Raw genomic sequence first — 115,343 nt, 5'->3', positions numbered from 1 at the left:
GGCTGTTCTCGTCGTGGCTCGTGCGCGACGTGAAGCCCGGCGACGAGATCGAGGTCGCGCCGCCGACCGGCGGCTTCACCCCGGACCTGAACGTTCCTGGGCATCACGTGCTGATCGCGGCCGGATCCGGGATCACGCCGGTGTTGTCGATCGCGTCTTCGCTGCTCAGCGACTCCGACGCGACGGTGACCGTGGTCTACGGCAACCGCCGCACGGACACCGTCATGTTCGCCGACGACCTCGCGGATCTGAAGGACCGCTATCCAGCGCGGCTCGAACTCGTCCACGTGCTCTCCCGCGAGCCGCGCGAGGCGGAACTGTTCACCGGGCGGCTCGACGCGGAGAAGCTGCGGCGCCTGTGCACCGTGCTGATCCCGGTCGAGGACGTCGCGCACTGGTGGCTGTGCGGGCCGTTCGAGATGGTGACCGGCGCGCAGGAACTGCTGCGCTCGCTGGACGTCGCCGACGATCGCGTCCATCAGGAGCTGTTCTATGTGGACACTCCGCCGGAGCCGGTGCACCACATCGATCCGGCCGTCGTCGGGGCGTCCAGCGAGGTCACGCTGGTCCTCGACGGCCGGTCGACGACGATGACGCTGCCGCGCAGCTCCTCGCTGCTCGACGGCGCGCAGAAGTTCCGTCCGGATCTGCCGTTCGCCTGCAAGGGCGGGGTGTGCGGCACCTGCCGGGCGAAGATCTGCGACGGCAAGGTGGACATGCGGCGCAACTTCGCGCTGGAGAAGGCCGAAGTCGACGCCGGTTTCGTGCTCACCTGCCAGTCGGTGCCGATCTCCGACGCCGTCACCGTGGACTTCGACGCCTGACCCACCCCCGCATTTAGTCCTCTGAATGCGGTAGTTGCACACGCAAGTACCGCATTCAGAGGACTAATCGCGGAGAGGTAGGCCAGTAGCGCCTCGGTGAGCCGTCGCACGCTCGCCAGGTCGAGCCCCGCCGGACAGCGACGCCACCTCGCGGTCGGCCGCCTTGCCCCGGAACAGGAACCGGGCGAGCCTCGCGCGGATCTCGTTGTCCGTGAGCGACGGCGCGACCAGCCGCACGTTATCCACAATGGACAGCGACTCGTCGAGGACGTCGAGCCGCTGAGGGGGCAGCTTGACGGGCACGAACAGCCCCACCTCGCCCGACTCCGGGGTGCCGTCGGGCCAGGTGAAGGTGACGTCGGAAAGCGTCAAGGAAGAAGACATGAGACTCCCTGCGAAGGAGGTGGAAGGACGGGCGCAGGTTCGTCTCAGAAGATCATCGCGACAGGCTAGCCGACCGTCGGCTTCGGTGCGACCGATTTCTCCGGGGCGCGAACACGGTCCGCGCGGTTTCGTGCCGGTCGCCGTTTCGCGGCAACGGAGCGGTCAGGAATGGTGGCCCGGCGCGGCTTCACCGCCGCCGCGCAAGGAAAGCTGTCCCGTTGCTCACCTGAACAAGGCGCCGCCGTTTCGCGGCAACAGGGTCAGAACGGTGGTTCCTCGGTACGGGGTGTGTGCAGAGGCGGCGGTGTGCTGTCGTAGGTCTGGCCGGTCGGTGTGGTGATCGTCAGGGTTCCTTCCGGTGCCAGCCGGTAGATCCACCCGGGTTCGTCCTTGAGCAGATGGTCGCGGCGGCAGAAGTCGATAAGGTCGCCGGCGTCGGTGTTCCCCTGGAACTGCCACGGGGTGGAATGGTCGAGATCGCAGGCCTGAGCGGGCCGGTGGCGCCCTGGTCTGCGACATTCGCGGTCGCGGACCCGGACGAACTCGTCAAGACCGGCCGTCGGGCGATGCCGGTCCCGGCCGAGATCCGCGACCTGACCTGACAGCGGGTCGGCGATGATCCGCCGCAGCACCGTGCTGGGTCCGCTCGCGATATGCCGCGCCAGCGACGCCGGGATGTGGCCGTGTCCGGCCATTTCCGCCGGGTCTTCGTTGAGGTCGAGGTAGGTGAAGAGGTCCATATAAAGGAATACTTCGGCGCGTTCACTTTTGCCGCCGCTGCCGCCCAACAGGAGGTCGAGAGCGACGTCGGCGCGAAGCTGGTCCAGAGTGCGGGTCTCGTCGCCGGTCTTGAGCGCGCGGGCCTCCCGGTTGATCCGGTTGTAGGCGGCGGTGACCTTCTCCACCGGGCCATCCTCGATCCCCAGCGAGGCCACGCCCGCCTCACCCTGGCTTACCACGAGCCGGCGGCCTTCGCGGGCCTGCTCGCAGCGCTTGTCCGCGCCCTCACGATCGACAGTCGCCGCCGCGTGGTTCGCCGCCTTGCGGATCTGTTCGGCGTTCTTACCCGGGCAATCGGTCTTCCAGCAAGGCGTCGGCGGCGAGCGCGTGCTCGTCGGACAGCCACGCTGTGGCCGTCACGACTTTCATCGCGCCGAACCCGTCCACCTGGCCCTTGTCCATCAGACCAAGAGTGCGGGGCAGCCTGGTGGTCAACGCGTCGGCGGCGGCGACCAGCCCGGCCGCGTACTTGTCGCCGACCGACAGGGCGAACGCGACTTCCTGAGTGACGCTACGCGCGCCTTCGCGATGCCGGTTCAGCTGGGACAGGGCACGGTAACGGATCGCTTCCAGCCGGGCGATCCCCGCTGACGCCACTTTCGCGAGGGCGACGGATTCGTTGTCTTCCAACGAATCCACGGCGGTGTTGATGGCCTTCAGGTTGTCGAGGCCGGTGATTTCCTCGAGGAGTGCCACAGCGGTGGCTCGGTAAGTGTCCACCCAACGAACCTGCAACCCCCCACCGACAGTTCCGGATCAATGCGACTGCCGCACCGTCGTCGATATTCGGTAATGCTGGTCGTGGCAAGGGAAATCTGGGATGTGCGCGCTTGGCGATGTTCGCCCGGTAGTAGTAATCAGTGCGCAGGCAGGATTTCTTGAGCGCTGTCCTTGGTATGAGGGCGTCTCGTATTGCCGGATTTCGGTAATGGCTCCGGTGTGCCGACTTCGATCACCGGAGGCCCGGATCCCACGCCCAGCCGTTGCCGAATTCCGGCAACGGCGGACCTGGCACAAGCCCCACCGCCCCGAGACACGGTCTGTCGCCTCAGCGACCCGCGACCGGCCGGGGCATACTGGCGGCGTGACCGAACGCCCCCATGTCCTGCTGTCCGCCGCGGTCTCGCTCGACGGCTACCTCGACGACGCGAGCGACACCCGGCTGGTGCTGTCCAACGAGGAGGACTGGGCCAGGGTGGACGGTCTGCGCGCCGCGTCGGACGCGATCCTCGTCGGCGCGAACACGGTCCGCGCGGACGATCCCCGGTTGCTGGTCCGCTCACCGGAGCTGGTCGCCGGGCGGGTCGCGGAGGGACGTCCGGCACAGCCGGTCAAGGTCACCCTCACGCGGAGCGGGTCACTCGATCCGGCGGCTCAGTTCTTCACCGTCGGCGACACCGAGAAGCTCGTCTACGCGCCACCCGGCGTCGTCACGGGCGTGAAGGCGACCGTCGTCGAGCTGGTGGATCTGCGCGCGATGCTGGCCGATCTCCACGCGCGCGGCGTCCGGCGGCTGATGGTCGAAGGTGGCGGCGCGATCCACACCCAGTTCCTCACCGAAGGCATGGTCGACGAACTCCACCTGGCGATCGCGCCGTTCTTCGTCGGCGACCGGCGCGCGCCGCGGTTCGTCGGCCCGGGCGCTTTCCCACGCGGGCTGACCCTGGTCGAAAGCACTCGGCTGGGTGACATCGCCGTACTGGAGTACCACGCGACTCCGGAACCGTCCGAAGTGGACATTCTGCGGCTGCGCGAGGCCATCGCCCTGGCCGAGAACTGCCCGCCGCGCACGTTCCGCGTCGGCGCGGTGATCGCCGCGGCAGACGGTGAAGTGATCTCCACCGGTTATTCGGGCGACGGGGATCCCGCCAACCACGCGGAAGAAGCCGCCCTCGCCAAACTCGAACCGGGAGATCCGAGGCTGGCGGAGGCGACTATGTACACATCGCTGGAGCCATGCAGCTCGCGGACGTCTCATCCGCGAAGCTGCACCCAGCTCATCCTCGACGCCGGCATCCCGCGCGTCGTCTTCGCCTGGCGCGAGCCGTCGGTGTTCGTCGACTGCGTCGGCGCCGAAACGCTGGAGGAGGCCGGACGCCGGGTGATCGAGGTACCCGCCCTCGCCGCCGACGTCCGCCGCGCGAACACCCACATCCCGGGTGTCCGCCCCTGAACTCCTACTTGCAGGCGTCGCAGCAGCCGCAGCCCAGACCGGTGCACGCCGAGCAGCAACCGTGGCGAAGCACGACCTTCAACAGACGCTTGATCATCGCTGTCCTCCCGATCCTTGACGTCCCACCGCACTTGTCACGCTAAGTTCTGCGCATACGACAGTGGTACCGCCGGGAGTGCCATGGCGCTGCTCCGGCGGGTGAAGTCAGGATTCGAGGTCGCCCTCCAAAGAGAGGTAGACCTCGCGCAGCTGAGCCAGAAGGTCGGCGTCCGGTTCCGCCCAGAGCCCCCGATCGGCCGCCTCGTTCAGCCGCTCGATGATGCCGCGCAGCGCCCACGGGTTGGCCTGGCGCAGGAACTCCTGGTTGACCTCGTCGAGCACGTAGGACTCGGTGAGCTTTTCGTACATCCAGTCGCCGACCACCCCGGCGGTGGCGTCGAAACCGAAGAGGTAGTCGACGGTCGCCGCCAGCTCGAAAGCTCCCTTGTAGCCGTGCTTGCGCATCGCCGCCAGCCAGCGCGGGTTGACCACGCGGGCCCGGAAGACACGGGCGGTCTCCTCGCCGAGGGTGCGCGTGCGGACCGCGTCCGGGGTGGTGCTGTCGCCGACGTAGGACGCGGGCGCGGTCCCGGTCAGCGCGCGGACCGTCGCGATCATCCCGCCGTGGTACTGGAAATAGTCGTCGGAATCGGCGATGTCATGCTCACGGGTGTCGGTGTTCTTGGCCGCGACCACGATCCGCTTGTACGAGTTCTCCATGTCCTCGCGCGCGGGCCTGCCGTCGAGGTCGCGGCCGTAGGCGAAGCCGCCCCAGACCGCGTAGACCTCGGCGAGATCCTTGTCGTCGCGCCAGTTCCCGGAATCCATCAGCGGCAGCAGGCCCGCGCCGTACGCGCCGGGCTTGGAGCCGAAGATCCTCGTGGTGGCCCGGCGTTCGTCCCCGTGCGCGGCCAGATCCGCGCGGGTGTGGGCGCGCACGAAGTTCTCCTCGTCCGGCTCGTCGAGATTGGCCACCAGGCGGACGGCGTCGTCCAGCAGGGTGATCACGTGCGGGAAGGCGTCGCGGAAGAACCCGCTGATCCGCACTGTGACGTCGATACGCGGGCGGCCGAGTTCGGCGAGCGGGATGGCCTCGATGCCGGTGACCCGTCGCGACGCCTCGTCCCAGATCGGCTGGACACCCAGCAGCGCAAGGACTTCCGCCGCGTCGTCACCCGACGTGCGCATGGCCGACGTGCCCCACACCGAGAGACCGACCGAACGCGGCCAGTCGCCCGTGTCCTCCTTGTAGCGGCGGAGAAGCGAGTCCGCGAGCGCCTGCCCGGTCTCCCAGGCGAGACGGCTCGGGATGGCCTTCGGGTCCACGGTGTAGAAGTTGCGGCCGGTCGGCAGGACGTTGATCAGGCCGCGCAGGGGAGAACCGCTGGGCCCGGCCGGGATGTAGCCGCCGTCGAGCGCGTGGAGCACGGCGTCGATCTCGGCGCCGGTGCCCGCCAGCCGCGGCACGATCTCGGTGGCGGCGAAGGTCAGCACGTGGGCGACCTCCTGGTGTTCCGGCACGTCGGCGACGACCTCGGCGACCGCGTCGGGGGACCAGTCCCTGGCCTCCATCGCCTCGACGAGCGACCGCGCCCTCTGCTCGATGGCGTCCACTTCGGACAGCGGGGCGTCGCTGTTCTCCTTGAGCCCCAAGGCGGAACGCAGACCGGGGACCGCGCCCTGTTTGCCGCCCCACATCTGCTGGGCGCGCAGCATCGCGAGCACGAGGTTGATCCGTGCCTCGCCTTCCGGTGCGGCGCCGAGGATGTGCAGGCCGTCGCGGATCTGCGCGTCCTTGACCTCGCACAGCCAGCCGTCGATGTGCAGCAGGAAGTCGTCGAACTCCGCGTCATGTGGGCGTTCCTCGACACCGAGGTCGTGGTCGAGTTTCGCCGCCTGGATCAGCGTCCAGATCTGCGCGCGGACCGCGGGCAGCTTGGCCGGGTCCATCGCGGCGATGTTGGCGTGCTCGTCGAGAAGCTGCTCCAGGCGGGCCATGTCGCCGTAGCTCTCGGCGCGGGCCATCGGCGGGATCAGGTGGTCGACGATCGTGGCGTGCGCACGCCGTTTCGCCTGCGCGCCCTCACCCGGGTCGTTGATCAGGAACGGGTAGATCAGCGGCAGGTTGCCCAGGACGGCGTCCGGCGCGCAGGAGTCGGAGAGACCGGCGGTCTTGCCGGGAAGCCATTCCAGCGAACCGTGTTTGCCTAGGTGGACGACTGCGTGCGCGCCGAACTCCTCCTCCAGCCAGCGGTACGCGGCCAGGTAGTGATGGCTCGGCGGGAGGTCCGGGTTGTGGTAGATCGCCACCGGGTTCTCGCCGAAGCCGCGCGGCGGCTGGATCATCAGGATGACGTTGCCGGACTGCAGGGACGCCAGCACGATGTCGCCGTTGTCGACGTAGAGCTCGCCGGGCGCGGGACCCCAGTGCTCCTCCATGCCCTCGCGCAGTTCCGCGGGCAGCTCGGCGAACCACTCGCGGTACTTGTCGGCCGGGACGCGGATCGGGTTGCCGGACAGTTGTTCCTCGGTGAGCCACTCCGGATCCTGGCCGCCCGCGGCGATGAGCGCGTGGATCAGCGCGTCCCCGTCCGGCTGGTCGGTGCCGGTGGGCTCGACACCGGGGAACGGGTTCTCGCCGAGGTCGTAGCCCTGATCGCGCATGCGGCGCAGCAGTTCGATCGCGGACGCGGGCGTGTCGAGACCGACGGCGTTGCCGACGCGGGAATGCTTCGTCGGGTACGCGGACAGCATCAGCGCGATACGACGTTCCGTCGGGGGAGTGTGGCGCAACCGGGCGTGGGCCAGCGCGATCTTCGCGACCCGCGACGCGCGTTCGGCGTCCGGCACGTACTTGGGCAGGCCGTCGTCGTCGATCTCCTTGAACGAGAACGGGACGGTGATGAGACGGCCGTCGAACTCGGGGACGGCCATCTGGTTGCCGGCGTCGAGCGGGGAGAGGCCGTCGTCGTTCGCGGACCAGGTCTCGCGGTCGCTGGTCAGGCACAGGGCCTGGAGGATCGGGATGTCGAGCGCGGCCATCTCGGCGACGTCCCACGCCTCGTCGTCGCCGCCCGCGCCGACCTCGGACGGCCGGGTGCCGCCGGCGGCCAGCACGGTGACCAGGAGCGCGTCGGCCTTGGCCAGCTCGGCCATCATCTCCGGCTCGCGGGTGCGCAGGGACGCGCAGTGGATCGGGAGCGCGCGGCCCCCGGCGTCCTCGACGGCGTCGGAGAGGGCATGGACGAACTCGGTGTTGCCGGACAGGTGATGCGCCCGGTAGTAGAGGATCGCGATGACCGGACCCTCGGTGGTCTTGGGCGCGCGCTCGAGGACACCCCAGAGCGGCTGCACCGCGGGCGGCTCGAAGCCGTCACCTGTCAGAAGGAGCGTGTCGCTCAGGAAGCGGTGCAGCTGGGTGAGGTTTTCCGGCCCGCCCTGCGCGAGGTACGCGTGCGCCTCCGCCGCCGTACCCGCCGGGACCGTGGACAGCTTCATGAGCTGCGCGTCCGGCGTCTGCTCACCACCGAGGACCACCACGTGCGCGCCGCTCGCGCGGACCGTGTCGAGCCCTTCCTGCCAGCTGCGTTCGGAGCCGAGGATCCGGACGACGACGATCGGGGCGCCGTCGAGCAGGGCGGGCAGCTCGGCCAGATCGAGCCGGGCGGGGTTCGCCAGCCGGTACTCGGCCTCGCTGGACCGGGCGCTGAGCAGGTCGGTGTCCGAAGTGGACAGAAGCAGGATCACAGCATTCCTCACTCGGGGTGTCCGCGCCCCGGGTCGTGCGGTCGCGCCGGCCGGAGTTCCTGGCTTCCCCTCCTCGCCGAGGAGGGGTGACAGTGGCGGGACCGCCCCGGACTCTCACCGGGTTCCTCCACCTGCCGACGCGTGGGTTCTTCGGTTCACTCTCCGGTGCGGTCCGGCGGGAGTCAAGGTGATGTGCGGCCGGGGGCGGAGTCGTAACCCCACACGTGGGTGAGCACCTGGCCCTGGTGACGGCTGACCAGCTCCACGCCGGTGCCTTCGACGACCGCGTGCGGCACGGCCAGGACGGCGACCGCCGCCGGGCCGTTGGCGGGGCACTGTGTGGATTTTGGGACGTTGGATGACCCGAAATCCACACAGTCGCGCGTGATCGGTCCGGTCACCCTGACAAGGTGCCCGGGGCAAGACTCACGCCGACCGCTCCGACGAAGTGTCACCTATCCGCGGGAAAGGGGCGGTGGAGAAGATGATCTCCACCGCCACCTCGAAGAACTCCGCGATCCGCAGGGCGAGGTAGAGGCTCGGGCTGTACTCGCCGCGCTCGAGGTAGCCGATGGTCTGGTAGTGCACGCCCAGCGCATCGGCGAGTTCGCGGCGGGAAATGCCCCGTTCCGCCCGCAACATCGCGATCCGGTTGTAAACGACCTCGCTCATGAGCTAGCCAATTCGCTGCATCGCCTTTTCCCGTCGTGCCGCCACCGAGGACCCGGACTCGCGCCGCGCCATGCGCCGCAGGACGACCGGAGCCAGCGTCAATCCGATCACGGACCACACCGACAGCACGCCGAGGGTCTCCCAAGGCCGCCACGACTGTCCGATCTCGACCATCACCGTCGAGTCCGGCAGCAGCGCCGACCGCATGCCGAGGCCGAGCCAGTACATCGGGAACACCTGCCCGAGGTACTGCAGCCATTCCGGCAGCGCGGTGATCGGGTAGAAGATCCCCGAGATCGCGCCGATCCCCAGTGTCGGCAGCATGATCAGCCCGATGCTGCGCGCGTTCGAGGTCAGCGAGCCGAAGATCGCGCCGATCGGCATGGTGGCCAGCAGGCCGAGCACCAGCACCCACAGCAGGCCCAGCCACGACGTCAGCCCGCCTGGCGCGATGCCGTCGAACAGGATCAGGCTGGGGATCAGCACGAGCAGCATTCCGATGACGGTGTTCAACGACACCGTGACGACCTTGCCGACGAGGTAGCCGATCATGCCGTTCGGGGTGGCCTTGGCGCGCAGGAGCGTGCCGTCTTCACGTTCGACGGCGAGGACTCCCGCCATCCCGAGCATGCCGCTGAACACGATCGACGCGCCCAGCACGCTCGGCACGGTGGCGGCGCCGAGCGAGAACTCCATGCCCGGCAGTTTCGCGCCGCGCATGAAGAACATGACGATCACGAAGATCGCCGGGAAGAGGAAGGTGTTGAAGAGGTCTTCCCGGTTGGTCATCATCTGGCGGGCTTCGAGCCAGCCGCGCCGGATGCCCAGCCGGACACTGTGCTGAATCGTGTTCATCGCGCGCCCACCGCCTCCAGGGACTCGGCCTTGCGGACCAGGGTCATGTACGTGTCTTCGAGCGACGCCCGCCGGACCTCCAGGTCACCGATGGCGTCCCCGTGCTGCTTGAACAGCTCGTGCACGTACTTCGTCGATTCCGTGGTCGAGTGCACGAACCGCTGACCGTCCAGCGTCCAGCGCACCTCGGCCTCGCCGGCGATCTGCCTGCTCAGCGCGTCGGCCGAACCGTCGGCCACGATGCGGCCGTGGTTCAGGATCAGGATCCGGTCGGCCAGTTTCTCGGCCTCGTCGAGGTCGTGCGTGGTCAGCAGGATCGTCGTGTCGTCGTCATCGGTCAGCCGGTGCACGAGTTCGTGGAACTCGCGCCGCGCCTCCGGGTCCAGTCCGGCGGTCGGCTCGTCGAGGAACAGCAGTTCCGGACGGCCGACGATGCCGATCGCGACGTCGAGCCGTCGCCGCTGCCCGCCCGAGAGCATCCGGACCTTCTTGTCCGCGTGCTCGGTCAGGCCGACCGCGGCGACCAGCTCGTCCGGATCCCACGGCCGCTTGATGCGGTCCGTGGAGTACGGCGCGTAATAGCCGCCCAGGTGCTCCAATAGCTCGCGCACCCGCCATTTCGCGTGGTCGCGCCAGGCCTGGAGGACGACCCCCAGCCGCGCCCTCCAGTTCTCGTCCGCGTGCGCCGGGTCGGTGCCCAGCACGCTGACCTCGCCCTCCGACCGCATCCGGAAGCCTTCGAGGATCTCGATCGTCGTGGTCTTGCCCGCGCCGTTCGGACCCAGCAGGCAGATCACCTCGCCGCGATGCGCGGTGAAGTCGACGCCGTGGAGGACGTCGTTCGTCCCGTACCGCATCCGGAGATCTTTGACGGAGATCATCACGTCGTGTGGATCTCTCATTTGGTCACCCCCATCTCAGTGCTGCGACCAAATGTAGCACACCTACTACATTCGGTCTGAGAGATACTCTCGCAGACGGTGCATATTCAAAAGATGGGCCATCTACAGTGAGCGCATGTCCACGAGCGCACGTGTCCGAGCCGACGCGTGCCCTGGTGTTTTCGCCACGCACGACGCCGCCGACGGTCCGCTCGCCCGGATCCGGCTGCCCGGCGGCGCCATCACCTCGGCCCAGCTCGGCGCGCTCGCGGATGCCGCCGACGACCTCGGGGACGGCGCCCTCCACCTGACCTCCCGCGGCAACGTGCAGCTGCGCGGCGTCACCCGGCCCGGTCTCGCGGGCAGGCTCACCGCGGCCGGGCTGCTGCCTTCGCCGTCGCACGAACGCGTCCGCAACATCCTCGCGTCGCCGTTGAGCGATACCGCGCAAAAGCTGGCCTCGGCCCTCGACAAGGCGCTGTGCGCTGTTCCTGAGCTCGCCGAACTCCCGGGACGCTTCCTCTTCGCCCTCGACGGCGGCCAAGGCGACGTCGCGGGCGAAGGCGCCGACGTCTGCTGGCGCGACGGAGCCGTGCTGCTCGCCGGTGAGGACACCGGCCTGCGGGTCGCCGCGGAGCACGCCGTCGAGACGCTGATTTCGGTCGCGCGCGCGTTCCTTCGCACGAGGGGAACGGCCTGGCGGATCAGCGAACTCGCCGATACTGAGCCGCTGCTCAAGGGCATATCGGGGGAAACGACGGAACCGCGAAAGTTCGAGGTGGACCCGGGCCTCCCGATCGGGCCGATCGGCGACGCGATCGGGGTCGCCCCGGTCTTCGGCAGGCTCACCTCGGCTCAGGCGCGTGAGATCGCGAGGGCCGGGAACGCCGTGGTCACCCCGTGGCGATCGATCCTGGTCCTCGGCCGCTTGGCGGCGAACACGGGGCTGATCACCGATCCGGACGCGCCGTCGCTCGGGATCAGTGCCTGCATCGGGCATCCGGGCTGTGCCAAGTCGCTCGCCGACGTGCGGGCCGACGCGGCGCGGGTCGGGCGGACCCCGAGAGCCCATTTCGCCGGTTGTGAACGGCGCTGCGGCAAACCCGCGCGCGAGCACGTCGACGTGCTCGCGACGGAAGACGGTTATCTGGTCGACGGGGCCTTCGTCCCGGTCGGCGAGCTGGCGAAGGCGTTGGCGGAGAAGGACAGTGCCGAATTGAAGGGGCAGCAGTGATCGACTACATCCGGGACGGGGCCGAGATCTACCGGCATTCGTTCGCCACCATCCGTGAGGAGGCGGATCTCGCGATCCTGCCCGACGACGTCGCGGTGCTGGCCGTGCGGATGATCCACGCCTGCGGGATGGTCGACCTGGTCGACGATCTCCGCTACAGCCTGGACGTGGTGGAATCCGGCCGCGCCGCGCTCGAAGCGGGCGCGCCGATCCTGTGCGACGCGAACATGATCGCCTCCGGGGTGACCCGCAAACGTTTGCCTGCCGCCAACGAGGTGCTGTGCACGCTGTCCGATCCGAAGGTGCCCGGCCTCGCCGAGCGGATGGGCACCACCCGGTCCGCGGCCGCGCTGGAGCTGTGGCGCGACAAGCTGCCCGGTTCGGTGGTGGCGGTCGGCAACGCTCCCACCGCGTTGTTCCGCCTGCTGGAACTGCTCGAAGAGGGCGTCGGCGCCCCGGCGGCGATCATCGGCGTCCCGGTGGGCTTCATCGGCGCAGCCGAGTCCAAAGTGGAGCTCGCGAAGCGGGCACCCGCCCCGTACCTGGTGGTGCACGGACGCCGTGGCGGCAGCGCGATGGCCGTCGCCGCGATCAACGCGATGGCGAGTGAGGTCGAATGAGCGGGCTCGGAAAACTCTGGGGTGTCGGGCTCGGACCCGGTGACCCCGAGCTGATGACGGTCAAGGCCGCCCGGTTGATCGGCGAGGCCGACGTCATCGCCTATCACAGCGCGCGGCACGGCCGGAGCATCGCGCGTTCGGTCGCCGAGCCGTATCTGCGGGACGGCCAGATCGAGGAGAAGCTGGTCTACCCGGTCACCACCGAGACCACCGACCATCCCGGCGGCTACGAAGGCGCCATCGCCGATTTCTACGAGCTGAGCGCGAAACGGCTCGCCGAGCACCTCGACGCCGGACGTGACGTGGTCGTGCTCTGCGAAGGCGACCCGTTCTTCTACGGCTCCTACATGTACATGCACGAACGCCTCGCCGACCGCTATGAGGCGACCGTGGTGCCGGGCGTGACGTCGGTCAGCGCGGCGTCCTCGGTGCTGGGCCGCCCGCTGGTGCAGCGCGACGAGGTCCTCACCATCCTGCCCGGCACGCTGCCCGCGCCGGAGCTCGCGCGACGCCTGGCCGACACGCAGGCCGCGGCGGTGCTCAAACTCGGGCGCACGTTCGGCAACGTCCGCGAGGCGCTGGCCGAAGCCGGGAAGCTGGACGACGCCTTCTACGTCGAACGCGCGACCTGGCAGGCGCAGCGCGTCGAGCCGTTCGCGGACGTCGATCCGGATTCGGTGCCGTACTTCTCGCTGGCGCTGCTGCCCAGCCCGGCCTACGCCTCCCGGCTCGCCGACGAACCCGAAGCCGCCAGGAAGCAGGAAACGCACACCGGTGGGGAAGTCGTGGTCGTCGGCCTCGGGCCGGCCGGTCCCGGCTGGCTGACCCCCGAAGCGACCGAGGAACTGGCCGCGGCGGAGCACGTCGTCGGCTACGGCCCGTACGTCGCGCGAGTGCCGCAGCGCGCGGGCCAGCAGCGGCACGCGTCGGGCAACCGCGTCGAGGCCGAACGCGCCGTCGAAGCACTCGAACTGGCCGCGAACGGCGCCAAGGTCGCCGTCGTCTCTTCAGGTGATCCCGGCGTGTTCGCGATGGCGTCGGCGGTGCTGGAGCAGGTCGCCGCCGGTCACGGCGCGGGAGCCCGCGTGCGGATCGTGCCCGGCGTGACCGCCGCGCAGGCGGCCGCGTCCAGGGTCGGCGCGCCGCTGGGCCACGACTACTGCGTGCTTTCGCTGTCCGATCGGCTCAAACCATGGGAGATCATCGAACGACGGCTGGACGCGGCGGGCGCGGCGGATCTCGTGCTCGCGCTGTACAACCCGGCGTCCCGCACGCGGACCACGCAACTCGCGCAGGCCCGCGACGTCCTGCTCCGGCACCGCGCGCCGGAGACACCGGTGGTCGTCGCCCGCGACGTCGGCGGCCCCGAGGAGGACGTCCGCGTGGTCACCCTCGGCACGATGGAGCCGTCGGAAGTGGACATGCGCTGCCTGCTGATCATCGGCTCGTCGAAGACCAGGGCCGAGAACGGTGTGGTCTGGACGCCGCGCACCTACGAGTGATCGCGCGTCTTCGCCGCATTTGACCACTCGGCGTGGTTGGTGGGACGGGTGAGTGTCACCACGCTTCCGACGGTCTGGCCGTCGTGACCGGACCGGTCAGGCGGGCACTGTGTGGATTTCTGGTCATCCAACGCCCCAAAATCCACACAGTCGCGTCCTTGGGCGGACGCCGCGCGCCTACGAGTGATGCCCGAGGCCCGCGTTGCGGGCTTGGGCGAGCAGCACCTCCCGGTCGTCCGTGCCGGCCTTGGCGTGGATCGACGAGACGACGTTGCGCACGGTCTTGGGCGCGAGCCCAGCCGCCGCGCGACGGCCGGGATCTCCAGCCCGCCCGCCAGGAGGTCGAGCACCTCGTGCTCGCGTGAGGTCAGCCGCGGGAACGCCCGCATCGGCTGCGAAGCGGCCAGCAAGCCGTAAAGCCGGTCCGCGGCGCGCTCGCCGAACACGACGGCGCCCGCCGCCACCCCCCGGATGAACCGGACCAGGTCGTCGTGACCCGCGCTCCGGGACAGGACGCCGCGGGCGCCCGCGAGCATCGCGGCGACCACGAGTTCGCCGTCGCCCGGTGGGGTCAGGACCAGGATGGCGGTTTCCAGTACGCGGGAAGCCACTTCGCGTGTCACCGCGAGCCCGTCGTGCCCGGGCGGGTGAACCGGCAGGACGAGGACGTCCGGACGAAGGAGATCTGCCGTCTGGCGACGCCGAGGATCACGAGGGAAGAGTGGGAGAGGTATTTCCCGGGGCTCGCGCTCCACGCCTCCGCTGACGTTGCTGTGGCTTTCGCAACCCGCCACCTTTTGCCTTACGGCTCGATAGAACGCCAACGACCCTGGGCATGAGGTGACCTGTGGACAAAGGGCCCGACGGGCCGAGAAGTGAACGAAGGTAACTCCCTCCGTAATAAACATATAGCGCATGGGGGGACTTGCCACAAGACCCCGGTCATGCCTCAAACTCACTCGCCGTAGCCGAAACCTGGTGAAATGGGAGTCTGTGTCAACTCAGGGTCATGAAGAAGAGTTGCGGTCCGAACGCGAATACGTCGCCGGGCTCTACACGCGCCTGGACGCCGAACGCGCGCGGGTGAAGGGGGAGTTCCAGGCGGCGCTGGGCGGAACCGGCGGGACGGCCATGGAACGCGACGTCGAGGTGCGGGCGCTGGCCAGGGAGTCGCGGCGGCTGGACGTCGTCGACAACGGGCTGTGCTTCGGCAGGCTGGACAGTCTCGCGGGGGAGACCTCGTACATCGGCCGTATCGGGCTCTTCGACGAGGAGAACGACTACGAGCCGGTGCTGCTCGACTGGCGGGCACCCGCCGCCCGCCCGTTCTACACCGCGACCGCGGCGACGCCGGAGAAGATGCGCCGTCGCCGCCAGTTCCACACGCACGGACGTGAGCTGCTCGGGTTCACCGACGAGGTGTTCGGCCGTCCCGGCGGCGACGCGGAGGGTGACGCGGCGCTGCTCGCGGCCGTCAACGCGCCGCGCGGCGAGGGGATGCGTGACATCGTCGCGACGATCCAGGCCGAACAGGACGAGATCATCCGGCACGAGCACCCCGGGGTGCTGGTGATCGAAGGCGGGCCGGGCACCGGGAAGACCGTGGTGGCGCTGCACCGCGTCGCGTACCTGCTCTACACCCAGCGCGAGCGGATGGAACGCCACGGCGTGCTCGTGGTCGGGCCGAATCCGGCGTTCCTGCACCATATCGGCCGGGTCCTGCCGTCCTTGGGCGAGACCGATGTGGTGTTCATGACCACCGGCGATTTCGTCCCCGGCAAGCACGTCACCGCTGAGGACGGCCCGGAAGCCACCCGGCTCAAGGGTTCGCTGAAGATGCTGGACGTCCTCAAGGCCGCCGTCGCCGATCGCCAGCGGCTGCCGGAGGAGCCGGTGCTGATCGACCTCGCCGACGTCACCGTGCGGATCGACGCCGAGACCGCGGAATGGGCCAGGGACGAGGCGCGCAAGAGCGGTCTGCCGCACAACGAGGCGCGGGGGACGTTCACCGACATCGTCACGTACGTCCTGACGGAGCGGGCGATCGCGCGGATCGGCCGCGGTTGGCTCAGCCGGGACGACCGCGACGAATGGGAGCGGCTGCGGAAGGATTTGCTGAAGGAACTGGCGGAGAGCGAGACGTTCACCACCGCGCTCGACGCGCTCTGGCCGATACTGACGCCCGAAAGTCTGCTGGGCTCGCTTCTCTCGTCCCCGGAGCGGCTTCGCGCCGCGGGCGCCGACCAGGCGTTGCTGCGTGCCGACGGCGAAGCCTGGACGGTGTCGGACATGCCGCTGCTCGACGAACTCGTCGACCTGCTCGGTCGCGACAAGGCGGCGGACGAGACGGCGGAAAAGGCGCTCGCTCGGGAGAAGAAGGCCGAGGCCGAGTACGCCGAAGGTGTGCTCGACACGATGAAGCTCGACCGCGAGGAGATGGACGAGGACGTCATGCTGTCGGCGGAGAACCTGCTCTTCGCCGACGAACTCGCCGACCGGTTCGTGGAGCACGACACGCGCAGCCTCGTCGAACGCGCCTCCGCCGATCGGGACTGGACGTACCGGCACGTCGTGGTCGACGAGGCGCAGGAACTGTCCGAAATGGACTGGCGGGTGCTGATGCGGCGCTGTCCCAACCGGTCGTTCACCGTCGTCGGCGATCTGGCGCAGCGCCGGTCCGAGGCCGGGGCACGCTCGTGGGACGCGATGCTGAAGCCGTACGTGCCGGGGCGCTGGGTCTACCGGTCGCTGACGGTGAACTACCGCACCCCGGCGGAGATCATGGCCGTCGCCGCGTCGGTGCTCGCCGAGTTCGCGCCCGACGTCCGGGCGCCGGAATCGGTCCGGTCCAACGGGGTCCGTCCGTGGGCGCGGCAGGTCGACGCGGATTCGCTGGCGGGGGCCATCGAGGAGTTCGTCAAGGACGAAGCCGGGCGTGAAGGCACCAGCGTCGTGATCGGCCCGCCCGGGGTGCCGGGCACAGTGCCCGCCTCGGAGACGAAGGGGCTCGAGTTCGACGCCGTCCTCGTCGTGGACCCGAAGCGGATCCTCGCCGACGGCCCGCGCGGTGCCGCTGAGCTCTATGTGGCGCTTACGCGCGCTACGCAGCGGCTCGGCGTCCTGCACGAAGGCCCCCTGCCGCCCGCGTTGGCGGGCCTGAACCCGTAACTCGCGTGATCAGAGACCGCACTCGCGTGCTTGGAGCCGGAACTCACGAGTTCCGCCTCCAAGCACGCGAGTCACGGGTTCAAGCACGCGAGTGACGCCTAGCGTGTCGGGTCCTTGCCGTTCGGCTGCCGCGGCCCCGGACCCGGCGACCACCAGCCGGGGACGACCTTCTCGCCGTGGACGATGGTCGGCGCGATCCCCTCGGTGAACGGCTCCACCTGCAGCAGCTGGCCCCAGGACTGGCTCGGCTGGCCGATCAGGTAGCTGGGCACCTCGGGTTCGGCCGCGACCTCTTCGAGCCAGCCGATCGGGCCGCCGTTGGTGCTGGACGCCCAGTTCGCCTCGTCGGCGACGGCGCCGGCGGTGATCCGGTAGTCGGGCATCTTCGAGATGCCGTCGTGCGAGGTCACCGGCTGCACGCACGGGTAGACGAACGACGCCGGCCAGTCGACGTACACCTGCTTGCCAGCGATCTTCTCGGTCAGCGTGGTGAACGTCGGCACGCGCGGCGCGGACGCGGCGATCCAGCCGTCCTCGGTGAGGTCGTTGTCGACGATGTTGATCCGCACGGACGTCGTCTCGGCCGGGAGGTCGCGCAGGTTGATCCGGGTGTCGTTCCAGCCGTTGGTCCCGGCGCCCGGCGGTAGCACGAACTGGCTGCGGACGACCTTCACCCCTTCGCTGGTGTTGACGCCGTAGTCGAGGCTCACCGACGTCGGCCGCCGGGCCGCGCCCGCGGTGGCGACCACGATCTGGCCGTCGGCTGGCTTCTCGGAAAGGGCGTACCAGTCGCTGCGCAGTCGTCCGGCCCGCGTTTCCGGGTCGAGGAAGCTGCTCCACATCGGGACTTCGTCGGGTTTGAAACCGTGCGGCGGTTCGGCCAGCGGATCCTTGTCGTCGATCGCGCGGGTGTGGAACCCGGTCTGCACGCGGCCGTTGTCCTGCTCGGGATCGGGCAGCGGCGGCGGGGTCTGCCCGGCGGGCGGCTCCTCCTTCTTCACCGGGACCGTCCGCTGTTCGGACTGGGCCCGCAGGATGCTGGTCGCGGCGTCGCGTTCCACCATCACGTGGTCGGAGAGGTTGCAGCTCTTGCCGAACAGGTGCCCGAAGTTCGCGGCGCCGAGGCTGTAGGAACCCTGCTGGTTGTGGATCGCCCACGCCATGCTGACGAACTCGCCCGTGGCCATCAGGCCGCAGACGACCACCAGCGAGAGCGAACCGAGCCGCAGCGACCGGCTCCGCCCTTCCTGCGGTCCCGCCTGAAGACCCGGCCGGTGCGCGCGGACGTTCTCCACGAACGCGTACACCCCGGAGATCGCGGCCGCGACCAGCAGGATCGTCGACAGCGGGATCCCGCCGATCGACGGCGCCACGGCGGTCCACTGCACGCCGAGTTTCGAGACGAACCAGTACGAGTTGGGCCCGGTCGCGGCCAGCGCGCCGACGACGAGCAGCCCGGCGAGGAACGCGGCGCGGTTGCGCCTGGACCTCAGAACCGTCGAACTGGTCGCCAGCGCGGTCAACGCCGCCATCGCCGCGCCGACCGCCGCGAACGCGCCGAAGTGGTGCGTCCACTTGGTCGGCGTCAGCGCCAGCAGCAGGAAGAACAACGCGACCGTGCCGATCAGGCGGCGGCTGGGGCCGAGCGCGGCGCCGGGGATGCGGCCGCGGCGCAGCAGCACCACCAGGCAGGTCCCGGTGCACAGCAGCACCAGCAGTACGGGGAACCGGCGTGGCACGGAGCCGTCCGGCAGGCTTTCGAACAGCAGCTGGTAGCGCGCGAGTTCCTGGAACCACGACAGGTTCGGGCCGACCAGGGTGCGGATCCGGGTCGCCTCCTGCACGGTGGCGAAGGTCTGGTCGGCGAACACCACGACCAGCACCAGCAGCCCGGCGGCCAGCACCGGCGCGAGCACCGGCAGCCAGCCGTTCTCGGCACGCTGGCGGACCAGTTTGTACAGCGGGCGCGCGGCGACCAGGAACGGCGCGACCGCGATCAGCCCGGTCGGCGTCGCGGCCAGGGTGAACCCGGCCGCGGTCAGCCCGAGGCACAGCGGAAGCAGACGGCGGGTCACCAGCGCGCGCTCGACGGCGCAGATCGCCAGCAGCGAGCCCAGCGCGGCGACCGGTTCCGGCCGGACACCGTTGTTGAACGGCATCCACCAGACCAGGAAGACCGCGGCGGCGGCCCAGCCCGCGGCGCGGCTCGTGCGGACCTGCGTGCCCAGGCGCGGCATGACCTCGCGGCTGATCAGCAGCCAGCTCAGCACGCCGAGCAGGAACGACGGGAGCCGGATCCACGGCGGCACCGTGCTGACGTGCGCCATCAGCTGGTACACGTGGTAGAACCAGCCGAACGGCGCCTCGGCGACCCCGAACCACCGGTGGTAGTTCGTCAGGTAGCCGGTCTCTTCGGCCACTCTCGACATCGTGAGGATGTAGCCGTCGTCCGAGGTGACCGGCCCGATGAACACCCACGCGCCGAGCGCGATGATCACCGTCGCGTCGCGGGCGGTCAGCCGCCACCAGCCGACCGGCGCCCAGCGGGGCGCGCGGCGGGCGAACCCGGAGTCCATCCGCCACACCGCGATCAGGCAGCCGATGAACGACAGCGCCGCGATGACGCCGATGATCCACTTCCACACGGTCGGCGAAGTCTGGTAGCGGGTGTCCGGGACGACCGAGACGTGCAGGCCGGCGATCGGGTCCTTGGCCGCGTTGATCGACGAGTAGATCCCGACCAGTCGCGGCCGGACGTCGCCCTCGGCGTGGAACACGACGGTTTCGGCGACGGTCAGCGTCATCTGGTTCGCGTCCGCCGAGAGCTTGACGTCGCAGTTCTTCTCCGGGAGGGGCTGCTGGACGATCTGCTGGCCCTGGCTGGAGGCGAGCAGCACGCCGTTGTCGATCCGCAGCTGCAGCCCGACGCCCTTGCCCGCGCGCGGGTCGGTGCGGCCGTCGGGCACGGTGGAGAACAACAGCGCCTGGCCCTGCGAGCGCGCGTCCAGCGACCGGACGGTCGTGCACGGCAGATCGACGCGCAGGTCCTGCGCCCAGTACCCGGTCAAGGGCGCGTTGACGGAGCGGGTGTCGCCGCCCGTTGGCCAGACGACCTCCGCTGTGTCCTGCACCACCGGCAGGAAGGGGAAAGCCAACGCGCACAAGGCGGACAGCAACCCCAGCGTGACAGCGATCAGACGCATCGGCGCAACGCTAACGGGTCTGGTCCGAACGGCTTACGCAGGGCTGCCCTTCGCCGTGCCGCTCAACCAGGTTATAGCGCCCTGAACTGTCGTTACGCTGGCCGTTTCCGGTCGCCGCGGCCGCTGGACGACGACCACCGGGAGGCCGAGCGCACGGGCCGCCGTGAGCTTCGCCGCGGTCATCTCGCCGCCGCTGTCCTTGGTGACGAGGACCTCGACGCCGTGCCGCTGCATGAGCGCGCGTTCCTTCTCCACCGTGTACGGCCCGCGGTCCAGCAGGATTTCGTGACGGCGGGGGAGCGGTGCCTCGGGCGGATCGACGCAGCGGATCAGGAACCAGAGATCCAGCCCGGCGAAGGCGGCGAGCCCTTGACGTCCGCTGGTGAGGAACACGCGTTCGCCGAGCGCCGGGAGCAGCCGCGCGGCGTGGTGGAGGTCGTCGGTCCAGTGCCAGGTGTCGCCGGGCTGTTCGGTCCAGCCGGGCCTGGCGAGCCTGAGCAGCGGTGTTCCCGTTTCCCGCGTCGCGATGGCCGCGTTCGAGCCGATGCGTTCGGCGAAGGGATGCGTGGCGTCGATCACCGCGTCGACGTCGTTCTCGGTCAGCCAGCGCGCGAGACCCGCCGGACCGCCGAAGCCGCCGACGCGGACTTCGCCCTCCGGCAGCTTCGGTCGCGCGACGCGGCCCGCGAGTGAGGACACGACGTGCTCGCCGCGTGCCACCAGTTCCTTCGCGAGCTCGCGCGCCTCGCCGGTTCCGCCCAGGATCAGCAGCTTCATCGCGTCACGGCCGCGCGCCACCGTTCCAGCGTGCGCAGGTTGGCGAGCGTTTCCGCCCAGGTGAGTTCAGGCGCCTGGCGGTCTTCGAGGTGCGCGGCGACGTGGTCGGCTTCGCGAGCGAAGAGGCCTTGAGTCGCTTCGACTTCGATCGCCTCGGGTTCGCCGCCTTCTGGCGTGAGGACGATCTGCGACGTCTTCGGCTTGCGCATTTCGTGGATCCACGCCGGTTTCGGCACGTACAGCTGCCCTTCCGAGCCGTACACGCGGATGTGGTCGTCCTGCGTCAGCTGGAAGCCGCAGGCCAGCTGCGCGAGGATCCCGCCGGGCAGCCGCAGGAGCCCAAACGCGACTTCGTCGACGCCGTTCTCGTCGAGCCTCGCCATCCCGAGCACCTCTTCGGGCTCGACGACGTCCTGCCCGGTCGCCGCCTGCGCGACCAGCCGCGCGAGTGACGTGCAGTAACAGCCGACGTCGAAGATCCCGCCACCGCCCAGCGCGGGATCGGTGAGCCGGGGTACGGCGAAGTGGTAGCTGAAGGTGACGTCCACGGCGCGGACCTCGCCGATGGCACCGCAGGAGATCAGCTCGGCCAGCCGCCGGATCTGCGGATGCAGCCGGTACATGAACGCCTCCATGAGGAAGACGTCGTTCGCGCGGGCGGCTTCGATGACCTTCTCGGCTTCGGCGACGGACATCGTCAGCGGCTTCTCGCACAGGATGTGCTTGCCCGCTTCGGCCGCGCGGATCGCCCATTCGCCGTGCAGCGGATGCGGCGTCGAGATGTAGATCGCGTCGACGTCCGGATCGGCGAGCAGGTCTTCGTAGGCGCCATAGCATTTCGGGATCTCGAAGCGGCTCGCGAACTCGGCCGCCCGGTCACCGGATCGCGCGGCGACGGCTTCGAGGACACCGTGTTCGCTCTCTTCGACGCCCGCCGCGAACTCGGCGGCGATGGTCCCGGCGGCCAGCAGGCCCCAGCGCAGGTTCTTCACAGCGACTCCGGTTGGTTGGCGCGATCGCGGGTGGCCGAGTACAGGAAACTGTCGGGAAACCCTTCGGCGGCAAGGACTTCCCCGACGAAGATCATCGCCGCGCGGCTGATCCCGGCCTCGCGGGACTGCGCCGCGATGGTGCCGAGCGTGCCGCGCAGCACCTGCTCACCGGGCTGGCTCGCCAGCGCCACCACCGCCGCCGGGCAGTCGTCGGTGTAGAACGGCCGCAATTCGTCGACTACTTGCTCGACGCGGTTGATCGCCAGATGCAGCGCGAGGGTGGTGCCGGTGCGCGCGAAGTTCGCCAGCGTTTCCCCCGGTGGCATGGCGGTGGACCGGGCCTGGGCCCGCGTGACGACCAGGCTCTGGCCGACCTCGGGCACGGTCAATTCACGCTTGAGCAGCGCGGCCGCGGCGGCGAACGCGGGGACGCCCGGCGTGACGTCGTAGGGAACGCCGGCCGCGTCGAGGCGGCGCATCTGCTCGGCGACGGCGCTGTAGATCGACGGATCGCCCGAGCACAGCCGCGCGATCTCGTGGCCCTTCTCGTGGGCCTCGACCATGCGCTCGACGATCGCGGGCAGGTCGAGGTTCGCGGTGTCGATGAGCACCGCGTCGTCCGGGCAGTACTCCAAGAGCGCTGTCGGTGTCATGCTCCCGGGGTACAGGCAGGTCTCGCAGCGGCCGAGCAGGTCACGGCCCCGCACGGTGATGAGGTCGGCCGCGCCGGGACCCGCGCCGATGAAGTGCACTGTCAAGGTTTGCTCCACTGTGTGACGACCCGCGCCGGGGTCCAGCCGGTGAATCCACCCAGCGGCGCCGCCTGTTCGACGGCGACGCGGATCAACTCCCCGCCGTGCTCGCCGTACGCGCGGGCCAGGGCCTGTTCGGATTCGAGGGTCACGCCGTGCGCCACGATCCGCGCGCCGGTCGCCAGGCAGGCGTCCAGCACACCGGGCACGGTCAACCCGCCACCGAGGAAGATGGCATGCGGCCTGCTCAGCCCTTCGAGGGCTTCCGGTGCCGCTCCGATCACCACCTCGAGTTCCGGTACGCCGAGCGCGTGCGCGTTCCGGGTGATCCTGGCGGCCCGTTCCGGCGACCGCTCGATCGCGATCGCCCGGTTCAGGGGATGCACGCGGGACCACTCGATACCGACGCTGCCCGCACCCGCGCCGACGTCCCACAGCAGTTCGCCGGGTGTCGGCGCGAGCCTGGCCAGCGCGGACGCGCGGAGGTCGCGTTTGGTGAGCTGCCCGTCGTGCTCGAAGGCGTCGTCAGGGAGGCCGGTCAGCGGCAGCGCGGGTCCGTCGGCCTCGATGGCGAACACGGTCAGCGTGCCGGGGCCGACACGCTCGTCCGGACCGCCGAGGTCGGAGAGCGCGGTGACGCGACTTTTGCCGTAACCGCGGGCTTTGAGCAGGTCAAGGAGGTCTTCGGCGTTCGCGCCGAGGACGAGGATCTTCCGGCCGGGGGTGAGTACGCGGTTCACCCTGCCGATCGCGCGGCCGACGACGGTGACCACTTCGGTCTCCTCCGTCGGCCAGCCGAGTTTCGCGCGGGCGAGCGTGACCGAGGAGAGCGCGGGCAGGACCTCGACGTCGTAGCCGCGCTGGATCAGCGTCGTGCCGATGCCGGACAGCAGGGGATCGCCGCTGGCCAGCACGCAGACACGGCCTTCCCGCTCGGCGAGGAAGGCGTCCAGGCCGGGAAGGAGCGGGCTGGGCCAGGGTTCGCTTTTCATCCCGGCGGGCAGGTACGCGAGCTGACGCGGCGAGCCCACGACCACGTCGGCGCCGAGCAGTGCTTCCTTGGCCCGCTCGGACAGGCCGGGCCAGCCGTCGGCCCCGATCCCGACGACCGTCATGGGTGATTTTTCGCGCACCTCGGTCACGGTAGATGACGGATTTCCTATGCGATGATCGGCCAGAGGTCGTCGACGACAGGAGAGCTGTGAAGCCGTACCCGTTCACCGCCGTTGTGGGGATGCCGGATCTGCGCCTGGCGCTGGTGCTTTCCTCGATCTCGCCCGCGGTCGGCGGAGTCCTGGTGCGCGGGGAGAAGGGCACGGCGAAGTCGACGATGGTGCGCGCGCTGGCCGGTCTGCTGCCCGGTGTCGACGTGGTGGACGCGTGCCGGTTCTCCTGCGACCCCGTCGAGCCCGATCCGGCCTGCCCCGATGGTCCGCACGCCGAAGGTTCGCCCGCGCACCGCCGTCCCGCGCGGCTCGTGGAGCTGCCGGTCGGCGCGGCGGAAGACCGCGTGATCGGTTCGCTGAACCTGGAACGCGCGCTCGCGGACGGCGTCACCGATTTCCAGCCCGGTCTCCTCGCGGCCGCGCATCGCGGGCTGCTGTATGTGGACGAGGTCAACCTCCTGCACGACCACCTGGTCGACACGCTGCTCGACGCCGCCGCCATGGGGCGCGCGACCGTCGAGCGCGAGGGTGTCTCGGTGTCGCACGCGGCCCGGTTCGTCCTGATCGGCACGATGAACCCCGAGGAAGGCGAACTACGGCCGCAGCTGCTGGACCGCTTCGGGCTCACCGTCGAGGTCGCGTCGAGCCGGGATCCCGAACTGCGGGTCGAGGTCGTCCGCCGTCGGCTCGCCTACGAGGCGGACCCCGACGGTTTCGCCGGCCAGTACGCCGCGGCCGACGCCGAGCTCGCCGCGGACATCGAAGCGGCACAACGGCTTCTGCCGTCGGTCAAACTGCCGGACGACGCGCTGCGGCAGATCGCGGAGGTCTGCGCGTCCTTCGAGGTCGACGGGATGCGCGCGGATATCGTGACCGCGCGGACCGCGGTCGCGCACGCCGCCTGGGCCGGGCGCACCGAGGTGACCACCGAAGACGTCCGGGTCGCGGCCCGGCTCGCGTTGCCGCATCGCCGTCGCCGCAATCCCTTCGACGCGCCCGGGATCTCCGAGGAGCAGCTGGAACAGGCGTTGCAGGACGCCGAACCGGAAGGCCCCGGTCCGGACGACGACGGCCCCGGTTCCGGTGCCCCTCCTGAGGGCGGCGAGGCTCCGCAGTCGGAGAGCGGCGGCCAGGAACCGTCGGGCGGCGGCAAGAACGGCGGCGACCAGAAGCCGGTCGGAGCCGGGGAAGCCTTTCGTGCCAGGCGTTTCGAGGTGAAGGGCACCGGTGAAGGCGCCGCCGGACGGCGGTCGAGGGCGATCACCGACAACGGCCGGACCATCGGCGTCCAGCCCGCCGGGACCAAGGACGGGCATCCGCATCTGCTCGCGACCGTCCGCGCGGCCGCGCCGCACCAGCGGTCCCGCGGCCGCAGTGGCGCCGGACTCGTGGTGCGACCGCAGGATCTCCGGTTCGCGCGGCGGGAAGGGCGCGAGGGCAACCTGGTGCTGTTCTGTGTCGACGCGTCCGGCTCGATGGGCGCGCGGCAGCGGATGCGCGAGGTCAAGACCGCCGTGCTGTCGCTGCTGCTCGACGCCTACCAGCGTCGCGACAAGGTGGGCTTGGTGACCTTCCGCGCCTCCGGTGCCGAACTCGCGCTCCCGCCGACCATCAGCGTCGATGCCGCCGCGTCCCGTTTGGACGGTCTCGCGACCGGCGGCCGTACGCCGCTGGCCGAGGGACTTCTCGAAGCGGTCCGGGTCCTGCGGATCGAAGCCCTCCGTGATCCGTTGCGGCGTCCGCTGCTCGTCGTCGTCACCGACGGCCGCGCGACCAGCGGTGCCGACGCCGTCCAGCGCGCCCGTCAGGCGGCCGGGTTGCTGGCCGGGAACGTGACCTCGATCGTGATGGACTGCGAGAGCGGGAAAATGCGGCTCGGGCTCGCCGCCGAACTGGCGGAACACCTTGGCGCGGAACATGTCCCGGTCGCCGAGGTCGCCGCGGACACCCTCGCGGGCGCCGTCCGTACTCATCTCTCGGGAAGGGCGGCGTAATGCCACAGGGCAAACCGGAAACGGTGCCGAACGACGGGCTCACCACCCGTCAGCGCCGCAATCGCCCGCTGCTCGCCGTGCACACCGGCGAGATGAAGGGCAAGTCCACGGCCGCGTTCGGGATGGCGCTGCGGGCGTGGAACCAGGGCTGGTCGATCGGCGTGTTCCAGTTCGTCAAATCGGCGAAGTGGCGCGTCGGCGAGGAAGCCGCGTTCCGCGCGCTCGGCAAGCTGCACGACGACACCGGACAGGGCGGCGCGGTCGAGTGGCACAAGATGGGCGAAGGCTGGAGCTGGGCGCGCAAGTCCGGTTCCGAAGAGGACCACGCCGCCAACGCCCGTGAGGGCTGGGCCGAGATCAAACGCCGGCTCGCCGCCGAAACCCACGACTTCTACGTCCTCGACGAATTCAGCTACCTGCTCAAATGGGGCTGGCTCGAAGTGGACGACGTCGTCTCGACGCTGACCGGACGCCCCGGGCACCAGCACGTGGTGATCACCGGCCGGTACGCGCCGCCGGAGCTGATCGAGGCGGCGGACCTGGTCACCGAGATGACGAAGGTGAAGCATCCGATGGACGCGGGGCAAAAGGGCCAGCGAGGCATCGAATGGTGAACCGCGTGGTCATCGCCGCGCCTGGATCCGGGCACGGCAAGACCACGATCGCCGCGGGCCTGATGGCGGCGCTGCGGGCGCGGGGGCTGAAGGTCTCCGGGCACAAGGTCGGCCCCGACTTCATCGACCCGAGCTACCACGCCCTCGCCACCGGACGGCCCCCGCGCAACCTCGACCCGTTCCTCCAGGGCGAGGATCGGCTGATCCCGATGCTGCGGCACGGTTCCGCCGGTGCCGACATCGCGGTCATCGAAGGTGTGATGGGCCTGTTCGACGGGGCGCTCGGCACCGAGGGCTACGCCTCGACCGCACACGTCGCCCGGTTGCTGGACGCGCCGGTGGTGCTCGTCGTGGACGCGTCGGCCGCGTCGCGCAGTGTCGCCGCGACCGTGCTCGGGTTCGCGCAGTACGACACCCGCGTCCGGCTCGCCGGCGTCATCCTCAACAAGCTGGGCTCGCAACGGCACGCGGACGAGATCGTCACCGCGCTGGAGGCGACCGGCGTCCCGCTGCTGGGAACGTTGTACCGCAACGAAGAGATCCACGCGCCCAGCCGTCACCTCGGCCTGGTCCCGGCGGCGGAACGGGCGAGCGAGTCGGAACGGCTGCTGCCGGAGCTGGCGGCATGGATCAGCGAGGGCGTGGACCTCGGCGCGGTCGTGCAGGTCGCCCGGTCGGCTTCGCGGCTGTCGGGGGAGCCTTGGCGGCCTCCGTTCGCGTATGACGGGCGCCGTACGGTGGTCGCCGCGGCGGCCGGTCCCGCGTTCACCTTCCGCTACACCGAGGCCGTCGAACTGCTCGCCGCCGCCGGTGTGGACGTCGTCGACGTGGATCCGTTGCAGGACAAGGAACTTCCCGAAGGCTGCGCCGGGCTGTACTTCGGCGGTGGCTTCCCCGAGGTCCACGCAGAAGAACTGTCGGCGAACGTCCCGCTACGGACCGCGGTCGCGCGGGCGGTCGGTGACGGAATGCCCGTCGTGGCGGAGTGCGCTGGACTGCTGTACCTGTGCCAGGACATCGACGGGACGCCGATGACCGGCGTCCTGGACGCCTCGGCCACCATGACGAAACGCGGAAAACTCGGCTACCGCAAGGCTTTCTCGCCCGCGGACAGCGTGCTCGCCGTCGCGGGGCAACGCGTCACCGGGCACGAATTCCACCGCACGATCATCGAACCCGGCAGCGGCCCGACACCGGCCTGGGGCTGGGATCGCACTCCCGACGGTTTCGCGTCGGCGTCACTGCACGCGTCGTACCTGCACGTCCATTGGGCGGGCTACCCCGAACTCGCCGAACGGTTCGCCACCGCGGTGCGCGCCCATGGCTGACTACGACCTCTGGCACCACGGCGATCGCGAGGTCGGTGAAGGTCTCGTCGATCTGGCGGTCAACGTCCGCCTCCCGGCGCCACCCGCTTGGCTGCGCGCTGAACTGGCGGCGGCCCTGGGCGATCTCGCCGCCTATCCGGACGTCACCGCCGCTGTGGTGGCGGTGGCGCGGCGACACGCTTTGCCGGAGTCCCAGGTGCTGGTGACCTCCGGCGCGGCCGAAGCCTTCACACTGCTGGCCACGGCGTTGCGGCCGTCGTGTGCGGTGGTCGTGCACCCGCAGTTCACCGAACCCGAGGCCGCTCTGCGCGCGGCCGGTCATCCCGTGCACCGGGTGCTGCTGTCACCCGACGACGGCTTCCGGTTGGGCGGGGTCCCGGAGGAGGCGGACCTGGTCTTCGTCGGGAACCCCACGAACCCGACTTCCGTGCTGCACCCGGCCGCGGACCTGCTCGCGCTGGGCCGCCCCGGCCGGCTGGTCGTCGTCGACGAGGCCTTCCTCGACGCCGTCCCCGGCGAGACCGAAAGCGTTGCGGGACAACCGGGTTTCGCCGTCCTCCGCAGCCTGACGAAGACGTGGGGGATCGCCGGTCTGCGCGCCGGATACGTACTGGCGGACGAGTCCGTTGTGGACAGCCTGCGCGCGGTCCAGCCCCCGTGGTCGGTGTCGTCGCTCGCCGCCGTCGCCGTGGTGGCGTGCTGTCGTCCTGCCGCGCTGGAGGAAGCCGAAAAGCTGGCGGTGGCGGCGGAAGCGGATCGGGAGTACCTGGTTTCGGGCCTGACCGTGCTGGGGGTCGAGGTGCTGGGGGAGCCGCGGGGTCCTTTCGTGCTCGTGCGGCTCCCTGGCGCCGACGGTGTCCGGGAACGGTTGAGGGAGAACGGTTTCGCCGTCCGTCGGGGGGACACCTTCCCGGGGCTGGACGCGCGGTACTTGCGGATCGCGGTGCGGGACCGGGAGACGGTGGACGCGTTCTTGGGTGCGTGGCGGGTCGTGAGTGACGTTTCGGGTTCTAACCCGAAACGCCACTCACGACCCGCGCACGACAGTGGTTGGATGAGCCGGTGAACTTCGCGATCGGCGTCTTCGATCTCTTCGCCTACACCATCCCCGGCGCGCTGTACGTCGCGTTCTTCGGCTATCTCGGGACGAAACTCCACATCCTGACCGCGGCGAGCATCGGTGGCGTGCCCACCGTGGTGCTGGTCGTCGTGATCGTGCTGCTGAGCTTCCTGCTGGGCTATTTGGCCTATCCGCTGGGTGAGGCGCTGGAGCGGATCGTGCCGCGACGGCGGAGCCGGGACGCGGCGAAGGAGTTCGTCCGCCGGATGCCCGCGGCGAAGGACCGCCCGTTCCTGAAGGAGAACCCGCATCTCCTGCTGTGCGCGCTGCAACTGCAGGACAAGGAGGTCGCGGCCGACGTCTCGCGGGTGCGCGCGTCCGGTCTCATGGTGCGCAACTGCGCGCCGCCGTTGCTGTTCGGCGCCGTCGCCGCGATCGTCGAGATCTTCGCGGGCAAACGTCCGTTCATCGCCGCCGGGATCGCGGTGCTGCTCGTGTTCGCGTCGCTCACCTTGGTCACGCAGGGACGGAAATTCGGTCTCTGGGCCGGGATGAAGACCTTCGAGCTGTGCTTCTGGTTGCCGGACATCGACGAGAAACTGGCGGCTCCTCAGAAGGACGAAGCCAGCAAGACCCCCGCGACGGCGACCTCGACGCAACCCCCGAGCACGTCCCCGGTGACCCCGCCCAGCCGCTGAACGCACCGCGCCAGCAACGCCGCCGCGGCCAGGTACCCCAACGCCACCGCGGCGAGCCCTTGCCACCACGGGAGTACCAGCGCCGACGCGCCCACGAGCACGGCGAACACCACCGTCGCCGTCCACACCGGCACCGAACCGGCGACGGTCGCGCCCAGTCCTTCCGGCCGGGCCGAGGGGACGCCGCGCGCGCAGCACAGCGAGAGCACCCCGCGTCCGGCGATGACCGCCGTCGCGACCGCCGCGATCCCGTGCCCGGCCGAGATCGCCCCGGCCAGCGCGCCGGTCTGCACGAGCAACGTCAGCACCAGGGTCGCGATCCCGGTCGGCCCGGAATCGCCGCGCCGCATGACGTCCAGCGCCCGCACGCGGTCGTACGAAGCACCGAGCCCGTCCGCCGTGTCGGCGAGCCCGTCCAGATGAAGGCCGCGGCTGCCCAGCGCCACCGCGCCCAACGCGAGTGCCGCCGACGCGAACGCGGGCAGACCGACCAACTCGCCCAGGAAAACGAGCACCGAGGCGACGGCCGCGAGCGGCACGACGGCCAGCGGGGCGAGCACCATCGCGCCGCCCGCCACCCGCCGGTCGATCACCCCCGGCGCCGGCACCCGGACGGTGGTCAGGGTGCCGACGGCCATCTTCAGCGCGTCGGCGATCAAGCCAGATCCGCCAGCAGGCCCATGTCCGCGAGGATCGCCCGCGCCGCCCTCAGCGTCGGCACCGCCTGCACGGCACCGCTGCCCTCGCCGAGCCGCAGCCCGAGGTCGAGGATCGGCTCCAGCCCGAGCGCCTTCAACGCGAACGCCTGCGACGGTTCGGTCGACCGGTGCCCGGCCAGCCACCACCGCTCGGCACCCGGCGCGATCTCGCGGGCGATGAGCGCCGCGGCTCCGGAGAAGACGCCGTCGAGCAGTACCGGAACCCCGCGGACCGCGGCCTGCACGAGAAAGCCCGCCGTCGCGGCGAGACAAGCGCTGCCGAGCGCGGTCAGCACCGCGAAGGGATCCTTCAGCGCTCCGGCCCGCGCCAGCGCGGCCTCGACGACCGCGACCTTCCGCGCGCGACCGTCCTCGTCGATCCCGGTCCCCGTGCCGACGACCTCTTCCGCCGCCAGGCCGAGCACCGAAGCGACCACGGCCGCGCAGATCGTCGTGTTGCCGATCCCCATGTCGCCGGGGATGAGCAGATCCGCGCCGCCGTCGATCTCCTCGTCCGCGATCGCCAGCCCATGGTCGAACGCCGTCCGCGCCTCGCCCTCGGCGAGCGCGTCCTCGACGTCGATCGCACCGGACCCCCGCCGGACCTTGTGCGCGGTGACCTCGGCTGGCACGTCCGCGCCGTCCCAATCCACCGCGATGTCGCACACCCGCACCGTCGCCCCGGACAGCTTGGCCAGCACGCCGACGCCGCTCTTCCCGGCCAGGAACACCCGCACCATCGCCGCGGTGACCTCGCGCGGATACGCCGACATCGCGGAAACCCCGTGGTCCCCGGCGAACACGACCACGCGGACGTCGTCGAGCGGCCGTGGCGGGACGACGCCGTGCGCGGCGCTCAGCCAGGCGGCCAGGTCTTCGAGCCGTCCGAGCGAACCCAGCGGCTTGACCAGGCCGTCCAGTCTGGTGCGCGCCGCGGCTTCGGCGGCGGCGTCCGGGATGGCGATACGCATGGCAGCTCCTAAGGCAGGTCGAGCATCCGTCCGGCGACGACCAGCACGGTCCGGTCGGACACGGCGGACACCCGGTTGTTCACCGCGCCCAGCACATCACGGAACACGCGTCCGGACACCGTCGCGGGCACCACACCGCTGCCGACCTCGTTGCTGACCGCGATCACCGGCACGGAGGCCTGCTCCCACGCCGCCAGGAAGTCCTCCAGCCGGTCGTCGAGCCGCCGTTCCCAGCCCTTGCGTTGCTCCCAGGCGCCGACCTCGTCGAGCACCCGGCTGATCCACGTGCCGAGACAGTCGATGAGCAGCGGATGCGTCGCCGTGCGCAGCACCGTGGCCAGGTCGGTGGTCTCCACCGTCTTCCAGTGGCCCGGCCGCCGTGCGCGGTGCGCGGCCACCCGGGCGGCCCATTCGGGATCTTCGGCGCTCGGCGGCAGCCCGGGCGCGATGTAGGTCAGGTGCGGGTGGCGGGACGCGAGCCGCTCGGCGTGGTGTGACTTCCCAGAGCGGACGCCGCCCAGTATCAGCACCTTGCCGTCGTCGCGCGAATAGCGGCGAAGTGCCCGCGCGAGGGTCTCCAGGACCTTCGCGAGGCGATGCGTCAGCTTGGTCATACCCCGCATTCTCGTGCACGCGCTACGGTTCGCCACGTGCCACTCCGACAAGCCGCCACCGCAGCCGGACTCGTGACCGGTTACGTCGCCGACGCAGTGTTCGGAGATCCACGGAGGAGGCATCCGGTCGCGGGCTTCGGGCGGGCCGCGCAAGCCCTCGAACAGCGGGTTTACGCCGATTCGAAGGTGCGGGGCGCGGCGTACACCGCCGTCTGCGCGGGCACCGTCACCGGATTGGGGGTCGCGGCCCAGTTCTTGACCCGGAAGCGTCCGTTCGCGCGCTTCGCGCTCACCGCGGCGTCCACTTGGGTGGTTCTGGGCGGCAAGGGGCTCGCGGCCGAGGGCACCCGCATGGCCCGGTTGCTCGACGACGGCGACCTGCCTGCCGCGCGGCAGCGGCTCTCGCATCTGTGCGCCCGCGACGCCACCGGGCTCGACACCGGACAACTCGCGCGGGCGACCACCGAGTCCATCGCCGAGAACACCTCGGACGCGGTCATCGCGCCGCTGCTGTGGGGGGCGGTCGCCGGGATCCCCGGCCTGCTGGGTTACCGCGCGCTGAACACGCTCGACGCGATGGTGGGCTACCGGTCCCCGAAGTACGCCAACTTCGGCTGGGCGTCGGCGAGAACCGATGACCTGGCGAACCTGGTGCCGTCCCGGGTCGGCGCGGCGCTCACCGTGGCGTCGGCGCCACTGGCCGGCGGTTTCGCCAAACCCGCCTTCCGGATCTGGCGGCGCGACGGGAAGCACCATCCGAGCCCCAACGCGGGCCAGGTCGAGGCCGCCTTCGCCGGCGCGCTCGGGATCAGGCTGGGTGGGACGAACAGCTACGGCGGACGCACCGAACGCCGCGGCGTCCTCGGCGACGGCCGCGAGCCGGAACCGGTGGACGTGCGCCGCGCGGTCCGGTTGTCGAGGGCGGTCGGTCTCGCCGCGCTCGCCGTCGCGGTGGCGGTCACGCGGTGAGCGGCCTGCTCGTCGCGGGGACGACGTCGGACGCGGGCAAGAGCCTGGTCACCGCCGCGTTGTGCCGCTGGCTCGCGCGCCGGGGCGTGCGCGTCGCGCCGTTCAAGTCCCAGAACATGTCGAACAACTCGATGGTGTGCGCGGACGGCGCCGAGATCGGCCGCGCGCAATGGCTCCAGGCGCGGGCGGCCCGCGTCGAACCCGAAGCCGCGATGAACCCGGTGCTGCTGAAACCGGGGAGCGATCGCCGCAGCCACGTCGTCGCGCTCGGGAGACCGTTCGGCACGCTGGAAGCGGGGGAGTACGCCACGGGGCGGGAAGGCCTCGCCGAAATCGCCTTCGACACGTTTTCTTCGTTGCGACGACGCTTCGACGTCGTGCTGTGCGAAGGCGCGGGCAGCCCGGCTGAGATCAACCTGCGCGAAGGCGACTACGTCAACATGGGGCTGGCGCGGCGCTTCGGCCTGCCTGTGGTCGTCGTCGGCGACATCGACCGCGGGGGCGTCATGGCCGCGATGTTCGGCACCCTCGCCCTGCTGTCCGCCGAAGACCAGGCGCTGGTTTCGGGCTGGCTGGTCAACAAGTTCCGCGGTGACGTCGGCCTGCTGCGGCCGGGACTGGAGACGCTGGAAAAGCTCACCGGCCGCGAGGTCTTCGGCGTGCTGCCCTGGCTCGACCAGGTGTGGATCGACTCGGAGGACGCGCTCGCCGCCGCGGGGTGGGGCGCTTCGGGTGGGTCGCTCCGGGTCGCCGTCGTGCGGTTTCCGCGTGCCTCCAACGCGACCGACGTCGACGCGCTCGCCGCCGAGCCCGGGGTCTCGGTCGCGCTGACCGCCGATCCGGACACGGTCCTTTCCGCCGACGTGGTGATCCTGCCGGGTTCCCGCGCGACCGTGGACGACCTGGCGTGGCTGCGTGCGCGCGGCCTGGCGGACGCCGTGCGGACGCGGGCCGAGGCAGGGCGTCCGGTGCTGGGGATCTGCGGCGGCTATCAGATGCTGGCCGCCGAGATCGAGGACGACGTCGAGTCCGGCGCCGGAACGGTACCCGGTCTCGGTCTGCTGCCCACCAGCGTCTCGTTCAGCCCGGACAAGGTGCTGGCCCGCCCGACGGGTTCCTGGCGCGGGCAACCCGTGGAGGCGTACGAAATCCACCACGGCACCGTGACCGCCACCGGCCCCGCCGAGTCCTTTTTGGACGGATACCGGCAGGGCGCGGTGTGGGGCACGATGTGGCACGGAGCCTTCGAGAACGATGGTTTCCGCCGCGCTTGGCTGGGCGAGGTGGCGGACTGGTCACCCGCCGCCGGGGCACCGGGTTTCGGCGCGTTGCGGGAGAGCATGCTGGACCGGCTCGCCGACGCCGTCGAGGAACACGTCGACATCGAGGCTCTGCTGCGGCTGATAGAGAAGGGTGCCGACGGCGGCCTGCCGTTCGTGCCGCCCGGCGTCCCCTGACGCATTTAGTCCTCTGAATGCGGTCCTTGCGCACGCAACTACCGCATTCAGAGGACTAAATGCTAGCTAACCCGCACGGTGTCTTTACGCCCCAACGCCTTCTCGGCCAAGGCGCCGAAGGTCAGGCCGAGCGCGGTCCAGAGCACCACCTGCGTCCCGACCGACGCGAGCCGGAACGTCCACAGCGTGGAACCCGGGAACCCGTCGGGGACTTCGTCGATCGACGGCAACAGCGCCGCCGCCACCCCGATCAGCACTACGTACCCGCCCGCGGCGATCAGGCCGCCGCGCCAGGCGCCGAGCTTGTCGGCCAGCTTCCGGCCGAACGCCGCCGCGAGGATGCCGACCAGCAGCGAAAGCGCGACGAAACCGAAGTACAGCGAAGTCCGGCTTCCGATCGTGCCCGCCTGACCGACCGCGGGCGGATTCCCCGGGTACTTCAGGAACGGCACCAGGAACACGACCACGAAGGCGCCACCGGCGAGCAGAGCCGCGGTCACCCGCGGCCGCAAAGTGCCGAGGCGCCCGTAGACGAAGGCGAACGCGAGCGAGAACAGCCCGCCGACGGCGACCCCGTACAGGCCGACGCCGGTCAGCAGGCCCACGGTGCTCTGCACACCACGGGTGACGAGCTCTTCCTCGGCCTCGGCCGGGGCGTGTTCATGGGCACCCGGAGCACTGTGCGAATGAGTGGCGGTGCCTTCGAGACCGATGGCGGTATCGACCGAAGGCTCGCCGAAGAAGTACGCGAAAAGGGTCGCCAGGACACCGGCGACCAGGCCCGCGAGCATGCCGCGGACCAGCAAGGTCCTCATCATGGGGCGCGTGCCGCCTAGTGGCACGGGAAGGCCAGCAGATGCCGGCCGTCGTGGACGAACTCGTGGACGTACGAGTTCGCGAACACCGACACCGCGCCCTGCTCGGCGCTGATGAAGTACAGCGTGATCAGCGAAAGGAGGATGACGAGCACCGCCCAGGGCAGGATCTCGCGGACGGGGATCCGGACGGGGACGGGTACTGCGGCTACCGCTTCGGACATGGCGGTGGGACCTCCTCGGGCTAGCGCGGCCTCTTCAGGGGTGTCACGACGGCTCCGGGTCTGGCTTCCCCGATGGCTCGGGGTCACAGTGGCGCGACCGCGCGGATTCTCACCGCGTTCCGGGTGCCGTCGTCTGGCCGACCGAGCGTAGGTCGCCACGAAGCGTCCGGTCAATGTGACGGAACCCGATCGGCGCAGGCTCGTGACGTCACGGGCATCCACCGATCGGTTGATGGGGGCTCCACCGTCGCCCGCCTCAGCCGTGGCCACGCGGTTGATTCGGCGGACCCCCGCCGCGCGGCATGGTCTTCGTATGGCAATCATCGAGGTGGAAGACCTCGTCAAACGCTACGGCGACCACACCGCGGTGAACGGGGTCGGTTTCGCCGTCGAGCAGGGCGAGATCTTCGGCATTCTGGGCCCCAACGGGGCAGGCAAGACCACGACGGTCGAGTGCGTCGAGGGGCTGCGCGTCCCGGACGGCGGGACCATCCGGGTCTGCGGGATCGACCCGCGAAGCGAAACCGGCGAGCTGCGGCAGCTGCTCGGCGCGCAACTGCAGGAAAGCGAGTTGCCGGACAAGCTCAAGGTCGGCGAGGCGATGGAGCTGTACGGCTCCTTCTACCGTGAACCGGCCGACTGGCGGGAGCTTCTCGGCATCCTCGACCTGACCGCCAAGATCGACACCCAGTTCCGCAGGTTGTCCGGCGGACAGAAGTAACGGCTGTCGATAGCGCTCGCGCTGATCGGCAACCCGAGGGTGGCGGTGCTCGACGAGCTCACCACCGGCCTGGACCCGCAGGCGCGCCGTGACGCGTGGGGCCTGATCGAGCGCGTCCGCGACCGCGGCGTCACGATCCTGCTGGTCACGCATTTCATGGAGGAAGCCGAACGACTGTGCGACCGGCTCGCGGTGATCGACGCCGGCCGCGTCGTCGCGCTCGACACCCCGGCCGGGCTGGTCGCCGGCGTCGACGACCGGCAACGCATCCGGTTCCGTCCGTCCGCCCCGCTGGACCACTCCGTGCTGACCGCGCTGCCCGAGGTCACCTCGGTCGACCGCGCGGGCGACCAGCTCGTCGTGACCGGCACGGGCAACCTGCTGCTCGCCGTCACCACCGTGCTCGCCCGCAACCAGGTCACCGCGGCCGGCCTGCGGGTCGAGCAGGCGTCGCTGGACGACGCGTTCGTCGCGCTCACCGGCCGCACCATCGACTCCTGAGGAGAACACCATGTCCGCCCTCGCCCGGCTCACCGTCGCCGAGACCAAACTCTTCTTCCGCGAGCCGATGCTCGTGTTCTTCGTGCTCGCGTTCCCACCGCTCCTGCTCGTCGTCCTCGGCGCGTTCCCCGCGTTGCGAGAACCCAGCGCGGACCTCGGCGGCGCCAGGGCGATCACCCTGTACCTGCCGATCATCGTCACGATGGGGCTCGCCATGTTCGCGCTCAACAGCGTGTCCCAGCTGCTCGCCACCTACCGGGAGAAGGGGGTGCTGCGGCGCATGCGGACCACCCCGGTCAAACCGCACGTCATGCTCGGCGCCCAGCTGCTGATGTCCACGATCATGTCCGTGGCGACGATGCTGGTCGTGCTGGCCATCGGCAGGGTGATGTACGACGTGGGCCTGCCCCGGCAGCTCTTCGCGTACCTGATCGCCTATCTGCTGACGGCGCTGGCGATGTTCGCGATCGGCCTGCTGGTCGCCTCCGTCGCGCCGACCGGCAAGAGCGCGGGCGCGATCGGGACCCTGCTGTTCTTTCCGATCCTGTTCTTCGCCGGTCTCTGGGTGCCGCGCGCCGAGATGAACGACGTCCTGCGGACGATCAGCGACTTCACTCCGCTGGGTGCGGGCGTGCAATCATTGCAGGACGCCGCCGCCGGTCACTGGCCGCAACCACTGCAGGTGGCGGTCTTGCTGGGGTGGACGATCACTGCAGGCGGGCTGGCCGCCCGGTACTTCCGCTGGGAGTGAGTCGTGGGCATCGAAGCGGAGCTGCGTGCGGAGTTCGACCGCTGGGAACGGGTCGAGACGAAGGTCTTCAACGTCCTTCCGTACGTCCTGCTGGCGATCGGCGTGCTCATCGCGGTGCTGCTGCCGATCTGGCGGGTGCCGGTACACCTGCCGACAGTGCTCACGCTTTCGGCCGCGATCCTGGCCTGGACCTTCTGGTTCCACACGCTTCATCCGGAATGGCACCGGAACGGCCCGCTGATGGGCCTGTACTACACGGGCCTGATGGTGCTGACGGCCTGCCTGGTCGCGGTCGCGCCGTGGTACGGCCTGTTCGCCTTCATCGGCTACCCCCAGGCGTTCCATTACCTGAAAGGCCGCTGGCGGTACGCCGGGGTCGCCGCCACGTCCGTGATCTCGGCGGTGGCGTACCTGGGCGGGCTGACCGGGATCCGGGACGAGAACATGTGGGCGGCGTGGGCGGCGCTCAGCGTGATCATCACCGTGCTGGCCGGGGCTTTCTCCCGGATCGCCGAGCAGTCGGACCAGCGCAACCTCAAACAGAAGCAGGCGCTCGCCGAGCTGAACGAGGCGAACACCAGGCTGGAGGCGGCGCTGGAGGAGAACGCCGGCCTGCACGCCCAGCTGCTGGTCCAGGCCAGGGAGGCCGGGGTGCTCGACGAGCGGCAGCGGATCGCCAGGGACATCCACGACACCTTGGCCCAGGGCCTGGCAGGCATCCTCACCCAGCTCCAGGCCGCCGAGCAGACCCTGGACGAGCCTCCGGTGCTGCACCGGCACGTGACGAACGCGATGAACCTCGCGAGGGAGAGCCTGACCGAGGCACGCCGGACGGTGCACGCGGTGCAGCCGGAGCCACTCGCCGAGGGCAGGCTCCAGGACGCGATCGGCGAGGTGACCAGGCGCTGGTCGGAGGTGAACCACATCGAGGCGGTGCTGACCACCACCGGCGACCCCCGGCCGATGCACGCCGATGTCGAGGTGACGCTGCTCCGGGCCGCGCAGGAAGCACTGGCCAACGTGGCCAAGCACGCGAAGGCGGGCCGAGTCGGCCTGACCCTGTCGTACATGGAGGATCTGGTGACGCTCGACGTGCGTGACGACGGTGTGGGCTTCGAACCCACCGCCAAGCGCGCCAACGGTTCCGCCGACGGAGGGTTCGGGCTGACCGGTATGCGCCAGCGCGTGCAGCGCCTCGCCGGCCGCCTCGACATCGAGTCGGAGCCGGGCGGGGGCACCGCGATCTCGGCGTCCGTACCGGCGATCCCGGCCGGAGCGGAGCAGTGATCTCGCTGCTGATCGTCGACGACCATCCCGTGGTACGGGACGGACTGCGGGGCATGTTCAGCGCAGACCCGCGCTTCGATGTCCTCGGCGAGGCCGGGGACGGCGAGGAGGCCATCACCGCCGGGGTGAAGCTCCGTCCCGACGTGATCCTCATGGATCTGCGGATGCCCCGGATCGACGGCGTCACCGCCATCGAGGAGCTGGCGAAACGCGGGGTGACTTCGCGGATCCTCGTGCTCACCACCTACGACACGGACAGCGACGTGCTGCCCGCCATCCAGGCCGGTGCCACCGGCTACCTGCTGAAGGACGCGCCGAGGGAAGAACTGTTCCGCGCGGTGGAGGCGGCCGCGCAGGGGAAGGCGATGCTTTCTCCCGCCGTCGCGACCCGGTTGATGGGCCAGATGCGGCAGCCGACTTCAGGCCCGCTCTCACACCGTGAACTGGAAGTCCTGGAACTGATCGCCCAGGGCTCGACGAATCGTGAGGCCGCGAAGAGGCTGTTCATCAGCGAAGCGACGGTGAAGACCCACCTGCTGCACGTGTACGCGAAACTCGGCGTCAAGGACCGGGCGGCGGCCGTGGCCACGGCGTTCTCCCAGGGGTACCTGACACCGCGCGGCTGATGGCGCGGCGTCGGCGGAATCCTTGCGGTCCGCGGCGGGGCGCATGCCAAAATCCAGCTATGACACCTGCGGTGGCGGCACTCGATGTCGGCGGAACGTCCATCAAGGCGGCCCTGTACGACGCGGACCTGAAAGACCTCGCCAGCCTGCGCGAGCCGACGGCCCGCGGAGCGGACGGCGAGGCGCTCGCGGACCAGGTCGCGCGGATCGTGGAAACGCTGGGCAAGCAGGCGGGGACCGGGACGCCGGACGCCGTCGGCGTGGTCATCCCCGGCATCGTCGACGAAGTCGGGCGAGTGGCCCGGTTCTCGGCGAACCTCGACTTCCGGAACGTGCCGTTCGGCGAGATGCTCGACCGCAGGCTGGGGCTGCCGTTCGCGTTCGGGCACGACGTCCGCGCCGGCGGGCTCGCGGAGTTCCGCGTCGGCGCGGGCAAGGGCTGCACCGACGCCGCCTTCATCCCGGTCGGCACCGGGATCGCGGCCGCGCTCCAGCTCGACGGGAAGCTGTACGCCGCGGGCGGGCAAGGCGGCGAGATCGGGCATATCGACGTCGGCCACCGGCTGCCGTGCGGGTGCGGCGCGACGGGATGTCTCGAGGCGATCTCCTCCGCGTCGGCCATCGCCCGCCGCTACAGCGAGCACACCGGACGGCCCGCCGACGGCGCCGAGCAGGTGGTCGACGCCGCCCGGCACGGCGACGAGGCCGCGATCTCCGTGGTCAACGACGCGCTCGAAGGGCTCGGCCACGGCATCAAGACCCTGGTCACGCTGTTGGCGCCCGAAGTCGTCGTCCTCGGTGGCGGCCTGTTCACCGCGGGCGACTACGTCCTCGAACCCGTACGCGCGTGGCTGGCGGCGAACCTGCAGTTCCAGCGGATGCCCGAACTGCGGATCGCGCAGCTCGGCGACGAGGCGGGCAGGCTCGGCGCGGCGCTGCTGGCGCTGGACCGGCTCAAGCCTTGACCACGCGCACGCCTTCCTCCTCGAAGGCGTGCACCCGCTCCGGATCCGCGCGGCCATCGGTGACGAGAACGTCGACGTCGGTGGTCGCGCAGATCTTCGCGAAGGCGTGACCGCCGAGTTTCCCGCTGTCGGCGAGCACGACGACCTGCCGGGCACGGGCGGCCATCAGCCGGTTCGTGCTCGCGTCGCCCTCGTGATGCGCCTGCGCGCCGTGCACCGGGTCGAAGGCGTCCACCCCGAGGAACACCAGATCGAGCGAGATCTGGTCGAGGAACAGGTGCGACAGCGGCCCGGACAGGTCGAACGACTGCTGCCGTGCGACCCCGCCGGTCACCACGATCTTGATATTGGGCCGGACGGCGAGTTCGTGGGCGATGTTGAGCGCGTTCGTCACCACGGTGAGCGACGGCCCTCCGGTCGGCTCGCCCATGTCCGGCCGGGTCGCGAGCGCGCGGCCCACTTCGGTGCTCGTGGTGCCGCCGTTGAGGCCGACCACCATGCCGGGGTCGACCATTCTGGCCGCGGCGGCGGAAATCCGTTGCTGTTCGGGCGCGTTGCGCGCCGCCTTGTGCCGCAACGGAAGGTCGTAGGCGACGTTGCTCGCCACGGCGCCGCCGCGGGTGCGGACCACGAGATTGCGCCCGGCCAGGTGATCGAGGTCCCGGCGGATCGTCGCGGGGGAGACACCGAGTTCGCCCGCCGAAACCTCGACGTCGACTTTTTCCCGCTCTCCCACCATGTCCAATAATGCCGTGAGTCGTTCATGCCGATTCATCCCCAGCTCCCTCCCCGAAGCCCGATGTCGCTTACCGCACCGGACAAAGTACTACGCGTCGCGAAAGGGGCAGGCTCGGGACGCCGGGAGAAAGCTAAATGGGCGGGCGCCGGCCACCCCCAGTGTGACCGGCGTCCGCCCGGTGGCCGGTACGCCCAGGACCGGCCCGTTTCGCAGGCTATCTCCGCCGACTCCAAACTGATATCCGCTTTACGCCCGTTTCGGTGACGTTTAGCGGATAACCCGATCAGCCCTTGCCGCCGAGCCCGCGCAGGAACGCGAGCGACGGCATGAAGAAGTAGTCGCCGCCCTTCAGTGTCACCGACTGCGGGATCGGATCCGCGGTCACCGTGCGGTCGCCCGCCCATTCCGTGGTGTAGACGGATTCCGGCCGCGGGCCCTGGCCGATGACCGGGTCGAGGCCCGGCGGCTTGACCCCGGCGGGCGGGATCGGGAACCCCGGGTTGTTCGACCAGGTCGCCTGGGTGAACTCGAACTGGTTGCCCAGCACCGAATTGAACGCCATGAACAGCAGCCCGACGCCGCCGCTGGGCCGGGCCGACGGTGGCAGGTCGGCGTTCGGATCGTCGGCTCGTTCGCCGTAGGGCACGCCCCGCCGCGCCATCAGGTGCAGGCGTTCCTGCGGCGGCTGTTCCGCGCCTCCGCTGCCGCGCGGGTTCGTCTTCCGGATATGGGCTTGGAAGGGGCATTTGGCGCCGGCGGCGTCACTTCCGTAGTCGAAGTTGTTCGGTACCGGACTTTCCGCACCCTCTTCCCGTTGCGCGGTCAGCGGGGTGCCGTCTTCGAAACGGCCGACGATCATCGCGCCCGCCCGTTCCCGGTCTTCGCCGACGAGGCCCAATTGATCCGCCAAATCCTCCTCGGACTGCTTGAATCGCCGCACATTCTGTTCCAGTTTGCGGAAAACGAAGTAGCTGCCGAAATGCACTCCTGGATCGGGGGCGGCGTGATCCGGGACGAGCACCTGGTTCAGCGGAGCGGTCGGATCCCAGACTCCGATGCCGTCCGTTTCCGTCTTTTCCGCGTGGATGTCCTCGACCAGGAAGAGCGGCTGGCTCCGGCCGTCGACGTAGCCGAAATGTTCGATTCCGTTCCCGTTGGCGTTCACCCGCCCGAGTCCGGTTTCCTCGGCGACGACGGAAACCGTCGACGGAATCAGTGCCAGAACCTCGTTCCGGCGCGCGGTCATCGGAGCGTCCTCGGCGTCGCCGATGATGACGACCGCGTGGATCTCGTCGTGGTATCCACCGTCGAACGTGGAGCGCGGCGGGTCGTTCAGCTTCTCGCGGGTCTCCTGCGCACGCATGCCGAGACGGAACGATGCGTCTTGCGGCACCTCGATTTTCAGGAACCGGTAGCCGGCCGCGGTCAGTCCGGTGCCGACGTAGGGCGCCCCCTTCACCCCTTCGGTTTTGAAGCGCTCGACCTCGGTCAGGTGGGTCTTCGCGGACTTCATCAGCGGGACGAGCGACGCGAGGAACTTCATCGCGTCCTGGACCTCCGAAAAACGGAGGAACAGTGCGGAAAAATGGTCGCGAGCGTGTGCTTTGAGGATGTTCGGCTGTAGTTCGTCGAGCATCTTCGCGGCGTCGCCGGTCGCGGTCTTCCATTCCAAGGGCATGGTCAGATCGACGGACATGGCAAGGAACCCCCTCCTTGAGAACCCGTCCGGCGGCCCCGGCAGGTCTGATGCCGGTCGCCGTGCGGGTCTTACCCTTGATACAACCGATACCGAAAGCTCGCTGTCATCACCCGTAACTACACTCTTTCGGCGGTTCTTTCACTCGAAAGGACCAGTGTGCCGATCACGCCCCGCATTTAGTCCTCTGCATGCGGTGGTTGCGCACGCAACTACCGCATGCAGAGGACTAAACGCGCGAGGGAGTAACACGCGTGAAGGCCCCCTTCCCCTTGGGTTCACCCAAGGGGAAGGGGGCCTTCACGCGCTAAAAGCGGCCTAGGTGAGCGGCCGGTCGGTCGGCGCGATCGGGGCGGGCAGCACGTCTCGCCCGGTGAGGAACGCGTCCACCCCGGCCGCGGCGGAGCGGCCTTCGGCGATCGCCCACACGATGAGCGACTGGCCTCGGCCCATGTCGCCCGCCACGAACACGTTGTCGACGCTGGTCTTGAAGGACTTGTCGCGGGCGACGTTGCCGCGCTGGTCCAGTTCGACGTCGAGCGACTCCAGCAGGCCTTCCCGCTCCGGGCCGACGAAGCCCATCGCGAGCAGCACCAGCTGCGCGGGCAGTTCGCGTTCCGTGCCTTCGACCGGGACGAACTTGCCGCCCTCGTTGCGCACCTCGACCAGCTTCAGCGCGCGCACGCGCCCGCCCGCGTCGGCCAGGAACTCCTGGGTGTTGACCGAGTACAGCCGCTCGCCACCCTCTTCGTGCGCGGAAGAGACGCGGTAGATCATCGGGTACGTCGGCCACGGGTGCGCGTCGGACCGCGAAAGCGGCGGCTTCGGCATGATCTCCAGCTGCGTCACCGACTTCGCGCCCTGGCGGTGCGACGTCCCGACGCAGTCCGCGCCGGTGTCGCCACCGCCGATGACCACGACGTCGAGGCCTTCGGCGTTGATCGGCGAGACGTCCAGCTCTCCGGCGGCGACCCGGTTGGCGTGCGGCAAGAACTCCATCGCCTGGTGGATACCGGCGTGCTCGCGGCCGGGGATCGGCAGGTCGCGCCACGCGGTCGCGCCGCCGGCGAGGACCACGGCGTCGTAGGACGACTTGAGCTCCTCGACGGTGAGGTCGACGCCGACGTTCACCGAGGTCCGGAACTCCGTGCCCTCGGCCCGCATCTGGTCGAGGCGCCGGTCGAGCCGGTGCTTCTCCATCTTGAATTCGGGGATGCCGTAGCGCAGCAGCCCGCCGATCTTGTCGGCCCGCTCGAAGACCACGACGCTGTGGCCCGCGCGCGTGAGCTGCTGCGCCGCGGCGAGTCCCGACGGGCCGGATCCGACCACCGCCACCTTCTTGCCGGTCTTGACGACCGGCGATTCCGGCGTGACCCAGCCTTCTTCGAAGGCCCGGTCGATGATCGAGATCTCGACCCGCTTGATGGTGACGGGATCGTCGTTGATCCCGAGCACACACGCCGTCTCGCACGGCGCCGGGCAGAGGGTCCCGGTGAACTCCGGGAAATTGTTGGTCGCGTGCAACCGCTCGGCCGCGTCGCGCCAATCGTCACGCCAGGTCAGCGTGTTCCACTCGGGGATGAGGTTCCCGAGCGGGCAGCCCTGGTGACAGAACGGGATGCCGCAGTCCATGCAGCGTCCGGCCTGCTTCTGCAGCTTCGACGTCGCGAAGTCCTCGTACACCTCGCGCCAGTCCATCAGGCGCAGGTCGACGGGACGGCTCTTGGGCGTCTCGCGAGTGGTGGTCAGAAAGCCCTTGGGGTCAGCCATGTGCGGCCTCCATGATCGCCTCGTTCACGTCACGCCCGTCGCGCTCGGCCTCAGCCTGCGCCGCGAGCACGCGCTTGTAGTCCTTCGGCATGACCTTGCCGAACCGGTCGACGGCGGCGTCCCAATCGGCGAGCAGCGCACGCGCGACCGCGGACTCCGTTTCGTCGTAATGCTTTTCGAGCGCCTCGCGCAGGAAGTCCACATCGGACGAATCCAGCGGGTCGACGTCGACCATCTCCGGGTTGATCCGGTGCGCGGGCAGGTCCAGCACGTAGGCGACGCCGCCCGACATCCCGGCCGCGAAGTTGCGGCCCACGCTGCCGAGCACGACGACACGGCCGCCGGTCATGTACTCGCAGCCGTGGTCGCCGACGCCCTCGACGACGGCCAGCGCGCCCGAGTTTCGCACGCAGAACCGCTCGCCGACCTTGCCGCGGATGAAGATCTCGCCGCTGGTCGCGCCGTAGCCGATCACGTTGCCCGCGATGATGTGCTCTTCGGCGTTGTACCGCGCCACCTTCGGCGGCCGCACGATGAGCCGTCCACCGGAGAGGCCCTTGCCGACGTAGTCGTTGCCGTCACCGTAGAGCCGCAGCGTGATGCCCTTGGGCACGAACGCGCCGAACGACTGACCGGCGGTCCCGGTGAAGGTGACGTCGATCGTGTTGTCCGGCAGGCCTTCGCCGCCCCACCGCTTGGTGAGCTCGTGGCCGAGCATGGTGCCCACGGTCCGGTTCACGTTGCGGACCGGCAACTCCAGCCGCACCTTGTCCCCGGAGGACAGCGCGCCCTCGGCGAGCTGGATCAGCGTGTTGTCGAGCGCCTTCTCCAGCCCGTGGTCCTGCACCGTCTGCTGGTGCCGCAGTCCGGCCGGGGCCATGTCGGGCACGTGGAAGATCGGCGACAGGTCGAGCCCGGCGGCCTTCCAGTGGTCGATCGCCTTGCGCTTGTCGAGCATCTCCGCGTGGCCGACGGCCTCGGCGATGGACCGGAAACCCAGCTCAGCCAGGTACTCCCGGACCTCCTGGGCGATGAACTCGAAGAAGTTCACCACGTACTCCGCCTTGCCGCTGAACTTCTCACGCAGCTTGGGGTTCTGCGTCGCGACACCGACCGGGCAGGTGTCGAGGTGACACACCCGCATCATGATGCAGCCGGAGACCACCAGCGGCGCGGTCGCGAAACCGAACTCCTCGGCGCCGAGCAGCGCGGCGATGACGACGTCACGGCCGGTCTTGAGCTGGCCGTCGGTCTGCACGACGATGCGGTCACGCAGCCGGTTGGCCAGCAGCGTCTGCTGCGTCTCGGCGAGCCCGAGTTCCCAGGGGCCGCCCGCGTGCTTGATCGACGACAGCGGGGAAGCACCCGTGCCACCGTCGTGCCCGGAGATGAGCACGACGTCCGCGTGCGCCTTGGACACACCGGCCGCGACCGTGCCGACGCCGACCTCGGACACGAGCTTCACGTGGATACGCGCGGCCGGGTTGGCGTTCTTGAGGTCGTGGATCAGTTGGGCGAGATCCTCGATCGAGTAGATGTCGTGGTGCGGCGGCGGCGAGATCAGCCCGACACCCGCCGTGGAGTGCCGCGTCTTCGCGATCCACGGGTACACCTTCGCGCCGGGCAGCTGGCCGCCTTCGCCGGGCTTCGCGCCCTGCGCCATCTTGATCTGGATGTCGTCGGCGTTGACCAGGTACTCGCTCGTGACGCCGAACCGGCCGCTCGCGACCTGCTTGACCGCGCTGCGGCGCTCGGGGTCGTAGAGCCGCTCCGGATCCTCGCCGCCCTCACCGGTGTTCGACTTGCCGCCGAGGCGGTTCATCGCGATGGCCAGGGTTTCGTGCATCTCCGCCGAAATCGAGCCGTAGGAGATCGCGCCGGTGGCGAACCGCTTGACGATCTCGGAGACCGGTTCGACCTCCTCGATCGGCACGGCGGGCCGCTGCCCGATCTTGAAGTCGAACAGCCCGCGCAGCGTGTACAGCTTCTGCGCCTGGTCGTCGACGGCCTTCGTGTACTCCTTGAAGACCTCGTACTTCCCGGCACGGGTGGAGTGCTGCAGCTTGAACACCGTCTGCGGGTTGAACAGATGCGGCTCACCCTCGCGGCGCCACTGATAGTCCGAGCCGGTCTCCAGCTCGCGGTGGTTCGCGCGGAAACCGTCGCGCGGGAACGCCCGGCGGTGCCGCTCGGCGACTTCCAGCGCGAGCGTGTCGAAGCCGACGCCGCCGAGCCGGGAAGTGGTGCCGGTGAAGCAGTTCTGGATGACCTCGTCGCCGAGCCCGACCGCTTCGAAGATCTGCGCGCCGGTGTAGGAGGCCACTGTGGACACTCCCATTTTCGACATCGTCTTGCGGACGCCCTTGCCCAGTGCCTTGATCAGGTTCGCAGTCGCCTGCTTCGCGGTGACGCCGGGGATCAGGCCCTGGTCGGCCATCTCCTCGACGGTCGCCATCGCCAGGTATGGGTTCACCGCCGCGACGCCGTAGCCGACCAGCAGTGCGATGTGGTGCACCTCGCGCGCGTCGCCCGCCTCGACGATGAGGCCGACCTGCGTACGGGTCTTCTCGCGCACCAGGTGGTGGTGCACCGCGCCGGTGAGCAGCAGTGACGGGATACCCGCGTGGTCCTCGTCGATGCCGCGGTCGGAGAGCACGATCAGCCGCGCGCCCTCGGCGATGGCCGCGGACACCTCGGCCCGGATCTCGTCGAGCCGCCGCACGAGCGCCTCGCCGCCGCCGTGGACGTCGTAGGTGCCGTGCACGGTGACGGCCTGGAACTCTGGCAGATCGCCGTCGTCGTTGACGTGCACGAGTTTGGCGAACTCGTCGTTGTCCAGCACCGGGAAGGGCAGCACGATCCGGCGGCACGACGACGCGTCGGCCGTCAGCAGGTTCGGCTGCGCGCCGAGCTGGGTGCCGAGCGCGGTGACCAGTTCCTCGCGGATCGCGTCCAGCGGCGGGTTGGTCACCTGGGCGAAGAGCTGGATGAAGTAGTCGAAGATCAGCCGCGGGCGGCTGGACAGCGACGCGATGGGGGAGTCGTTGCCCATCGAGCCGATCGGCTCCGCGCCGGTGCGGGCCATCGGCTGGAGCAGGACGTCGAGTTCTTCTTCGGTGTAGCCGAAAGCCTGCTGGCGGCGCACGAGCGCGGCGTGCGGCGGGATCTCGCGCTCACGTTCGGGAAGCCCGTCGAGCGGGAGCAGCCCGTCCTCGACCCATTCGTCGTACGGGTGCTCGGTGGCGAGCCGGTCCTTGATCTCCTCGTCCTCGACGATCCGGCCGGCGGCCGTGTCCACGAGGAACATGCGGCCCGGCTCCAACCGTCCTTTCCGGACGATCGTGGACTGCTCCAGTTCCAGCACGCCGACCTCGCTGGCGAGGACGACGAGGCCGTCTTCGGTGACCCAGTACCGGGCGGGGCGCAGGCCGTTGCGGTCGAGCACCGCGCCGATCTGGGTGCCGTCGGTGAAGGAGACCAGCGCCGGGCCGTCCCACGGTTCCATCAGCGTCGAGTGGAACTCGTAGAACGCGCGGCGCGCGGGGTCCATCTCCTGATGGTTCTCCCAGGCCTCCGGGATCATCATCAGCACCGCGTGCGGCAGCGGGCGTCCGCCGAGGTGGAGCAGCTCCAGCACCTCGTCGAAGGACGCCGAGTCGCTCGCGCCGCGGGTGATGATCGGGTAGATCCGCTTGATATCACCCGGGATCAGGTCGGATTCGAGCAGCGCCTCACGCGCGTCCATCCAGTTCCGGTTGCCGCGCAGGGTGTTGATCTCGCCGTTGTGGGCGACGTACCGGTACGGGTGCGCCAGCGGCCACGACGGGAAGGTGTTGGTGGAGAAGCGGGAGTGCACCAGGCCGATGGCGCTGGTGACGCGCTCGTCGGTGAGGTCGGCGAAGAACTTCTCGACCTGCGGCTCGGTGAGCATTCCTTTGTAGACGATCGTGCGCGAGGACAGGCTCGGGAAGTAGACGTCGTCCTCGACGAGCGCGTGCTCGGCGCGTTTGCGCACCACGAACGCGGCGCGTTCCAGGGCGAGGCCCTCCAGCGCGTCCTGTCCGGCAAGGAACAGCTGGCTGAAATACGGCATGGTCTCGGCCGCGCCGGTGCCGACGTGTTCGGTGTGGACGGGAAGGTCACGCCAGCCGAGGACGCGCATGCCCTCTTCGGCGGCGACGCGCTCGATGGTCGTCATCGCCCGGCCACGGGCGTTTTCGTCCTGTGGAAGGAAAGCCGTGCCGACGGCGTACGCGCCGGGCTCGGGAAGGTCGAAGCCGACGACGTCGCGATAGAACTCGTCGGGGACCTGGATGAGGATCCCGGCACCGTCGCCGGTCTCCGGGTCGGCGCCGCGAGCCCCGCGATGTTCCAGGTTCCGCAGCGCGATCAGCGCTTTGGCGACGATGCCGTGATCGCGTTTACCGGAGAGATCGGCGACGAACGCGACACCGCAGGCGTCGTGCTCGAACTCCGGGTCATACAGGCCTTCGGGGGCCTTGCTGCCCTTGTAGCTGGCATGGTGGGTCACGGCTGGCCGCCTCCCAAGGCGTCGGCGCGACCGGTACCACTCCGTTCGGGTGGTTCGTGCGTGAACCAGTTAACGGAGTGGTCCGGGACCGCGATGGTCAGTCGAGAGGGAACGATCCCGCCCGCGGAAACGGGGGCAGGCCTCGTAGAGCCGCACTGCACTGGGCGGCCGATGCGCATATCGGTACTGCTGTGCACGTGGGTGCCGTCTGGCCACTGTGGTGGGCGGCTGACGGGTACACGTGTTACTCCCGGGTTCGCCGGTCTTATGACGATAGTGTGAAATCGCTGTTATCGACATACGTCGCTTGGTCGGGGTGGGAAATGCCACGCGGGCGTTGACTTCAAACATCATCTGCCCACTGGCTGGAATGACATGTCCACTGAGTGGAGCATCAGCACGTTGACCTGCGCTTATGACTGACGGGCTCATCCAGAAGTGTGACCTGGGTCGCTCGGGAGAGTGGGTTGCGCCCGTGTTGCGATGACCCCGGGTGACCGCCGAATCGCCCGAACGGCAGAGTGACCCGGCCGGTTTGAGAGGCTTGGCCGATGGCGGATCGTTATCTCACCGTGGCGGGCACCGGGGTCCACGAGATCGAAATCCGGCGGTCGCGCTTCCTCTGCGCGCTCGCCCCGGTCACCTCGGAAGAGGCCGCCCGCGAGGTGATCGCCGCCAGGAAGAAGGCCGATCCGGCGGCCCGGCACCACTGTCACGCGTTCGTGTTAGGCGCCGACGGCAGGACTCAACGTTCGAGTGACGACGGCGAGCCCGCGGGCACGGCGGGCACCCCGATGCTCGAGGTGCTCCGCCGCCGGGAGCTGACCGACACCGTCGCGGTGGTGACCCGCTACTTCGGTGGGGTGCTGCTCGGGGCCGGCGGCCTGATCCGCGCGTACGGGCAAGCCGTTTCGGAGGCCGTCGACGTCATCGGCGTCCGGGAGTACCGGCGGCTGCGGCTGGTGGAGGTCGTCGTCGACTACGACCGGGCCGGACGGCTGGAGAACGACATTCGCTCGTCGCCGTACCTGCTGCACGCGACCCGCTTCGAAGACGTCGCGCACTTCGACGTCGGACTCGCGCCCGACCAGGGAGACATGTTCCACGCCTGGCTCGCCGACCTCACCGGCGGGGAGGCCCTCGCCGAGGAGATCGGCGAAACCTGGCTGCCCACCTCGTGAGTGGTAAGGACGGTTCTAACCGTCCTTGCCACTCACGAGGCCGACGCGGGCCCGCCACTCCTCCAGCGTGATGGCGTACTCGACCTCGCCCTCTTCCGTGCCGGGGATCGGGTTGTCGAAGTGCTCGTGATAGGTCCGGACGTGCCGCATCCCGATCTTCTCCATGACCCGCCGGGACCCGAGGTTCACCGCCATGGTCGCCGCCCAGATCCGCCGGGCGCCGAATTCGGTGAACCCCTTCTCAACGATCGCCAGCGAACCCTCGGTCGCATACCCCTTGCCCCAGGACGACCGGTTCAGCCGGTAACCCAGCTCGGGATCATCGGTGTGGTGACCGCGCAACGGTCGGAAATGGAACCAGCCCAGGAAATCCCCGCTCGATTTCTCGATCGCCGCCCAGAACCCGTAACCGGGGAAACGCTCGTAGTAACCGATAAAGGCGGGAAGGTCGTGGTTTTCGATCTCCGCCCGGTCGGCGGGTTCGCCACCGTTGAGGTAGCGCATGACTTCGGGGTCGTCGTAGAGCGCGAACAGAGGGTCGACGTCGGTGTCGGTGAACTGTCGCAGCAGGAGCCGCTCGGTCTCCAGAAAGACACGCATCGGCAAAGCGTGGCGACGGCGAGCCGCCCTGGCAACCCGATTACGCGGCCGCTTCGGGGCCCGCGAGGTCGTCCAGCGCCGCCGCCCCGGCCTCGGTGAGCAGGGCGGGAACGCGCTCGCCCCACCGGCCGTCCCTGGCGGGCGCCACCAGGCCGAGATGGGCGAGGCGATGCGCGGTGTGCTGGTCGCAGCAGGCGAGGCCGTCGACGAACAGGTCCGGCTCGCGGCTGCAGCTGATCTCGGCGTGGCCCTCGGCCACGGCTCTCAGGGTGGCCCGCTCACGATGATTGAGGTCCGTCCGAAGGTCCATGGCGTGCCTCCTTTCCGTCCCGCACTGACCAGTTAAACCCATACCCCCGACAGTTTCCGTCTCCTTGGCTGCGAAGTCCGGGATTTCGGGCGGACTGAAGGGCGGCGAGTCGTCCACTAAGGGGTATCACCCGGTATTCGCGGCGGAAGCGGTTCCAGTTCGGTCTTGCGCAGATGCCGGAAAATGATCGAACTGCGGAAGCCGATGATCTCCTTGCGCTTCGCCAAGCGATCCACGAGGAATGCGTGGAGCTGATCGACGTCCTGTGCGGCGACGTGGATCAGGAAATCGTCGCTGCCGGCGGTGACGAAGACCGAAAGGACTTCCGGCAATTCCGCGACCGAACGCTGGAAGGAGTCGATCACCTCCCGGCTCAAGGGTCGCACCTGCGCCGAGACCATCGCCTGGACGCCGCGGTTGAGGCTGCGCAGGTCGATGTCGGCGTGATAGCCGCGGATGACTCCGCGCTCCCGCAGCAGCCGCGTCCGTTCCAGGCAGGTCGACGGCGCGACGCCGACCTTGCGGGCGATGTCGCGGTTCGACTGCCGCGCATCCGCCTGGAGTTCCCGGATGATCGCCGAATCAAGTTCGTCCACGCCCACTCCTTGACCTCGTTCGCCGAATAACGTTCGGCAACTCCCCTGTAAGCCTGGGAATCAGCCTAGCTTCAGCGCAATCAGCCGACTAAATGCGTGGGAGGAAGCGAGATGTCCGTACAGGAGTTGGTCGTCCGGAGGGGACAGCGGTCCGGAGTGACCACGATGGTGGCCGTGCATTCGAGCGCCCTCGGCCCGGCCGTCGGCGGCTGCCGGTTCAAGGTCTATCCGCGTGTCCACGACGCGATCGACGACGTCCTGCGGCTGTCCGCGGCGATGACGCGCAAATGCGCGGTCGCGGGCTTGGACTTCGGCGGCGGCAAGAGTGTCGTCGCCCTCGACGCCGTGCCGACCGACGAGCTGCGGCGCGAGATCCTGCTCGACCACGCCGACCTCATCGCGTCACTCGACGGCGCGTATCTCGCCGGACCGGACGTCGGAACCGGCCCGGACGACATGCTCGTGCTGCGCGAGCGGACCCCGCACGTGTTCTGCCTTCCCGAGGAGCACGGCGGGACCGGTTCGTCGAGCGGGCCGACCGCCGTCGGTGTGCTCGCCGCGCTGCGAGCGGGCGCGCGGGCGGTCTTCGGTGACGACGAGATGAAGGGTCGCAAGGTGGTCATCGGCGGATACGGCTCGGTCGGCGCCCACCTGGCCGCCGGACTTGCCGGGCAGGGCGCCGAGGTCGTCGTGTCCGATGTGGACGAACGACGCCTCGCCGCGGCCCGCGCACAAGGCCTGAAGCCGGTGAGGCCGGATCAGGTGCTCGGCATCGACGCCGACGTCCTGATCCCGGCCGCCGTGGGCGGGGTCTTCGGCCCGGGAACCGAGGTCGCCGCGCCGCTGGTTGTCGGCCCGGCCAACAACCAGCTCACCGACGACACGGTGGCCGACGACCTCGCCGCCCGGGGTGTCCTGTGGATCCCCGATTTCGTCGCGAGTGCAGGGGGAGTCGTCTACACGCTCGGCCGTGAGAAGGGGAATCTCACCCACGCCGAGGCGCTCGCCCGCGTCGAAACCCTGGAGGAGACCACGCGAAGGATTCTCGACGCCGCTTCGGCCAACGGCACCACACCGTTGGCCGAAGCGGACGCACTCGCCGAAACGAGACTCACTTCTGGTGCGGAGCCACGTACTCTTTCGCCTCGGGAGCCTCGAACAGCGGCTTGACGTAGCGGACCCCGCCCTCGGCCGACGCGTCCGGTGTCGCCGCGTACACCTGGCGTGTCGCCGGGGTACCCGCCTTCGAGAAGTCCAGCGCCGCCACCAGGTCACCCGTGCTCGCCGACGTGGTCTGCTTCAACGCCGCGGCGATGCCGTCCCGCGTGAGGTCCTTGTTCTCGCAAGCCTTTTTGAGCACCGTGCCCCAGACCTCGCCGACCGCGTAGCCGTAGGGGATCCCGCCGTTCGGTGTCTCCTTGTACGCCGCCTTGTACTTCGTCGCGACGTCCTTGGCCTTGGGGATGTCGGCGGAGAACGGCACGCTGCTGGCGACGATCGTCAGCTTGTCCAGCGCGTTCGCCGCCGGGCTCTTCAGCAGCACCGGGTCGAACACCGGGTTGTTGCCGAGCACGGGGACGTTGAGCCCGAGCGCCTTGTTCGCCGCGAGGGCGGAACCGGTCTGCGCCGGCGTGGTGGTCAGGACGATGGCCTTGACGCCGTCGCCCTTGAGCCCGGTGACGATGTTGGTGAGGTCGTTGTCCGTGGAGGTCACCTTGACCTCCTTGACCGTCAGATTGTGCTTCTTCGCGTAGAACTGCGAGCCGCGCAGGCCGTTCTTGCCGTACTCGCCGTCGATGTAGACGTGCCCGATCGTGTCGCCGTCCTTCACCAGACCCTGTTCCTGGAAGTACGACAGCCCGTCGATGATCTCCAGGTCGTAGGTCGTCCCGACGATCATCACGTACTGGTTGTCGAGCAGTTCCGAAGACCACGACGCGGGCGCGGCGACGGTCTTGTCCGACGCGATGTTCTGCTTCAGCGCGGCCACCACGGGCGAGCCGAGCAACTGCACGAAGCCGAGGACCTTCGGCTCGATCTGCGGATACAGCGTCTTCGCCGTGTCCGCCTTGTAGCCGTGGTCGACGGTCTCCAGTTTGACCTGACGGCCGCAGGCCCCGCCCGCGGCGTTGAAGTCCTTGGCCCACAACTCGTTCCCCTGTGTGATGCCGAGCCCGAGGTTCTTGAACACCCCGGTCTTGTCGGTCATCACGCCGAGGGTGATCTCCGACGCCGTCACTCCTTTGTCGGTCTTGACGCCCGAACCGTCCGCCCCCGAGGACCCCGAGTCGCCCGCCTTCGTGCTGCACGCCGAGAGGGCGAGGACCGCCGCCAGCGCGACGGCCGGATATGTGTGCTTCATTTGTCTTGCTCCTCCGGGAGATGAGGTTTCCTTGCTGACGTGATCCGGCGACCGATCGCGGCGAGCCCGCCCGGTTCGAAGAGCACCACGAGGATGATCGCGGCGCCGTAGACGAACGAGCTGACCAGGATCGGGGTCAGTGCGCCGTCGCCGGTTCCGGAGAACCAGCCGAGATCGGCGGAGTACAGCGAAAGCACCTGCGGCAGCCCGTTGACGATCAGCGCGCCCACCAGCGCGCCGGGCACCGAGCCGAGTCCCCCGATGATCACCATGGCCAGGAAGGCGATGGATATGTTGATGCCGTACGTGCCGAACTCGCTCTCGTCGGGTTTGAGGATGTCGAACCACAGCACGGTCATCGCGCCCGCGAGTCCCGCGTACGCCGACGAGACGGCGAACGCGCCGGCCTTGGCGCGCGTGACGCTGACGCCCATCACGGACGCGGCGGCCTCGTTGTCCCGCACCGCCCGCCACGACCGGCCGACCCGGCTGCGCACAGCCGCCTTGGCGACCACGAACGCGAGCACGGTCAGCAGCAGGAACAGGTACCAGAGCCGTTCCGCCTGCCGGATCGGCACGCCCATCAGCTCGATTTCGGGACCGTCGTTGGTGAACGGGAAACCGAACAGCGAGAACGGTTCGGGGCTGCGCCCGGTCGACGTCCCGCCGGTCAGTGTCTCGGCCGACTGTCCGAAGTAGAGCCCGAGGAACACCAGCGAAAGCGACGCGACACCGAGATAGATCCCGCGCAGCCGTCCGGAAACCGGCGCGAACGCCAAGCCGAGCAGCGCGGCGACGACCACCGCGCCGACCAGCGAGAGACCGGGATCGAGGCCGAGCCCGAACACGCGCTCGTCGTCGACCGGTCCGGAAAGGACGGTGTACCCGGTCGCGCCCGCCAGCAGGAAGAACGCGTGCGCCAAGGACAACTGCCCGGCCTGCCCGACCAGCATGGTCAGCCCGATCGCGCCGACCCCGCCGATCATCATGTACTGCCCGGCCTTCAGCCAGGCGGCGTCGAGGTACAGCGGGATCGCGAGCAGGACGACGAGCAGCGCGATCCAGGCCAGCGCCTTGATCAGCTGTCCCCGGTCGCGTTTCGCGGGCGGTGTCGGCGGGGCGGCGGGCGGGGCTTTCACGGCGGTGTCAGACACGGGTGCTCTCCCTCGTCCCGAACAACCCCGACGGCCGCACCACCAGGACCACGAGCATCACCAGGAAGACCGCGCTCTTGGAAAAGTCGAACGACACGTACTGCGCCGAAAGCGCCTCGACCAGCCCGACGACCAGGCCGCCCACCACCGCGCCCGCCGTCGAGTCCAGCCCGCCGAGGATGGCCGCGGGGAACGCCGCGAGCGCGATGGAGTGCGTGCCGCGGGACAGGCCCGCGCCGGAGAAGTCCTGCGTGGCGATGAAGAGCACCGCGACCCCGGCGAGCACGCCGGCGACCACCCACGCCGTCGCCGTCACCCGGGAACTGCGGATTCCCATCAGTGCGGCGGCTTCGCGGTTCTCGGCCTGTGCCCGCATCGCGACGCCCCAGTTGGAGTACTTGAACGCCAAGGTGAACGCGGTGATCAGCACGGCGGCGACGAGCAGCGCCACCAGATGCGTGCGGAACAGGGTGATCCCGCCGATCTGGAACGGTTGCGCGTCCCAGGCGTCGCCGAGGAACGGCAGCGTGACGCCGAGGCGGCGCACGATCTCCTCGGTGATGATCACGTCCACGCCGATCGTCAGCAGCGCCAGGCTGTTCGCGTCCGCGTGCCGCGAGCGGGACAGCAGGAACCGTTCCAGCAGGAGCGCGAGCAGACCAGCCGACACGATGCCGACCAGTGAGGCGCCCGCCCAGCCGAGCGATTCGCGCGTCACGACGACCAGGTAGCCGCCGAAGAGCACGAGTGATCCATGCGCGAAGTTGACCACTTCGGTGGCCTTGAAGATGATCACGAAACCCAGCGCCAGCAACGCGAACACCGCGCCCTTGCCGAGTCCGTTGACCACGAGTTGCAGGAAAGTGTTCACGCCGTGGCCTCCGTGCCGAGATATGCCCTGATCACGTCCGGATCCGACTGGACCTCGGCCGGTGTGCCGTCGGCGATACGCCTGCCGAAGTCCAGGACGGTGACCCGGTCCGCGATGCCCATCACCAGTCCCATGTCGTGTTCCACCAGGAGAATCGAGATGCCGAGCTCGTCGCGGACGTCGCGGATCGTCCCGGCCAGCTCGGCGGTCTCGGTCGCGTTCATGCCCGCCGCGGGTTCGTCGAGCAGCAGCAGGACGGGTTCGACGGCGAGCGCGCGGGCGAGGTCGACGCGTTTCACCGCGCCGTAGGGCAGCGCGCCGACCGGGAGATCCACCAGTGCGCCGATCCCGAGGAAGTCGCAGATCTCCCGCACCCGCGCGGAATGCCGTCGTTCGGCGCGGACCGTCCACGGCAGCCGGAGCCCGCAGGCGAGGAAGCCGCCCTTGGTCAGCGCGTGCCGTCCGAGCATGACGTTGTCGAGCACGGTCGAGCCGGGAGAGAGGGCGGCGTTCTGGAACGACCGGCCGACGCCGAGGCCCGCCAGCCGGTGCGGCGGGAGTCCGGAAAGGACGGCGTCGCCGAGTCGGATTCTGCCGGTGTTCGCCCGGTAAAGCCCGCTGATCACGTTGAAACAGCTGGATTTGCCGGCGCCGTTCGGCCCGATGAGCGCGTGCAGCGAACCGGAACCGACGGTGAAAGAGACGTCGTCGAGCGCCCTGATCCCGCCGAAGCGCAGGGTCACGCTCTCGACCTGCAGCTCGGGCGGCGTCATCCGGCCCACCTCGACAGGCTCCGGCCCGCGAGCTGCTTGCGGGCGTCGGCGGCTTCGGCTTCGGCGGTGGCCTGCGATTCGGCGTGACCGCCGAGGTAGAGCCGCTGGACCTCCTCGCTCGCGGCGAGTTCGGCTGTCGTCCCGGCGAGCGCGACCCGGCCCACCTCCAGGACGATCGCGTGATCGGCGACGCGCAACGCCATCACGGCGTTCTGCTCGACCAGCACCACGGCGGTGCCCTGGTCGTGGATCTCGCGGATGATGTCGCCGATCCGCTCGACGATCTTCGGCGCGAGACCGAGCGAAGGTTCGTCGAGCAGGAGGAGCCGCGGGCCGGACATCAGCGCGCGGCCGATCGCGAGCATCTGCTGTTCGCCGCCGGAGAGCAGGCCCGCGCGCTGTTTGGCCCGCTCGGCCAGGACCGGGAAGAGTTCGTCGACGCGTTTGCGCGCGGCGGCGCGCTGCCCGGGGGAGCGGGCGCCGATCCCGCCCGCGCGCAGGTTCTCCTCGACCGTCATCCGCGCGAAGACCTGACGGCCCTCGGGGACGCCGACCACGCCGAGACCGACGATGCGGGCCGGGTCCAGTTTGGTCAGTGGTTTGCCGTCGTAGCGCACCTCGCCGGCGGAAACCGAGCCGCGGTGCATACGCAGCGTGCCGGAAACCGTACGCAGGAGGGTCGATTTCCCGGCGCCGTTGCTGCCGAGGACGGCCAGTACTCCATCAGGTGAAACGTCGAGGTCGACCCCGTGCAGTGCGGCCACCGATCGGCCGTACCGCACTTGAAGATCACGGACACTCAGCAAGCCGCCTCCTCCATCCGTGTGACCCGAGTCACGATCGGTGGCGGTCATCCTGCGTGGGCACCCTCCGCCGCGTTACCCCCACCTGGAGACCCACACGGCTACAAAACGGACACAGCGCATTTCGTCCTCTGAATGCGGTAGTTGCGCGTGCAACTACCGCATTCAGAGGACTAAATGCGTCAGAGCAGGCCGGCTTCGGAGGCCTTCCCGATGGCCTCGACGCGGTTCCGGGCGCCGAGTTTGTGCAGCGCGGACTGCAAATAGGTCTTCACGGTGTTCCGCGCCAGGCCGGTCGATTCCGCGATCTCCGGATTCGTCTGCCCCTGTGCCGCCAGCCGCAGGACCTCGTACTCACGCCGCGTCAGGCCGCTGCGCGCGAGCGCGTCGGACCGCTGGCCGTCGTCGGGGAAGATGCGCGGATCGACGACGCGCTCACCCTTGAGCACCTGCCGCAGCGCCGCCACGAGATCCGTCCCGGCGACGTCCTTGAGCAGGCAGCCGTGCGCCCCGGAGTCCAGCGCGGCCCGCACACCCTGATGGTCGCCGTGCGCGGTGAACACCACGATCCGCGCGGCCGGGTGCACGCGCCGGAGCTCCGCGATGACCTCGGGCGCGAGCATGTCCGGCAGCCGCAGGTCCAGCAGGATCAGCGCCGGCTTCAGCTCACCCGCCCGCCGGATCGCGGACCGGCCGGTCTCGGCCGAGCCGACCACGGTCATCGCCGGGTCGTAGCGCAGCAGCAGGCTCACCCCGTCGCGGACCACCGGATGGTCGTCCACGACGAGGACCGTCACCGGCGACGGCACGGTTCCGGTACCCAGGCGCGCAGCGTGCACCCGTCGTCCTCGTCGCGGACCAGGCTGACCCGGCCGCCGAGCCGCGCGGCGCGCTCGGCCAGCGCGCGCAGGCCCATCCCGGTCCCCGGCTCGGGCTCCTCGTCTTCGGAGCGATGCCCGGTCCCGTCGTCGGCGACGACCACCTGCACGCCGTCGTCGCTGGGCAGCAGGCTGACCACGACGGACAGCGCGTCGGCGTGTTTCTCCACGTTGAGCAGGCCTTCCCGGACGGCCGCCACCAGCAGGCCGGTGCGTTCGGCGTCCAGCCGCGGCACCGGCGCGAGCTGGACGAAGCGCGCCGGGACGCCGCAGCGGGCCTGGAACGAGCGGCAGTGCTCGGCCAGCTCCACCGGCAGCGCCCGCTCCGGGCTCGACTCCGACAACGCCAGCAGCGACTCGCGCAGCGCCCTCGACGCGGCCGACACGTCGCCCTCCAGCCGTCGCAGCCGCGATTCGAGCGCCGGGTTGTCGCTGATGTCCTCGTGCAGGTTCCGGACCTGGACGCCGATGGAGAACAGCAGCGCGCCGACCGAATCGTGCAGCGCGCTCTGCATCCGGAGCCGCTCGGCGGACAGCGCGGTCTCCCGGTCGGACTCGGCGACCGACGCCAGTTTCAGCGCCCGGCCGGCCTCGGTGGCGATGTCTTCGAGGGACTGGACCGCGTCGTCGCCGAAGTCGCGGCGCTCGCGCATGGCGGCGTACGCGATGGCGACCGTCTCGGTCCCGCTGACGATCGGGACGGCGATCATCGCGGCGAGGCCCTCACCGCGTACCTGCGCGTCGAACTGGTGGGTGATGCTCGGCGAGTTGACGTAATCGTTGACCCTCACCGGCTTGCCCAGCGCGAGCACCCGCCCGCCGATTCCCTGGCCGATGGGCACGGCGAGGTCCTGCAGCGCGTCCGTGCGGTTGCCCGACATCCAGCGGATCACCGCCTGTTCGGGCCCGGTCAGCTCGGCGACGAAGCCGGAATGCGTGCCGATCGACTCGCGGATCAGGCGCGCGGTGCCGTTGAGCGCCGCGACCCGGTCGAGGGTGGCGAGCAGCTCTTCGCGCTCGCGAAGAAGCCCGCCGAGCACCGCGCTGTGCTCGGCGGCGAGGTCTTCAGCGGCGTGCCGTCTCGCCGTCACGCGCTCACGATCGCATATCCGACGTGGTTTCCGACACACCCGTCCGGAGAGGTTCGCCGATGCGTTCTCGCCCGCGGTTGTCTTGAATGGACCCGTGGAGATCCTGGCCGACGCCGCGACACTGGCGCTGTACACGACCGACGCCTCCAACTACCGGCACGTGCCGAAGGGGGTGGTGCTGCCGCGGAGCGTCGACGAGGTGATCGCGGCCGTCGCCGCCTGCCGGGAGGCCGGGCTGCCGGTGATCGCCCGCGGCGGCGGCACCAGCGTCGCGGGCAACTCGTGCGGGCCGGGCGTCGTGATCGACACGTCACGCCACTTCGGCGGCGTCCTCGACCTCGATCCGGAGGCACACACGGCGAGGGTCGCCCCCGGAACCGTCCTCGACGACCTCCAGCGGCTCGCCGCGCCGCACGGCCTCCGGTTCGGCCCCGACCCGTCGACGCACTCGCGCTGCACGATCGGCGGGATGATCGGCAACAACGCCTGCGGATCGCATTCGGTGGCCTGGGGTCGCACGGTCGACGTCGTCCGGGAGCTGGACGTGCTGCTCTACGACGGCACCCGGCTCACCGTCGGGCCGACCTCGCCGTCCGAAGTGGACGTGCGGGCGGCCATGCCCGGCACGGAAGGCCGGGTCTTCTCGGAGCTGCGCGCGCTCGTCCACGACAACCTGGCGTTACTGCGGACCGAGCTGTCCTCGTTCAGCAGGCGGGTGTCCGGGTACGGGCTGGAGCACCTGTTGCCGGAGAACGGCTTCGACGTCGCCAAGGCGCTCGTCGGCAGCGAGGGCACGTGCGTCACGGTGCTGGAGGCGACGGTTTCCCTCGCCGAGGTGCCGCGCCGCAAGGTGCTCGCGGTGCTCGGCTTCGAGTCCGACATCGCCGCGGCCGACGCGGTCCCGGCGATCCTGCCGTGGTCGCCGCTGACCGTCGAGGGCGTCGACGCGGACCTCGTCGCCCTGCTGGAGCCCGGCCGCGCCGACGGGCTTCCGCCGGGCGGCGCGTGGCTGTTCGTCGAGATGGCCGATCCGGAAAAGGCGCGCGGGCTGATCGACGGGCTCCGCGGCGCGCTGACCGGATCCGCGCTGCTGGACGACGCGGCCGCGCAGAAGCGGCTGTGGCGGATCCGGGAGGAGGGCGCCGGTCTCGCGACGCGGCTGGCCGGGGGCGAGGAGGCCTGGCCCGGCTGGGAGGACGCGGCCGTCCCGCCCGCGCGTTTGGGTGCCTACTTGCGGGAGTTCAAGCAGCTCATGCGCGAGCACGGCCGCAAGAGCGTCGTCTACGGCCACTACGGCGAGGGCTGCCTGCACCTGCGGCTGGACTTCGATCTGCTGTCGTCGCGAGGGATCGCCGGGTTCCGGTCGTTCCTCGAAGAGGCGGCGGACCTGGTCGCCGCGCACGGCGGTTCGCTCTCCGGGGAACACGGCGACGGGCAGGCCCGCTCGGAACTGCTGACCCGCATGTACAGCCCCGAAATCCTCGCGCTTTTCGCGCGGTTCAAGGGAATCTTCGATCCGGCGGGCATGATGAACCCGGGCATCCTGGTGAACCCCAGGCCGGTCGACGCCGATCTCCGCGTCCGGCGCGCGCCGCTGGAACTCGAAGACGTCACCGCGCTCGCGTACCCGGAGGACCGGGGGAGCTTCGGGCAGGCGATGCGGCGCTGCGTCGGCGTCGGGAAATGCCGCAACACCACCGGACCGGGCGTGATGTGCCCGAGCTACCGCGCCACGCGCGAGGAGAAGCACTCGACGCGGGGACGCGCGCATCTGCTCGCCGAAATGGTGAACGGCGAACTGATCACCGACGGCTGGCGCTCGGAAGAAGTCGCCGAGGCGCTGGATCTCTGCCTGTCGTGCAAGGGATGCCTGTCCGATTGCCCGGTCGACGTCGACATGGCGACGTACAAGGCGGAATTCCTGCACCAGCACCACAAGGGACGGCTGCGCCCGGCGTCGCACTACTCGATGGGCTGGCTGCCGCTGTGGCTGCGCGCGGCGTCGCTGGCGCCCCGGCTGGCGAACACGATGTCGCGCCGGTTCTCCGGGCTGCTGAAGAAATTCGGTGGGATCGCGCCGGAACGGGACCTGCCGACGTTCGCGAGGGTGCCGTTCACGCGGCGCCGCGACGATCTCAAACGCTGGGCGACCGGTTCGCGGCCCGTGGTGCTGTGGCCCGACTCCTTCAACAACTACCTCACCCCGGACGTCCTCGACGCGGCGGCCGAGGTGCTCACCGCCGCCGGTTACGACGTCGTCCTGCCCGATCGCGGCGTCTGCTGCGGACTGACCCTGGTGTCCACCGGACAGCTCGACGCGGCGAAGAAGGTGTTGCGCCGCACACTTTCCGTACTCGAACCGTACCTGCGCTCCGGCTACCTGGTGGCCGGTCTGGAGCCGAGCTGCACGGCTCTTTTCCGCGGTGATCTCCCGGCGCTCCTGCCCGGCGACCCGGTCGCGGAACTGCTCGCCGAACGGACCAGGACCTTCGCCGAACTCGTCGAGGACTCGCCGCTCGAATTCCGGTCGCTGGACGTCGAAGTGCTCAGCCAGGTGCACTGCCACCAGCACGCCGTGCTCGGCTTCGACCCCGACGAGGCCGCGATGCGCGCCGCGGGTATCCACAATTCCACAATGGACTCCGGATGCTGTGGACTGGCGGGCAACTTCGGCTTCGAACGCGGGCATTACGACGTTTCCGTCGCCTGCGCCGAAGACCGCATGCTGCCCGCGATCCGTGCCGCGGCCGAGGGCACCGAAGTGGTCGCGGACGGCTTCAGTTGCCGGACGCAGATCGAGCAGCTCGACGGACGGCGGGCGCTGCACCTGGCGGAACTGTTGAGGCGTGCGTTGCCGTAGCCGCTCGTGAGTGGTATGGACGGTTCTGGCCGTCCTTACCACTCACGAGACGTGACAGTTGCTTCCGCATCATGACCAGGTCGCCCCAGCACGACTTCTCGTCGATCGGTTCGACCGAGCAAGTGGCGGCCACCGGGCCGAACAGGTTCTCGGACTTGGCGAAGGTCCGCCCGGTGAGGCTGTGCCCGCGGTCGACCATCGCCTGGCGTCCGCCGCTGTCGATCCGCGGCCCGGAAGCCGTACCGGTGACGTGGGCTACCACCAAGCCCGGCTGAGGCTCTCCAGAGTCGGTTCCTCCGGCGCCGGAAGAACCCTGAAGTACCAAGTGAAATTGCTGTAGACGTGCAAAAGCGCGTACGCCAGGCAGCGCCGGGAGAATTCCTCGTCCGGCTCGACGCCGTATCCGGCCAGTAGCCGCCGCAGGAAGTCCTTGTTCCCGCCCGAAACGAACAGGCCGACGGCGACGAAGTCGTACTCGGCCGCACCCCGCATCGCCGGTTCGAAATCGAAGAGCCCGGTCAGCCGCGGGCGTTCGCCGTCATGGGCGACGATGAGGTGGTCACGCATGAATTCGGTGTGCAGCGGGACGACCGGCGGGCTGCCCAGATCGACGGAGTCGAGGAACGCCGGAATCCGGCTGATCCAGGCCTCGTCGAGGCCGGTCCGGCGGTGATGCTCGACGACCTTCGCGCGCTGCCCGGCGACGAACGCGGCCCAGTCCGGCGGACCGAGGACGTCGAGCCGCGGGTCGTGCAGCGAATGCAGGGCGGCCAGCGCCTCGCCGAGTTCTGGAGCGAGCCGGTGCTTGTCCTCTGTGGACAGTTTCGGCCAAGCGTCCTTCAGCGCTTCGCCGCGCAGGCGCTCCATGAGCACGTAGCCCCAGCCGTCCCGCTCGCCGGCGTCGTGCACGGCGGGGGTCGGGATCGGCAGCTTCCCGTGCAGGACCTCGAGCATCGTCCGCTCGGTCGGGAGTTCGTCGCGATGCACCGGCGGGAACAGCTTGAGCACCAGATCTTCGCCGACGGCGTAGACCGGGAGCGAGCCTTCGGTGAACGGGACGACTTCGCCGAGGCCGAGCGACCCGGTCAGCGACGTCACCGCCGGAAGAAGGTCTTGCCTGGTCAGCGCGTCGAACTCGGCTTCGGTGCCGGCGGGCGGGAACGGGATCACGGCACGACCGTAGAGCAGTGAGCCGTGGACGGCGACGTAGTTACCCGCTGCGCTCCAGCAGCGTCCGCGCCGCGCCGAGCACCAGACGGCAGACGTCGTCGGGATCCGCGCTGGCCAGTGGTTCCTTGCCGGTGATGTCGCGGACCAGGCCGATCCCGAGCAGCCAGGCGAGGACGAGGTCCGCCCGCAGGTCCGCGTCTTCGGCGTCGGTCAGCGTGGCGAGCACCTTGGCGTACTCCTCGCCTAGCTGCCGCCGGACCGCGGCGGCGGCGCTGTCGTGCCCCGTCGAGCGCAGGTACGCGTCGAGGGTGCGGTCGCGGCCGGTGTCGGATTCCAGCATGCTGCGCAACGCCGTCCCGAGCAGTTCGTCCGGTGGGGTGGTGGCGATCTGCTCGCGTCCGCCGCGCGCCAGGACCTCCTCGAACAGCGCGTCCTTCGAACCGAAGTAGCGGAACAGCAAGGCCTGATTGACTCCGGCGAGTTTCGCGATGTCGCGCACGGTCGTCCGGTCGAAACCGCGTTCGGCGAAGAGAGCCGCCGCCGCGTCGAGCAGGGCAGCCCTGGTCGCGGCCGCGTCGCGCTTGCGGACCTGCGGTTCTTCCGTCATCGCCAAAGGCTAGCCGTACGTCGCACGGTAGGCGCATTGACGCTCACCGTGATCATGGTTAGCGTTGTAAGCAGTTGCTTACAAACCGCCGAGCCGGGGGGTTTCCGGACAAATGACCACCACAGACACCGAATTCGTCTCCTATCCCTTCAACGAAGACGCCGGGCTCGAACTCAACGAGGCGTACGCGGCGGCCCGCGCCACCAAGGGCATGCTCCGGGTCCGTCTTCCGCACGGTGAGCCGGCGTGGCTGGCCACCCGGTACGCCGACGCGCGGTTCGTGCTGGGCGACCGGCGCTTCTCCCGCGCGATGGCGGCGGAACGGGACGAGCCGCGGATGGCGCCGGGCAGGCGGCCCGGCGGGATCCTGAGCATGGACCCGCCGGATCACACCCGGCTGCGCACGCTGGTCGCGAAGGCGTTCACCATGCGCCGCGTCGAACTGCTGCGGCCGCGCGTCGCCGAGCTGGCGTCGGGCCTGATCCAGGACATGAAGGCCAAGGGGCAGCCCGCCGACCTGGTCGAGGACTACGCGCTGCCGATCCCGGTCGCGGTGATCTGCGAGCTGCTCGGTGTCCCGGTCGAGGACCGGCCGAAGTTCCGCGTGTGGAGCGACGCCGCGCTGTCGACCAGCCCGCTGACCACCGAAGAGATGATGGCCAACCAGGACGAGCTGCGGGCGTACATGCACGTGCTCGTCGAGCAGCATCGCGCCGAGCCGCAGGACGACCTGATGACCGCGCTGATCGAGGCGCGCGACGTCCGCGACAGGCTCAGCGAGCTGGAACTGGTCGACATGTGCATTGGCATCCTGATCGCCGGGCACGAGACCACCGCCAGCCAGATCCCCAACTTCGTCTACGCCCTGCTCGAACAGCCGGACCAGCTCGTCCGCCTCCGCGCGGACCTGGACCTGATCCCGGCCGCGGTCGAGGAACTGCTGCGGTTCATCCCCCTGGGTGCCGGGGCGGGGTTCGCCCGCTACGCCACCGAAGACATCCAGGTGGGTGACGTGCTCGTGAAGGAAGGCGAGCCGGTGATGGTCGCGATCGGTGCCGCGAACCGGGACGCGCTCCAGTTCACGTCGGCGGACACCCTCGAATTCGGCAGGGAGTCCAATCCTCACCTCGGTTTCGGGCACGGCGTGCACCACTGTCTCGGCGCCCCGCTGGCGAGGCTGGAACTGCAGGAGGCCTTGCGGGCGTTGCTGCGAGATCTCCCCGGACTGCACCTCGACGGCGATATCGTGTGGAAGACGCAGATGCTGGTGCGGGGGCCCCGCTCCATGCCGATCGGATGGTGAGCATGAGCTGGAAAGTCGACGTCGATGGCGATACGTGCATCGGCTCGGGGATGTGCGCCGCGCTGAAGCCGGAGGTCTTCGCGCTCGAAGGCGCCACGGCGACGGTGGTCACGGGAGAGGTGGAGCCGGACGAGACGGTGCTCGACGCGGCGGATTCATGCCCCGCGATGGCCATCGAGGTGACGGAAAAGGGTGAGGTGATCGGGCCGCGGCCCTGATGACCGCTCTTTAATGCGTGGCGGTCGTCGGTGAAGAGGCGTACGACGACAGGGTGAGCGATGACGGCTTGACCCTCCGCACCCTGACCACCGACGACCTGCCCGCGTTCGCCACGATGCTCGCGCGAGCGTTCCTCACCGACGACACGGAAGGCATGCGGTTCCGCGAAGCGCTGGTCTTCGAACCCGAGCGTTCACACGGCGTCTTCGACGGCGACGACCTCATCGGGACAGGGGAGCTGCTCACCCGCAAGATCACCGTTCCCGGTGCCGGGCAGACGCCGCTCGCCGCGGTGACGTCGGTCGCCGTCGCGCCGGGGCACCGCAGGCGGGGCGCGCTCACGCGGGTCATGCGGGCGCAGTTGCACGGCCTGCACGAAGACGGCGGTGAACCGATCGCCGCCCTGTGGGCCTCCGAAGCGACCATCTACCCCCGCTTCGGCTACGGGCTCGCGGCGCAGTTCCATCGCGCGAAGGTGCGCGCGAAGTCCGCCTTCCGGCCCGGCGTCGAACTCGAAACCGAGCGGGTGCGGGAAATCACCCGTGCGGAGGCGATCCCGCTGATCAAAGCGATCTACGAGAATGAGGCGCCGCTTCGGGTCGGCGCGCTCGACCGGCCCGAATCGGCATGGAACTTCAACCTCGACGACCGCGAGGTCCGGCACAAGGGCTCGTCGGGGATGAAGTTCGCCGTCCTGCCGGACGGTTACGCGATCTACCGGGTGAAGAGCGATTGGGACGAGGAAGGTCCGTGCGGGACGCTGAGCCTGCAGGAACTCGTCGCGACCACGCCGCGGACGTACGCGACCTTGTACCGCTTCCTGCTCGACTATGACCTGATCGGCACGATAGAGCTGAACGCGGCGCTCGACGAGCCGCTCGTCCATCTGCTCGCCGACCCCCGAAAGATGACCAGGTCGGCCGGTGACTCCTTGTGGCTCCGGCTGGTCGACGTCGACCGTGGCCTCGTCACCCGGCGCTACGGAGCTCCGGTGGATCTGGTGTTCGGCGTCCGCGACACCTTCTGTCCTTGGAACACCGGGAACTGGCGGCTCGTCACCGATGCCGTCGGGAACGCCGAGGTGACGCGCGTGGAGGACGCGCCGGATCTCGAGCTGGGCGTGGACGACCTCGGCGCGATCTTCCTCGGTGGCACCAGGCCCAGCACGCTGGCCGCCGCGGGCCGGATCAAGGAGCGGGCCGCCGGCGCGGTTTCCCGGGCGACGGCCGCGTTCGCCACCGACCGCGAGCCGTCCTGTCTCGAATCCTTCTAGCCGGCATTACCTGGCGGGTAATCGACTTCGCGTGGTCGCTCTTGCCAAGGTGACCTGGTGCGAAAGATCAAGAGATTCCTTGGTGTGGCGGCGGTACTCCTCGGGGCGACGGTGATGGGAAGCGGGGCGGCGGTGGCTGAGACGACCGAGGACTGCTCGATGCCGAAGCAACTCGCAGACCTGGTCGAAGGCGCGGTGTCGCCGTCCGCCTGCGCCTTCATCACCGAACAGACCGAATTCGGGGCGATGCGTTCGGACACCCCCGAGGCGCGGGAAGCCCGCGTTCGTTTGTACGGCACCATTTTCGCCGCCGACGGCACGCTCGCGGAATCGGGCAGCGCCGCGCCGATCCAAGGCAGGGCGAATATCGAGAACAACCTGCGCACCCTGCTCGGCGCGTTCCCGACGTTCCGGTTCACCCCGGTGAAGATCGTGGTGAACGGCGACGCCGTCTTCTACGAGGCGGCCAACGAAGCGGTGATCCACGGCCGGATGGTGCGGTACCCGGCCGTCTACCGGGTGGTGCTCGAAGACGGCGAGGTCACCCAAGGCCGTCGCTATCACGATCGGACGGAATGGTTCCGTCCGGTCGAAAACGACGGCCTTCGTGAGCTTTTCGCCGGTATCGGCGACAACTGTCCTCGACCGGGCCCGGCCTTCACCGGCCCGGGGCTGACCGCGCCGGTGACGGACCCGGTGTGCCATCTCGCCTACCTCGGCAGGCTTTCGGGCGCGATGACCGACGTCCGGCTGGCACCCGATCAGGCGGCGGCGGGTCCGCACACGAAGTTCCAGGAGTACCGCGGGACCGTGCGGGCGAAGGGGCGGACGATCGACTTCGGAATGGTCGTGGGCACCGGATCCGGTCCTCTCCGCTACTACTTCGACACGCTCCCGCTGAGCTACGACGACGCGGAAACGGCCGCTCTGTTCACCAAGCTGCTCACGGGCGCAGCACCCCCTGCTCCGTGACGACCGCGGTGACCAGCTCGAACGGCGTCACGTCGAAGGCCGGGTTGAACACCTCGGCGCCTTCGGGAGCGACCTTCGTGCCACCGAAACCCAGGACTTCGCCGGGATCGCGCTCCTCGATCACGATCCCGGCGCCGTCCGGCATCGCGTTGTCCACAGTGGACGATGGGGCGACGACCACGAACGGGACTCCGTGGTGCTTCGCCGCGATCGCCAGCCCGTAGGTGCCGATCTTGTTGGCGACGTCGCCGTTGGCGGCGATCCGGTCGGCGCCGACGAGCACGCAGTCGACCAGGCCGCGGCTCATCGCGGCGGCGGCCGCGCCGTCGGGCTGGATCCGGTACGGGACACCGGCTTCGGCCAGTTCCCACGCGGTCAGGCGGGCGCCCTGCAGCAGCGGCCTGGTTTCGTCGACCAGCACGGACTCGACCAGGCCACGTGCCTGAAGATGCCAGACGACGCCGAGCGCGCTGCCCCAGGCGACCGTGGCGAGGTGGCCGGCGTTGCAGTGGCTGAGCAGCCGCAACGGCCGCCGCCCGCAGTGTTCGAGCACCACTCCGGCCGCCAGCCGGGAGGCTTCGTGATTGATCCGCTCGTCCTCGTCGAGGATCGCCAGCGCTTCGGCGAGGACGGCTTCCGATCCGTCCGGGAGCTTCGCGAGGGCGCGGGAGACACCCCAGCTCAGGTTGACCGCCGTCGGCCGGGCCTGGGCGACGCGGTGCGCCTCGGCCTCGACGTCGCCGCCGGCGCGGGCCGCGAGCACGACACCGAGCGCCCCCGCCGCGCCGAGCGCCGGTGCCCCGCGCACCGCCAGCCGCTGGATGGCGTCGACGAGTTCGCCGACCGTGCGCAGTTCGAGCACGCGATACTCGGCGGGAAGGACGGTCTGGTCGATGATCGTGACCGCGCCACCGGTCCAGTCGATCGTTCTGCGCATGGCTCTCCCGTGAAATCCGGTTGTCCCGTCGCGACCGCCTCGGTGAGGATGCGGCTCGTGACCATTCAACGCCACCATCCGCCCGGTCTGCACCCCACGCCCACCTACCACCACGTGACCATCGTCGAAGGACGGCGGGACATCCACCTCGCCGGCCAGTGCCCGCTCGCCGATGACGGCAAGGTCGTCGAGGGCGGCGTGCTCGCCCAGGTCGACCAGGTCGTCGCGAACACCGCCGCCGCGCTCGCCTTCGCCAAGGCGACCCCGGCCGACGTGGTGCGCACGGTGATCTACGTGGTCACGCCGGACGCCGACGTGCTCTCGGCCGTGTGGGACCGGTTCGTCGAGTCGGAGATCGGGGAGGCCTTCACCACCGCGAGCACCCTGCTCGGCGTCGCGCAGCTCGGGTATCCCGGGCAGCTCGTCGAGCTCGACGTCACCGCCGCCACGGCCTGATCTCGCCGGCTTTGCGAAGTTCCGTGAAGGCCCCCTTCCTTACCCTCAGGGTAGTCAAGGAGGCCTTCACGGACCGCTGCCTTCGTCAGGTGATGATCGTGACGACAGGCTCTCCGGCCTTCGCGGCCCCGGCGAAGAAGGTCACCAGTTCGTCGTAGTACCCGCGCACGTAATCCAGCGCGTCGGGCTCGTCCCAGATCGACGGGTAGACCCCCTCGGCCTCGAGATCCGACAGCTCGACGCCTTGCGAGAGCCGATCGAACCCCGTCCGCGCCATCTCCGCCGAGATCGTCCGCACTTCCTCCGCGCTGAAATGCCGCGGCGGCCCGTCACTGTCCGCTTCCCCCAGCAAAGTCCCGCCCAGTACGAAATCGACTTCGAACCCGGCGCGCCCCGCCAGGAACCACAGCGCGTTCCACGCCTTGTCGATGTCCACCGCCCGCTCGGTTCCGGCGGCCTTTTCGGCATACGCCCAGTACCGCTCGGGCTCCTCGGTCAGTTCACGCAACTCGTCCGGCGTGACCCGCAGGTACGCCCCGCACATGCCCATCGGTCAGAGACCCGCCATCAGGTCGGTCTCGGTGATGCCCGGCCCCTGCCCGGCGCGGATGAACCACTCGACGCCGAACGCCTGCGCGAAGGTCTCGTCGGGCATCGCGAGGAAGAACGAATCCTCACTGATCTGGCTGGCGTGCGCGCGCATCGCGGCACGTTTGTACGGCAGGTACGCGGTGACGTCGACCCTCGCCGTCAGTACGGCTTCCGGCTTGCCGAACTCGGAACCGTCTTCGAAATCGGGAAGATCCTCCGCCTTCATCTGCCCGGTCCGCACCGCCTCCTCCATGCCGCGGCGCATCTCGTCACTGTTGCTGGTCGCCTCGTAGACCCGCGGCGTGCCCGCCAGCTCGGCCGCCCGCATCCCGACGCGATGCACCTGGATGTGATCCGGATGCCCGTAGCCGCCGTTGTCGTCGTAGACGGTCAGGACGTCGGCCTGCTCCTCGCGCAGGATCGCGGCCAGGCGCTGCGCGGCCTCCTCGACGTCGGCCTGCCAGAAGGTGCCGGGCACGTCGTTGCGCGGCTCGCCCATCATGCCGGAATCGGTGTACCCCAGGAACTCCACCCGCTTGGCCCCCAGGACCTCGGCGGAAGCGTGCGTCTCCTGCACGCGGCGCTGCCACAGCTCCTCTCCGTCGTCGAGGAAACCGTCCGGCACCTCGCCGACCTCCCCCCTGGTCGCGACGACGAGCACGACACGGTGACCTTCCTCGAAGGCTTTGCGCATGACGCCGCCCGCGACGATGCACTCGTCGTCGGGGTGGGCGTGAAAACTCACCAATGTGGCCATGGTGGTGAAACTACCGGGAGGCACCGACATATTCCGGAGATCGCCGGCCATCTGTGGTGCGGATCCGGCCGTCGGCGCGAGCTCACGCGGGGAAGGTCCGCCCGAGGAACTCCAGCGTCAGCGCCCAAGCCGCCGCGGCGGGCTCCGGCTGATGGAACATCGGCGCCACATGGTTGTGGAACGCGTGCCCCGCGCCCTCGTGGATGTGGATCTCCGCCCCGTCGTGGGAAGCCACCGCCTCGGCCAGCTTCCGCACCCCCTCGACGGGAATGTAGGGATCCGCGCCACCGAACTGGAACTGGATCGGGCAGGTGATCTCGTCCAGCAAGGGAAGTTGCTCCGGAACGCGCGAGCCGTAGTACGAAACCGCGACGTCCGGGTCGCCCTCGGCGGCGGCCGCGAAGGCCATCGAACCGCCGAGGCAGAAGCCGAAGACGCCCGCGCGGCCCTCGGTTTCGGGCAGCCCGCGCAGCGTCGCGAGTGTCGCGAGCACGTCACCGACGGCGCGTGCCGGGTCGAGTTGGCCGGCGACGGCCATCGAGGCCGAGACCCCGGCTTCGTCGTGCGTGGCCGACCAGCCGGGGGAGATCCGCCAGAACAGTTCGGGCACGGCGACGACATAGCCGAGGGCGGCCAGGTCGGCGGCGACCGACTTGAGGTAGTCGTCGAGACCGAAGATCTCCTGGATCAGCACCAGACCCGGGCCGGAGCCGGATTCGGGCAGCCAGAGCGGGGCGTCGAACGAGCCGTCGGCGACGGTGACCTTGGTCATCGGGTTCCTTCCAGTGCGCGCACGAGGCAGTCCGCCACCAGGGCGGCCTGTGTGCCATCGGGGTCGAGGTCGGGATCGAAGATGGTCAGCTCCAGCCCGGCGGCGCCGGGGATGGCGAGCAGGCCGCGGAGCAGTTCGACGAGGTTGTCCGGGCTGAGCCCGCCGGGATCGGGACTGTCCACAGCGGATACGAATTCCGGATCGAGCGTGTCGATGTCGATGTGGATCCAGAAACCGTCCAGCGGCGCGAAGATCTCGCGGGCGGCGGCGAGCGCGCCGCCGGTGCCGGACGCCATGATCTCCTGGCTCGTGACGACGCGAAGCCCGGCTTCCCGCGCCTCGGCGGACTCCTCCGCACGGACTCCGAGCACGAGGACGTCTTCGTCCCGGACGTAAGGACCCAGACCGTCCACATCGGCCAGTTCCGGCTGGCCACGGCCGGTGACGACGGCGAGGGCCTCACCGCCGACCGAGGCGACGTGGTCGGAATTGCCGAGATGCCGGAAGTCGTCGTGCCCGTCGAAGTAGACGATGCCGAAGCGTCCTTCGCGACGCAGAGTCAGCATGGCGGCGAGCGCGATCGAACAGTCGCCGCCGAGTACCACCGGGAAGCCGCCGTCCGCGCGGATCTTCGCCAGCCGTCCGGCGAGGGCCGCGGTGTAGGTCGCGATCCCGGCCGCGTTGCGTACGCCGCTGCCGGGCGACCAAGCGGGCAGATACCGCGGCGGGGTGACGACCCCGCCGTCCCTCGCGCCCAAACGGGTGAGCAGGCCGTGGTCACGCAGCGCGCCTGGAGCCTTGTAGCAGCCGGGGACCACACCTTCGGCGGGCGGGCGCAGTCCGAGATTGGACGGTGCGTCGAGCAGTACGAAATTCCCCATGCCCCCACCGTAGTAGTGACGCCTGGTGCGACGCCGTCCGTCCCTTTAGGTTGAAGGGGACGGACAGAGGAGGCTCAATGGCGGAGCGGACGAAATACATCCTCGACGAAGCGGACATGCCGACCAGGTGGTACAACGTCGTCCCGGATCTGCCGGAGCCGCCACCGCCGCCGTTGCATCCGGGCACCCGTGAACCGGTCGGCCCGGACGATCTCGCGCCCCTGTTCCCGCAGGCGCTCATCGCCCAGGAAGTCAGCACCGAACGATACATCGACATCCCGGAAGAGGTCCTCGACGTCTACCGGCTCTGGCGGCCGTCGCCGCTGTTCCGCGCGAGGCGGCTGGAGAAGGCGCTCGGCACTCCCGCTCGCATCTACTACAAGTACGAGGGTGTCAGCCCGGTCGGCTCGCACAAACCCAACACCGCGGTCCCGCAGGCGTTCTACAACGCGGCGGAGGGTGTCACGAGGCTGACCACGGAAACCGGCGCCGGGCAGTGGGGGAGCGCGCTCGCGTTCGCGTGCGCCACTTTCGGGCTCGAGTGTGAGGTGTGGCAAGTCCGCGCCTCGTTCGACCAGAAGCCGTATCGCAAGCTGATGATGGAGACCTTCGGCGCGACGGTGCATCCGAGCCCGTCCGAGCTGACCGAATCCGGCCGTGCGATCTTGGCCGCGGACCCGGACTCGACCGGGAGCCTCGGCATCGCGATCAGCGAGGCGGTCGAGCAGGCGGCGCGGGCGGAGAACACGCGTTACGCGCTCGGCAGCGTGCTCAACCACGTGCTGCTGCACCAGACGATCATCGGCGAAGAGGCGCTCAAGCAGTTCGAACTGGCCGGGGACACCCCGGACGTCCTCGTCGGCTGCACCGGCGGCGGATCCAACTTCGGCGGGCTCGCCTTCCCGTTCCTGCGCGAAAAACTCGCCGGGCGGATGGACCCGGTGATCCGCGCGGTCGAACCGGCCGCCTGCCCGACCCTCACCCGTGGGAAGTACGCGTACGACTTCGGGGACACCGCCGGGTTGACGCCGTTGCTGAAGATGCACACGCTCGGTCACGACTTCATCCCCGACCCGATCCACGCCGGCGGCCTGCGCTACCACGGGATGTCGCCGCTGATCTCGCATATCTACGAACTCGGGCTGATCGACGCGGTCGCCATCGGGCAGGAGGACTGCTTCGCGGCAGGCGTGCGGTTCGCCCGCGCGGAGGGCATCATCCCCGCGCCCGAGCCGACTCACGCGCTCGCCGCGTGCATCCAGGAAGCGTTGCGGTGCAAGGAAACCGGGGATGAGAAGGTGATTCTTACCGCGCTGTGCGGGCACGCGCACCTCGACCTCCCGGCGTACGGCGCGTACCTGGCGGGCGACATCTCCGACCACGCGCTGTCCGACGAGGTCCTCGAGAAGTCCCTCGCCGGCCTCCCTTAGTCCTCACGCGGATGTCATGAAAGGGTCGTTCCTGACGTTTTTCGTCCTGAACGACCCTTTCCTGACACTCGAAAGTGAGTCAGCCGGTCACCTCGTGGCCCGACGTGAGCCGACCGTGTCCTGATTGTCCACAAGAGACACTATTCCACGCTGGAATGCCCGGTTCATGTATATGTGTACCTTTCGTGACTGAGGTCGTGAGTGATGAAGAGCGTCGGAACCCAATGCCACGGAGCTTAAGTTGATCTTGGATGGAGCCGACTGCGCCTCTCAGTGTCCACCAAGGACATTTTCGCTGACTCAATGTCTGATTGATGCCCGGATGGTCGAGTTCACGAGGGGGTCGTGAGTGGCGTTTCGGGTGAGAACCCGAAACGCCACTCACGACCAACCCGACCCACGACCAGGGCCTTCACTCACCTGTCAACCTCGCCCAAGATCAACTTAAGCTACGTGACCTTGCGTTGGAACCCTCTTTATCACTCACGACAGTGAAGAAACCGCGAACTGCCCAAGTGGAGCACTGTCATCTCAGGTGTGTCCCCTGTGGACAGTCGAGCAGGCGTGTCAGGTCTCTTTAGGCATTCAGAGGACGAAACGCGTGGGGGAGGGTCAGCCGGTCACCTGGTAGCCCGACGTCCGGTTCCGCCCGGTGTTCTTCGCCTCATAGAGTGCCCGGTCCGCGACGGCGAGCACCGCGTCGAGGTCGGTCACGCCCGGCCGGTCGGCGAGGCCGATCGACACGGTGACGTGCTCGGGCAGGTCACCGGCACGCGAAGCCACGCTCGACCGGATCCGTTCCGCGATCGCGTGGGCGTGGACGGCGGGGGTGCCGGGCAGCAGGACGACGAACTCCTCACCGCCGAACCGCCCGACCAGATCCGTGCCGCGCACCTCGGTGCGCAGCGTTTCCGCGATCGCCGCCAGATACCGGTCGCCGACCAGATGCCCGTGCCGGTCGTTGATCAGTTTGAACCGGTCGACGTCGACCATCAGCAGGCTGGTGTGCCGCCCCGCGCGCCGCGCGCGGTCGAGTTCGTCGGCCGCCGCTTCGCGCCACGCCTTGGCGTTGAGCAGTCCGGTCTTGGCGTCGCTGCGCGCCTGCCGTTTCAGTTGCCGCAGCAGGACGCCGCGGTGCAGCACCAGCGTGATCCCGACGACCAGCAGCAGCATCACCGGCCAGTCCCGCAAAGCCCACGCGACGATGACGCCGAGCGCGATCGTCGCCGCTTCGAGCGCGTATTCGAACGGCTTCGCCAGCGCGTCGCGCAGCCGCTCGTGCGGTGTGCCGTAGTGCACCGCGATGGTCATGAGCACGGTGTTGACCAGCAGGAAGACCCCGCCCGCCGTGACGATCGACCCGAATGCGGAGATGTCGCGGGGGAGCATGTCGAACGGGGCCGCGTACCGGGAGAGGAAGGCGGCGGCCGCGAACCCCGAGAGCACGGTCGCCGAGGTGGAGAACATCCGCCGGAACAACGGGTTCGGCTGCCCGCGGAACCAGCGGTAGAAGAACGACACGGCGATGACCAGCGCGGCGAGCGCCGGGTGCACCAGCAGCACGGCCGCGAACGTCCACACGCTGTCGAGCGAGATGTGCGGCGTTCCCGCGAACCGTTCCCGCACCCGCTCGACCGGACGCGACAACTCCGTGTACGCCACGGCACTGACGATCAGGATCGCGAAGGGGAGTGCGTCGCCCCGAGTGAACGGGATCCAGAGAAAAGACCAGGCGGATCCGGCGATCGCCGCGACGTCCACCAGGAGGACGAAGCCGATCAAGCCGCGGTTGGGTAGCCGCCACAGCGCCCAATTCGTTAGCGCCACGGAGACGAACGTAATCGGTTGGATACTAGGTGTCACTACGCTGTATGGGTAGGCGGGGGGTGCACCACGCGTGACCGGATCGGGGAAGTGGAGGGGGTGAGCTCCATGCGCGGGCAGAACTGGTGAATACCCCGTTCCGGTCAAAGGGGGTGAAGCGGGGCCACGTGGCGCCAAGCCCGGGTGGCCGGAACAGCCACTACGAGACCGGCGAGTGCGATGACCGAGACCGTCGTCGCGGGTGAACCGAGCACGCCGACGAGCAGGCCGCCGGCGATCAGCCCGATTCCCTGCACGGCGATGAGTCCCGACCCGGCGAGGCCGAACGCCTGGCCTCGTTCGGTGTCGGGGACCAGCCGCATGAACGTGGTGCTCGCGGTGACCTGGTAGGCCGCGCACATCCCGGACAGCATGAGCAGTCCGGCGGCGTAGGGGAGCGAGGGCCGGAACCAGAACGCCGCGAGCGGCACGATCGCGCCGAGCGCCAGCCCGCCGACCATGCGCAACCGGACTTCGGGCCGCACCAGACGGCCCAAGGCGAACACCCCGAGCACGATCCCCGCGGGATGCGCCGCGAGCAGCAGTCCCGCCGTCGCCGCGCCGCCGCCGATCTCCGCGGCGTAGGGCACGGCGAGCCCTTCCGGCACGATCACGAACCCTGCCAGCCACGCCAGCCCGACCAGCGCGCGCAGCCGTCGATCGTGCCAGATCGTCCTGGCACCGGCCGAAAGCCGCCGCAGGGTCGACGTCGCCGGTCCGCTCGCTCCCGAAGCCGCCCGGGCGCGGACGCCCAGCCGCAGGACGATCGCCGAGACACCGAACGTCACCGCGTCCAGTGCCAGCCCGCGGCCCGGCCCGATCGCGGCGATCACCGCGCCGCCCAAGGCGAATCCGGCGAGCTGGCCGACCTGGTTGGTGATCTTCATGAGGGACTGGCCGAGGACGTAGGAATCCCCGCTGAGCACCGACGGCAGGACCGCGGCCTGCGCGGCGGTGAACGGCGCGTTGGCCAGTTGCACCACCACGAGCACGGCGGCGAGCACGGGCAACGGGATGCCGGGGACGGCGAGCACCGCGACCAGGAGCGCGCGGACGACGTCGGAGCAGACCATCACCGCGCGGCGCGGGAACCGGTCGGCCAGACCGCCGAGCAGCGGCCCGCCGATCAGATCGGGCAGATAGGTGAGCGCGTAGGTCAGCGCGGGCCAGGTCGCCGAACCGGTTCGCTCGAACACCAGCACCGACAGGGCGACCCTGGCCACCTGGTCACCGAGGATCGACTGGAGTTCCGCGAACCAGATCGCCCGCAGTTCGCCGACCGCGAGGATCTGCCGGAAGGTCGCCTTGGACTCCACGAGGTGACCACCCCCGCCAGGTCGGGTGAGTCACCGAGCGTACCGCTCCGGACGCGGGTGGTGAACCGCCGCTAGGGACCGCTATTCCGTGCCGCAGGTGATCTTCGGCTGCGGGTTGTAGTGCACGTTCCTGGTGTGACGACGGATCTCGCGGCCGGTCGCGGCGTCCTTGATGACCCGGGTGTCCGACGTGGTGAAGCCGGGCGCGCCGTTGCTGGGCTTGCAGTTCTCGGCGGGGCCGGGCTTCGTCGGCGGCTCGGACGAGTTGGTGCGGCCGCCGGGGATCGACTCGACGGTGTACTTCTTGGTGCCCCACAGCCGGATCGTGATGTCCGACGGCGTCCAGATGGTCTGGATCGCGACACCGGTGTCCGTGTCGTTGGTGAACTTCAGGTCGATCACGCTGCCGCCGTTGTGGTTCTGGAACACGGTCGCCTCGCGCGCGGCGGGGTAACGGCTGATGTAGTAGCTGTGTTCCTTGTGCTCGGTGTCCTTCATACCGGCGAAGTACGAGGCGTTGTACAGCGTCGTCGCGAACTGCGAGATCCCGCCGCCGACCTCGCGGCCGGGCGCGCCGTCCTTGATGACACCGGCCTCGACGTAACCCTGTGCCGCGCCGCGCGGCCCGGTGAACCCGTTGAGGCTGAACGTCTCTCCCGGCTTCACGATGGCGCCGTTGACCTTCTGCGCCACGACCCGGATGTTCGTCCCCGAGTCCGGCGCGAACCCGCCGGTCTTGAACTCGCTGACGACCTCCTTGATGCCGAGCTGGTTCGCCTGCTCGGTGGTCACCTTGGCCGGGGTCTTCTTGTAGGTCACGGGCAGCTCGCGGGGAGCGGCGCGCTTGAGCACGTCGAGCACCGGCTTGAGGCTCGGCTCCCAGTCGACGACGTTGGCGTCCTCGGAGGGCTGCACGGTCGGCTTGCCGCCTTCGAAGACGATCTGCGCGTCCTTGCCCTCCTTCTCGGTGGACTTCAGCTGCGGGCCCGCGGCCTCGATGATCTTGTTGTTGTCCACCTTCGGGTTCAGCACGCCGCCGTCGACGGGCTCGAAGGTCAGCGCGGCCGCGATCTGCTCGGGTTTGACGATCGCGTCCTTGCCCTCGCCCTTGACGACCATCGGCGACGCCACGGCGGGCTTCGCGATCTGCTCGAGAGCGGCGTGGACGGCCTCCGGTGAGACCTTGACCGGGGTCTGGGTGACGGCGAGCGTGAGCGGCTCGCCGCCGGCCCAACGCTCCAGGATGGTCTTCTTGGCGGCTTCGACGTCGAGCTTCTGCCCGGTCTTCGGCTCGACGGCGACCGGTTCGGCCTCCTCGAAGCGCACGGTGCCCTCGACCGGGTCGCGATCGACCTTGTCGCGCAGGTTCTCCAGCGCGGAGGTGAGCTTGGCGTCGTCGGTCTGCGTGACGACACCGACCTCGGTGGTCGAGAAGAACGACGCGATCCGGGTGAACGGGTTCAGCGGCTGGTCACCGGCCTGGTCGAGGGTGGCGGGCCAGTCGAGGCGCAGCCCCGCGTTGTTCGGCGCCAGCGACTCCTCGGCGTCGCCCGCGACGACCTTCACCGGCCTGGTCAGCCGCGGCTCGATGCCGCCGCGGAGCTCCGTCTCGGCCGCCGCGCGGTCCATCCCGCCGACGTCGACCCCGGCGACGGTGACGCCGCGGGGGACGCTGCCCTGGGAGACCAGCACGTCGAGGGCGTACGCGACGACCAGCAGGCCGAACACGCCGCCGCCGATGAAGGCGGCCTTGCGGTAGCTGCGACGGCGCTTCGGTGGCGCGGGCTCCTCCGGCGTGGCAGACTCCGCGAACCCGGGCGTGACGACCGGGAGAATGTCCGTCTGCTCAGCGTGGGACTCGGGCCAGCGCGGTTCCTGCGGCAACTCTCCACCCTCCACGGTCCGGCGTAGCCGGGCGTCGTGATCCAACGTCCGGGCCTTCCACACGTTCCGGACGTAGGTTCAAGATACGGGGCGCGTTTTGTGGTCGTGCAACTCGCCCGGTTGGGTGAGCGGGCCACTCCGTCGGGTGGTCACTGGGCGTCAGGTTCGGGATTTTCACCCACTCTGGCGAGAAAGTCGAAGTCACAGCCCTCGTCGGCCTGCGTGATGTGTTCGGCGTACAACGCGCCGTAACCCCGTTCGTACCGCGGGGCGGGTGTGGTCCACTCCGCCCGGCGACGTTGCAATTCCGCATCATCGACGTCGAGGCTCAGCCGTCGCGAAGGGACGTCCAAAGTGATCCGATCACCGTCGCGGACCAGCGCGAGCGGCCCGCCGACGTGGGATTCCGGCGCGACGTGGAGCACGCACGCGCCGTAACCGGTGCCGCTCATCCTGGCGTCGGAAACGCGGACCATGTCCCGGACGCCCTTGGCCAGCAGGTGATCCGGCAGCGGCAGCATCCCGTATTCGGGCATCCCCGGGCCGCCGAGCGGGCCGGATCCGCGCAGGACGAGGACCGAATCCTCGGTGATGCCGAGCGAGGGGTCGTTGACGCGGTTCTTCAAGTCCTCGTAGTCGTCGAAGACCACCGCGGGTCCGGTGTGGACGAGCAGCCGGGGATCGGCGGCGATGTGCTTGATCACCGCGCCCGACGGCGCCAGATTGCCGCGAAGCACCGCGACCCCTCCCTCGGCGGCGACCGGGTTGTCACGCGTACGGATGACGTCGTCGTCGTGCACCCGCGCCGAAGCCAGGTTTTCGCCGAGAGTCCGGCCTGTGACGGTGACCCGATCGGTGTGCAGCAGGTCGGTCAGCCGGGAGAGCAGGCCGGGAAGCCCGCCGGCGTAGTAGAAGTCCTCCATCAGCCAGTCACCGCCGGGGCGGATGTTCGCCAGCACGGGGACCCGGCGCGCGATCGCGTCGAAATCGTCGACGGACAAGGGGATCCGCGCGCGCCCGGCCATCGCGATCAGATGGATGACGGCGTTGGTCGAGCCGCCGAGCGCCAGCACGGTGGTGATCGCGTCGGCGTACGCGCGCTCGTCGAGGATCTTCGTGACGGTGAGGTCCTCCCACACCATTTCGACGACGCGCGCGCCGCTCGCCGCGGCCATGCGGTGGTGCGCCGAGTCGACGGCGGGGATCGACGTGGCGCCGGGCAAGGTCAGGCCGAGCACCTCCGCGACCGACATCATGGTGGACGCGGTTCCCATCGTCATACAGGTTCCGGGAGAACGGGCCAGCCCACGCTCCAATTCGGACAGTTCCTCGTCGCCGATCAGCCCGGCCCGCTTGTCGTCCCAGTACTTCCACATGTCGGTGCCGCTGCCGAGCACTTCGTTCCGCCAATGCCCGCGCAACATCGGGCCGGCGGGGACGAAGATCGCGGGCAGTCCCGCGCTCGTCGCGCCCATCAGCAACGCCGGTGTCGTCTTGTCGCAGCCGCCCATGAGGACCGCTCCGTCGACGGGGTAGGACCGCAGGATCTCTTCGGTCTCCAGCGAAAGCAGGTTCCGGTAGAGCATGGGTGTCGGCTTCTGGAAGGTCTCCGACAGGGTCGCGACCGGGAACTCCAGCGGGAAGCCGCCCGCCTGCCACACCCCGCGTTTGACCTGTTCCGCCCGCTCTCGCAGATGCATGTGGCAGGGGTTGATGTCGCTCCAGGAGTTGAGGATCGCGATGACGGGTTTCCCGAGGTGCTCCTCCGGGTTGTAGCCGAGTTGCCTGCTCCGGGCCCGGTGGCTGAAACCGCGCAGTTCGTCGCCGCCGAACCAGCGGTGGCTTCGGAGTTCCTCAGGGTTCCTCATGACCGTGAGTATGGCATCTCATATATGATCGCCCCATGCCTTCGACCTTCAGCCTGCCCGCTTCACGGACCGAAGTGGTGCTCGAAGAGATCCGCCGCGGCATCCTCACCAGGGAGCTGAAGCCCGGCCAGCCACTGGTCGAAGCCGAACTCGCGGCCCGGCTCGGGGTGTCGAAGACGCCGGTCCGTGAGGCGCTCAAGGTGCTGTCGAACACGGGACTGGTGACCTTCAGCCCGTACAAGGGCGCTTCGGTGTGCGTGGTCGACGCGGAGCTGGCGAAGTCCGTCTACGACGTTCGCATGGTGCTGGAGCCCGAGGCCGTGCGCCGGTCGGTCGAACGCCGCTCGCCGGACCTGTTCGAAGACGCCGCGGAGGCGTTGAAGGAAGCGTCGGCGGCGATCTCGGCCAAGGATCAGGCGGCGCTCAGCCTGCTCAACCGCCGGTTCCATCGCGCGCTCTACAGCGGCTGCGGCAATCCGCTGATGGTCTCGATGCTGGACGACCTCAAGGACCGCGCGGCGCTGATCAGCGTGGTCGGCTGGGCGGCGAATCCCAGCTGGCGCAGGGAATGGGCCGAGCACAAGGCGGTGCTGGCGGCGGCGAAGAAAGGTGACGCCGACGGCGCGGCGGGGCTGCTGCGCGCCCACATCGGCGACTTCCTGGACCGGATCCTCGAGACCATCGGCGACGAATGATGCGCTTGTTGCTCATCGCCGACACGCATCTGCCTCAGCGCGCGAAGGTGCTGCCGGCCCAAGTCTGGCGCGAGGTCGAGGCGGCGGACGTCGTCATCCACGCCGGTGACTGGGTCGAGGTCGCCCTGCTCGACGAACTCGAGGCCCGGAGCGAGCGGCTCATCGGGGTCTACGGCAACAACGACGGCGAGGACCTGCGGGTGCGGCTCCCCGAGATCGCACGGGCGGACCTCGACGGCGTCCGCCTGGCGGTCATCCACGAAACCGGCGGTAAGCAGGGGCGTGAGCGCCGCTGTGACGAACAGTTCCCGGACACCGACGTCCTCGTGTTCGGGCACAGCCACATCCCCTGGGACACGGTCACACCGAAGGGGTTGCGCCTGCTGAACCCCGGCTCGCCGACCGACCGGCGGCGTCAGCCGTTCTGCACCTATCAGACCGCCGAGATCCGCGACGGCGAGCTGCACGACGTAGCTCTTCATGAGCTGCCGCCTCGCCGCTGACCGGGTAGACAGGTAGCCATGGAACCGGCGCAGGCGTTGAGGGAGATCGCGTTCCGGCTGGAGCGCGCGGGCGAGCCGACCTACCGGGTTCGGGCGTTCCGGCAGGCGGCTTCGGTGATCGCCAAGGTCAAGCCCGACGACCTGCGCAAACGCGCCGAGGCGGGCACGCTGACCGCGTTGCCGAATATCGGCAAGGCGACCGCGGCCGTCGTCGAAGACGTCCTCGCCGGACGCCGTCCCGCGTACTTCGAGAAGCTCGGCGAGCCGAAGCTGCCCGACGGCGGCCCGATGCGGGCGGCGTTGCGCGGCGACTGCCACACCCATTCGGACTGGTCCGACGGCGGAAGCCCGATCGAGGAGATGGCGGAGGCCGCCCGCGCGCTCGGCCACGAATGGATGGTGCTGACGGATCACTCACCGCGGCTGACCGTCGCCAACGGCCTTTCGCCGGAACGGCTGCGGCGGCAGATGGACGTCGTCGCGGAACTGAACGAGACGATGGCGCCGTTCCGGATCCTGCACGGTATCGAGGTCGACATCCTCCTCGACGGCACGCTGGACCAGGAGGAAGAACTGCTGGAACAGCTGGACTTCGTCGTCGCGAGCGTGCACTCGAAACTGCGGATGCCCGCGAAGGAGATGACGCCGAGGATGATCGCCGCGGTGCGGCATCCGCGGGTTCGCGTGCTCGGTCACTGCACTGGGCGGTTGGTGATGGGAGGCCGTGGAAAGCGGCCTGAGTCGGAGTTCGACGCGGAGGCGGTGTTCACCGCGTGCCGGGACAACGGGGTCGCCGTCGAGATCAACTCGCGTCCCGAGCGCCGTGACCCGCCGACCCGCTTGCTGAACCTGGCCGTGGACCTGGGTTGCGACTTCGCGATCGACAGCGACGCGCACGCGCCGGGGCAGCTGGACTGGCTGGTCTACGGTTGCGCGCGGGCCACCGAGCTGGGGATCGAGCCGGACCGGGTGATCAACACGCGGACCGCGGAGGACCTGCTGGCCTCGTGAGTCGGGCCGGTCCGTGAAGGCCTCCTTGCCTACCTTGAGGGTAGGGAAGGAGGCCTTCACTACCTCTGGGACCGCCACGCTCGCTTAGTAGGTTCTGCCGGTGCGCGGGTGGCGGTTTCGCGTGTTCGGGCGGACGACTCGTGGCGGAACCCGGCCGCGGTCGTGTCGTCCCTCCAGTCACGAGGGGTCATCGCCTGTCGCCGGTGTAGACGACGGCGGCGCTCACCGCGTCCACCCCCGAGATCAGTTCGGCGAGCGCCTTCGGGAGTTCCCGGTGCGTGGACCCGGCCCAGGCCCGCAGGCCGGCGCGGTCGAGTTCCGGTTCGCAGAAATCGTCGAGACCGATGGTCCAGGCCAGCAGGGCCAGGCAGACCGAATGCGGATCCGGCTGGTCGGTGCCGAGGACGGCCGCCCGCACCTTGCTGCGCGCGGCCGTCGACATCAGCAGATCCCGTGGCGGATACCGGTGATTCTTCCGCAGGAGCATCCGGTCGGTTTCGCGGTCGATCACTCCCGCGGCGAGCAGGTTCACCGCGACCGTTCCCCCGAGATCGTGGCGGAGATGGCCGACCCATTCCCGGACGGTGTGCCGCTCGGGTTCGCGGAGGATTTCCGAGAACACCCGATCCAGCGGTGGATGGGCGAGGCCGCGGCGCGAAAGCGGCCGGATTCGTTTGCGTTCCACGGTGATCCGCTCGGCGAGGAGGAGATCACAGAGCGCGGAACCGGCAATTCCGATGCCGAGTCCCGTGCCGCGCAGCGCGGGTTTTCCGGTGAACTCGTCGTGGGCGAGAAAGAACAGGGAATCGACCAAGGTCAGCCGACGCATGAATGGCACGCCCTCCGGCGTTGTAGTGCGGGACGGCCAAAGTAGCGGTAGCGCGCGGACCACTGCGACCCGAGGCCCGTTTTTAGCCTGAACGGACGTACCTCGCCGAAGTGGCCGGCCCTAGGGTGGGATGGCTCTCGCAAGATCAAGAATCTTCAGCGCCAAACCGACGTCCGGGGGGACGGGTTCATGGGTACGCAAAGACCGCGGCGCGGTCTCGGCCATCGACGGCTCGGAGCCGCCCAGATCGTGTTCTTCGTGGTGGCCGCGGCGGGCCCGCTGTTCGCCATCGCGGGCGGGGTCCCGACCAACTACGCGGTCACCGGCAGCATCGGTGTGCCGCTGTCGTTCCTCCTGCTCGCCCCGATCCTGGGGCTGTTCGCGGTCGGATACGCCGCGATGAGCCGCTACATCACCAACGCGGGCGCGTTCTACCCCTACGTCGCCAACGGGATCGGCAAATCCACCGGCGCCGGGATCGCGTTCGTCACGCTGATCTCCTACAACGCCATCCAGATCAGCATCTACGGTCTGTTCGGCTGGTCGGTGTCGACCTGGCTGGGCACGCTCACCGGATCCCCGCCGCCGTGGTGGCTGTGCGCGCTGGTGATGGTGCTGATCATCGGCGCGCTCGGCGTCCTGCGGGTCGATCTCAACGCCAAGGTGCTCGGCGTGGCGCTGTGCCTCGAAGTCGCCGTCGTCGCGATCGTCGACATCGCGTTGTTCGCGAATCCGGCCGGTGGCACCGTTTCCTGGGCCCCGCTGGAGCCGTCGAGCCTGTTCACCACCGGTGTGGGCGCGGTGTTCGCGTTCTCCGCCGCCGCGTTCATCGGCTTCGAGGGCGCGGCGACCTACGGCGAGGAGACCCGGGAACCCAGCCGCACGGTCGGGCGCGCGACGTACGCGGCGATCGGGCTCACCGCGGTGCTCTACGTCGTCTCGTCGCTCGCGCTGGCGGTGGCGACCGGGCCGGACGTCATCGTCACCACCGCGGCCGCGCAGGGCCCGGACGTGCTGTTCAACCTCGCGGGCGAGCACCTCGGCGAGACGTTCTCCGATGTCGCGTACACGCTGTTCGTGACCGGCCAGTGCGCGGCGCTGCTGAGCTTCCACAACGCCGTCGCGCGGTATTTCTTCGCGCTGGGCAGGGAAGGACTGCTGCCGCGCTCTTTGGCCAAGACCAGCAAACGCACCGGCGCGCCGGTGGCCGGTTCGCTCACGCAGACCGCGCTCGCGCTGGTGATCGTGGCGCTGTTCGCGATCGCGGGCCGCGATCCGGTGACCGAACTGTTCACCTGGCTCGGCACGACGGCGTCCACCGGTGTCGTGGTGATCATGATCGCCGTCTCCCTTTCGGTGATCGGCTTTTTCAAACGGCGCCGCGACGCCGAAAACGCCTGGCGCCGCTGGATCGCGCCGGGGGCGGCGATGCTCGCGCTGTCGGCCGTCCTCGCGCTGATCCTGCTCAACTTCGATCTGCTGCTCGGTCCGGCCGGGACGTTCCTGTTGCGCTGGGGGCTGCCCGGTCTCGTGCTCGTCGCGGCACTGGCCGGCTTCCTGCGCGCGGAAGTGTTGCGGACAAAGGATCCCGAGACGTACGTCGCCATCGGCGGTCCGCTCGAAGAGGACGAACCCGTCGCGCTGAGAGCGGGGCGATGATCGTCCGGGCCGCCGAACCGTCCGAAATGGACACCGTGGTCGACGTGCTTGCCGAGGCGTTCCACGACGACCCGGTCAGCGCGTGGGTCTTCCCAGGGGACGAGCGCCGCGCGGTGGCGACGTCACCGGCGACCTGTCCGGCGCCGTCCTCTGGACGCCGGCCGGAGAGGAGGACCTGGACGACGACGCGTTCGCCGGGCTCACCGGGGAAGAAATCGGCAGGCTGACGGCGTTGTTCGAGCTGATGACGGAGCACGCTCCCAGCGGCGAGTACCACCACGCGCAGTTCATCGGCGTCCGCGAGACCGCGCGGCGGCAAGGGATCGGCGCACGGTTGCTGAAGCACGGGCTCGACCGCTACGGCGCGGTGCCCGCGTACCTGGAGGCGAGCAGCGCGGAAAGCGCGAAACTGTACCGGCGGCTGGGTTTCCGCGATCACGGACCGGCTTTCGCGGTCGAGGGCGGGCCGCCGATGCGGCCGATGTGGCGCGAGCCGTGACAGATCTCTCGTCGATATGTCTATAAAGGACTGGTAAAGTGGCGGGCAGATGACGACGAACCGTGCCCCCGCCGCGCGGCACCGTTCCGTCTTCTTCCTGCTGATCTTGCTCGTCTTCGCCTTCGTCACGCCGACCGTTCCCCACGGGCACGGGCGGACCGCGATGGAAGATCCCGTCGCCGTCTTCGCGACCCATCCGCTGCCCGCCTTCCACGGCGGGCAAGCCGTTCCCCTCGCCGACGCTCCCGCCGAAGCGGAGACCGTCGACCTCCCGGACGCCGGCCACGCCCCTGAGCAGGGCGAACCCGTCGTCATCACCCGAGCGGTGCCCCAGGCGCCCGCACGGGCTCCTCCGCGCTGACCGGTTCTCACATCGCCGCATCAGCCACCATCGGAGGTCTCCATGAGTTCCGGTCATGCCTTGCTGGCCGTCGGCGGGGCGTTCCTCGCCGCCGGTGTCATCGCCAGAGCGGGCGCCCGTATCGGGCTGCCGACCATCCCCTTGTTCATGCTGGCCGGTTTCGTCTTCGGCCCCAACACCCCCGGACTGTCCCTTGTAGACGATCCGGCCGAACTCGGTGTGCTCGCCGGGCTCGGTCTCGTCTTCCTGCTGTTCTACCTCGGCCTCGAATTCTCCCTCGACGACCTGGCCAAGGGCGGGCGCAAGCTCGTCTGGTCCGGGCTGATCTACCTGATCCTCAACATCGGCGGCGGCCTCGCGTTCGGCTTCCTGCTGGGCTGGGGGACCAGGGAAGCGCTGGTCATCGCCGGTGCCATCGGTATCTCGTCGTCCGCGATCGTCACCAAGCTCCTGCTCGAATCACGCCGGATGAACAATCCCGAATCCCGGCTGATCATGGGCATCATCGTGATCGAGGACCTGTTCCTCGCGCTGTACCTGGCGTTGCTGCAGCCGGTGCTGTCCGGCGCCGGGAGCTTCGGTTCGGCGCTCGCCGACTTCGGCAAGGCCTTCGCGTTCCTGATCGTGATGGCCGCGCTCGCCCGGTGGGGTGGCCGGGTGGTGTCGAAGCTGTTCGGTTCGGCCGACGACGAGCTGCTCACCGTCTGCTTCGTCGGTGTCGCGGTGATGGGTGCCGCTGTCGCCGAAGAGGTCGGCGTGTCCGACGCCATCGGCGCGTTCATGGTCGGCATGATGCTCGGCGGTTCGAAGGTCGCGCCGCGTATCCACAAGCTGGTGCTCCCGCTGCGGGACGCGTTCGGCGCGCTGTTCTTCTTCATCTTCGGGCTCAGCATCGATCCGAACGCGGTCGGCTCGGTGGTCGTGCCGGTGCTGATCGCGGTGGCGCTGACGATCGTGCTGAACCTCGGAGCCGGCGCGCTGGCCGCGCGGCTGCACGGGTTCGGCCGCCAGGCCGGCGTGAACATCGGGCTCACCGTGCTCACCCGCGGCGAGTTCTCACTCGTGCTCGCGGCGATGGCGACCGCGGCCGGGCTGGACTCTCGGGTCGCGCCGTTCGTCGCGGGCTACGTCCTCCTGCTGGCCGTGATCGGTCCAGTCGCGGTCATCCGCTCCGAGAAACTCACCTGGTTGCTACCGGCGAGTATTGTCCGAGGCTCGACCCGCCGCGACGAGCCGGCCAGGGCGACGTGACGAGGAGGCCTGGGTGACCGAACGGTTCGGCGGCTACCAGAACGAGATCTACCTGCGGGGGCTCGGCGGGACCTTCCCGCCGTGCTCCACCGACGCCACGAAACTGGAGGAGTCGGCGCGGGAGATCCTCGAGCCGGGGCCGTTCTGGTACGTCGCGGGCTCGGCCGGATCGGGCGCCACCGCGCGTGCCAACCGGGAGGCGTTCGACCGCTGGCGCCTCGTGCCCAGGATGCTCACCGGCGCCACCGAACGCGATCTGTCGACGACGGTGCTGGGGACGCCGGTGCCGGCGCCGGTGCTGCTGGCGCCGGTCGGCGTCCAGTCGATCGTGCACGAGGGCGCCGAACCGGCGGCCGCGCGGGCCGCCGCGTCGGTCGGCCTGCCGTACGTCATGTCGACGGCGTCGTCCACGAGCATCGAGGACGTCGCCGAGGCCAGTGGAGACGGGCCGCGCTGGTTCCAGCTGTACTGGCCGACGGACAACGAGGTCTGCGCGAGCATCCTGGCGCGGGCGAAGGCCGCGGGCTTCACGACGCTCGTGGTCACGCTCGACACCTGGACCCTCGCGTGGCGCCCGAACGACCTCGACCACGCCTACCTGCCGTTCATCAAGGGCATCGGGCTCGGTGTCCCGCTCAGCGACCCGGTGTTCCGCGGCCTGCTGGAGAAGACGCCGGAAGAGGACCCGCCCACCGCGATCCTGCGCTGGATCTCGATGATCACCGGCACCGACAGCACCTGGGACCGGCTGCCGTTCCTGCGCGAGCACTGGGACGGGCCGATCGTGCTCAAGGGCATCCAGCACCCCGACGACGCGCGCCGCGCCGTCGAGGCCGGGATGGACGGGATCGTCGTGTCCAACCACGGCGGCCGTCAGGTCGACGGCGCGATCGCCTCGCTCGACGCGCTCCCGGAGATCGTGGCCGCCGTCGGCGACCGGCTGGAGATCCTGTTCGACTCCGGCATCCGCACCGGCGCCGACATCGCCAAGGCGCTCGCGCTCGGGGCCAAGGCCGTGCTGGTGGGGCGGCCGTGGGTGTACGGCCTGGCGCACGCGGGGGAGGACGGCGTCCGGCACGTGCTGCGGGGCCTGCTCGCCGACCTCGACCTGACCATGGGCCTGTCCGGGCACCGGACCCTGGCCGACCTCACCCCCGCCTCCCTCACGCGCTCCTGACCCTCGCATTTCGTCCTCTGAATGCGGTAGTTGGCATCACGAACTACCGCATTCAGAGGACGAAATGCCCGGGTGATGTCGCCTCCGGCATATTCGGAGGCCCGGATCGTCACGCACGGCTATCCTGGTGCCGGTCATGGCTTCTCAACCTTCCCCGCTCGGCGCCCTGCGCGCTCGCCTGCCCGAACTCATGTCGCGCGACGAGCATCGCCTCCGGCGCCGGCTCGACGGTGCCCGGAAAGCGCGTAACGCCGAGTCGATCGCCGCCCAGATCGAGGCCGACATCGAGGCCGCCGAACTCCGGATCACCCGGCGGCGGGACAGCGTCCCGAAGATCTCGTTCCCCGAAGAGCTGCCCGTCAGCCAGCGCAAGGACGAGATCGCCGAGGCCATCCGCGACCACCAGGTGGTGATCGTCGCGGGCGAGACCGGGTCCGGGAAGACGACCCAGCTGCCGAAGATCTGTCTCGGACTCGGTCGCGGCATCCGTGGCCAGATCGGGCACACGCAGCCGAGGCGGCTGGCCGCGCGCACGGTCGCCGACCGGATCGCCTCCGAGCTGAACACCGAGCTCGGCGAGGCCGTCGGCTACAAAGTCCGGTTCACCGACCACTCCGGCCAGGACACGCTGGTCAAGCTGATGACCGACGGCATCCTGCTCGCCGAGATCCAGACCGACCGGATGCTGCGGCAGTACGACACGCTGATCATCGATGAGGCACACGAGCGCAGCCTCAACATCGACTTCATCCTCGGCTACCTCAAGCAGCTCCTGCCGCGCCGCCCCGATCTCAAGGTGATCATCACCTCGGCGACCATCGACCCGGAGCGGTTCTCCAAGCATTTCGACGACGCGCCGATCGTGGAGGTCTCCGGCCGGACGTATCCAGTCGAGGTCCGTTACCGGCCGATCATCGATCCGGACGACCCGGACGCCGATCAGGACCGCGACCAGACGCAGGCCATCTGCGACGCCGTCGACGAACTCCACCATGAGGGACCGGGCGACATCCTGGTGTTCCTCTCCGGCGAGCGGGAGATCCGCGACGCCGCCGACGCACTGTCCAAACAGGACCTCAGGAACACCGAGATCCTCCCGCTGTACGCCCGGCTTTCGTCGTCGGACCAGCATCGGGTGTTCCAGCGCCACACCGGGCGCCGCGTCGTGCTCGCGACGAACGTCGCCGAGACGTCGCTGACCGTGCCCGGCATCAAGTACGTCATCGACCCCGGCACCGCGCGGATCTCGCGCTACAGCCACCGCACCAAGGTGCAGCGGCTGCCGATCGAGCCGGTGTCGCAGGCGTCGGCGAACCAGCGCAAGGGCCGCTGCGGCCGGACGTCCGACGGTATCTGCATCCGCCTGTACTCCGAAGACGACTTCGACGCCCGGCCCGAGTTCACCGATCCGGAGATCCTGCGGACCAACCTCGCGTCGGTCATCCTGCAGATGACCTCGCTCGGCCTCGGCGACATCGCGGCGTTCCCCTTCGTGGAGCCGCCGGATCGCCGTCAGGTCACCGACGGTGTCCAGCTGCTGCAGGAGCTCGGGGCGTTCGAGATGTCCGACGGCAAGAAGCTCACCGAGACCGGCCGCAAGCTCGCGCAGCTCCCGGTCGACCCGCGGATGGCGCGGATGGTGCTGGAGGCCTCGCGCAACGGCTGCGTCCGCGAAGTGATGATCATCGCCGCCGCACTGTCCATTCAGGACCCGCGCGAGCGGCCGGCGGAGAAGCAGCAGGCGGCGGACGAGCAGCACGCGCGGTTCGCGGACAAGACGTCCGACTTCCTCGCGTACCTGAACCTGTGGGAGTACGTCACCGAGCAGCAGAAGACGTTGTCCACCAACCAGTTCCGCCGGATGTGCCGCAACGAGTACCTGAACTACCTGCGCATCCGCGAATGGCAGGACATCTTCAGCCAGCTGTGTCAGCTGGCCAAACCGCTCGGCATCACCCTCGACACCTCCGGCCCGGTCGATCCGCAACGCGTGCACACGTCGCTGATCGCCGGGCTGCTGTCGCATGTCGGCCTCAAGGATCCGGTCAAGGGCGACTATCTCGGCGCGCGCGGGGCACGGTTCTCGGTGTTCCCGGGTTCGGCGCTGTTCAAGAAGCAGCCGCGGTTCGTGATGTCGGCCGAACTCGTCGAAACCTCCCGTCTGTGGGGCCGGGTCAACGCGAGGATCGAGCCGGAGTGGGTCGAGCCGCTCGCCGGGCACGTGGTGAAGCGGAACTACTCCGAGCCGCACTGGGAGCGCAAGCAGGGCGCGGTGATGGCGCTCGAGAAGGTGACCCTGTACGGCGTTCCGCTCGTCGCCGACCGCCGGGTCAACTACGGCCGCATCGACCCGGAGACGAGCCGCGAGCTGTTCATCCGGCACGCGCTCGTGGAAGGCGACTGGGAAACCCGGCACCACTTCTTCCGCGAGAACCGCGCGTTGCTCGACGAGGTCGAGGACCTGGAGAACCGCGCCCGCCGCCGCGACATCCTGGTCGACGACGAGACGCTGTTCGAGTTCTACGACCAGCGCGTCCCGGCCGACGTCGTCTCCGCGCGGCATTTCGACAGCTGGTGGAAGAAGGCGCGCCACACCGAGCCCGACCTGTTGAGCTTCGAGAAGACGATGCTCATCAACGAGACCGCCGGCGGCGTGCGCGAGGCCGACTACCCCGACTTCTGGACCCAAGACAGCCAGACCTTCAAGCTCACGTACCAGTTCGAGCCGGGGGCCGACGCGGACGGCGTCACCGTGCACATCCCGCTGCCGGTGCTGAACCAGGTCACCGCGGACGGCTTCGACTGGCAGGTCCCCGGCCTGCGGGAAGAACTGGTGACGCAGCTGATCAAGTCGCTGCCCAAGGCGATCCGGCGCAACTTCGTGCCGGCGCCCGACCACGCGAAACTGGTGCTGTCGCGGGTCGGCCCGGCCGAGGGGCCGCTGCTGCACGTCGTCGCCGACGAGCTGGAAGCGTTGCGCGGGGTGGTGATCCCCGACGACGCCTGGCAGCTGTCGGCGGTTCCCGAACATCTGAAGATGACCTTCCGCGTGGTCGACGTCCGCGGCAAGAAGGTGTCCGAGGGCAAGGACATCGAGGCGCTCAAACGAGATCTGAGCGGCCAGGTGCGCGCGACGATCTCCAAGGCCGCCGACAGTATCGAGCGTGAGGGCCTGACGACGCCCGCGTTCGGCGAGCTGCCCAAGGTGTTCGCGAGCAAGCAGCGCGGGCACGACGTCAAGGCGTATCCGGCGCTGGTCGACGAAGGCGGTTCCGTGGCGGTGCGGCTGCTGGACACGCCGGGCCAGCAGGAACAGTCGATGTGGGCGGGCACTCGGCGGATGCTGCGGCTGAACATCCCGTCGCCGATGAAGTTCATCACCCGCAACCTCGGCAACTCGTCGAAACTCGTGCTGAACCGGAATCCGCACGGCTCCGTGGCGGCACTGCTCGAAGACTGTGTGGATTGCGCGGTCGACAAGCTCGTGGCCGACAACGGCGGCCCGCGCTGGGACGAGGCCGGATTCGCCGTCCTGCTGGAAAAGGTGCGCGCCGGGCTGAACCCCGGGGTGCTCGACGTGCTGACCAACGTCGAGAAGATCCTGCGCGCGGCCAACGACGTCGAAACCCGGCTGGCCGACACGCGCGGCCCGAAGGACTCGCTCGCGGATATCCGCGCGCAGCTGGACGGCTTGGTGCACAAGGGTTTCGTCACCGAAACCGGGCAGGACAGGCTGAAGCACGTCATCCGGTACCTGCGGGGGATCGAACGGCGGCTGGAGAAACTCCCGACCGAGCCGACGCGGGACATCCAGCGCACCGGCGACATCGCGTGGCTCCGCAACGAGTACCAGGCGGCGCTGGACGCGTTGCCGCCAGGCACCTCGTCGCCCGCGCTGCGGGAGATCCGGTGGATGATCGAGGAGCTGCGGGTCAGCTTCTTCGCCCAGACGCTCGGTACCGCCCACCCCGTCTCGCTGAAGCGCGTCATCAAGGCACTGGACGACGCCGCCTCTTCCTGACTCCGCGAGTTCCGCCTTCAAGCACGCGAATCCCGCCCTCAAGCACGCGAATCCCGCCTTCAGTCACGCGACGCGTCCCCGTGATCACGCGAGTCGCCCCCTGATCATGCGTGTTCGCCGCCTGATCACGTGTGTTCCGTGGAGTGGAAACGGGCCGCACGTGCTTGGGTGCGGAACTCGCGTGCCTGGGGGCGGGTCTCGCGTGCTTGGGGGCGGGATTCGCGTGCGTGGGGGCGGGTCGCGCGTGATGGAGGGCGGGGTCACTTCGCGTCGGCGTAGGTGTCCACGGCGGCGATGTGCAGCGGGAACCGGACCGGGCAAGCGGGACCGAAGAGCATCCGCGCCGCCTCGGTCATGCTGTCCACAATGGACTTCGAGACCTCGTCGGCGAACTCGGCCGGGGTGTGCACCAGGACCTCGTCGTGCTGGAAGAACACCAGATGCGCGGGGGAGGGGAGCCTGCTCCGCAGGGTCGCGAGCAGGACCGCGGTCATGTCCGCCGCGCTCGCCTGCACGACGAAGTTGCGGGTGAAGCGGCCCCAGTTGCGGGACGCCTGGCGTGCTTTCAGCTCGGCGGCCTCGTCCTCCGCGACCCCGCCGGTCAGCGCTCGCCAGGCTTCGGACGGCGCGGGCGAAGTGCGGCCGAGCCGGGACCGGACGCGCTCACCGCGTTCCCCGGCCTGCGCGGCACGCTCCACATAGGACACCGCGTCGGGGAACCTGGTGCGCAGCAACGCCAGCAACGGTCCCGCCTCACCGGACGTGCCGCCGTACATCGCCGACAGCATCGCGATCTTCGCGCGGTCTCGGTCGTCCCTGTCGTCCCACGCGGGCACCGGAACGCGGCGCACTCCGGAGAACATCGCCTCGGCGAGGCTCGCGTACAGATCCGTGGCCGCGGCGACCTCGGCCAGTTTCCGGTCTCCGGACAACGCGGTGAGCACCCGCGGCTCCAGCTGGGCGGCGTCGGCGACCACGAGTTTCCAGCCCGGATCGGCCCGGACGCAGGTCCGCAGGATCTTCGGGATCTGCAGCGCGCCCCCGCCCCGGCTCGCCCAGCGGCCGGAAACGACCCCGCCGACGACGTAATGCGGGCGGAACCGGCCGTCGTGCACCCACTCGTCGAGCCACGTCCAGCCGTTGGCCGAATGCAGCCGCGCGAGCTCCTTGTACTCCAGCAGCGGCGGGACGGCGGGGTGGTCGATGTCGCGCAGCAGGTACTTCCTGGCCGACGAGACCTCGATGCCCTCCCTGCCGAGCGCGCGGACGACGCTGGCCGGAGCGTCGGGGTTGACCGGACGCCCACCGAACGCGGCACTGATCTCGGCCGCCAGCTCGACCAGCCGCTTCGGCCGGTGCCCGGCCGGAACGCGGGGCCCGAGCTGGTCGGCGAGCAACGCCAAATGCAGGTCCGCCCGCCACGGCAGCCCGTCGGCCGACATCTCGGCGGCCGCCAGCGCGCTCGCCGACTCCGCCGCGAAGAGCAGCCGTAACCGCTCCGGGCGCTCGGTGGCGGCGACCCGCTTCTCTTGCTCGGCCAGCACCCGGCGCGCCGCGTCGATCACCGTGACACCGGAGGGGAGCCGCGGCCCCCGCGTCTCGAACAGCGTCGGCTGGTCGTCCTCGGCCCAGAGCGGCGGCTCGTCGGCGGGCGCCTCTTGGCCGTTCGCCCTGGCCAGCGCGGCACGGAGGCTCCGCGACTCCTGCGGACGGCCTTCGTGGGCCAGGAGCAATCCCTCGGTCAGCGCCAGGTCATGACAGCGCCGCACCCGGACGCCCGCCTTGATCAGCGCCGGATACGTCCCGTCGACCGACGGGAACACCCAGCGGGGTGAGTGCTCGGCCTCCAACCGCCGTACTTCGCCGACGAACTCCGGGAGCTTCATGCCCTGCCGCGGCGGCTGCCCGGAAAAAGCGATCGCGAAGTCGCCATCCTCCTCTTGACCTGCGATCGCCCGCACACTCACATTGTGGTGGTTCCCCCCGACATTTCTGTCACTTGGGTGTGGAGGTCAGCGCAGCTGTCCGTTGAGGGTGGTGGTGGGGCGGGGAGGGCTAGTGCGCCTGCGCTATCGGTCGGCTACTGTCGAGTAGCAACCCCATACCGCCGGTACGCGAACCCGCCGGGGGCATGGTGTCTCGCCGCAGCAGCAACGGAGGTGCCCGGATGAGAAACCCCACCGGCCTCGCCACCCTGGTGGCGGGCAAGGTGACCGAGACCGTGCGCAGCATCGACGTGATGCGCCAAGCGGGCCTGCTCCCCATCCCGCGGGTCGACGAGGGCCTGCGTTCGCTGGTCATGGTGCGCAAATGGGGCCCGTTCGCCGGCGCGAACATGATCGCCGCCCGCCGGGACCCGACCGCGACCGGCATCATCGACGAGCTCGGCCCGCTGACCTTCAAACAGCTCGACACCCAGTCGAACGCGCTGGCCAGGGCGTGGTCGGAACGCGGCCTCGGCCCGGGCTCGGTGATCGCCGCGTTGTGCCGCGACCACCGCGGTCTCGTGCTGACGATGCTCGCCTCGGGCAAGCTCGGCGCCAAGCTGCTGCTGATGAACACCGGGTTCGCAAAACCACAGCTCGCGGACGTCGCGAAGCGTGAAGGCGTCACCGCGCTCGTGTACGACCAGGAGTTCACCGACCTGCTGGACGCGGTCGAGGGCGACGTCGACCACTACCTCGCGTGGGTCGATTCGGACGCCGAGCTCTCCGGGCACGAGATCCCGATCGTCACCGAACTGGTCGCCAGCACCGACGACCGCCCGTGGCCCGCGCCCGCCAAACCGGGCGGGTTCATCCTGCTGACCAGCGGCACCACCGGGACGCCGAAGGGCGCGCCGCGGCCGCACACCTCCGCGCTGGCCTCCGCGCAGTTCCTCGACCGCATCCCGTTGAGGACCGGGGAGGCGACCTACATGGGCGCGCCGCTGTTCCACGGCACCGGGTTGTCGCAGTTCATCCTGTCCTTCGCGCTCGGCTCGAAGGTCGTCATGCGGCGCAAGTTCGTGCCGGAGGAGACGTTGCGCGGGGTCGCGGAGAACCGCTGCACCACGCTGGTCCTCGTGCCGACGATGCTGCAGCGGATCGTCGACCTGCCCGAGGAGGTCCGCGCGAAGTACGACACGTCGTGCCTGCGGATCATCTTCGTCGCGGGCTCCGCGCTGTCACCGGATCTGGGGAACCGCGCGACCGCCGCGTTCGGCGACGTCGTGCACAACCTCTACGGGTCCACCGAGGTCGCGGTCGCGACGGTCGCGACGCCCGAGGACTGGCGCAAGGCGCCGGGCACGGTCGGCCGCGCTCCGGTGGGCTGCAAGGTCGCGCTGTACGACGAAAAGGGCACGAAGATCACCGAGCCGCACGTCACGGGCCGGGTGTTCGTCGGCAGCGGGCTGAGCTTCCAGGGCTACACGGACGGGCGTAACAAGGAGATCATCGACGGGCTGCTCTCCAGTGGTGACGTCGGCCATTTCGACGAGGACGGCCTGCTGTTCATCGACGGCCGCGACGACGAAATGATCGTCTCCGGCGGCGAGAACGTCTTCCCGATCGAGGTCGAGAACCTCCTTGTCGAACGCGAGGACGTGATCGAAGCCGCCGTGGTCGGGGTCGACGATCCCGAGTTCGGACAGCGGCTGAAGGCTTTCGTGGTGCGGGCCGAGAAATCGGAGCTGGACGTCGACGGCGTGCGCGAGTACGTCAAGGCCAACCTGGCCCGGTACAAGGTGCCGCGCGACGTGGAGTTCCTCGACGAGCTGCCGCGCAACGCGACCGGGAAGGTGCTGCGCAACAAGCTGCACTGAGGCGATCAGTACTCCCAGTCGATGCCGAAGACGCCGGGGCCGAAGTCGAGCGCGACGGCGTGGACACCGTTGCCCTGGTCCGGTTTGAGCTCTTTCCGGTCCATCGGCGAGGTGCCTTGGCGCGAATATTGCCAGCACTTGGCCGGGACGGTGCCCGGGGCGAACCGGACCTCCAGCAGGTATTCGCGCACGGGACGCCGGAACTCGCGGTAATGCGTGTTCCGGCATTCCGGGTACGGCGGTCCGGGATTGGTCAGCGAGTACTCGATCAGATGCGTCTCGCCGCGGTCGATGGGCCGATCGAAGAGCAACTCGGCGACGGTGAGCCCGTGCTCATCGTCGACCTCGGCGCGGCCGACGTGACAGTTGCGCAGTGTGTTCAGTACCGGCGGCCCGGCCTCCGGATCGCCCTGGGCGTAGACGAGCAACCAGCGGTCCTGCCCGTCCGCGCCCGCCTGGAACACCGCCCGCGCGGTCACCGCGCGTTGCCCGCCGTCCTCGGCGATCTCGCACAGGTCGTGCAGGCCGACGAGTTTCAGCTGATGGTGTTGTTCGAGCGCGTTGGGTGCACCGACCTTCTCCAGCAGCGCCTGGAGCGCTTCGAGCGGGAAGGTCAGCGGCTGCTCGGTGGTCGCCCGGCTGCGGCGTGACGACGCCCCGCGCGGCCGCGGCGGCGGCAGCAGGCTGAGCAGCGAACCGGCGGGGATCGCCAAGACCTCCTCGAGGACCCGGACCGCGGACAGCGAACTCTGCCGTTCCGGCTGACGTTTGCCCGATTGCCAGTAACTCAGCGCGGTCACGCTCACCGACGCGCCGCGCGCGAGGAGCCGGGCTTGGATACGGTCGAGACTCAGGCCGCTGGTGGCGATGGCCGATCGCAACGCGGTGGCGAACGCGGTACGCGGCTGGTCTTCATCGTCCGTGGTCACTCGGTCCGCCGCGCTCCCCGCCACCATATGCTGCCCGACCGCCCCCGTCTGCCGTTCCCTGACACCGCCCGGTTGGATAACAACACGAATAACTTTAACAGTCTGAGGTAACGCTTCAGGGGTGCCTTCTGCCAGGCGAAAACGACTTTCCGGACGAGCGTTGTTACGCCGTATGGCCTAGTACTGGTAACTGTGAATCATTGCCCGGCCACCAGCGCACCGGCTTGCATGGCTCTCAACAACGATCATCCTCCCGGGTGATCCGCACGGCGCGGCAGGAAGGGAACCAGTGAGCAAGTCCCGGAAGAACCTGAAGTCCCGAAAGACCCGTAGCGGCCTCGTGGCGGGAGTCGCCCTCGCCGGTGTGACCGCGGCGGTCGCCACGTTCGGCGCGGGTGCGGCCAACGCCGAGCAGCAGGGCGAGATCCGCGGCGCGGGTGCGGCCAACGCGGTCGGCGGCAGCTACATCGTCGTCCTCAAGCCCACTGCGGTCGGCCAGGGTGTGGCCGCGGCGAACGAGATCACCGCGAACGTGGCCGCCAAGGCGCAGGGCCTCACCGGTCAGTACGGCACCACGCTGTCCCGCACGTTCGGCTCGGCGCTGAACGGCTTTTCGATCAAGGCCGACGAGGCCGCCGCGAAGCGTCTCGCCGCCGACCCGCAGGTCGCGTACGTCGTCCAGAACAAGACGTTCAAGATCAGCGAGACTCAGGACAACCCGCCGTCGTGGGGCCTCGACCGCGTCGACCAGGCCGACCTGCCGCTCGACAACAAGTACACCTACCCGACGAAGGCCGACAACGTCACCGCCTACGTCATCGACACCGGTGTCCGCGGCTCGCACGCCACCTTCGGTGACCGTGCGACCGGCGGCAAGGACTTCGTCGACAACGACGACACCCCCAACGACGAGCACGGCCACGGCACGCACGTCGCCGGCACCATCGGCGGCACCGAGTACGGCCTGGCCAAGGGTGTCAAGATCGTCGGCGTCCGCGTGCTGGACGCCAACGGCAGCGGCACCACCGAAGGCGTCGTCGCCGGTGTCGACTGGGTCGCGGCGAACGCCAAGGGCCCGTCGGTCGCCAACATGAGCCTGGGTGGCGGCGCGGACGACGCCCTGGACGCGGCGGTCAAGGGAGCCATCGACAAGGGCGTGACCTTCGCGCTCGCGGCGGGCAACGAGTCCTCCGACGCCGGCACCACTTCGCCCGCCCGGGTGAAGGAGGCCATCACGGTGGCGGCCAGCGACAAGACCGACAAGCAGGCCAGCTTCTCGAACTACGGTTCGGTCGTGGACCTGTACGCGCCGGGTGTCGACATCACCTCGTCCTGGGCGACCGGTGACGACGCCAAGAACACCATCAGCGGTACCTCGATGGCCGCGCCGCACGTCGCCGGTGCCGCCGCGCTGTACCTCTCGGCGCACCCTGACGCCACCCCGGCCCAGGTCGCCGAAGGCCTGGTCGGTGCCGCCGCGGACGGCAAGATCAGCAACCCGACCGGCGGAACGGCGAACAAGCTGCTCCAGGTCAAGTAAGACCCTTTCGGACAGGCTGCCCCCGGCGTACTCCAGGCGCCGGGGGCAGCCCCTGTCCGAGGGGCTCCCAGACTTGTTACCAACGGGTAAGCTCCAGTCCATGGTCCTGCGGAAGAACATCCTGATCACCGGGGCGAGCTCCGGACTCGGCGAGGGAATGGCCAGGCAGTACGCCGCCAGAGGCCGCAACCTGGCGCTGGCCGCCCGCCGGGTCGACCGGCTCGAAGCGCTCGCCGCGGAACTCAAGAAGGCGTACCCCGGCGTCACCGTGGTCACCCGGAAGCTGGACGTGAACGACCACGACCAGGTCTTCGCCGTCTTCGAGGAGTTCCGCGAGGAGTTCGGCTCCCTAGACCGCGTGATCGTGAACGCGGGGCTCGGCAAGGGGCAGCGGATCGGCACCGGCCGGTTCGACGCCAACCGCGAAACCCTCCAGACGAACTTCCTCGCCGCGGCCGCCCAGATCGAGGCCGCCGTCGGCATTTTCCGCAAGCAGAAGAACGGCCACCTGGTGGTCGTGTCCTCCTTCCTCGCGCTTCGCGGTGTGCCCGGCAACGCCACCGCGTACGCCGCCTCGAAGGCGGGTATCTCGGCCTTCGCCGAGGGCACCCGGATCGAGCTGCTGAAGACGCCGATCAAGGTCACCACCCTGCATCCCGGGTTCATCGAATCGGAGATGAACGAAGACATCTCGAAGCTCCCGGGCGCCGTGAGAGCGGAGCCCGGCGCGCAGGCGCTGGTGAAGGCGATCGAATCCGAGACGGCGAAGGCGTTCGTGCCGACGTGGCCGTGGAGCGTGCTCTCGAAGCTCTTCCCGCTCGTCCCGGCGCCTTTGCTGAAGAAGTTCGGATGACGGTGGCCCCGGACAAGACCGTCGAGGTACGCGGTGAGGACTCGTTCGACCAGGCGGCGGTGCACACCTGGCTGGCCGGACGGGTGCCCGGGCTCGGCGACTCGCCGCCCGAGGTCCGCCAGTTCCCCGGCGGCGCCTCGAATCTGACGTACCTGCTGGCCTATCCGGATCGCGAGCTGATCCTGCGGCGACCACCCCTCGGGCACAAGGCCGCGTCCGCGCACGACATGCGCCGTGAATTCCGGGTCCAGCAGGGGTTGCGGCCCGTCTTCCCGTACGTGCCCGAGGTGCTCGCCTTCTGCGACGACGAATCCGTGCTCGGCGGCGACTTCTACGTGATGGAACGCCTCGAAGGCCTGATCCTGCGCGGAGATCTGCCCGCCGGTCTCGAGCTGCCGCCGGACGGTGCGCGCGAGCTGTGCGGCAAGGTCGTCGACCGGCTGGTCGAGCTGCACGCTGTCGACGTCGAGGCCGCCGGCCTGGCCGATCTCGGCAAGGGCGCCGGATATGTCGAGCGCCAGGTGCGCGGCTGGTCGGAGCGTTTCCTCAAGGCGCGCACGGAGAACGTCCCGGACTGCGCCGTGGTGATGGCGTGGCTGAAGGACAATCAGCCGTCCGAGGTCAAGATCTGCTTGATCCACAACGACTACCGGCTCGACAACCTGGTGCTCGACGACGATCTCGACATCGTCGGCGTACTCGACTGGGAGATGGCCACCCTCGGCGATCCGCTGATGGAACTGGGCAGCACCCTGGCGTACTGGGTGCAGGACGACGATGACGACGTCATGAAGCTCAGCCGCCGTCAGCCGACGCACGTGCCGGGGATGTACACGCGCGAGGAGTTCGTGCGGCGGTACGCGGAGCGCTCCGGCCTCGCAATCGGCGACTGGACGTTTTACGAGGTGTACGGCCTGTTCCGGCTCGCGGCGGTGATCCAGCAGATCTACTACCGGTTCCACGAAGGGCAGACGACCAACCCGGCGCTGAAGGATCTCTGGCAGTTCGTCGGGTACCTCGACGGGCGCTGCCGCCGGATCATCGGAGGAGGGCACGCGTAGATGGGTGCGATCTACCTGGTCCGGCACGGGCAGGCGTCGTTCGGCGCGGAGAACTACGACCAGCTCTCGCCGCGCGGCTTCGAACAGTCCACTGTGGTCGGTGAGGAGCTGTTGCGGCGGGGCGTCGAATTCACTCAGGCGCGAGCGGGTTCCCTCGCCCGTCAACGGGACACGGCCGCGACGGCGTTGAAGGTGCTCGGTTCCGGGATCGCCGTCACCGAGGACGAACGCTGGAACGAGTACGACCACGTCGACATCGCGAAGCACCACGCCGCTGGAGTTCAGCAGACCGACTCGCGGGCGTATCAGGCCGCTTTGGACGGTGCGCTGAACGCCTGGGTCTCAGCGGGAGCTTCCGGTCCGTGTGCCGAAACCTGGCCCCGGTTCCTGGAACGGGTCAAGGGCGCGCTCGCCGATGTCGTGGCGTCGCTGGGCAAGGGCGAACACGCCGTGGTCTTCAGCTCCGGCGGCGTGATCGCGACGGTCTGCGGCGTGCTCATGGGCACGCCGGAAGCGGGACTGCTGAAGCTGAACCGGGTCACCGTGAACGCGGGCATCACCAAACTGGTGTCCGGCCGCGGCGGGTTGACCTTGTTGTCGTTCAACGAACATCCGCATTTCGAGGCGGAAGCCGCGGAACTACTCACTTATCGCTAGGAGAAACGCGATGGCGTTCGGCGAGGTCACGGTCATCCCGGTCAACGGGCACGGTCCCGAGGACGTCGTGGTCGACGACCAGGGGCGGATCTACACCGGCGTCGACGACGGGCGGATCCTGCGCGTCACGCCGGACGGCAGGCGGATCGACGTCCTCGGCGACACCGGCGGGCGTCCGCTGGGGCTGGAGTTCTACGGCGAAGACCTCCTGATCTGCGACGCCAAGGCCGGTCTGCTCACCATGCCGCTCGCGGGCGGCCCCGTCACCACCTTGGCGACTTCGGCGGTGGGGCTCGACTTCGTGTTCTGCAACAACGCCGCCGTCGCCTCCGACGGCACGGTGTACTTCACCGATTCGTCGCGCCGCTTCGGCATCGAGAAATGGCGGGACGACCTGATCGAGCAGACCGGCGGCGGACGGCTCCTGCGGCGCACGCCGGACGGGAAGATCGAGCAGCTCGCCGACGGTTTCCAGTTCGCCAACGGTGTCGCGCTGCCGCCCGACGAGTCCTATGTGGCCGTTGCCGAGACCGGCGCCTGCCGGGTCGCGCGCGTGTGGCTCACCGGCGACAAGGCGGGCACGCGGGACTACCTCGTCGACGACCTGTGGGGATACCCCGACAACATCTCGACCGGCAGCGACGGGCTGATCTGGATCACCGTGGCGAGCCCGAAGGTTCCGGCGCTTTCCCTGGTGCAGAAGCTCCCCGCGCCGTTGCGGGCCGGAGTCCGGGCGCTGCCGACGGCCCTGCAACCCGCACCCGCGCGGGAATGCGGGGTGCGCGGCGTGACTCCGGACGGGAAGCAGGTCCACGAACTACGCGGGGAGATCGACGGGTTCCATGTGCTCGTCGGCGTCCGCGAGCGGGCCGGGACGCTTTACTTCGGCTCGCTGGAGGACAACGCGATCGCCGTGACGACGGTCTGACTCAGTCGAGACAGAACTCGTTGCCCTCCGGATCGTTCATCACGATGAAGCCGAGGCTCAACGGCTGCTCGGGCTCGAAGCGCTGAATCCGCTTCGCCCCCAATGCGACAAGCCTGTCGCACTCGGCTTCGAGCGCCGCCATGCGCTCGTCTCCCACGAGCCCGGGTGCGGCGCGGATGTCGAGGTGGACGCGGTTCTTCGCGATCTTGTCCTCCGGGACCTGCTGGAAGAAGATCCGCGGCCCTTCACCGTCGGGGTCTTCGAGGGCCGACCTGGTGTTGCGCTGATCCTCGGGCACGCCGACCCGCTCGAGGAACTCGGCCCACGCGTCCAGCGGGTCGGTGCCTTCGGGCACTTCCACCCCGGGAGGGCCGGGGTGGACGTAGCCCAGGGCGTCACGCCAGAAGGTCGACAGGGCTTGGGGGTCGAGGGCGTCGAAGCTGACCTGGAATTCGCGGCTCTTGCGGTTCATGGGACCACTCTGACATGCCTAGCGGACAGGATCGGTCCGCTATCTCTGGCACAGTGGGTGACATGGAGGACGAGCGCGGGACGACCGAACGGGTGCTCACCCTGCTCGGCCTCCTGCAGCAGCGCGCGGTGTGGACCGGCCCGGAACTGGGCGAACGGCTCGGCGTCACGCCGCGAACGATCCGGCGCGACGTCGAACGCCTGCGCGCGCTCGGGTATCCGGTGCAGGCCGGCAACGGCGTCGGCGGTGGATACCAGCTCGGGCCCGGCCACGACATGCCGCCGCTGCTGCTGGACGACGAAGAGGCGATCGCCACCGCGGTCTCACTGCTCGCCGGCGCGGGCAGCGGTGAGGCCACGCTCCGGGCGCTGACGAAACTCGACCGGGTGCTGCCGACCAGGCTGCGCCACGAGGTGAGCGCGCTGTCCGGTTCGGTGGTCGCCTTCGACGGAAGCCGCGCGCCGATCGACCCCGACGTACTGATGACCCTGGCCCGCGCTTGCCGCGACGAGGTCGAGGCGGGCTTCGCGTACTCGTCCTCCTCGGGTTCCGCGGTGCGGCGGGTCGAGCCGTATCGGCTGGTGGCTTCCGGGCGGCGCTGGTACCTGCTCGCCTACGACCTCGACCGGGACGACTGGCGCACCTTCCGCGTCGACCGGATGACCGAGGTTTCCGCGCGATCGTGGCGTTTTCGCCCGCGCCCGTCTCCCGACGCGGCGGCCTACGTGCAGGAGAACATCGCCAGCCGCGTCTACCGGCACCAGGCGCGATTCCTGGTGCACGCCCCCGCTCCGGTCGTGCGGGCGCAGATCCCGGCTTCGGCGGCCGTGGTACGGGAACGGGGCCGTTCGCGGTGCGAGGTGGTGAGCGGGGCCGGGGATCTCGACTTCCTGCTGATGCACGTGGTGGTGCTGGGGCACGCGTTCGAGGTGATCGAGCCGGTGGAGCTGGGGGAGCGGTGCCGGGTGCTGGCCGAACGGCTCTTGGGTGCGGCTGGTTCGGAGACCCCGCAATCAGCCGACTAATTGCGGGGGAAAGACTTCATCGCCCGGTCCACCGGGGCGAACGCCCGGCCGTCCACGCCGCGTAGAACTCCCCGTGGTCCTTCGCCGTCATCAGCAAAGCCTGCGTGATCGCCTCCAGCTCGATGGAACTCCCCAGGTCCATGTCCAGCTCCCGGGTCAACAGCACCTTCGTCGTCCCATACGCCAGAGCCGGGCCGTCGGCCAGGCGCCGAGCCAAAGCGGAAGCCTCGGCAGCCAGCTCAGCGTCGGGCACCACCTTCGAGGCCAGGCCGATCGCCTCCGCGCGGGTCGCGTCGATCTTGTCGCCCAGCATCAGCAATTCGGTCGCCCGGCCCAGGCCCACCAGCCGCGGCAGCAGGTACGCCGAGCCCATGTCCGCGCCGGCCAGGCCGACCTTCGTGAACAGGAAGGCGAACTTCGCCGAGGACGCCAGCAGCCGGAAGTCGCTCGCCAGCGCGATCACCGAACCCGCGCCCGCCGCGATGCCGTTCACTGCGGCGATCACCGGGAGGGGGCACTCCCGCAGCGCCTTCACCACCGCGCCGGTCATCCGCGTGAACTCCAGCAGCTCCGCGGACTCCATTTTCTGCAGCTCGCCGATGATCTCTTCGACGTCGCCGCCGGAGCAGAAGCCGCGGCCCCGGCCGGTGACGACCAGCACCCGGACGTCGCCGCGGTGCGGCAACTCGGCCAGCAGATCGCGCAGGTCCGCGTAGACCTCGAAGGTGAGCGCGTTCAGTTTTTCGGGGCGGTCCAAGGTGACCGTGGCGACGCCATCGTCCACGGTGAACTCGAAGTGCTCCCAGTCCGCCGTGATCGGCGGCGTGGCGCGGAACGGGCTCATGACTGGATCCCACCTCCATCGAGGACGAGTGTCTGTCCGTTGATCGCGGCGGCTTCGGGCGCCGCGAAGAAGGTCACCGCGTGGGCGACCTCGTCGGGTTCGAGCAGGCGGCCAAGGGGCGACGCGGCGGCCAGGGCGGCTTCCGCGCCGGCTTCGTCGCGGCCTGTCCGTTCCTGGATCCGGGCGACCGACGCGGCCGTCATGTCCGTGCGCACGAAGGCCGGGCAGACGGCGTTCGCGGTGACGCCGGTGCCCGCCAGTTCCGCGGCGGTGGCCCGCATCAGGCCGACGGCGGCGTGCTTCGACGCGGTGTACCCGGCCGTGTAGCGGTAGCCGATATGCGACGCCGTCGAGGCGACGGTGACGATCCGGCCGGTGTCGCGCGACCGCATACCGGGCAGAACCGCGCGTGTGCACAGGAAAGCACCGGTCGCGTTGACCTCGATCTGGGTGCGCCACTGCTCCAGCGACGTCTTCGCCAGCGGGGCGCTCGCCGAGATCCCGGCGTTGTTCACCAGCACGTCCACCGGGCCGAGGCCGTCGAAGTACCGCGCGACGGCGTCTTCGTCGGTGACGTCGCACTCGGCCCGGCCGGGGGCGTGCACCTTGTCCCCGGCGGCCCGGAACCGGGCGGCAATGGCCGCGCCGATCCCGCGGGTCCCGCCGGTGACGACGACGATCCTGCTCACTCTGCCTCCACCCGGCGCAACGCGCGCCGATCGAGTTTTCCGTTGGCGGTGCGGGGGAGTTCGGTCACGAACACCACCTCGCGCGGGTACTTGTGCTTCGCCAGGTGTGCCCGAGCGTGGTCTTTCAGTTCCTCGGCCGTGGCGGAAGCGCCCTCCGCCAGGACGACGCACGCCCGCGGGACGACCAGGCCGTCGACCGTGACACCCAGTACCGCGCAGTCGACGACCGCGGGATGACCGATGAGACAGTCTTCGATCTCGCTCGGCGCGACGAACACACCCGACACCTTCAGCAGGTCGTCGGCGCGGCCGTGGTGGTGGAAGTACCCGTCGCCGTCGCGGCTGAACAGGTCGCCCGTGCGCAGGGTGTCGCCGCGGAACGTCCGCGCGGTCTTCTCCGCGTCGCCGTGGTACTCGCGCGCGATGGTCGGGCCGGTCACCTCCAAGGTGCCGATCTCCCCATCCGGTAAGGGATCGCCGCTCTCGTCGAGAACGCGAGCGGTGTAACCGGGTACCTCGCGGCCGAGGCTGCCGACCCGCTGAGCGCCGGGCACGTTGGAGAGATAGATGTGGTACGCCTCCGACGAACCGATCCCGTCGATCACCGGGACACCGAACAGGTTGTCCCACTTGCGATGGAGCTCCGAAGGCAGTGCCTCGCCCGCCGACGTCGCGAGCCGCAGCGAGCTCATGTCCACGCCTGCCGCCGCAGGGTGGGCGATCATCGCGCTCATCATGGTCGGCACGTTGACCAGGATCGTCGGCCGGTAGCGTTCGATCAGGGAGAACAGCAGGTCGGCGGTACTGCGCTGCGGGAACACGATCCCGGAGGCGCCGACGCCGAACGGGAACAGCGCGGTCAGGTCGCGCGCGTAGCCGAAGAACAGCTTCGGCACGGCCAGCACGCGGTCGTCCTCGCGGAGGCCGAGCACGCCGAGCGCGTACCGGTCGAAGCTCTCCAGCGCGCTGCGCGCCGGGTGCACGCACGCCTTGGGGGAGCCGGTGCTCCCGGTGGTGAACTTCCAGATCGCGACGTCGTCCAGCGTGGTCGGCGCGGCCTCCAGTTCGGCTGACGCGGATGCGGCCAGCGCGTCGAACGAGTGCTCGCCGGGCTCCAGTGCGACATCGCCGACGACCAGCAGGTTCCGCGCCCCGGCTTCACGCAGCGCGGGCAACGTCGAGCCGTCCGCGATGACGACGGCGGCCTCGGTGTAGTCCAGGTAGTACGCGTAATCCTTGGGCTGGAGGAAGGAATAGACCTCGGCGGTGACCGCGCCGATCTTCTGCGCCGCGTACCAGACGGCCACGAACTCCACGCCGTCGTTCAGCGCCATCAGAACCCGCTGTCCACTTCGGACACCCAGGTCCCGCAGCACGTTCCCGGCCCGGTTCACCCGCGCCGCCAGAGCCGCGTAGGTGACTTCCTCGTCGCCGCACAGCAACGCCGTCCGCTCGCCGGGAAGGCGGTCGACGAAATGGGTCGCCAGATTGAAGGTCATACCAGTTCCCGGATCGCTTCGACCAGGATGTCGGTGAGCACCGAGAAGGTCTTCTCGCCCTCTTCGGCGGTCGCCTGGGCGGGAGTGCCGCAGTAGGCCTCGGTCATCCCGGCCGAGACGAAGTCCGTGACGCCGGTGCGTGCCAGGTCGACGTGGACCGGGGGCAGGTCGCGCTGGACGGCGGCGTCGACGAGGTCCGGCCGGTCGGCGAGCACCAGCGAGGTCTCGTACTGCCCGGCATGACATTCGCCGGAGCGGAACTCGTCGGTGAGCTGAGCGGAGTACCGGCGGCGGACCAGATCGACGAAGCCGACGCCCGCCGCCTCGGCCACGCGCCGCAGCACCACCAGATGCGCCGGTTCGAAATGGTTGTTGACCAGCAGGATCCGGGTGAGCCCCTGCTCGGTGAGCGCGCCGCAGATCTCGGTCAGCAGCGCGTACAGGGTCTCCTCGCCGATCGAGATGCCACCCGCGAACCCGGCGGCGAATCGCGTCACCCCGTACGGCACCTCGGGCAGGATCAGCACCCGGACCCCGGGATCACCCGCCAGCCGCGCGGCGGCGCGCTCGCACATCCCGCGTGAGATCAGGGGATCCGTGCCCAGCGGCGCGTGTGGTCCATGCGGCTCGACGGCGCCCACCGGCAGCAGTAGCACGGGAACGCGCTCGTCGGACGCGAGCGCGGCGACCTGAGGTGAGCTCAACTCCGCGAAGTACGTCACCCGAGTCAAGCTACACCGCAGCGGCCTGAGGTGTATAGAGTTGCTCGTATGCCCGAATCGGCCGCGCCCCACGGCGACCCAGGTCCCCAGGAACTGGTGATGACGCTGCTCGGCACCTACGTGTCGCCGCGCGAGAGCCGCCGTGTCTGGTCCGGCGGCCTGGTCGGCGTGCTCGCCGGGCTCGGCTTCTCCGACGGCGCCGCGCGGATCGCCCTGGCCAGGCTCGCCCGCCGTGATCTGCTCGCGAGACACAAGGCGGGCAGGCTCGTCCACTACTCGCTGACCCGCCGCACGATCGCGCTCCTGGAGGACGGCGACCGCCGGATCTTCTCGCTCGGCAGGCGCGAACGCGAGGTCGGGGAGTGGACCGTGCTGTGGCAGAGCATCCCGGAGAGCCGCCGCCAGGCCAGGGAACGTTTGGTGCGCCGCCTGCGCTTCCTCGGATTCGGGCCGGTCCAGGACGGCACCTGGATCGCCCCGCACGACCGTGAGGCCGAGGTGCTCGCCCTGCTGGCCGAGCTGGACGTCTCCGAACACGCCGGGCTGATGCTCGGGAAACCGTCGGCGAGCCTCGACGTCCGGCGCTTCGCCGCGAGGGCCTGGAACCTCGACGGCCTCGCCGCGCGGTACGACGCGTTCGTCCGGGATTTCGGCGGATACTCGGGCGACCTGCCTGACGCCGAGGCGTTCCGGGTCCGAACCTGGCTGACGCACACGTTCCGCGCCTTCCCGTCACTCGATCCGGAGCTCCCGGTCGGGCTGGTGCCCGCTCCGCCGAGCCGGGCGGCCGCGGTCGACCTGTTCCACGATCTCTATCACGCGCTGGCCCCGGCGGCGCAACGCCATTTCGACGAGGTGACGGAAAAGTGACAGGTGACCGGGAGAGGCTCTTGATCTTTTCGGGATCGCGCCGGCGGCGCGGTCAAGGTCGGCGCGATATCGATGGAGTGACAGAAAAATGAACGACACTCAGGCCGCATTGAGTTACACATCCTACCTTTCGCTGGACGAATTGCTGGACGCACAGCGTCCGCGGTCCGACGAACACGACGAATTGCTCTTCATCGTGATCCACCAAGTGTATGAACTTTGGTTCAAACAAGTTCTCCACGAGGCGCTTTACCTGCAGGAGCAACTCGAAGGGGGTAACACCGCTCACGCCGTCCGCACACTGAGGCGAATCCTGACTATCTTCAAGGTGGTGGTCGCGCAGATCGATGTGCTCGAGACGATGACTCCGAGCCAGTTCACCAGTTTCCGTGCGCGACTCGACGCTTCGAGCGGGTTCCAGTCGGCCCAGTTCCGCGTTCTGGAGGCCGTCCTCGGCCGCCGGGACGAGCGGGTGTTCGCGCACTACCCCGAAGGAGGTGACCAGCGTGCCCAGATCGCGGACGCGATGTCACGGCCGTCGCTCTTCGACTCCTTCGTCACCTACCTCGCGGTGAAGGGGTACGACGTCCCGACCGGGCGCGATGTCACCAAGCCACTCGAACCCTCTCCGGCGCTCCAAGAAATTCTGTTGCGGGTCTACCGCGACGACACCGGGCCGTCCGTCGTGGCGGAGCACCTGGTCGATCTGGACGAAGGGATGCAGGAGTGGCGGTATCGGCACGTGAAGATGGTCGAGCGGACCATTGGAGACAAGACCGGGACGGGGGGTTCGTCGGGAGCGCACTATCTGCGTACGACGCTTTTCTCCCCGATGTTCCCGGATCTCTGGGCTGTGCGGAGCAGGCTTTGACGAACCTCGACGAACTCCGCCGCGACCCCAACGCGCTCGCGGCGCACTACACGGAATTCGGTGTGGCGGACCGGATGCTGTTGACCGGGCACTCGCACCAGGCCTGGCCGGACGTCGCGCGCGAAGGCCTTCTCGAAGCCTTCGCCGACGCCGCCGAAGAGGTCGACACCAAGTGGGCGCGGGCCTTCGCCAAGGCGGACGAGATGCGGGCCGGGTTCCGGGCGCTGCTCGGTGACCCGCACGGCGATATCGCGCTCGGCGCCAGCACCCACGATCTGGTGATCCGGTTCCTCTCGGCGATGGACCTGCCGCGCCGTCCGCGGCTGGTCACCACCGACGGCGAGTTCCACACGCTTCGCCGTCAGCTGGGCAGGCTGGCCGAGGAAGGGGTCGAGGTGGTCCGCGTCCCGGCGGCGCCGGTCGGCACGCTGGCCGAACGCGTCGCGGCCGAGGTCACCGAAGACACCGCCGCCGTGCTCGTCTCGGCGGTGCTGTTCGAGACCTCCCGCCTTGTGCCGGGTCTCGCGCATCTCGCCGACGTCTGCCTTTCGAAGTCGGTGAACCTCGTCGTCGACGCCTACCACGCGCTCGGCGTCGTCCCGTTCTCGCTGCACGACCTCGGGCTCACCAACGCCTGGGTCCTCGGCGGCGGCTACAAGTACCTCCAGCTCGGCGAGGGCAACTGCTTCCTGCGGATGCCCGCGCACGCGCAGGAACTGCGGCCGGTCGTCACCGGCTGGTACGCCGAATTCGGCGCGCTCGCGGACGAGCGCCGGCCCGGCCAGACCGCCTACGCCTCCGGATCGGACAGGTTCGCCGGAGCGACCTACGACCCGACGAGCCACTACCGGGGCGCCCGCGTCTTCCGGTTCTTCGCCGAGCACGGGCTCACACCCGAGTTCCTGAGGGAGGTGTCGCGGCACCAGGTGGGCTACCTCGCCGAGGGCTTCGACAAGCTGGGGCTGCCCGAGGACGTCATCACCCGTGACCGGGAGACGCCGCTGGACCGGATCGGCGGATTCCTTTCGCTGAAATGCGCCGACGCCGGCGCGCTGCGGGCCGCCCTCGGCGAACGCGGCGTCCGGACCGACAGCCGCGGCGCGTACCTGAGGTTCGGGCCGGCACCGTATCTGTCCGACCGGCAGCTCGACTCCGCGCTCCACGTCCTGAAAGAGGTCGTCGACGGCTGAGACAGCTCGCCCCGGCTTGGCGAACGGACCGGGGCGATCTAGGTTTGCGATGTGGCACCGTCGCCGCCGGACGACCTTCGTCGGGGACTGTGCCTTGTTGCAGGAACTTCGCACGTGAGCCACAAGCAGCGTGCACTCCAGGACAAGGAGTCACCACAGTGACCGAAGTGTTCGGCCAGGGAACGGGCCATGAACAGGTCGTCTTCTGCCAGGACCAGGCCACCGGCCTGAAGGCCATCATCGGGGTCTACTCGACGGCGCTCGGGCCGTCACTGGGCGGGACCCGCTTCTACCCCTACGAATCCGAAGACGCCGCCCTCGCGGACGTCCTCGCGCTGTCGAAGGGGATGGCCTACAAGAACGCGCTCGCCGGGCTCGACCTCGGCGGCGGCAAAGCCGTCATCATCGGCGACCCCCAGAAGCACAAGACCGAAGCGCTGCTTCGCGCCTTCGGCCGGTTCGTCCAGTCGCTGGGCGGCCGCTACATCACCGCCTGCGACGTGGGCACCTACGTGCAGGACATGGACATCGTCGCCCGCGAATCGGAGTTCGTCACGGGCCGCTCGCCGGAGAACGGCGGCGCCGGCGACTCCTCGGTGCTCACCGCTTTCGGTACCTACCAGGGAATGCGTGCCTCCGCGGACGCCGTCTGGGGCGTTCCGGACCTCGCGGGCCGCAAGGTCGGCGTCGCCGGGGTCGGCAAGGTCGGGCACATCCTCGTCGGGCACCTGATCGAGGCAGGCGCGCAGGTGGTCATCACCGACGTCTCGCCCGCGGCGATCGAGCGCACCCGCGCGGCGTACCCCGGCGTCGAGGTCGTCGCCGACATAGACACGCTGATCCGCACCGAGCTCGACGTTTTCGCGCCATGCGCGCTGGGCGGGGTGCTCACCGACGAGACCGTCGGTGTGCTGCGGTCCAAGATCGTCTGCGGCGCGGCCAACAACCAGCTCGCACACCCGGGCGTCGGCAAGCAGCTCGACGACCGCGGCATCCTCTTCGCGCCGGACTACCTGGTCAACGCGGGTGGCGTGATCCAGGTCGACGACGAGCGGCACGGTTTCGACTTCGCGCGCGCCAAGCGCAAGACGACGGCCATCTTCGACACCACCAAGGCGGTGTTCGCGCTGGCCAAGGCCGACGGTGTGCCGCCGTCGACGGCGGCCGACCGGCTGGCCGAGCGCCGGATGGCCGAGGTCGGCGGACTGCGGTCGATCCTGACGGTGTAGCTCTCGCGTCCGGTAACGCCATGAAAGGTCCTTTCCTTGCAAATTTCGCAAGGAAAGGACCTTTCATGGCACTTGCCGTGGGTCGGCAGGGTGCGAGAACTCAGCCGCTCTTGCGACGGAAGGTGCGCTTGTTCGCGGCCGGACCGTGCGCGTGCAGGTTCTTCCCGCCGCCGTTCTCGTGCGCCGAGCCCGAGCGGGCCTGGGCCTGCTTGCGCTCCAGGGCCTCGCGGAACTTGCGCTTGGTGTCGTCCTCTTCGCCATCCGCTGGGGACGGTGCCGGTTCAGTCATTGCTACCTCCGAGGTGACGACATGTGACGTTCTCACCCTGTCAGGAACCGACCGGCTTGGCGAGTCGATTTACGTCACCTGGGCGGCGTGGGCAGCTGGACCGGGCCGCCGAAGCGGACCCGGTCGCGCAGCAGCGGCCGCCAGCAGTGGTCGCACAGCAGGATCGGCTTCAGCCGGTTACCGCAGTCCACGTGGTCGAGCGTGATGTCCGGCTCCTGACCCGGGACCTCGAAACCCCGCGACCACTCGGCGATGAAGGCCAGCGCGGGGAAGAACGCGAGCCCTTTCGCCGTCAGCCGGTAGTCGTGCGCGTCGGTGCGGGTCTTCGCGGTCCCGGTCCGCAGTACGCCGACGTCCACGAGCTTCGACAGCCGTCCCGAAAGCACGCTCGGTCCGATGCCGAGTTCGCGTTCGAACTCCGAGAAGTGCCGAGCCCCGAGCAGCGCGCTCACCACGAGCCCGGTCGACCACCGGTCTCCGAGGAGCTCCATGGTGTCGGGGAAGAACATCAGCGGATCGCCCGCGAGGGATTCGGCGTCCTTGCGGCGAAAGCGTTTCGACGCCGTCGCTTCGACGACGCCGGTGTCGTCGAGCCGTCGCGCGCGGACGTCGCGGGCGTCGACCCGCCGTTCGCAGGAGGCGCAGCCGAGCGGCGCCGAAGTGGCCAGCTCGCAGTCGAGGTGGATCAGCGTCGGCAGCACGGCGCGCCGTCCCTCGACCCATTCCCGTTCCCAGGCCCAGATCGAGATCAGCAGCGGCCACAGGTCGAGGCCGCGTTCGGTGAGCCGGTACTCGTGCCGCGTGCGGCGCGCGTCCCGGTACGGCGTGCGGACGAGCACGCCCGCCTCGACCATCGCGCGCAGCCGCCCGGACAACGCGGTGGGGGAGATACCGAGCCGCAGCCGGAGTTCCTCGTAGCGGCGGAACCGCAGGAAGAGGCTCTGCAGGATCAGCAGGGTCCACTGGTCCCCGAGCAGTTCGAGCGCGTGGCGCAGTGGATCGCCCGCCGGCCGGACGCGCTGCGCCGTCGCCTCTGTCACGTGGTTCCTTCCGAGGGGGTGTCGCTGTCAGCGTACTACTGACTACAGCAGTAGAAGCCTATTGACACCTGACTACAGCAATCGTAGTGTCTCGGCCATGGCCAGTACCTCCGAACAGCCGGTGCTGGTGGCAGCCGCCGCCGGCGAAGCCGAGGTCAACCCGTATCTGATGGGCGTCTACGCCCCGGTCGGGGAAGAGATCGACGCGAGCGATCTCGAGGTCATCGGCGAGATCCCCGCGGATCTGAACGGCGTGTACCTGCGCAACGGGCCCAACCCCCGGTTCAAGCCCGAAGGGCGCTACCACTGGTTCGACGGCGACGGCATGATCCACGCCGTCCACCTGGAGAACGGCAAGGCCCGCTACCGCAACCGCTGGATCCGCACCAAGGCCTTCGAGGCCGAATCCGCGGCGGGCAGGGCGCTCTGGAAGGGCGTCATGGAATCGCCCAAGGGCAACCCGTTCGGCAACACGCACGGCCTGAACGTCAAGGACAGCGCCAATACCGACCTGATCTTCCATCGCGGCAAGGTGCTCTCCACCTGGTACCTGTGCGGCACGCCGTACGCGGTCGACCCGCTGTCGCTGGAGACGCTGGGCGCGGAGGACTTCCTCGGCACACTGGCCGGCGACATGATGGCGCATCCGAAGGTCGACGAGCGCACCGGCGAGATGTTCTGGTTCGACTACGGGCCGCGGCCGCCGTACCTGCGTTACGGCGTGATCAGCGCGGACGGCAAGGTCGCGAGCACGACCGAGATCGAACTTCCCGGCCCGCGCCTGCCGCATGACATGGCGATCACCGAGAACTACGCGATCCTGATGGACTTGCCGCTGGTCCAGGACATGGAGGCGGCTCGTAACGGACGGCACAAGCTGCTCTTCGACCGTTCACTGCCGAGCCGGTTCGGGGTGCTTCCTCGCTACGGTAACGGTAGCCAGATCCGCTGGTTCGAAGCCAGCCCCTGCTACATCTACCACGTCGTCAATTCCTGGGAGCAAGGCGAGGAAATCGTCCTCGACGTCTGCCGCGTGCAGCGGCCGCATGATCAATTGGCCACCCCGGCAGCCGACGCGCACACCCCGCTCGCCAAGATGCTGTCGTACCTGCGGCTGGACGCTTCGCTGCACCGCTACCGGTTCAACCTGCGGACCGGGCAGTGCCTGGAGAACCAGCTCGACGACGACAACACCGAATTTCCGTCCGTCGACTCGAGGGTGGTCGGCGGCCGGAATCGCTTCTCCTACGCGGTGCACATCTCGCCGGATTCGACGCTCAAGTTCGACGGCTTGGTGTGCTACGACAATCGTGCCGACGTCAAGACGGAACACCGTTTCGGTCCTGGCCGGTGGGGCAGTGAGGCGCCGTTCGCACCTCGCGACGGAGCGGCCGCCGATTCCGACGACGGCTATCTGGTGACCTTCGTCCAGGACGAGCGTGAGGGTCGCTCGGAGCTGGACGTCTTCGACGCCGCCGATCTCGCTGCCGGACCCGTGGCCAGGGTCCTGTTGCCCCAGCGTGTCCCGCTCGGTTTTCACGCTACCTGGGTCCGGGCGGACCAGCTGGAACCTTCCCGTACCCGATGATCCCCTTCGTGCCCGCCCACCGGAGGGGTGTGGGCAGGCGCAGGGCCGGAAAGCCGCGTCCGAGTCGCCCCTTCCAGGGGGTGGGGCGACTCGGGCATGGTGGCCGCCAGGCGACGCCGTACCACTCCGGCGAGTGAGCCGATCGCGGTCGCGGCGGCGAAGACGACCGCGGCGACGCCGGTCTCGGCGGTGAACTGGAGCGCGCCCAGCGTTCCGACGGTGAATCCCGAATGGACACCCCAAGCGATCACCGCCGTCCCGGCGGTCGCGGTCGCGCTCGTCGCGATACCGGTGACGAGTACGACCAAACTCAAAGCCGGCAAGGAAAAGACGTGATGTCGCGCCGAACCGAGGAGCCCGGCCGCCGACGCCGCGGCGACGACGGCGACACATCCGAACGGGAAGCCGAAACACTCGGTTTTCCTCATCCGTCCAGGGAACACCGCGTCACCGGACGGGTCGCGGGCGTGAACGGCTTCCCTACGTCTCCGCCGGGATTCTTGACGGGATCCTGACCCTCAGGCCTTACGCGCGTGCGCGACGATCGCGTCGGCGATCGCGGGCCACAGCTGCCGCGGCAGTTCGTGCCCCATCCCGGGGAGCAGCAGCAGTTCGGCGTCCGGGATCGCTTCCGCGGTCGCCTTCCCGCCGCTGACGTTG

General features: G+C 69.4%; 102 protein-coding genes, 2 pseudogenes and 1 riboswitch (2 of these 105 cut by a window edge). Of the genes and pseudogenes, 49 read left to right on the top strand and 55 right to left on the bottom strand.

All coding sequences use genetic code 11. The annotated features are described in order from the left end of the window. Positions 1-824: the 3' portion of a 1,2-phenylacetyl-CoA epoxidase subunit PaaE gene (paaE, locus tag AC0685_RS18050; protein ID WP_478226552.1), read on the top strand. It extends 247 nt beyond the left edge of the window; 824 of the gene's 1,071 nt are visible here — the last part of the coding sequence; its start codon lies beyond the left edge, outside the window; the stop codon is at positions 822-824. Between the two features lie 63 nt (positions 825-887). On the opposite strand, the gene AC0685_RS18045 is transcribed toward paaE, so the two are convergent. Further along, positions 888-1,208, bottom strand: coding sequence for a hypothetical protein (locus AC0685_RS18045; protein WP_478226551.1), 321 nt, complete (start codon positions 1,206-1,208; stop codon positions 888-890). 260 nt (positions 1,209-1,468) lie between these two features. After that, positions 1,469-2,648: pseudogene (locus AC0685_RS18040) on the bottom strand (DUF222 domain-containing protein). 424 nt (positions 2,649-3,072) lie between these two features. Here AC0685_RS18040 and AC0685_RS18035 point away from each other — a divergent pair. Further along, positions 3,073-4,161 carry a dihydrofolate reductase family protein gene (locus tag AC0685_RS18035; RefSeq protein WP_478226550.1) on the top strand — a complete coding sequence of 363 codons (1,089 nt, stop codon included), beginning with the start codon at positions 3,073-3,075 and terminating at the stop codon, positions 4,159-4,161. 204 nt (positions 4,162-4,365) lie between these two features. Here AC0685_RS18035 and cobN read toward each other — a convergent pair whose 3' ends face one another. The 5 genes from cobN to AC0685_RS18010 all read right to left on the bottom strand — a co-directional run bounded on the left by cobN (position 4,366) and on the right by AC0685_RS18010 (position 10,376). After that, positions 4,366-7,947, bottom strand: a complete 3,582-nt coding sequence (gene cobN, locus AC0685_RS18030) for a cobaltochelatase subunit CobN (protein WP_478226549.1) — start codon at positions 7,945-7,947, stop codon at positions 4,366-4,368. Between the two features lie 53 nt (positions 7,948-8,000). Then, a riboswitch (cobalamin riboswitch) is annotated at positions 8,001-8,075 on the bottom strand. A gap of 54 nt (positions 8,076-8,129) precedes the next feature. Continuing rightward, a complete protein-coding gene (locus tag AC0685_RS18025; RefSeq protein WP_478226548.1) occupies positions 8,130-8,348 on the bottom strand; it encodes a hypothetical protein in 219 nt (72 codons plus the stop codon). A gap of 25 nt (positions 8,349-8,373) precedes the next feature. Next, positions 8,374-8,619 (bottom strand): helix-turn-helix transcriptional regulator, encoded by a 246-nt coding sequence (locus tag AC0685_RS18020; protein WP_478226547.1) that lies wholly within the window; start codon positions 8,617-8,619, stop codon positions 8,374-8,376. Positions 8,620-8,622: 3 nt separating this feature from the next. Then, positions 8,623-9,474 carry an ABC transporter permease gene (locus AC0685_RS18015; protein ID WP_478226546.1) on the bottom strand — a complete coding sequence of 284 codons (852 nt, stop codon included), beginning with the start codon at positions 9,472-9,474 and terminating at the stop codon, positions 8,623-8,625. Then, complete coding sequence (locus tag AC0685_RS18010) at positions 9,471-10,376, bottom strand: ABC transporter ATP-binding protein (protein WP_340685086.1); 906 nt, start codon at positions 10,374-10,376, stop codon at positions 9,471-9,473. Before AC0685_RS18010 ends, AC0685_RS18015 begins: the two co-directional genes overlap by 4 nt. A gap of 115 nt (positions 10,377-10,491) precedes the next feature. On the opposite strand from AC0685_RS18010, the gene AC0685_RS18005 reads away from it, so the two are divergent. From AC0685_RS18005 to AC0685_RS17995, 3 genes are read left to right on the top strand one after another with little or no spacing between them, the layout of a single operon-like run. Next, complete coding sequence (locus AC0685_RS18005; RefSeq protein WP_478226545.1) at positions 10,492-11,589, top strand: precorrin-3B synthase; 1,098 nt, start codon at positions 10,492-10,494, stop codon at positions 11,587-11,589. Beyond that, positions 11,586-12,209, top strand: a complete 624-nt coding sequence (locus AC0685_RS18000; protein WP_478226544.1) for a precorrin-8X methylmutase — start codon at positions 11,586-11,588, stop codon at positions 12,207-12,209. The genes AC0685_RS18005 and AC0685_RS18000 overlap by 4 nt, the downstream gene beginning before the upstream one ends. After that, the gene (locus AC0685_RS17995) at positions 12,206-13,711 is read left to right on the top strand and encodes a precorrin-2 C(20)-methyltransferase (protein WP_478226543.1); all 1,506 of its coding nucleotides are present in this window, start codon (positions 12,206-12,208) and stop codon (positions 13,709-13,711) included. Before AC0685_RS18000 ends, AC0685_RS17995 begins: the two co-directional genes overlap by 4 nt. Here AC0685_RS17995 and AC0685_RS17990 read toward each other — a convergent pair. Next, positions 13,702-14,322, bottom strand: a complete 621-nt coding sequence (locus tag AC0685_RS17990; RefSeq protein ID WP_478226542.1) for a transcriptional regulator — start codon at positions 14,320-14,322, stop codon at positions 13,702-13,704. The genes AC0685_RS17995 and AC0685_RS17990 overlap by 10 nt on opposite strands. Before the next feature lie 382 nt (positions 14,323-14,704). Between AC0685_RS17990 and helR the strand changes: the two genes are divergently transcribed. Then, positions 14,705-16,879, top strand: a complete 2,175-nt coding sequence (gene helR / locus AC0685_RS17985) for an RNA polymerase recycling motor ATPase HelR (RefSeq protein ID WP_478226541.1) — start codon at positions 14,705-14,707, stop codon at positions 16,877-16,879. Between the two features lie 98 nt (positions 16,880-16,977). Here helR and AC0685_RS17980 read toward each other — a convergent pair whose 3' ends face one another. From AC0685_RS17980 to cbiE, 5 genes are read right to left on the bottom strand one after another with little or no spacing between them, the layout of a single operon-like run. Then, positions 16,978-20,082, bottom strand: a complete 3,105-nt coding sequence (locus tag AC0685_RS17980) for an arabinosyltransferase domain-containing protein (protein ID WP_478226540.1) — start codon at positions 20,080-20,082, stop codon at positions 16,978-16,980. A 33-nt stretch (positions 20,083-20,115) separates the two neighbouring features. Beyond that, a complete protein-coding gene (locus AC0685_RS17975) occupies positions 20,116-20,859 on the bottom strand; it encodes a cobalt-precorrin-6A reductase (RefSeq protein ID WP_478226671.1) in 744 nt (247 codons plus the stop codon). Beyond that, a complete protein-coding gene (locus AC0685_RS17970) occupies positions 20,856-21,851 on the bottom strand; it encodes a Gfo/Idh/MocA family protein (protein WP_478226539.1) in 996 nt (331 codons plus the stop codon). Before AC0685_RS17970 ends, AC0685_RS17975 begins: the two co-directional genes overlap by 4 nt. After that, positions 21,848-22,609 carry a precorrin-4 C(11)-methyltransferase gene (gene cobM / locus AC0685_RS17965; protein WP_478226538.1) on the bottom strand — a complete coding sequence of 254 codons (762 nt, stop codon included), beginning with the start codon at positions 22,607-22,609 and terminating at the stop codon, positions 21,848-21,850. Before cobM ends, AC0685_RS17970 begins: the two co-directional genes overlap by 4 nt. Continuing rightward, positions 22,606-23,745, bottom strand: a complete 1,140-nt coding sequence (gene cbiE, locus AC0685_RS17960; RefSeq protein WP_478226537.1) for a precorrin-6y C5,15-methyltransferase (decarboxylating) subunit CbiE — start codon at positions 23,743-23,745, stop codon at positions 22,606-22,608. The genes cobM and cbiE overlap by 4 nt, the downstream gene beginning before the upstream one ends. A 59-nt stretch (positions 23,746-23,804) precedes the next feature. On the opposite strand from cbiE, the gene AC0685_RS17955 reads away from it, so the two are divergent. The 5 genes from AC0685_RS17955 to AC0685_RS17935 are packed head-to-tail and all read left to right on the top strand — an operon-like array spanning position 23,805 to position 29,463. Continuing rightward, positions 23,805-25,763 carry a putative cobaltochelatase gene (locus AC0685_RS17955; RefSeq protein WP_478226536.1) on the top strand — a complete coding sequence of 653 codons (1,959 nt, stop codon included), beginning with the start codon at positions 23,805-23,807 and terminating at the stop codon, positions 25,761-25,763. Next, positions 25,763-26,377 carry a cob(I)yrinic acid a,c-diamide adenosyltransferase gene (cobO, locus tag AC0685_RS17950; RefSeq protein ID WP_478226535.1) on the top strand — a complete coding sequence of 205 codons (615 nt, stop codon included), beginning with the start codon at positions 25,763-25,765 and terminating at the stop codon, positions 26,375-26,377. Before AC0685_RS17955 ends, cobO begins: the two co-directional genes overlap by 1 nt. Beyond that, positions 26,371-27,705: a cobyrinate a,c-diamide synthase gene (locus AC0685_RS17945; protein ID WP_478226534.1), complete on the top strand. Its 1,335-nt coding sequence runs from the start codon at positions 26,371-26,373 to the stop codon at positions 27,703-27,705. Before cobO ends, AC0685_RS17945 begins: the two co-directional genes overlap by 7 nt. Further along, a complete protein-coding gene (gene cobC / locus AC0685_RS17940; protein WP_478226533.1) occupies positions 27,698-28,771 on the top strand; it encodes an Rv2231c family pyridoxal phosphate-dependent protein CobC in 1,074 nt (357 codons plus the stop codon). The genes AC0685_RS17945 and cobC overlap by 8 nt, the downstream gene beginning before the upstream one ends. Next, positions 28,768-29,463, top strand: a complete 696-nt coding sequence (locus AC0685_RS17935; protein WP_478226532.1) for a hypothetical protein — start codon at positions 28,768-28,770, stop codon at positions 29,461-29,463. The genes cobC and AC0685_RS17935 overlap by 4 nt, the downstream gene beginning before the upstream one ends. Here the strand turns inward: AC0685_RS17935 and AC0685_RS17930 are convergent. Genes AC0685_RS17930 through AC0685_RS17920 form a run of 3 tightly spaced genes read right to left on the bottom strand, consistent with a single transcriptional unit; the run spans position 29,376 to position 31,746 of the window. Next, a complete protein-coding gene (locus tag AC0685_RS17930) occupies positions 29,376-30,122 on the bottom strand; it encodes an adenosylcobinamide-GDP ribazoletransferase (RefSeq protein WP_478226531.1) in 747 nt (248 codons plus the stop codon). The genes AC0685_RS17935 and AC0685_RS17930 overlap by 88 nt on opposite strands. Then, positions 30,119-31,132 (bottom strand): nicotinate-nucleotide--dimethylbenzimidazole phosphoribosyltransferase, encoded by a 1,014-nt coding sequence (gene cobT / locus AC0685_RS17925; RefSeq protein WP_478226530.1) that lies wholly within the window; start codon positions 31,130-31,132, stop codon positions 30,119-30,121. Before cobT ends, AC0685_RS17930 begins: the two co-directional genes overlap by 4 nt. Before the next feature lie 8 nt (positions 31,133-31,140). Further along, the gene (locus AC0685_RS17920; RefSeq protein WP_478226529.1) at positions 31,141-31,746 is read right to left on the bottom strand and encodes a bifunctional adenosylcobinamide kinase/adenosylcobinamide-phosphate guanylyltransferase; all 606 of its coding nucleotides are present in this window, start codon (positions 31,744-31,746) and stop codon (positions 31,141-31,143) included. A gap of 36 nt (positions 31,747-31,782) precedes the next feature. Here AC0685_RS17920 and AC0685_RS17915 point away from each other — a divergent pair, with 36 nt between their 5' ends. Together AC0685_RS17915 and AC0685_RS17910 are read left to right on the top strand one after the other, a co-directional pair. Continuing rightward, positions 31,783-32,715: a cobalamin biosynthesis protein gene (locus tag AC0685_RS17915; RefSeq protein ID WP_478226528.1), complete on the top strand. Its 933-nt coding sequence runs from the start codon at positions 31,783-31,785 to the stop codon at positions 32,713-32,715. Continuing rightward, positions 32,712-34,172, top strand: a complete 1,461-nt coding sequence (locus AC0685_RS17910; protein ID WP_478226527.1) for a cobyric acid synthase — start codon at positions 32,712-32,714, stop codon at positions 34,170-34,172. The genes AC0685_RS17915 and AC0685_RS17910 overlap by 4 nt, the downstream gene beginning before the upstream one ends. Before the next feature lie 62 nt (positions 34,173-34,234). On the opposite strand, the gene AC0685_RS17905 is transcribed toward AC0685_RS17910, so the two are convergent. After that, entirely contained in the window at positions 34,235-34,990 is a 756-nt protein-coding gene (locus tag AC0685_RS17905; RefSeq protein ID WP_478226526.1) for a CbtA family protein, read from the bottom strand. A gap of 14 nt (positions 34,991-35,004) precedes the next feature. Then, on the bottom strand, positions 35,005-35,211 hold the full coding sequence (locus AC0685_RS17900; protein WP_005162643.1) for a CbtB domain-containing protein: 207 nt from the start codon (positions 35,209-35,211) through the stop codon (positions 35,005-35,007). A 313-nt stretch (positions 35,212-35,524) separates the two neighbouring features. Here AC0685_RS17900 and AC0685_RS17895 point away from each other — a divergent pair. The 5 genes and pseudogenes from AC0685_RS17895 to AC0685_RS17875 all read left to right on the top strand — a co-directional run bounded on the left by AC0685_RS17895 (position 35,525) and on the right by AC0685_RS17875 (position 40,062). Then, positions 35,525-36,433, top strand: a pseudogene (locus AC0685_RS17895) (ABC transporter ATP-binding protein). 10 nt (positions 36,434-36,443) lie between these two features. Further along, on the top strand, positions 36,444-37,184 hold the full coding sequence (locus AC0685_RS17890) for an ABC transporter permease (protein WP_478226525.1): 741 nt from the start codon (positions 36,444-36,446) through the stop codon (positions 37,182-37,184). A 3-nt stretch (positions 37,185-37,187) separates the two neighbouring features. Continuing rightward, positions 37,188-38,471 (top strand): sensor histidine kinase, encoded by a 1,284-nt coding sequence (locus tag AC0685_RS17885; protein ID WP_478226524.1) that lies wholly within the window; start codon positions 37,188-37,190, stop codon positions 38,469-38,471. Beyond that, the gene (locus tag AC0685_RS17880; RefSeq protein WP_478226523.1) at positions 38,468-39,097 is read left to right on the top strand and encodes a response regulator; all 630 of its coding nucleotides are present in this window, start codon (positions 38,468-38,470) and stop codon (positions 39,095-39,097) included. The genes AC0685_RS17885 and AC0685_RS17880 overlap by 4 nt, the downstream gene beginning before the upstream one ends. Positions 39,098-39,168: 71 nt before the next feature. Beyond that, a complete protein-coding gene (locus tag AC0685_RS17875; RefSeq protein WP_478226670.1) occupies positions 39,169-40,062 on the top strand; it encodes an ROK family protein in 894 nt (297 codons plus the stop codon). Here the strand turns inward: AC0685_RS17875 and AC0685_RS17870 are convergent. From AC0685_RS17870 to gltB, 4 genes are all read right to left on the bottom strand, one after another. Further along, positions 40,052-40,837, bottom strand: coding sequence for a DeoR/GlpR family DNA-binding transcription regulator (locus AC0685_RS17870; RefSeq protein ID WP_034312927.1), 786 nt, complete (start codon positions 40,835-40,837; stop codon positions 40,052-40,054). The genes AC0685_RS17875 and AC0685_RS17870 overlap by 11 nt on opposite strands. Positions 40,838-41,084: 247 nt before the next feature. Then, positions 41,085-42,497, bottom strand: coding sequence for a Dyp-type peroxidase (locus AC0685_RS17865; RefSeq protein ID WP_478226522.1), 1,413 nt, complete (start codon positions 42,495-42,497; stop codon positions 41,085-41,087). Between the two features lie 318 nt (positions 42,498-42,815). After that, on the bottom strand, positions 42,816-44,267 hold the full coding sequence (locus tag AC0685_RS17860) for a glutamate synthase subunit beta (RefSeq protein ID WP_478226521.1): 1,452 nt from the start codon (positions 44,265-44,267) through the stop codon (positions 42,816-42,818). Continuing rightward, positions 44,260-48,798 carry a glutamate synthase large subunit gene (gene gltB / locus AC0685_RS17855; protein WP_478226520.1) on the bottom strand — a complete coding sequence of 1,513 codons (4,539 nt, stop codon included), beginning with the start codon at positions 48,796-48,798 and terminating at the stop codon, positions 44,260-44,262. The genes AC0685_RS17860 and gltB overlap by 8 nt, the downstream gene beginning before the upstream one ends. Before the next feature lie 551 nt (positions 48,799-49,349). Here gltB and AC0685_RS17850 point away from each other — a divergent pair. Next, positions 49,350-49,979 (top strand): YigZ family protein, encoded by a 630-nt coding sequence (locus AC0685_RS17850; protein ID WP_478226519.1) that lies wholly within the window; start codon positions 49,350-49,352, stop codon positions 49,977-49,979. A 15-nt stretch (positions 49,980-49,994) separates the two neighbouring features. Here the strand turns inward: AC0685_RS17850 and AC0685_RS17845 are convergent, their stop codons facing one another. The 3 genes from AC0685_RS17845 to AC0685_RS17835 form a co-directional block, all read right to left on the bottom strand. Further along, the gene (locus AC0685_RS17845) at positions 49,995-50,579 is read right to left on the bottom strand and encodes a GNAT family N-acetyltransferase (RefSeq protein WP_478226518.1); all 585 of its coding nucleotides are present in this window, start codon (positions 50,577-50,579) and stop codon (positions 49,995-49,997) included. A gap of 40 nt (positions 50,580-50,619) precedes the next feature. Continuing rightward, entirely contained in the window at positions 50,620-50,889 is a 270-nt protein-coding gene (locus tag AC0685_RS17840) for a hypothetical protein (RefSeq protein ID WP_478226517.1), read from the bottom strand. A gap of 116 nt (positions 50,890-51,005) precedes the next feature. Next, entirely contained in the window at positions 51,006-51,485 is a 480-nt protein-coding gene (locus tag AC0685_RS17835) for an Lrp/AsnC family transcriptional regulator (protein WP_125681177.1), read from the bottom strand. A 111-nt stretch (positions 51,486-51,596) separates the two neighbouring features. On the opposite strand from AC0685_RS17835, the gene AC0685_RS17830 reads away from it, so the two are divergent. Next, complete coding sequence (locus AC0685_RS17830) at positions 51,597-52,655, top strand: Glu/Leu/Phe/Val dehydrogenase dimerization domain-containing protein (RefSeq protein ID WP_478226516.1); 1,059 nt, start codon at positions 51,597-51,599, stop codon at positions 52,653-52,655. Here the strand turns inward: AC0685_RS17830 and AC0685_RS17825 are convergent. The 7 genes from AC0685_RS17825 to AC0685_RS17795 form a co-directional block, all read right to left on the bottom strand. Beyond that, entirely contained in the window at positions 52,597-53,847 is a 1,251-nt protein-coding gene (locus AC0685_RS17825) for an ABC transporter substrate-binding protein (protein WP_478226515.1), read from the bottom strand. The genes AC0685_RS17830 and AC0685_RS17825 overlap by 59 nt on opposite strands. Continuing rightward, complete coding sequence (locus AC0685_RS17820) at positions 53,844-55,001, bottom strand: branched-chain amino acid ABC transporter permease (RefSeq protein ID WP_478226514.1); 1,158 nt, start codon at positions 54,999-55,001, stop codon at positions 53,844-53,846. The genes AC0685_RS17825 and AC0685_RS17820 overlap by 4 nt, the downstream gene beginning before the upstream one ends. Continuing rightward, positions 54,994-55,872: a branched-chain amino acid ABC transporter permease gene (locus AC0685_RS17815; protein ID WP_478226513.1), complete on the bottom strand. Its 879-nt coding sequence runs from the start codon at positions 55,870-55,872 to the stop codon at positions 54,994-54,996. The genes AC0685_RS17820 and AC0685_RS17815 overlap by 8 nt, the downstream gene beginning before the upstream one ends. Next, positions 55,869-56,645, bottom strand: a complete 777-nt coding sequence (locus AC0685_RS17810) for an ABC transporter ATP-binding protein (RefSeq protein WP_478226512.1) — start codon at positions 56,643-56,645, stop codon at positions 55,869-55,871. Before AC0685_RS17810 ends, AC0685_RS17815 begins: the two co-directional genes overlap by 4 nt. Further along, positions 56,642-57,451 (bottom strand): ABC transporter ATP-binding protein, encoded by an 810-nt coding sequence (locus AC0685_RS17805; RefSeq protein ID WP_478226511.1) that lies wholly within the window; start codon positions 57,449-57,451, stop codon positions 56,642-56,644. Before AC0685_RS17805 ends, AC0685_RS17810 begins: the two co-directional genes overlap by 4 nt. Positions 57,452-57,630: 179 nt before the next feature. Continuing rightward, entirely contained in the window at positions 57,631-58,287 is a 657-nt protein-coding gene (locus AC0685_RS17800; RefSeq protein WP_478226510.1) for a response regulator, read from the bottom strand. Further along, positions 58,242-59,417 (bottom strand): GAF domain-containing sensor histidine kinase, encoded by a 1,176-nt coding sequence (locus AC0685_RS17795; RefSeq protein ID WP_478226509.1) that lies wholly within the window; start codon positions 59,415-59,417, stop codon positions 58,242-58,244. The genes AC0685_RS17800 and AC0685_RS17795 overlap by 46 nt, the downstream gene beginning before the upstream one ends. Before the next feature lie 94 nt (positions 59,418-59,511). Here AC0685_RS17795 and AC0685_RS17790 point away from each other — a divergent pair, with 94 nt between their 5' ends. Both AC0685_RS17790 and AC0685_RS17785 read left to right on the top strand, forming a co-directional pair. Further along, positions 59,512-62,277, top strand: coding sequence for an FAD-binding and (Fe-S)-binding domain-containing protein (locus tag AC0685_RS17790; RefSeq protein ID WP_478226508.1), 2,766 nt, complete (start codon positions 59,512-59,514; stop codon positions 62,275-62,277). Positions 62,278-62,348: 71 nt separating this feature from the next. Beyond that, entirely contained in the window at positions 62,349-62,552 is a 204-nt protein-coding gene (locus AC0685_RS17785; protein ID WP_478226507.1) for a hypothetical protein, read from the top strand. On the opposite strand, the gene AC0685_RS17780 is transcribed toward AC0685_RS17785, so the two are convergent. Both AC0685_RS17780 and AC0685_RS17775 read right to left on the bottom strand, forming a co-directional pair. After that, a complete protein-coding gene (locus tag AC0685_RS17780) occupies positions 62,533-63,447 on the bottom strand; it encodes a phosphotransferase family protein (protein ID WP_478226506.1) in 915 nt (304 codons plus the stop codon). The two genes, AC0685_RS17785 and AC0685_RS17780, sit on opposite strands and share 20 nt — an antisense overlap. Positions 63,448-63,487: 40 nt before the next feature. Further along, a complete protein-coding gene (locus tag AC0685_RS17775) occupies positions 63,488-64,054 on the bottom strand; it encodes a TetR/AcrR family transcriptional regulator (protein ID WP_340681519.1) in 567 nt (188 codons plus the stop codon). 112 nt (positions 64,055-64,166) lie between these two features. On the opposite strand from AC0685_RS17775, the gene AC0685_RS17770 reads away from it, so the two are divergent. The 4 genes from AC0685_RS17770 to AC0685_RS17755 are packed head-to-tail and all read left to right on the top strand — an operon-like array spanning position 64,167 to position 67,821. Next, positions 64,167-65,357 carry a cytochrome P450 gene (locus AC0685_RS17770; protein WP_478226505.1) on the top strand — a complete coding sequence of 397 codons (1,191 nt, stop codon included), beginning with the start codon at positions 64,167-64,169 and terminating at the stop codon, positions 65,355-65,357. Between the two features lie 2 nt (positions 65,358-65,359). Further along, positions 65,360-65,575, top strand: coding sequence for a ferredoxin (locus tag AC0685_RS17765; protein WP_465422237.1), 216 nt, complete (start codon positions 65,360-65,362; stop codon positions 65,573-65,575). Positions 65,576-65,592: 17 nt separating this feature from the next. Then, positions 65,593-66,849, top strand: a complete 1,257-nt coding sequence (locus AC0685_RS17760; protein WP_478226504.1) for a GNAT family N-acetyltransferase — start codon at positions 65,593-65,595, stop codon at positions 66,847-66,849. Positions 66,850-66,906: 57 nt separating this feature from the next. Then, the gene (locus AC0685_RS17755) at positions 66,907-67,821 is read left to right on the top strand and encodes a nuclear transport factor 2 family protein (protein ID WP_478226503.1); all 915 of its coding nucleotides are present in this window, start codon (positions 66,907-66,909) and stop codon (positions 67,819-67,821) included. On the opposite strand, the gene mtnA is transcribed toward AC0685_RS17755, so the two are convergent. Then, positions 67,793-68,758, bottom strand: a complete 966-nt coding sequence (mtnA, locus tag AC0685_RS17750; protein ID WP_478226502.1) for an S-methyl-5-thioribose-1-phosphate isomerase — start codon at positions 68,756-68,758, stop codon at positions 67,793-67,795. The two genes, AC0685_RS17755 and mtnA, sit on opposite strands and share 29 nt — an antisense overlap. A gap of 57 nt (positions 68,759-68,815) precedes the next feature. Between mtnA and AC0685_RS17745 the strand changes: the two genes are divergently transcribed. Beyond that, on the top strand, positions 68,816-69,214 hold the full coding sequence (locus tag AC0685_RS17745; RefSeq protein WP_478226501.1) for a RidA family protein: 399 nt from the start codon (positions 68,816-68,818) through the stop codon (positions 69,212-69,214). Between the two features lie 85 nt (positions 69,215-69,299). Here AC0685_RS17745 and AC0685_RS17740 read toward each other — a convergent pair whose 3' ends face one another. The 4 genes from AC0685_RS17740 to AC0685_RS17725 all read right to left on the bottom strand — a co-directional run bounded on the left by AC0685_RS17740 (position 69,300) and on the right by AC0685_RS17725 (position 72,215). After that, the gene (locus AC0685_RS17740) at positions 69,300-69,764 is read right to left on the bottom strand and encodes a YfbM family protein (protein ID WP_478226500.1); all 465 of its coding nucleotides are present in this window, start codon (positions 69,762-69,764) and stop codon (positions 69,300-69,302) included. 3 nt (positions 69,765-69,767) lie between these two features. After that, positions 69,768-70,562: a PIG-L family deacetylase gene (locus tag AC0685_RS17735; protein ID WP_478226499.1), complete on the bottom strand. Its 795-nt coding sequence runs from the start codon at positions 70,560-70,562 to the stop codon at positions 69,768-69,770. Positions 70,563-70,644: 82 nt separating this feature from the next. Next, positions 70,645-71,334 carry a dienelactone hydrolase family protein gene (locus AC0685_RS17730; protein ID WP_478226498.1) on the bottom strand — a complete coding sequence of 230 codons (690 nt, stop codon included), beginning with the start codon at positions 71,332-71,334 and terminating at the stop codon, positions 70,645-70,647. Beyond that, positions 71,331-72,215: an arginase family protein gene (locus AC0685_RS17725; RefSeq protein WP_478226497.1), complete on the bottom strand. Its 885-nt coding sequence runs from the start codon at positions 72,213-72,215 to the stop codon at positions 71,331-71,333. The genes AC0685_RS17730 and AC0685_RS17725 overlap by 4 nt, the downstream gene beginning before the upstream one ends. 77 nt (positions 72,216-72,292) lie before the next feature. Here AC0685_RS17725 and AC0685_RS17720 point away from each other — a divergent pair, with 77 nt between their 5' ends. Next, positions 72,293-73,645, top strand: coding sequence for a TrpB-like pyridoxal phosphate-dependent enzyme (locus tag AC0685_RS17720; protein WP_478226496.1), 1,353 nt, complete (start codon positions 72,293-72,295; stop codon positions 73,643-73,645). 612 nt (positions 73,646-74,257) lie between these two features. Here AC0685_RS17720 and AC0685_RS17715 read toward each other — a convergent pair. From AC0685_RS17715 to araD, 4 genes are all read right to left on the bottom strand, one after another. Continuing rightward, on the bottom strand, positions 74,258-75,472 hold the full coding sequence (locus tag AC0685_RS17715) for a GGDEF domain-containing protein (RefSeq protein WP_478226495.1): 1,215 nt from the start codon (positions 75,470-75,472) through the stop codon (positions 74,258-74,260). A gap of 140 nt (positions 75,473-75,612) precedes the next feature. After that, positions 75,613-76,824, bottom strand: a complete 1,212-nt coding sequence (locus AC0685_RS17710; RefSeq protein WP_478226494.1) for an MFS transporter — start codon at positions 76,822-76,824, stop codon at positions 75,613-75,615. 81 nt (positions 76,825-76,905) lie between these two features. Beyond that, on the bottom strand, positions 76,906-78,708 hold the full coding sequence (locus AC0685_RS17705; protein WP_478226493.1) for a VanW family protein: 1,803 nt from the start codon (positions 78,706-78,708) through the stop codon (positions 76,906-76,908). 149 nt (positions 78,709-78,857) lie between these two features. Beyond that, positions 78,858-80,576, bottom strand: coding sequence for an L-arabinonate dehydratase (gene araD, locus AC0685_RS17700; protein ID WP_478226492.1), 1,719 nt, complete (start codon positions 80,574-80,576; stop codon positions 78,858-78,860). Positions 80,577-80,611: 35 nt separating this feature from the next. Between araD and AC0685_RS17695 the strand changes: the two genes are divergently transcribed. The 3 genes from AC0685_RS17695 to AC0685_RS17685 are packed head-to-tail and all read left to right on the top strand — an operon-like array spanning position 80,612 to position 82,785. Continuing rightward, positions 80,612-81,271, top strand: a complete 660-nt coding sequence (locus AC0685_RS17695) for a GntR family transcriptional regulator (protein ID WP_478226491.1) — start codon at positions 80,612-80,614, stop codon at positions 81,269-81,271. Further along, complete coding sequence (locus AC0685_RS17690; protein ID WP_478226669.1) at positions 81,271-81,774, top strand: metallophosphoesterase family protein; 504 nt, start codon at positions 81,271-81,273, stop codon at positions 81,772-81,774. Before AC0685_RS17695 ends, AC0685_RS17690 begins: the two co-directional genes overlap by 1 nt. Before the next feature lie 18 nt (positions 81,775-81,792). Next, positions 81,793-82,785 carry a PHP domain-containing protein gene (locus AC0685_RS17685; RefSeq protein ID WP_478226490.1) on the top strand — a complete coding sequence of 331 codons (993 nt, stop codon included), beginning with the start codon at positions 81,793-81,795 and terminating at the stop codon, positions 82,783-82,785. A 187-nt stretch (positions 82,786-82,972) separates the two neighbouring features. On the opposite strand, the gene AC0685_RS17680 is transcribed toward AC0685_RS17685, so the two are convergent. After that, positions 82,973-83,614 carry a GOLPH3/VPS74 family protein gene (locus AC0685_RS17680; protein ID WP_478226489.1) on the bottom strand — a complete coding sequence of 214 codons (642 nt, stop codon included), beginning with the start codon at positions 83,612-83,614 and terminating at the stop codon, positions 82,973-82,975. Positions 83,615-83,803: 189 nt separating this feature from the next. On the opposite strand from AC0685_RS17680, the gene AC0685_RS17675 reads away from it, so the two are divergent. From AC0685_RS17675 to hrpA, 6 genes are all read left to right on the top strand, one after another. Then, the gene (locus AC0685_RS17675) at positions 83,804-85,273 is read left to right on the top strand and encodes an APC family permease (protein ID WP_478226488.1); all 1,470 of its coding nucleotides are present in this window, start codon (positions 83,804-83,806) and stop codon (positions 85,271-85,273) included. A gap of 82 nt (positions 85,274-85,355) precedes the next feature. After that, positions 85,356-85,772, top strand: coding sequence for a GNAT family N-acetyltransferase (locus AC0685_RS17670; protein WP_478226487.1), 417 nt, complete (start codon positions 85,356-85,358; stop codon positions 85,770-85,772). Between the two features lie 49 nt (positions 85,773-85,821). After that, positions 85,822-86,133, top strand: coding sequence for a hypothetical protein (locus AC0685_RS17665; RefSeq protein WP_478226486.1), 312 nt, complete (start codon positions 85,822-85,824; stop codon positions 86,131-86,133). A gap of 42 nt (positions 86,134-86,175) precedes the next feature. Then, on the top strand, positions 86,176-87,384 hold the full coding sequence (locus AC0685_RS17660; RefSeq protein WP_340684157.1) for a cation:proton antiporter: 1,209 nt from the start codon (positions 86,176-86,178) through the stop codon (positions 87,382-87,384). 13 nt (positions 87,385-87,397) lie between these two features. After that, positions 87,398-88,561 carry a lactate 2-monooxygenase gene (locus AC0685_RS17655; RefSeq protein WP_478226485.1) on the top strand — a complete coding sequence of 388 codons (1,164 nt, stop codon included), beginning with the start codon at positions 87,398-87,400 and terminating at the stop codon, positions 88,559-88,561. 136 nt (positions 88,562-88,697) lie between these two features. Next, entirely contained in the window at positions 88,698-92,582 is a 3,885-nt protein-coding gene (gene hrpA, locus AC0685_RS17650; protein ID WP_478226484.1) for an ATP-dependent RNA helicase HrpA, read from the top strand. A gap of 260 nt (positions 92,583-92,842) precedes the next feature. On the opposite strand, the gene AC0685_RS17645 is transcribed toward hrpA, so the two are convergent. Then, entirely contained in the window at positions 92,843-94,549 is a 1,707-nt protein-coding gene (locus AC0685_RS17645) for a bifunctional 3'-5' exonuclease/DNA polymerase (RefSeq protein ID WP_478226483.1), read from the bottom strand. 200 nt (positions 94,550-94,749) lie between these two features. Between AC0685_RS17645 and AC0685_RS17640 the strand changes: the two genes are divergently transcribed. Next, the gene (locus tag AC0685_RS17640) at positions 94,750-96,387 is read left to right on the top strand and encodes an acyl-CoA synthetase (RefSeq protein WP_478226482.1); all 1,638 of its coding nucleotides are present in this window, start codon (positions 94,750-94,752) and stop codon (positions 96,385-96,387) included. Between the two features lie 5 nt (positions 96,388-96,392). Here AC0685_RS17640 and AC0685_RS17635 read toward each other — a convergent pair whose 3' ends face one another. Continuing rightward, entirely contained in the window at positions 96,393-97,343 is a 951-nt protein-coding gene (locus AC0685_RS17635) for a hypothetical protein (protein WP_340684153.1), read from the bottom strand. Between the two features lie 262 nt (positions 97,344-97,605). Here AC0685_RS17635 and AC0685_RS17630 point away from each other — a divergent pair, with 262 nt between their 5' ends. The 5 genes from AC0685_RS17630 to AC0685_RS17610 all read left to right on the top strand — a co-directional run bounded on the left by AC0685_RS17630 (position 97,606) and on the right by AC0685_RS17610 (position 102,355). After that, entirely contained in the window at positions 97,606-98,856 is a 1,251-nt protein-coding gene (locus tag AC0685_RS17630; RefSeq protein ID WP_340684152.1) for a S8 family peptidase, read from the top strand. A 100-nt stretch (positions 98,857-98,956) separates the two neighbouring features. Continuing rightward, a complete protein-coding gene (locus AC0685_RS17625) occupies positions 98,957-99,709 on the top strand; it encodes an SDR family oxidoreductase (protein WP_478226481.1) in 753 nt (250 codons plus the stop codon). Then, positions 99,706-100,770, top strand: coding sequence for a phosphotransferase family protein (locus AC0685_RS17620; RefSeq protein ID WP_478226480.1), 1,065 nt, complete (start codon positions 99,706-99,708; stop codon positions 100,768-100,770). The genes AC0685_RS17625 and AC0685_RS17620 overlap by 4 nt, the downstream gene beginning before the upstream one ends. Then, positions 100,771-101,427, top strand: a complete 657-nt coding sequence (locus AC0685_RS17615; protein ID WP_478226479.1) for a histidine phosphatase family protein — start codon at positions 100,771-100,773, stop codon at positions 101,425-101,427. Between the two features lie 10 nt (positions 101,428-101,437). Continuing rightward, a complete protein-coding gene (locus AC0685_RS17610) occupies positions 101,438-102,355 on the top strand; it encodes an SMP-30/gluconolactonase/LRE family protein (RefSeq protein ID WP_478226478.1) in 918 nt (305 codons plus the stop codon). 1 nt (position 102,356) lies between these two features. Here the strand turns inward: AC0685_RS17610 and AC0685_RS17605 are convergent, their stop codons facing one another. After that, positions 102,357-102,827 (bottom strand): VOC family protein, encoded by a 471-nt coding sequence (locus AC0685_RS17605; RefSeq protein WP_478226477.1) that lies wholly within the window; start codon positions 102,825-102,827, stop codon positions 102,357-102,359. A gap of 62 nt (positions 102,828-102,889) precedes the next feature. Here AC0685_RS17605 and AC0685_RS17600 point away from each other — a divergent pair, with 62 nt between their 5' ends. After that, positions 102,890-103,852 carry a helix-turn-helix transcriptional regulator gene (locus tag AC0685_RS17600; protein ID WP_478226476.1) on the top strand — a complete coding sequence of 321 codons (963 nt, stop codon included), beginning with the start codon at positions 102,890-102,892 and terminating at the stop codon, positions 103,850-103,852. A gap of 16 nt (positions 103,853-103,868) precedes the next feature. Here AC0685_RS17600 and AC0685_RS17595 read toward each other — a convergent pair whose 3' ends face one another. Genes AC0685_RS17595 through AC0685_RS17580 form a run of 4 tightly spaced genes read right to left on the bottom strand, consistent with a single transcriptional unit; the run spans position 103,869 to position 107,606 of the window. Beyond that, on the bottom strand, positions 103,869-104,696 hold the full coding sequence (locus AC0685_RS17595; protein WP_478226475.1) for an enoyl-CoA hydratase family protein: 828 nt from the start codon (positions 104,694-104,696) through the stop codon (positions 103,869-103,871). Next, on the bottom strand, positions 104,693-105,385 hold the full coding sequence (locus AC0685_RS17590; protein ID WP_478226474.1) for an SDR family NAD(P)-dependent oxidoreductase: 693 nt from the start codon (positions 105,383-105,385) through the stop codon (positions 104,693-104,695). Before AC0685_RS17590 ends, AC0685_RS17595 begins: the two co-directional genes overlap by 4 nt. Continuing rightward, positions 105,382-106,884, bottom strand: a complete 1,503-nt coding sequence (locus AC0685_RS17585) for a benzoate-CoA ligase family protein (protein WP_478226473.1) — start codon at positions 106,882-106,884, stop codon at positions 105,382-105,384. Before AC0685_RS17585 ends, AC0685_RS17590 begins: the two co-directional genes overlap by 4 nt. After that, the gene (locus tag AC0685_RS17580) at positions 106,881-107,606 is read right to left on the bottom strand and encodes a creatininase family protein (protein ID WP_478226472.1); all 726 of its coding nucleotides are present in this window, start codon (positions 107,604-107,606) and stop codon (positions 106,881-106,883) included. Before AC0685_RS17580 ends, AC0685_RS17585 begins: the two co-directional genes overlap by 4 nt. A gap of 48 nt (positions 107,607-107,654) precedes the next feature. Here AC0685_RS17580 and AC0685_RS17575 point away from each other — a divergent pair, with 48 nt between their 5' ends. The 4 genes from AC0685_RS17575 (at position 107,655) to AC0685_RS17560 (ending at position 111,766) form a co-directional block, all read left to right on the top strand. Further along, positions 107,655-108,476 (top strand): PaaX family transcriptional regulator, encoded by an 822-nt coding sequence (locus AC0685_RS17575; RefSeq protein WP_478226471.1) that lies wholly within the window; start codon positions 107,655-107,657, stop codon positions 108,474-108,476. 88 nt (positions 108,477-108,564) lie between these two features. Further along, complete coding sequence (locus AC0685_RS17570; RefSeq protein WP_478226470.1) at positions 108,565-109,347, top strand: tryptophan 2,3-dioxygenase; 783 nt, start codon at positions 108,565-108,567, stop codon at positions 109,345-109,347. Continuing rightward, positions 109,344-110,537 (top strand): kynureninase, encoded by a 1,194-nt coding sequence (locus AC0685_RS17565; RefSeq protein WP_478226469.1) that lies wholly within the window; start codon positions 109,344-109,346, stop codon positions 110,535-110,537. Before AC0685_RS17570 ends, AC0685_RS17565 begins: the two co-directional genes overlap by 4 nt. Positions 110,538-110,695: 158 nt before the next feature. Continuing rightward, the gene (locus AC0685_RS17560; protein ID WP_478226468.1) at positions 110,696-111,766 is read left to right on the top strand and encodes a Glu/Leu/Phe/Val family dehydrogenase; all 1,071 of its coding nucleotides are present in this window, start codon (positions 110,696-110,698) and stop codon (positions 111,764-111,766) included. A 100-nt stretch (positions 111,767-111,866) separates the two neighbouring features. Here AC0685_RS17560 and AC0685_RS17555 read toward each other — a convergent pair whose 3' ends face one another. Together AC0685_RS17555 and AC0685_RS17550 are read right to left on the bottom strand one after the other, a co-directional pair. Beyond that, complete coding sequence (locus AC0685_RS17555; RefSeq protein ID WP_005162443.1) at positions 111,867-112,055, bottom strand: DUF5302 domain-containing protein; 189 nt, start codon at positions 112,053-112,055, stop codon at positions 111,867-111,869. Between the two features lie 74 nt (positions 112,056-112,129). Next, positions 112,130-113,095 carry a winged helix-turn-helix transcriptional regulator gene (locus AC0685_RS17550; protein WP_478226467.1) on the bottom strand — a complete coding sequence of 322 codons (966 nt, stop codon included), beginning with the start codon at positions 113,093-113,095 and terminating at the stop codon, positions 112,130-112,132. 97 nt (positions 113,096-113,192) lie between these two features. Here AC0685_RS17550 and AC0685_RS17545 point away from each other — a divergent pair, with 97 nt between their 5' ends. Beyond that, positions 113,193-114,683 (top strand): carotenoid oxygenase family protein, encoded by a 1,491-nt coding sequence (locus AC0685_RS17545; protein ID WP_478226466.1) that lies wholly within the window; start codon positions 113,193-113,195, stop codon positions 114,681-114,683. Here AC0685_RS17545 and AC0685_RS17540 read toward each other — a convergent pair. Together AC0685_RS17540 and AC0685_RS17535 are read right to left on the bottom strand one after the other, a co-directional pair. Next, entirely contained in the window at positions 114,632-115,111 is a 480-nt protein-coding gene (locus tag AC0685_RS17540; protein WP_478226465.1) for a hypothetical protein, read from the bottom strand. The genes AC0685_RS17545 and AC0685_RS17540 overlap by 52 nt on opposite strands. Positions 115,112-115,201: 90 nt before the next feature. Then, positions 115,202-115,343, bottom strand: partial view of an alpha/beta fold hydrolase gene (locus AC0685_RS17535; protein ID WP_478226464.1) — the end only. 728 nt of this gene lie beyond the right edge of the window; 142 of the gene's 870 nt are visible here — the last part of the coding sequence; its start codon lies beyond the right edge, outside the window; its stop codon occupies positions 115,202-115,204.

Source organism: Amycolatopsis sp. NPDC043889, from assembly GCF_056435645.1.
Note: the sequence above shows the minus strand (reverse complement) of the source record. Positions and strands in the feature narration are given on the sequence as shown.

Excerpts from the sequence above, each read along its gene's own strand:
- AC0685_RS18045 (WP_478226551.1), bottom strand. The coding sequence starts at position 1,208 with ATGTCTTCTTCCTTGACGCTTTCCGACGTCACCTTCACCTGGCCCGAC.
- AC0685_RS18020 (WP_478226547.1), bottom strand. The coding sequence starts at position 8,619 with ATGAGCGAGGTCGTTTACAACCGGATCGCGATGTTGCGGGCGGAACGG.
- AC0685_RS18015 (WP_478226546.1), bottom strand. The coding sequence starts at position 9,474 with ATGAACACGATTCAGCACAGTGTCCGGCTGGGCATCCGGCGCGGCTGG.
- AC0685_RS18010 (WP_340685086.1), bottom strand. The coding sequence starts at position 10,376 with ATGAGAGATCCACACGACGTGATGATCTCCGTCAAAGATCTCCGGATG.
- AC0685_RS18005 (WP_478226545.1), top strand. The coding sequence starts at position 10,492 with ATGTCCACGAGCGCACGTGTCCGAGCCGACGCGTGCCCTGGTGTTTTC.
- AC0685_RS17995 (WP_478226543.1), top strand. The coding sequence starts at position 12,206 with ATGAGCGGGCTCGGAAAACTCTGGGGTGTCGGGCTCGGACCCGGTGAC.
- AC0685_RS17980 (WP_478226540.1), bottom strand. The coding sequence starts at position 20,082 with ATGCGTCTGATCGCTGTCACGCTGGGGTTGCTGTCCGCCTTGTGCGCG.
- AC0685_RS17975 (WP_478226671.1), bottom strand. The coding sequence starts at position 20,859 with ATGAAGCTGCTGATCCTGGGCGGAACCGGCGAGGCGCGCGAGCTCGCG.
- cobO (WP_478226535.1), top strand. The coding sequence starts at position 25,763 with ATGCCACAGGGCAAACCGGAAACGGTGCCGAACGACGGGCTCACCACC.
- AC0685_RS17945 (WP_478226534.1), top strand. The coding sequence starts at position 26,371 with ATGGTGAACCGCGTGGTCATCGCCGCGCCTGGATCCGGGCACGGCAAG.
- cobC (WP_478226533.1), top strand. The coding sequence starts at position 27,698 with ATGGCTGACTACGACCTCTGGCACCACGGCGATCGCGAGGTCGGTGAA.
- cobT (WP_478226530.1), bottom strand. The coding sequence starts at position 31,132 with ATGCGTATCGCCATCCCGGACGCCGCCGCCGAAGCCGCGGCGCGCACC.
- AC0685_RS17920 (WP_478226529.1), bottom strand. The coding sequence starts at position 31,746 with ATGACCAAGCTGACGCATCGCCTCGCGAAGGTCCTGGAGACCCTCGCG.
- AC0685_RS17905 (WP_478226526.1), bottom strand. The coding sequence starts at position 34,990 with ATGATGAGGACCTTGCTGGTCCGCGGCATGCTCGCGGGCCTGGTCGCC.
- AC0685_RS17900 (WP_005162643.1), bottom strand. The coding sequence starts at position 35,211 with ATGTCCGAAGCGGTAGCCGCAGTACCCGTCCCCGTCCGGATCCCCGTC.
- AC0685_RS17890 (WP_478226525.1), top strand. The coding sequence starts at position 36,444 with ATGTCCGCCCTCGCCCGGCTCACCGTCGCCGAGACCAAACTCTTCTTC.
- AC0685_RS17870 (WP_034312927.1), bottom strand. The coding sequence starts at position 40,837 with ATGAATCGGCATGAACGACTCACGGCATTATTGGACATGGTGGGAGAG.
- AC0685_RS17865 (WP_478226522.1), bottom strand. The coding sequence starts at position 42,497 with ATGTCCGTCGATCTGACCATGCCCTTGGAATGGAAGACCGCGACCGGC.
- AC0685_RS17860 (WP_478226521.1), bottom strand. The coding sequence starts at position 44,267 with ATGGCTGACCCCAAGGGCTTTCTGACCACCACTCGCGAGACGCCCAAG.
- AC0685_RS17850 (WP_478226519.1), top strand. The coding sequence starts at position 49,350 with ATGGCGGATCGTTATCTCACCGTGGCGGGCACCGGGGTCCACGAGATC.
- AC0685_RS17845 (WP_478226518.1), bottom strand. The coding sequence starts at position 50,579 with ATGCGTGTCTTTCTGGAGACCGAGCGGCTCCTGCTGCGACAGTTCACC.
- AC0685_RS17840 (WP_478226517.1), bottom strand. The coding sequence starts at position 50,889 with ATGGACCTTCGGACGGACCTCAATCATCGTGAGCGGGCCACCCTGAGA.
- AC0685_RS17830 (WP_478226516.1), top strand. The coding sequence starts at position 51,597 with ATGTCCGTACAGGAGTTGGTCGTCCGGAGGGGACAGCGGTCCGGAGTG.
- AC0685_RS17825 (WP_478226515.1), bottom strand. The coding sequence starts at position 53,847 with ATGAAGCACACATATCCGGCCGTCGCGCTGGCGGCGGTCCTCGCCCTC.
- AC0685_RS17810 (WP_478226512.1), bottom strand. The coding sequence starts at position 56,645 with ATGACGCCGCCCGAGCTGCAGGTCGAGAGCGTGACCCTGCGCTTCGGC.
- AC0685_RS17785 (WP_478226507.1), top strand. The coding sequence starts at position 62,349 with ATGACCAGGTCGCCCCAGCACGACTTCTCGTCGATCGGTTCGACCGAG.
- AC0685_RS17775 (WP_340681519.1), bottom strand. The coding sequence starts at position 64,054 with ATGACGGAAGAACCGCAGGTCCGCAAGCGCGACGCGGCCGCGACCAGG.
- AC0685_RS17770 (WP_478226505.1), top strand. The coding sequence starts at position 64,167 with ATGACCACCACAGACACCGAATTCGTCTCCTATCCCTTCAACGAAGAC.
- AC0685_RS17765 (WP_465422237.1), top strand. The coding sequence starts at position 65,360 with ATGAGCTGGAAAGTCGACGTCGATGGCGATACGTGCATCGGCTCGGGG.
- mtnA (WP_478226502.1), bottom strand. The coding sequence starts at position 68,758 with ATGCGCAGAACGATCGACTGGACCGGTGGCGCGGTCACGATCATCGAC.
- AC0685_RS17740 (WP_478226500.1), bottom strand. The coding sequence starts at position 69,764 with ATGGGCATGTGCGGGGCGTACCTGCGGGTCACGCCGGACGAGTTGCGT.
- AC0685_RS17735 (WP_478226499.1), bottom strand. The coding sequence starts at position 70,562 with ATGGCCACATTGGTGAGTTTTCACGCCCACCCCGACGACGAGTGCATC.
- AC0685_RS17730 (WP_478226498.1), bottom strand. The coding sequence starts at position 71,334 with ATGACCAAGGTCACCGTCGCCGACGGCTCGTTCGACGCCCCGCTCTGG.
- AC0685_RS17725 (WP_478226497.1), bottom strand. The coding sequence starts at position 72,215 with ATGGGGAATTTCGTACTGCTCGACGCACCGTCCAATCTCGGACTGCGC.
- AC0685_RS17720 (WP_478226496.1), top strand. The coding sequence starts at position 72,293 with ATGGCGGAGCGGACGAAATACATCCTCGACGAAGCGGACATGCCGACC.
- araD (WP_478226492.1), bottom strand. The coding sequence starts at position 80,576 with ATGAGGAACCCTGAGGAACTCCGAAGCCACCGCTGGTTCGGCGGCGAC.
- AC0685_RS17695 (WP_478226491.1), top strand. The coding sequence starts at position 80,612 with ATGCCTTCGACCTTCAGCCTGCCCGCTTCACGGACCGAAGTGGTGCTC.
- AC0685_RS17690 (WP_478226669.1), top strand. The coding sequence starts at position 81,271 with ATGCGCTTGTTGCTCATCGCCGACACGCATCTGCCTCAGCGCGCGAAG.
- AC0685_RS17685 (WP_478226490.1), top strand. The coding sequence starts at position 81,793 with ATGGAACCGGCGCAGGCGTTGAGGGAGATCGCGTTCCGGCTGGAGCGC.
- AC0685_RS17680 (WP_478226489.1), bottom strand. The coding sequence starts at position 83,614 with ATGCGTCGGCTGACCTTGGTCGATTCCCTGTTCTTTCTCGCCCACGAC.
- AC0685_RS17675 (WP_478226488.1), top strand. The coding sequence starts at position 83,804 with ATGGGTACGCAAAGACCGCGGCGCGGTCTCGGCCATCGACGGCTCGGA.
- AC0685_RS17665 (WP_478226486.1), top strand. The coding sequence starts at position 85,822 with ATGACGACGAACCGTGCCCCCGCCGCGCGGCACCGTTCCGTCTTCTTC.
- AC0685_RS17660 (WP_340684157.1), top strand. The coding sequence starts at position 86,176 with ATGAGTTCCGGTCATGCCTTGCTGGCCGTCGGCGGGGCGTTCCTCGCC.
- hrpA (WP_478226484.1), top strand. The coding sequence starts at position 88,698 with ATGGCTTCTCAACCTTCCCCGCTCGGCGCCCTGCGCGCTCGCCTGCCC.
- AC0685_RS17640 (WP_478226482.1), top strand. The coding sequence starts at position 94,750 with ATGAGAAACCCCACCGGCCTCGCCACCCTGGTGGCGGGCAAGGTGACC.
- AC0685_RS17635 (WP_340684153.1), bottom strand. The coding sequence starts at position 97,343 with ATGGTGGCGGGGAGCGCGGCGGACCGAGTGACCACGGACGATGAAGAC.
- AC0685_RS17625 (WP_478226481.1), top strand. The coding sequence starts at position 98,957 with ATGGTCCTGCGGAAGAACATCCTGATCACCGGGGCGAGCTCCGGACTC.
- AC0685_RS17620 (WP_478226480.1), top strand. The coding sequence starts at position 99,706 with ATGACGGTGGCCCCGGACAAGACCGTCGAGGTACGCGGTGAGGACTCG.
- AC0685_RS17615 (WP_478226479.1), top strand. The coding sequence starts at position 100,771 with ATGGGTGCGATCTACCTGGTCCGGCACGGGCAGGCGTCGTTCGGCGCG.
- AC0685_RS17610 (WP_478226478.1), top strand. The coding sequence starts at position 101,438 with ATGGCGTTCGGCGAGGTCACGGTCATCCCGGTCAACGGGCACGGTCCC.
- AC0685_RS17605 (WP_478226477.1), bottom strand. The coding sequence starts at position 102,827 with ATGAACCGCAAGAGCCGCGAATTCCAGGTCAGCTTCGACGCCCTCGAC.
- AC0685_RS17600 (WP_478226476.1), top strand. The coding sequence starts at position 102,890 with ATGGAGGACGAGCGCGGGACGACCGAACGGGTGCTCACCCTGCTCGGC.
- AC0685_RS17595 (WP_478226475.1), bottom strand. The coding sequence starts at position 104,696 with ATGAGCCCGTTCCGCGCCACGCCGCCGATCACGGCGGACTGGGAGCAC.
- AC0685_RS17585 (WP_478226473.1), bottom strand. The coding sequence starts at position 106,884 with ATGACCTTCAATCTGGCGACCCATTTCGTCGACCGCCTTCCCGGCGAG.
- AC0685_RS17575 (WP_478226471.1), top strand. The coding sequence starts at position 107,655 with ATGCCCGAATCGGCCGCGCCCCACGGCGACCCAGGTCCCCAGGAACTG.
- AC0685_RS17570 (WP_478226470.1), top strand. The coding sequence starts at position 108,565 with ATGAACGACACTCAGGCCGCATTGAGTTACACATCCTACCTTTCGCTG.
- AC0685_RS17555 (WP_005162443.1), bottom strand. The coding sequence starts at position 112,055 with ATGACTGAACCGGCACCGTCCCCAGCGGATGGCGAAGAGGACGACACC.
- AC0685_RS17545 (WP_478226466.1), top strand. The coding sequence starts at position 113,193 with ATGGCCAGTACCTCCGAACAGCCGGTGCTGGTGGCAGCCGCCGCCGGC.
- AC0685_RS17540 (WP_478226465.1), bottom strand. The coding sequence starts at position 115,111 with ATGAGGAAAACCGAGTGTTTCGGCTTCCCGTTCGGATGTGTCGCCGTC.